Source organism: Nocardioides sp. P4_G10 (assembly GCF_056401175.1).
Map to the genome: position 1 here is coordinate 115,344 of NZ_JBFUJV010000004.1, position 112,098 is coordinate 227,441.

Genomic DNA, 112,098 nt, shown 5'->3' on the forward strand with positions numbered 1-112,098 from the left:
GCAGGGGCTGCCGCTGCTCGACCTCGCCGACCTGCGCGCGGTCCTGCAGTACCTCACCGCCGACGCGGCCGGGAAGGCCGAGCTGAAGACGATCGGCGGGCTCTCGCCCCAGACCGCAGGCGTGATCCTGCGTGAGCTGGTCGCCTTCGAGGCCCAGGGCGCCGACGTGTTCTTCGGCGAGCCGGAGTTCGAGACCAAGGAGTTCCTGCGCACCGCCGAGGACGGACGCGGCATCGTCAGCCTGCTCGAGCTGCCCAACCTCCAGGACCGGCCTGCGCTCTTCTCGACGTTCCTGATGTGGCTGCTCGCCGACCTCTTCCACGACCTGCCGGAGGAGGGCGACCTCGACAAGCCCAAGCTGGTCTTCTTCTTCGACGAGGCGCACCTGCTCTTCAACGACGCCTCCGACGCCTTCCTCGACCAGATCGCCCAGACCGTGCGGCTGATCCGGTCCAAGGGCGTGGGCGTCTTCTTCGTGACGCAGTCGCCCACCGACGTCCCCGACGACGTGCTCGGCCAGCTCGGCTCGCGGATCCAGCACCAGCTCCGCGCCCACACCCCCAACGACGCCAAGGCCCTCAAAGCGACCGTCAACACCTACCCCAACAGCGCGTACGACGACCTCGGCGCGGTCATCACGTCGCTCGGGATCGGCGAGGCGGTGGTGACGGTGATGAACGAGCGCGGTGCGCCGACCCCCGTCGCCTGGACCCGGCTGCGGGCCCCCGAGTCGTTGATGGACCCCGCGCCCACCGCCGAGATGGAGGCGGCGGTCAAGGCCTCGCCGCTCACCGCGAAGTACGCCGAGGCGATCGACCGCGAGTCCGCCCGCGAGCTGCTCGCCAAGAAGCTCGAGGAGGGTGCCCGCAAGGCCGCGGAGGACGCCCGCGTCAAGGAGATGGCGCGCGAGCAGAAGAACGAGCGCGTGACCACGAAGGCCGAGCGGGCGCCGAAGGAGGAGGACGGCATGGTGGAGAGCGTCGTGAAGTCACGCGCGTTCAAGGACTTCATGAGCACCGCCGCCCGCGAGATCGCCCGCGGGATGTTCAAGAGCGGTCGGCGGTAGATCGCTCGAACGCTCACATGGTCGGGTCGAGCCAGGCCAGCTGCGCGGTCTGGGTGCCGCCGTCGCGGGTGACGACGCGGGCGCGGCCCTCCGGGGCGGGCTGCGGACGCAGGTTGCCGATCAGGACGCCCTCGTCGCGGGGACCCGACAGCATCACGCCGGGCATCGCGAGGTCGCGCAACGACTGGATGACCGGCTCGTAGAGCGCGCGTGACGCACCACCCGTGCGACGCGCCACGACGACGTGCAGGCCGACGTCGCGTGCCTGCGCCATCAGCGGCTGCAGTGCCGAGACGGGTGAGGACTGCGCGGTCGCCACGAGGTCGTAGTCGTCGACGACCACGAACACCTCGGCGCCCGTCCACCACGACCGGCTGCGCAGCTGGTCGGGCGTGACGTCGGGGCCGGGGATGCGGCCCTCGAGGTAGCTCGCGATGTCCTTCAGCGTCGGCGTCGCCTGGGTCGCCGAGGTCAGGTAGTTGAGGAGGTACTCGTCGGGCACCTCGCCGAGCATCGAGCGCCGGTAGTCGACGAGGACGATCTGCGCCTCCTTGGGCGTGCGGGTGCGCATGATCTCGTGGACGTACGCCCGCAGCAGCGCGCTCTTGCCCGACTGGCCGTCGCCGAAGATCAGCATGTGCGGCTCGGCGTCGACGTCGAGGCCGACCGGCGCGAGCTCCTTCTCGTTGATGCCGAGCAGGATCTGCTTCTGCGGCAGCTGCCGGCGCACGGCGTCCTCGCGCACCGCCTCGAGGGTGACCTTCTCGGGCAGCAGGCGCAGCTTGGGACCCTGCGGGCCCTTCCACGCAGCGGCCATCCGGTCGATGAGGTGGTCGACGCCGTCACCGAGGGTGTCGGCGCTGCCGTCGCCGTCGATGCGCGGCAGCGCGCCGAGGAAGTGCAGCTTGGACGGTACGAGACCGCGGCCGGGACGGCCGACCGGGACGAGCGCGGCGACCTTGCGGTCGACCTCGGAGTCGAGGGGGTCACCGAGCCGCAGCTCGAGCTTGGAGCCGAAGACGTCACGCATCGCGGCGCGGTAGTCCGCCCACCGGGTGGAGGCAGTGACGATGTGGAGGCCGAAGGTCAGGCCGCGCGCGGCGAGCTGCTGGATCTCCATCTCGAGGTCGTCGAACTCCGCGCGCAGCGTGCTCCAGCCGTCGATGACGAGGAAGACGTCGCCCCACCCGTCGTCGACGCGGCCCTGCGTACGACGCAGGCGGTAGGTCTCGATCGAGTCGATGCCGTTCTCGCGGAAGTAGGCCTCGCGCCGGTCGACGATGCCCTCGACCTCGGCCATGACACGACGTACGACGTCGGGCTCCGAGCGGGTCGCGACACCGCTGACGTGGGGGAGGCGGGCCAGCGGCGCGAACGTGCCGCCGCCGAAGTCGAGCACGAAGAACTGCGACTCCGTCGGCGTCGTCACCAGCGCCATGCTCGTGACGATGCTGCGCAGCATCGTGCTCTTGCCCGAGCGCGGTCCGCCGACGACGGCGACGTGGCCGGCCGCGCCGGTGAGGTTGAGGGTCATCGTGTCGCGGCGCTGCTCACGCGGCCGGTCGACGGTGCCGAGCGGGATGACCAGGCCCGGCACGTTGCGCCACTGCGGCGACGTCAGGCCGAGGTCGGGGCTCTCGACGAGGTCGGGCATGAGCTCGTCGAGCGTGTCGGGCACGTCGAGCGGCGGCAGCCAGACCTGGTGCGCCTCGGGCCCCTTGCCGACCATGCGCGTGACGGCGATGTCGAGCAGGGAGGGCTGCTCGCCCTGGTGGGGCTGCGGCGTCGCGACCTCGGTGACCTCCTCGGTCGGCTCGAGGGCCTGCACCTCGGAGATCGTGAAGGGCAGGATGCCGCGGATCGCGCCGCCCTCGTCGCGGGTGACGCGGGTGCGGCTCGACGGCGGCCCCGAGACGTACGCCGCCTTGAAGCGCAGCAGCGTGGACTGGTCGGGCTTGAGGTAGCCCAGGCCGGGGACGGCGGGCAGCTCGTAGGCGTCCGGCACACCGAGGACGGCCCGGGACTCGCCGGCCGAGAAGGTGCGGAGGCCGACGCGGTAGGACAGGTGGGACTCGAGGCCGCGCAGCCGGCCCTCCTCGAGCCGCTGCGACGCGAGCAGCAGGTGCAGGCCGAGCGAGCGGCCGAGGCGACCGATGGCGACGAAGAGGTCGATGAACTCCGGCTTGGCCGAGAGCATCTCGGAGAACTCGTCGACGACGATGAACAGGGACGGCATCGGCTCGAGCGGCTCGCCGTTGGCGCGGGCCTTCTCGTAGTCGCGCACCGACGCGTAGTTGCCGGCGTCGCGGAGCAGCTCCTGGCGCCGGGTCATCTCGCCGGAGAGCGCGTCCTGCATGCGGTCGACGAGGGTGAGCTCGTTGGCGAGGTTGGTGATGACGGCCGAGACGTGCGGCATGTCGGCCATGCCGGCGAAGGTCGCACCACCCTTGAAGTCGACGAGCACGAGGTTGAGCTGCTCGGACGAGTGCGTCATGACCAGGCCGAGGACCAGCGTGCGGAGGAACTCCGACTTTCCGGAGCCGGTCGCGCCGATCACGAGGCCGTGGGGGCCCATGCCCTGCTGGGCGGACTCCTTGATGTCGAGGTGGATCAGGCCACCGGAGTCGCCGATGCCGATCGGGACCCGCAGCCGGTCGCGCGCGGGGCGCGGCCGCCAGGCGGTCGCCGGGTCGTAGCTGAAGATGTCGCCGAGGCCGAGCAGGTCCATGTGGTCGGGGGTCGTCGAGGTGATGTCGACGGCGCCGCCGGCCGAGGACGACTCGGCGCTGGCGGTCTTGAGCGGCGCGATGCGCCGGGCGAACGCCTCGGCCGTGGCGATGTCGCACTGGTCGGCGAGCGCGCGGACCGGCTCGCCGCGCATCCGCAGGGCGCTCACCGGGCGCTTGCCGAGCTCGTCGGGGGCGTCGGCGAACTCCAGGCGCAGGCGGGTGGAGTCCTCGAGCTCGTCCCACCGGCTCGGCAGGTCGAGCAGCGTGACGCCGTGCAGGCCGTCGGGCGGGACGATGTGGTTGCCGGGCGGCAGGTGGCCGCCGTCGATGACCAGCAGGATGTGCGGCGTGGCGGCGCGCTCGTCGGCGCCGAAGCGGGGCCGGTCGCTCAGGTCGGGCGGGAGCAGGCTGCCGAGGTCGTCGAGGGAGGTCGAGACCAGGCGCATCGGCCCGACCGCGTCGGCCTCGCGGGTGCTCTGCGCGTGCGGCAGCCACTTCACCCAGTCCCAGTGGGTGAGGTTCTGCTCGGAGCTGAGCACCGCGACGACGAGCTGGTCGGGGTTCTGGAACGCCGTCGCGGAGCAGATCATCGCGCGCGCCGTCGAGCGGACCTCCTCGGCGTCGCCGCACAGCTCGATGCGGTCGAAGGCACGCAGGTCGATCGACGCCGGCAGGTTGGGCTGCAGGCGGTGCACGACGAGGAGCCGGTGCAGGGCGGACGCGGCGGCCGGGTCGACCTGGTCCACCGGCGCGCTCTCCGGTGGCACCAGCTCCAGCGACAGCGGTTGCGAGCACAAGCCGTAGCGCACGTGCAGGAAGTTGTCGTCGGTCGCGGTGTGCTCCCACAGCCGGGTGCGGTCCTCGGCCAGCGAGGGCAGCGCGGCGGGCTCGGGGTGGTGCCAGTTGAGCGCCCGCCGCTGCTGGTCGGCGGCCTCGCGCGCGACCTTGCGGATGTTGCTGAGGTAGCGCAGGTACTCGGTGCGCGATCCGGTGACCTGCTGCGCACGCTGCTTACGTTGCCGGTCGATCTGGACGATGATGAAGCCGAGCGTGGCGAACAGGAACATGCCGGCCGCGAGGAAGCTCCGGCTCTTGTTGGCGCCGCCCATCGTCGCGACGAGCACGATGGAGCCCAGGCTGCCGAGCATCGGGATGGCGTTCATCAGCACGCCGCCGGCGCCCTCGCCCTCCTGCAGCTCGGGCGGCGGCTGCAGCACGATCTGTCCACCCGGCATCTCCGGCTCGTCGAGCCTCTGACCGCCCCGCAGTGTCGTGCTCAACGCGTCCCCCAGTGCCGTGCCCGATGAAGTCGCGACGATGATAGGTGCTGCCGTGCCGACCGCACCTGCGACTACTCTCCAGCGGGGTGGTGCTCGTACGGTGGGCAACGCAGAGGGGGAATCCGTGTCGGACGTCGCGATGTCCAGCAGTGCTCGCGCGACCATCGCGCTGAGCATCCACGGCCCGGCCGGGGTGCTCGACCTCGTCGTGCCCGCCGGCGCGACCGCCGTCGACGTCGCGCGGGAGTACGCCAAGCAGGCCGACGTACCCGGCATCCCGCTGCTGCAGACCGCCCTCGGCGAGCGGCTCAACGCCGCCGTGCCGCTGGGCGAGGCGGGCATCCAGCCCGGTGACGTGCTCGTCGCGACGACCGGCGTGCACCGGCCGCGCCGGGTGACCCTCCTCCAGGCCGCCAAGAACGCCCCGGAGAGCCCCGCGCTCGCCGCGATGATCGCCTGGGTCGCGGCGCTGGTCGCCGCACTCGCCGCCTGGTACGCCGGCCGCGCGGGCGACGACGTCCTGCGCACCGTCGCCGTCGGTGTGCTGCTCGCCTGCTCGATCGCCGGAGTGCTGCCGGTCGGTCGTCACGCCCGACAGCGTGCGGCCGCCGCACCGGCGTTCGCTGCCGCCGCGGCGTTCGCGGCACTCCACGAGCCGGGCATCCACCTGCTCCCGGCCGTCCTCGGAGCCGCCGGCATCTCGTCGGCCGTCGTCGCCGGCATCGGCCGCGCCCTGTCGGTCCACGACGACGAGGTGAGCACGGTGTGGATCGTCAGCGGCCTCACGGTCTTCGCCTGCTGTGCCGTCCCGGCGATGCTCGGCTGGGACGCCCGGGTCACCTGGACGCTGCTGGTCTTCCTCTCGATGATGGCGGCGCGCTTCGCGCCCTCCCTCGCCGTCGACGTGCCCGACGAGGCGCTGCTCGACCTGGACCGGCTGGCCGTCACCGCCTGGTCGGCCCGCGACAGCCGGCGCCAGGGTCGCCGCGGCCGCATCGTGGTCGCCGGCGACGCCATGGAGCGCCTGGTGCACCGGGCCTCGCGCATCGTCACCGGCGCCGCGGCCGCGATCATGGTGACGATGCTGGTCGCCAGCCCGCTGCTGCTGCACACGGCGACCATCGACCTCGACCGCATCGGCGCCCGCTGCCTGGTCTTCTTCGCGGGCTGCTCGCTGCTCCTCGCCGCCCGCTCCTACCGCCACGCCGCCRCACGGATCCTGCTGCGCCTGGCCGGCCTCGGCGCGCTCGTGGCGCTGGCCGTGCACCTCGCCGCGGGGCCCGGCGCGAGCCACGTCGACGTGTTCGTCTACGTCACCGTCGGGCTGGGCGTGATCGCCCTCGCCGCGGCCGTGGCGGCCGGCCGCGGCTGGCGGTCGGTGTGGTGGTCGCGCCGCGCCGAGGTCGCCGAGTCGTTGTGCGGCAGCTTCGCCTTCGCGTCGGCCGTGGTCGCGGCCGGGGTCTTCCGGCGCCTGTGGGAAATGACCTCCTGATCGACATGAGTCCGTCGATCGGTGGATTCATGTTTAGGCCCAAAGCGGTCGGGTAGATGCACGTCAGCGCGGGGGGCCGGGACGTCTCCCCGAGCACCGGATCACCAGTCCAGTGAGTCACCAACACACAACACTCGGTCGGTTCGACCGCCGAGGGAGAAGGATCGACATGAGCGAGATGTACGGCCAGACAGAGAAGGCCCTCTCCAAGGGCGCCGACTTCGTCGACCAGGCCCGCGGCGACGTCAAGAACAAGTGTGGCGTCCTCTCCGGCAACATCCAGACGATGATGGGTGGATGGGGCGGCCAGGGTGCCACCGCGTTCAACAACCTCATGATCGCCTGGGACCAGAAGCAGGAGACCATCCTCAAGGCCCTCGACCAGCTCTCGGCCTCCATGAAGGAGACGGAGCGCGACAACGTCTCGACCGACGAGTCGCAGTCCGCCAACCACGCCAACCTCCAGGGCCGTCTCGGCTGACGCCGGCACCCGACTTCTGAGAACTAGGAGATCGACATGACTTTCGACGGAATCAAGGTCCAGCACGGCACCCTCGACGCCGGTGCGGCCGACGTGATGAAGGCGGCCAAGGACATCGAGTCGCGCCTCGACCAGCTCGAGAACGAGCTCAACCCCCTCAAGGCGGACTGGAACGGTAACGCCAAGATGGCGTACGACCAGGCGAAGGCCAAGTGGGACCAGGCGATGTCCGAGATGACCCTCCTGCTCCAGCAGGCCAGCCAGGGCGTGGACTCGTCCAACGCCGAGTACAAGGCGGCCGACGCCCGGGGCGCCAACCGCTTCTGAGCACCGCACACCGTCCGAGGCCGGTCGTCCCTCCGGGGACGTCCGGCCTCGTGGCATTTTCGCGAGCGGCTTTCGCCTAGGCTGCTCCCCGTTCAGTGCCCAGGCCCCGCGGCCGACGCAGCTGCAAGGACATTCAGGGGGAAACACCAATGAGTCAGGGGTCCTCGGTCGCCTCAGGCCTGGTCCGGGTGACCATCGCCTCGGGATCGCGACGGGTCGATCTCGTGCTGCCGGGCTCGATCCCGGTCGCCGAGCTCGTTCCGGAGCTCGCCCGCTCGGTCGGCCTGCTCGACGCCTCCACCGTCTACGGCGGCTACCGCCTGGTGACCCAGGAGGGCCGGATCCTGGTCAACAACGCCGGCCTGACGATGCAGGGCATCGAGGACGGTGGCCTTCTGACCGTCTCCGCCGGCGTCGACGACAAGGCCCCGCGCGTCTACGACGACGTCGTCGAGGCGATGGCCGACGTCGTCGAGAACGAGCTCAAGCCGTGGGAGCCGGCGGCAGGACGGCGTACGGCGCTGGGTGCGGGCAGCATCCTGCTCGGCCTCGGCGCGCTGGCCCTCCTCCTGCTGGGCGAGAGCGTGCTGGGCGGCGTCGCCGCGGCCGTGATCGCGGGACTCCTCGTCGTCGGCGGCATCGTGCTCACCCGCGCTCAGGGCGAGCCCGAGGCCGGGGTCGTCGTCTCGCTGCTCGCCGCCGTCTACGCCGCGGTCGCCGGGCTCCTGCTCGCACCCGGCGATCTGCCCGCCTGGAGCTGGCCGCTGGACGACGCGTTCTTCTCCGACGCACTCCTCTTCGCCGGGCTCGGCGTCCTCGCCGTCGGGCTGGTAGCCGTGGTCGGCCTCCAGGGCGGCCGCGCGCTCGTGATCCCGGCCGTCGTGGTCGGCGCGGTCGTCGTCGCGGGCTCGGTGCTCATCCGCGTGTTCTCGCTCGAGCCGTCCACCGTCTTCGTCGTCCTGCTCACCCTGGTCGTCCTGGCCGGCAGCATCTTCCCGTGGCTCGCCCTCGGGGTGACCGGCACGAGCGTCGACCAGCTCTACTCGCTCCACGACATCACCGCCGATCCCGACGAGATCGACCCGGACGAGGTCGCCGACGACGCCCGCGTCGGCCACGAGATCCTGCTCGCGGTCTCCGCCTCGGTCGGCACGCTCCTCGTCCTGCTCGCCCCGTTCGCCGTCGGGCGCGGGGTCTACGGCACGATCCTGGCCGCCGTGTGCTGCCTGGCCGTCATGTTCCGCACCCGCCAGTACCGCACCGGCTCGGAGGTGCTCGCCGGCCTCGTCTCCGGCATCCTCGGCCTGGTCTCGGTGGCCCTGTCGATGCTGCTCATCCACGACGGCTGGCGTGCCGGCGCCGCGATCGGTCTCGCCGGCGTCGGGGCCGTCCTGCTCGCACTGACCCTCGTGCCGGCCTCGCCGTCGGTGCGCCGCGGCCGCATGGGCGACGTCGTCGAGACGATGACGCTGCTCGCGCTGCTCCCGCTGATGGTCCTCGCGGCCGGCTTCGTCTCCGCGGTGGCGGGCTGATCGATGGCCACCAAGAAGGACCTCGTCGAGGCCCACGCCTTCAGCCGCCGCCGCCTCGTCACCGCCTTCGTCTCCGGCGCCCCGGGCGGCCGTGAGGTGGAGCCGGTGAAGCCCGGCCGCGTGCTGATCGGCGGCGTCGCCCTCTCCGTCCTCCTCCTCGCCGGAGCCGCGATCGCGGGGTTCCTCCTCGGGCGCCCGCCCGCGCAGTGGCTCGACGAGGGCAGCTTCGTGATCTCCAAGGACACCGGCGAGCAGTACGTCGTCCTGCGCGGCGGCGACGACCCGTTGCTGCAGCGGGTGCCCAACTACGTCTCGGCCCAGCTGCTGCTCGGACAGGACGAGCTCACGCCGTTCACCGTCCGCGACAAGTACATCCGCACCGTCCAGCTCGGTGAGGACCTCGGCATCGACGCCGCGCCCGCCAGCCTCCCGTCGGCGGACGAGCTGGTCAACGACGGCTGGACCGCCTGCACGGGGGACGGGGTCGGCATCAAGGTCGCGATGCAGCGCACGCCCACCGTCGAGGACCTGGCGGGGTCCGCCTTCCTGGTGAGCAGCGAGGGCACGACCTGGCTGATCGCCACCGCGCCGGCCGTCGGGAGCAAGCAGGGCAGTGCCTACCGCTTCCCCATGCCCGAGGACGAGACCCAGTCCTCGACCCTGGGCGACCGGCTCGGGTTCGGGGCGTCGGCGACCGAGGTCGACCCCGACTGGCTGAACCTGTTCCGGCTCGGCGAGCCCCTCGAGAAGGCGTCCTTCGGGGTCACCCGGCCCGGGGAGCCCGTGCCCTACGGCAGCACCGGCACCGACCTCTCGCAGTACCGCATCGGCGACCTGCTGCTCTCCAGCAGCGGCTCCTACTACCTCCTCGGCGACGAGAAGCCCGAGCGGCTCAGCGACTTCGCCGGCATGGTCTACGGCGTCGTCGAGCAGCCGGCGCAGGAGCTCCCGGGCGACCTCTCCGCCTCCTTCGGAGACCCCAGCACGCCCGCGGAGTGGCCCAGCGACGTACCGCAGCCGATCACCAACGGTGCGCTCTGCGCGGTGCTCCACCCCGCGACCGGTGCCGACGCCACGTTCAGCCTCGCGACCAACCCGACCGGCGCGGCCGACCCCTACCGCGACGACGTACGCCCCGGCCGCCACGCGGTCGACGTCGAGCCGAGCGCCGGCGCCTACGTGCTCTCCGGCTCGGGTGAGGCCGCCGACGCCGGCACCCGCTACGTCATCGACCCCAAGGGCGAGAAGTACGAGCTGGTCGGCTCGGAGGTACCCGACTTCCTCGGCTACGGCGACGTCGAACCGCCGCTCGTGCCGAGCGCGTGGCTGGAGTTCTTCCAGCCGGGCGTGCAGCTGTCGACCAACAGCGCGCGCCGGGTCCCCGAGGATGCCCCGCCGGCGGACGACGCGGCCGCGGACGCCGGCTGATGGCTGCACCGTCGACGGGTCGTCGCCTGCCCCTGCCGCGCCTCCCGTCCGTGCGTACGACGCTCGCCGCCGGCCTGCTCGCGGCCTCGGTGGTGCCGCTCGGGGCGCCTCCCGCCGCCGCCGACCACGACGCCCCCTGCCTCGAGTCGGAGGTGCCCGACTCCGAACGGCTGGCCGACACCCACACCAAGGACAACCTCGCCTTCGAGCGGATGCACGTCGAGCAGGCGCAGGAGCTCGCCACCGGCAAGGGCGTGAAGATCGCCGTCATCGACAGCGGGATGGTCGGCATCGAGGGGCTCGACATCGCCGGCGCGACGGCCATCGCGGGCGTCAACCCCGACACCCGCCTCTCCGGACACGGCACGATCGTCGGCGGGCTCATCGCCGGGCCGCGCGGCGTCGCGCCCGACGCCCAGGTCCTCGACGTCAAGGTCTACGACGCCGACGACGCCGACACCACGCAGGGTGAGCGGCCGCTGACGTCGGCCGGCATCGCTGCGGGCATCGACGCCGTCATCCGGGCGCAGCCGCAGCAGCAGGTCGACATCGTCAACATCTCCCTCGCGGTCCGCCAGCCCGACCCGGAGCTCGAGGCCGCGGTCGCGCGCCTCGTGGACCTCGGGGTCGTCGTGGTGGCCGCTGCGGGCAACGTCCCGGTCGGCACCCCCGACTCCGGCTTCGCGGGCACGCCCGACAACGACGCCGACGTCTTCCCCGCCGACTACCCGGGCGTGCTCGCGGTCAGCGCGACCCCGCCCGGCGACGAGAGCCCCAGCACCTACGTCCTGCCCAACCTGGACACCGACGTCGCCGCGCCGACGCTGGGCGCGATCTCGGCCAACGCCACCGGTCAGGTCTGCGTCGTCGACCAGGTCGCGACGTCGTGGGCGAGCGCCGAGGTCACCGGGGTCATGGCCCTGCTCAAGCAGCGCTTCCCCCGCGAGACCCCCCAGCAGCTGGTCGCCCGGCTGCAGGCGACAACCGAGGGAGCCGGTGCTCCCGAGGGCCCGGACGGCAAGGCGACCAACCCGTGGACCGGGGCGGGTGTCGTGCAGGTGCACGACGCGCTCACCCGGGAGATCAAGCCGGGTCGCAAGGGCAAGGTGGAGACCACCGTCCAGGAGGTCCGCGCCGACGCCCAGGCCCCGCCCGCGCCCCAACGCATCGACCTGTTCGGCACGCCCCGCGCGATCCTCCTGTGGTCGGGGCTCGTCGCCGGGTCGCTGCTCGCGCTCGCCTTCATGCTGCGCCCGTTGCTGCGACGGTGAGACCGGACGCCCATTCCCGTGATGGAATCAAGGCATGCCTGACACGTCAGACGCGCCCGTGGCCGTCATCCTCGCCGGCGGCCAGGGCTCGCGCCTGTGGCCGATCAGCCGCGACCGTGCCCCCAAGCAGTTCCAGCCCGTCGTGCGGGACCGTCCGCTGCTCACCGGCACGATCGAGCGGCTCAGCGAGATCGTGGACCCCAGCCGCATCCACGTCTCGACGCGTGCCCGCTTCGCCGACGCCGCCCGGGCGACCCTCGGCCCGGTGCCGCCGGAGAACCTGATCCTCGAGGAGGACCCGGCCGGCCCCGCGACGGCGTTCGCCCTGAGCGTCGCGACGCTCTTCCACAAGTACGGCAACGCGCCGGCGCTGATCGCACCCTCGGACCACCTGATCACCGAGGAGGACGCCTTCAACGCGGCCTCCCGTGACATGCTCGCGCAGCTCGAGCGCACTCCCGAGTCGATGGTCGTGCTTGGCGCGGAGCCGACCCGGTTCGACGCGAGCCTGGGCTACATCCACACCAAGGGCGGCGACGACGCCGTGCAGGTGATCGACTCCTTCCACGAGAAGCCCGACGAGGAAATCGTCAGCGAGCTGGGGGAGTCGGGCAACCTGTTCTGGAACACCGCCTGCTACGGCGTCCGCGTCGGGCGGGCCTGCGAGGCCTACCGCACCGCCCTGCCCCTCATCTTCGAGTCCATCGAGCGGTTCGCCCGCGGTGCGACGTCCGACAAGGCATACCGCGGCGCCGCCATCGGCGGCCACGAGATCTACCCGCTGATGTGGGCCGGCATGGAGTGCCTCGTCGTCCCGCGGCAGCTGGGGTGGACCGACGTCGGCACCTGGACGCGCCTCGAGCGGGTGCTGCATGACCAGCGCGTCACCTCGATCGGTCCCGCGCTCCAGCTCGACGCCGAGGACACGCTCGTCGCCAGCATGGACGGCCGACCGGTCGTCACGCTCGGCGCGCGAGGTCTGATCGTGGTCACGCACGAGGATGGTGTGTACGTCCTCGACCGTCAGAAGGCACTCGACGCCGGCATCCTCGAGCGGCTCCGCTCGCTCCTCGCGGCCAGCAGCCGCGAGGACCTCCTCTGACCGCGCCGCCGCGGTCCCCGTCCAGCACGCTCCACCCGAAGGAACCCATGTCCCACGARAACAGCCAGCACATCGTCGTCGTCGGCACCAAGCCCGACATCATCAAGCAGGCGCCGATCTACCACGAGCTGCGGGACCGCGGCCACGACGTCGTGCTGTGCCACACCGGCCAGCACTACGACCACAACCTCTCGCAGTCGATGCTCGACGAGTTCGGCGTCCGTGAGGACATCAACCTCGAGGTGCGCGGCGGCGTCAACGACCTGGTCTCCGGCATCACCGCCAAGCTCGCGCAGTACCTCCGCGGCTTCGCCGAACGCGGCGGCTTCCCGATCACCTACGTGCACGGCGACACGACCACCGCCATGGCCGGCGCCCTCGCCACCTTCGGCGAGCGGCAGGCGCTCGTGCACGTCGAAGCCGGTCTGCGCACGCTCTCGCCCAAGCCCGAGGTGCTCAAGGGCTGGCTCGAGCAGGGCGCCGACCTCGACTGGGCGTCGTTCCGTGAGCAGTCGATCGACCGCGCCAGCTGGGCCAAGGGCAGCCGCGAGCCGTCGCCGGAGCAGTTCAACACCCGGGTCGCCGACGCGGGCTCCGACCTGCACGCCGCCCCCGTCGAGCTCAACCGCGAGTTCCTCATCGAGGAGGGCTTCGCGCCCGCCGCGATCGACGTCGTCGGCAACTCGGTCGTCGACGCGCTCGCGCAGGCAGTCGCCGGCAGCGACAGGAACCAGGTGCTGCAGAAGTTCCCGCAGATGGGCGACGGGTCCTTCCTGCGCTTCTGCGTCCACCGCCGCGAGAACACCACCAACCGCGACCGCTTCAACCTGCTGATGGACGCCATGGAGGCGCTGCTCGAGCAGGGCCACCACGTGCTGTTCATCCGGCTGCTCGGCACCGAGGCCGCGATCGACAACTTCGGCCGCCGCCAGTGGCTCCAGGACCTCGAGGAGAGGTACGGCGACGCGCTGATCTCGACGCCCGTGTGGGACAGCTACCTCGACGTCGTCGCCGCGATGTCCATGTGCGCCGTCATCGCCACCGACTCCGGCTCCATCGTCGAGGAGGCCAACGTCCTCGAGGTGCCGTGCGTGACCCTGCGCTTCGGGTCCGACCGCTCCGAGACGTTCCTCGCCGGCAGCAACTTCCTCGCCCCGCCCGTCGACAAGGACCTGATGACCAGCGTCATCCACCAGGTCTTCGAGCACCGCGCCGAGCTGTCGTGGGACCGGGTCTACCCCGAGAAGGCGTCCGCGATGCTCGTCGACGCGGTCGAGCGACGGCTCGGCCAGGGGAGCCTGCTGATCTCCGAGGAGTGGCGCTACGGCCTCCAGGCCCAGCTGCGCTGACCGGCGTACGACGAAGGCCCCGCACCAGCAGGTGCGGGGCCAACGTGTGTGGCGGAGGTAGGGGGATTCGAACCCCCGAGGGCTATTAACCCAACCCGCTTTCCAAGCGAGCGCCATAGGCCACTAGGCGATACCTCCGCCGAGGAGAGTACCGGTCGGTCCGGCGGCCGGTGAAATCGCCCGCCGAGCCCTCGGTTTGGGTGGCCGTCCGGGCCTCGCCTAGACTCCCGGCCAACCCCCCACGCGGCGTCACCTCGCCCAATTCCCCCAGGGCCGGAAGGCAGCAAGGGTAAGTGAGCTCTGACGGGTGCGTGGGGGGCCTCTTCATGTCCGGACCCGGCCGCGTCGGAAGCAGGTCGCCCACGGTGGTCGCTGTGGGTGGGCACGGTTAGGGTTCACGACGTGGAGTCACCGCTCGCGCTCTATCGCCGCTACCGGCCCGAGACCTTCCAGGAGGTCATCGGGCAGGACCACGTGACCGAGCCGTTGCGTGCGGCGCTGGCGGCCAACCGCGTCAACCACGCCTATCTCTTCTCCGGACCGCGCGGGTGCGGCAAGACCACCTCGGCCCGCATCCTCGCCCGCGCGCTCAACTGTGCGCAGGCCCCGATCTCCGACCCGTGCGGCGAGTGCGACAGCTGCCGCGACCTCGCGCGCGGCGGCCCGGGCTCCATCGACGTCATCGAGATCGACGCGGCGTCCCACGGTGGTGTGGACGATGCCCGCGACCTCCGCGAGAAGGCGTTCTTCGCCCCGGTGCGCGACCGCTACAAGGTCTACATCATCGACGAGGCCCACATGGTCACCACGCAGGGCTTCAACGCCCTGCTCAAGCTCGTCGAGGAGCCGCCGCCCCACCTGCGGTTCATCTTCGCCACGACCGAGCCCGACAAGGTGTTGCCGACCATCCGCTCGCGCACCCACCACTACCCCTTCCGGCTGATCCCGCCGCGGCTGCTCAGCGACTACCTGTCGCAGCTCGCCGCCGAGGAGGGCGTGGCGATCGAGCCCGCCGCCCTGCCGCTCGTCGTGCGTGCCGGCGCCGGGTCGGCGCGTGACACGCTCTCCGTGCTCGACCAGCTGCTCGGTGGCGCCGGTCCCGGCGGGGTGACCCACAAGGTGGCGACCGACCTGCTCGGCTTCACGCCCGACTCGCTCCTCGACGAGGTCGTCGAGGCATTCGCCACCCGTGACGGTGCGGCCGTCTTCTCGGTGGTCGACAAGGTCGTCGAGACCGGGCAGGACCCGCGCCGCTTCACCGAGGACCTGCTGCGCCGGCTGCGCGACCTCGTCATCGTCACCGCGGTGCCCGACGCTCCCGCGACCGGGCTCATCGACGTCTCGGAGGACGCCGGCGAGCGCCTCGTGGCCCAGGCCGCGCGCTTCGGTGCGATCGAGCTCAGCCGGGCCGCCGACATCGTGGCCGCCGGCCTCACCGAGATGCGCGGCGCGACCGCGCCCCGCCTGCTGCTCGAGCTGCTCTGCGCACGCGTGCTGCTGCCGGGCGCCGACCACACCGCCGACGGCGTGATGGCCCGCCTCGAGCGGCTCGAGCGCCGGATGGACGTGACCGGAGCCCCGGCGCCCGCCGCAGCCGCCGCTCCGTCCCGACCGGCCGCCCCTGCCGCGGCCCCGGCGCCGTCCGGAGCACCGTCGGCTCCTCCGCAGGCGGCGCCCCCCGCCGCCCCCCAGGCGGCTCCCCAGTCCGCGCCCGAAGCCGCACCCGGGGCCGCGCCGTCGTCGGCGCCGCAGGCACCCCGAGGCGACGAGCCGGTCCCGCCGCCCCCGATGCCGGTGGCGCCCACGGGCGTGCCCGCCTCACCCGCCCGCGACGACGGTCCGCCGCCGCCCCCGCCGATGCCGGGGTCGCAGCAGCCCGCGACGCCGCAGGCGCCACCCGTCGTCGCCGAGCCGGCGCCGACACCGGCCGCCGCCGCTGCCGGGCCCGACGCGCCGGTGGCCGAGCAACCAGCTGGTCCGCGCGGCGGCCTCAGCCTGGTCGACGTACGCCGCCTGTGGCCCGACATCCTCGAGCAGACCAAGAACCGCCGCCGGCTGGCCTGGATGGTGCTCTCGCAGCACGCCCACGTGGTCGACGTCGACGGAGTCCGGCTGACCGTCGGCTTCGCCAACGCCGGCGCCCGCGACTCCTTCGTCAACGGTGGCTGCGACGAGATCCTGCGCCAGGCCGCCATCGACGTCGTCGGGATGGACTGGCGCGTCGAGTCGATCGTCGACCCGTCGGGTGCGGCCGCGGAGGCGCCGGTGATCCGCCAGGCGGCCACCGACTCCGCACCCTCGGTCCCCGCCGCGGCGCCGACCGGACCTCCGGGCGCCCCTGCGCAGGAGGCGCCCGACGGCCCGCCGTCGTGGGTGACCGGCGACGCCGCCCCGTCGTCGGCTCCCGCAGCCCCGCCGCCGGTCTCCGCCGCTCCCGCGCGTGAGGCGCTCGAGGCGGCCCGGGCCGGGGGACCGGCCGAGCCGGCCGCCCCGGTGCGCTCCGCCGACGACGACGTCGACCCCGACGACCCCGACGCCGACTCCGCGGCCATCGACACCGAGTCGCTGCTCAGCCAGACGCTCGGCGCCAAGCTGATCGAAGAGATCAAGAACGACTGACCCGATGACCGGCCCCAACCCCACCCCAGACCTGCAGCGGGAGACCCGATGACCCAGAACCCCTTCGACGCCCTCGGTGGCGGCGGCTTCGACATGAACGCCCTGCTCCAGCAGGCGCAGCAGATGCAGCAGCAGCTCGAGGAGGCGCAGGCCAACCTCGCCCAGCAGACCGTCGAGGGCACCGTCGCGGGCGGTGCCGTGACGGTCACCGCCAACGGTGTCGGCGAGCTGGTCGGCGTGACGATCCGCTCGGGCGAGTTCGACGGGACCGACCCCGACGACCTGTCCGACCTCTCCGACCTCATCGTCGCCGCCTACCGCGACGCCCGCGCCAAGTCGGAGGCGCTGGCCGGCGACTCGCTCGGCCCGCTGACCGAGGGTCTCGGCGGAGGCGGCGGCATGCCCGGTCTCCCCGGGCTCGGCTGAGGGGCCTCGTTGTACGAAGGTGTCGTCCAGGACCTGATCGACGAGCTCGGCCGCCTGCCGGGCGTCGGTCCCAAGAGCGCGCAGCGCATCGCCTTCCACCTGCTCCAGGCCGAGCCCACCGACGTACGCCGTCTCGCCGACGTGCTGATCGAGGTGAAGGCCCGGGTGAAGTTCTGCTCGACGTGCTTCAACGTCAGCGAGGACGAGCAGTGCCGCATCTGCCGCGACGAGCGCCGTGACCCGAGCGTCCTGTGCGTGGTGGAGGAGTACAAGGACGTCGTCGCGATCGAGCGCACCCGCGAGTTCCGCGGCCGCTACCACGTCCTCGGCGGCGCCATCTCGCCCATCGACGGCATCGGCCCCGACCAGCTCCACGTCAAGGAGCTCATGCCGCGCCTGGCCGACGGCACGGTCACCGAGGTCATCCTCGCCACCGACCCCAACCTCGAGGGCGAGGCCACCGCGACCTATCTCACGCGCCTGCTCCTGCCCATGGGGTTGCGCGTGACCCGCTTGGCGAGTGGACTGCCTGTGGGCGGTGACCTCGAGTACGCCGATGAGGTCACGCTCGGACGAGCGTTCGCCGGAAGGAGATCAGCCGAATGACCGAGACCGACGAGAGGGTGTTCGGCGAGCAGATCGCCGACTCCGTGGAGAGCTTCCTGCTCGCACTGCGCGCCATCGCCCGCGAGGGCAACGGGTCGCAGGCGGTGTCGCTGCTGCTCCTCGAGATCAGCCAGGTCCTCCTGGCCGGTGCCCGGATGGGCGCCCAGAACGACTTCACGCCGCGCGAGGAGTTCCAGCCCGACGTGGGGCCCGAGGCCGACATCGACGACCTGCGGCTGCGGCTGGCCGAGATGCTCGAGGGCGTCGACGACTACTCCTTCGTCTTCGACCCCTACATCCCGGAGGTGGTCGTCAGCCGGCTCTCCGACGACCTGGCCTCGATCGCCATCGACCTAGAGAACGGCCTGCGCCACTACCGCGCGGGCAACGTCGACGAGGCCCTGTGGTGGTGGCAGTTCTCCTACGTCAACAACTGGGGCAACCTGGCCGGTGCGGCGCTCAACGCGCTGCTGACCGTCGTCGCGCACGACCGTTTCGACACCGACTTCGAGGCCGACGCCGACGCCGTGGCCGTCGCGGATGAGATGCTCGGGAGCGCCCCGGTCGCGCGCCCGTAGAATCGGCGGTGGCCTGTCGGCAACGGCGCCGACGGGCACGCCAGAGCTCCGCGGCCGCTGAGGGCCGCACACCGATCCCGAGGACCAACCGTGGGCATTGTCGTGCAGAAGTACGGCGGCTCCTCGCTCGCCGACGCCGACGCCATCAAGCGCGTCGCCCGGCGCATCGTGGACGTCAAGAAGGCCGGTCACGACGTCGTCGTGGCGGTGTCCGCCATGGGTGACACCACCGACGACCTGGAAGACCTCGCCAACGGCGTCTCGCCGCTGCCTCCGGCGCGGGAGATGGACATGCTGCTCACCGCGGGTGAGCGCATCTCGATGGCGCTGGTCGCCATGGCCATCAGCGACCTGGGCTACACCGCGCGCTCCTTCACCGGCTCGCAGGCCGGCGTGATCACCGACTCGGTCCACGGCAAGGCCAAGATCATCGACGTCACCCCGGGCCGCATCACCCAGGCGATCGGCGAGGGCCACATCGTGATCGTGGCGGGGTTCCAGGGGGTGTCGGCCGACACCAAGGAGATCACCACGCTCGGCCGGGGCGGCACCGACACCACCGCGGTGGCGCTGGCCGCCGCCCTCGAGGCCGACGTGTGCGAGATCTACACCGACGTCGACGGGGTCTTCACCGCCGACCCGCGGATCGTGCCCAGCGCCCGCAAGCTCAGCAAGGTCTCCTACGAGGAGATGCTGGAGCTGGCCGCGTGCGGCGCGAAGATCCTGCACCTGCGGTGCGTGGAGTACGGCCGCCGCTACGGCATCCCGATCCACGTCCGGTCGTCGTTCAGCCAGCTCGAAGGCACCTGGGTCGTCAACGACCCGCAGCTCAACCCCGCACCAGCCGGTCCCAGTGAGGGAGACACCATGGAACAGCCCATCATCGCCGGCGTGGCCCACGACCGCAGCGAGGCCAAGATCACCGTCGTCGGCGTGCCCGACAAGGTCGGCGAGGCCGCCCGCATCTTCGAGGCCCTGGCCGACGCGCAGATCAACCTCGACATGATCGTGCAGAACATCTCGGCCGCGGCGACCAGCCTCACCGACATCTCCTTCACGCTGCCCCGCAGCGACGGCCAGGTCGCGATGACCGCGCTGGCCCGCATCCAGGCCGAGGTCGGCTACGACAAGCTGCTCTACGACGACCAGATCGGCAAGGTCTCGCTGATCGGCGCGGGCATGCGCTCGCACCCCGGCATCACCTCGAAGTTCTTCGCCGCGCTCGCCTCCGCCGGTGTGAACATCGGGATGATCTCCACCTCCGAGATCCGGATCTCGGTCGTCGTGGACGAGAACGCCGTCGACGACGCCGTACGCGCGACGCACACGGCGTTCGACCTCGACGCCGACGAGGTCGAGGCCGTGGTCTACGGAGGCACCGGTCGATGAGCGCGAAGGTCAACCTCGGCATCGTCGGAGCCACCGGCCAGCACACCCCACCCGGTTCTTCGCTCCCCCGCTGCGCTCCTCCGCAAACAACCGCGCGGGGACCCCGTGCCGAATTGGAGTCTTCATGGTCTCGTTAGGGATTGTCGGTGCAACCGGGCAGGTCGGCGTCGCGATGCGCCAGATCCTGCTCGAGCGTGACTTCCCGGCCGACCAGGTCCGCTTCTTCGCCTCCTCCCGGTCGGCCGGAACGGTGCTGCCGTTCGGCGACCGTGAGATCACCGTCGAGGACGCCGAGACCGCCGACACGGCGGGGCTCGACATCGCGCTGTTCTCCGCCGGCGCGACGACGTCCCGCGCGCTCGTGCCGAAGTTCGTCGAGGCCGGCGTGATCGTCGTCGACAACTCCTCGGCCTTCCGCAAGGACCCGGAGATCCCGCTCGTGGTCTCCGAGGTCAACCCCGACGCGATGGCGGCCGTCATCGAGGCCGGGTGCGGCGTGATCGCCAACCCCAACTGCACGACGATGGCCGCGATGCCGGTCCTCAAGCCGCTGCACGACGAGGCCGGCCTGACCCGCCTCATCGTGTCGTCCTACCAGGCGGTCTCCGGCTCCGGCGTCGCCGGCGTCGACGAGCTGGCCAACGCCGTGGCCGCGGCCGGCGACAAGGCGCGCGAGCTGGCCTACGACGGCTCCGCGATCGCGTTCCCCGAGCCGGTGAAGTACGTCGAGCCGATCGCCTACAACGTCCTGCCGATGGCGGGTTCCGTCGTCGACGACGGCCTCAACGAGACCGACGAGGAGCAGAAGCTCCGCAACGAGTCGCGCAAGATCCTCGGCCTGCCCGACCTGCTGGTCTCCGGCCTCTGCGTCCGGGTGCCGGTCTTCACCGGCCACTCGCTCGCGATCAACGCCGAGTTCGAGCGGGCGATGACCCCGGCCCGGGCCCGCGAGATCCTGGGCTCGGCGCCCGGCGTCGAGCTCGACGAGGTGCCGACCCCGCTCAAGGCGGCCGGCAAGGATCCGTCCTACGTCGGCCGGCTCCGCCAGGACCCGGGCGTGCCGGGCGACCGCGGTCTCGCGCTCTTCATCAGCAACGACAACCTGCGCAAGGGTGCCGCCCTCAACACCGTGCAGATCGCGGAGCTCATCGCCGCCGCGCGCTGACCTCCGCTCTGTCCAGCGATCCCCGGTCGACCGGGGATCGCTGAGGTTGTCGGCCCGTGCACGGCCTGACAACCTCAGGGAGAGCCTGACAACCCCGCCCCGTCAGCGGACGTCGTACGACGACGAGCGCGCGGAGGTGCCCGCCGCCGGGTCGTCGTCACTGACGGCCGTGGTGACCCACCACGACGCGGCGTAGGCGATCGCCGACGCCACGGGGACCGCGACGAGCGCCCACCCCTCGTCGAGGGAGCCGAGCAGGAACACCAGCACCAGCACCGCCAGGATGCCGACGGCGAGGAGGCTGGTGGAGCCGGCGTGAGGTACGCCGAGCACGCGGAGCAGCAGGCTGCCGGCCCAGGTCAGCACAGTGAGGACGACCACCAGGATGAGCAGCCCGGGGCCTCCGCCGCACGCCGACGTGCCGCGCACGGCCTCGCAGCCGACCCCGGCCAGCCACGCCAGCAACACGGCGAGACCGCCGACGGCGACGCCGGTCAGGGATGCCGCGGCCAGGCCGCTGACCTGCACCGACGGGAGCCTCCGGGGGCCGGGTCGGGGCTCTGGCGCCGGAGGGGGCCGGACGACCACAGGGGCCGGAGTCTCGACCTCACCCGGGGGAGTGGACTCGTCGGCGACCTTCCTCCTGCGCCGCAGCGAGAAGGACGGCATCTCGAGCGGGGGACGGTCGTCGGCCATGAGGGGCACAGTGCCACATGACAGGAGCTCCCGGACCCACTCTGGGGTCCGGGAGCTCCGGTGGTCGGGCTGACAGGATTTGAACCTGCGGCCTCCTCGTCCCGAACGAGGCGCGCTACCAAGCTGCGCCACAGCCCGCCGCCCGGACCGAGAATTCCAGTCCGGGCAACGCGGGCGAGCATACCGGAGCGGTCGGGGGCTGCCGAAATCGCCCCGGCTCGGTGGGACCGGCTCAGCGTCGCTTGGTGAAGGTGAGGTGGGTGACCCCGCTGGGCGACGACACCGACTCGATGTCGAAGGTGTCCTCGAGCGCCTCGAGGCCGTCCCACAGCCGGGCACCCCGGCCGAGCACGATCGGCACGACCACGAGGTGGAGGTGGTCGACGAGGCCCGCGGCGAGGAAGTCACGCACCACGGACGCTCCGCCGCCGAGGCGTACGTCGAGGTCGCCGGCCGCCTCGCGCGCGACGGCGAGCGCCTCGGCGGGGGAGGCGTCGAGGAAGTGGAAGGTGGTCCCGCCGGCCATCTCGAGCGACGGCCGGGGACGGTGGGTGAGGACGTACGTCGGCGTGTGGAAGGGCGGCTCGTCGCCCCACCACCCCTGCCAGTCGGCGTCGTCCTGCCACCCGGGCGGGCCGAACTTGTTGGCGCCCATGATCTCCGCACCGAAGCCCACCTCGTGGCGGGCCGCGAAGACGGCGTCGACGCCGTGCTGGCCGGCCTCGGGATCCCAGAAGGTGGTGGCGAACATCCACTCGTGCAGCCGCTGCCCCGCGTGACCGAACGGCGACTCCAGCGACTGCGGCTCGCCGGAGCCGAAGCCGTCGAGCGAGATCGAGAAGTTGTGGACCCGGACGAGTGGCACGTGTGGCTCCTTCAGGAGAGGGGCGGGCGGTCGAGCACGGTGGGGACGTAGTCGAGGAGCTGCAGGCGACCGTCGAAGGTACGGCTCTCGACGAGCTCGAGGCGGACGTCGGGATAGCCGTCGAAGACCCGGTCCCGTCCGGTGGCTCCGTTGATCACGGGGAAGACGACCAGCCGGAACCGGTCGACGAGCCCCGCGACGAGCAGCGAGCGGGCCAGCGTGAGGCTGCCGAGGGTGCGCAGCGGCAGTGGACCGACCTCCTTGAGGCCACGGACCGCCTCGACCGGATCGGCGGCCACGAGCCGGGTGTTCTCCCAGCCCAGCGGGTCGCGGAGCGTGGACGAGAAGACGATCTTGTCCATCGTCGCCAGCTGGGCGATGGCCTCGGGCTCCTCCTCCGCCATCCCGGACATCAGCCGGTAGGTGGTCGCGCCCATCAGCGTGGTGTGCTCCTCCTGCTCGCCGAGGAACGCGTAGTAGTCCGGCCCACCCATGCCCCAGAGACCAGGCCAGCCGTCCGCGGCCGCGCAGCCGTCGAGCGACACGATGAGGTCGACCATCAGCTCGGGCACGCCGGCACTCCCTTCTCGCTGGTCCCACACCACCACAACCGGGGGCGGGTGGAAAGGCCCGGGCGGCGAGAGCTCAGGAAGCAGGGACGAGGGTCATCAGGGTGGCCTCGGGACGGCACGCCACCCGGAAGCGGACGTACGGGTTGGTGCCGAGACCGGCCGACACGTGGAGCCAGGCCGAGCCGTCGTCGCCGGGTGCGGAGTCGGCGGGGTGGCGGTGCAGGCCGCGGGCGCGGGCGGGCTCGAGGTCGCAGTTCGTGGTGAGGGCGCGGCCGCCCGGGAGGCACACCTGGCCGCCGTGGGTGTGGCCCGCGATGATCGCGTCATAGCCGTCGGCGGCGAACTGGTCGAGGACGCGGAGGTAGGGCGCGTGGGCCACGGCCAGGCGCACGTCGGCCGTCGCGTCGGCCGGTCCGGCGACGCGCTCCAGGTCGTCGAACGCCAGGTGGGGGTCGTCGACGCCGGCGAAGGCGATGGTGGTGTCGCGCACCGTCAGCGACCCGAAGCCGTTGGTCAGGTCGAGCCACCCGGCCTCGGCGAAGCGTTCCTTGAGGCGGGGCCACGGCAGCTGCGGCGTCGAGGTGTTGCGCTTGCCCGTGTCGGGGAGCAGGTAGAGCAGCGGGTTGCGCATGCCCGGCGCGTAGTAGTCGTTGGACCCGAGGACGTAGACGCCCGGCACGTCGAGCAGTCCGCCGAGGGCGTCGGCGACGACGGGCACGGCACGCATGTGGGCGAGGTTGTCGCCGGTGTCGATCACCAGGTCGGGCTCGAGGTCGGCGAGACCGCGCAGCCACTCCTGCTTGGCGCGCTGGTCGGGTGCCATGTGGATGTCACTGAGGTGCAGCACCTTCAGCGGAGCGTGTCCGGCGGGCAGGAGCGGCACGGTCACGCGGCGGAGGGTGTACTGCCGGGCCTCCCATGCGGCGTACGTCGCCAGGCCCGCACCGGCGAGCGTCCCGAGCCCGAGCGTGCGGCGTACGACGGGGAGGAAAGGCATTCGCCAAGGCTGCCACAATGGTGTTCATGAGTGCTCTGAAGGACCGTCTCCGCGCCGACCTGACCACCGCCATCAAGGCGCGTGACGAGCTGCGCTCCTCGACCATCCGGATGGTGCTGACCTCGATCACCAACGCCGAGGTCGCCGGCAAGGAGGCCCGCGAGCTCTCCGACGACGACATCATCGGCGTCCTGTCCACCGAGGCGAAGCGTCGCCGGGAGGCGGCCGTGGCGTTCCAGGAGGCCGGCCGCACGGAGATGGCGGCCAAGGAGGCCGCCGAGGGCGAGGTGATCGCCGACTACCTCCCCGCCCAGCTCGGCGACGCCGAGATCGCCGACCTGGTGGCCGCCGCGATCGAGCAGACCGGCGCGGCCGGTGAGGGGATGCGCGCGATGGGCAAGGTGATGGGCGTCGTGACGCCCCAGGTCAAGGGTCGTGCCGACGGAGGTGCCGTGGCGGCCGAGGTGCGCAAGCAGCTGGGCTGAGGCCCCTCGGGGGACGCCTCAGCGCCGGCCGCCGCCGTTGCCGCGACCCCGGCCGCCCCCGTTGCCGTTGCCGTTGCCGTTCCCGCTGTTGCCCGCGGAGGGCGGCGGGGGCACGTAGCCGGTCGAGGTGTAGAGCGTCACCGTGTCGCCGCTGCTGAGCTGACCGCCGCCCTCGGGTGAGGTGTAGGCGACCAGGCCGGCGCCGGTCTCGGAGTTGACCTGGCCCCCGTCGGCGACGGTGAACCCGGCGGCCTGGAGCGCCGCGGTCGCGGCCTCGACGCTCTGGCCGGCCACGTCGGGCACGGTGCTGAGCACGCCGGCGATCTCGTCGCCGGGCGGCGTCTGGAAGTCCTCGTAGGGCAGCTTGGCCGACGCCGCGGCCATCGCCTCGCCCCAGATCGGGCCGGCGACGGTCGAGCCGAAGGCGCTGCTGATGTAGCTGCCGCCGACGACCTGGCCGTTGAGGGTCTCCCACTCGCCGAACTCGTTGGCGCCGGCGACCATGGCTGCCGTGGCCAGCGTCGGGGTGTAGCCGACGAACCACACGGCCATGTTGCTGTTGTTGGTGCCGGTCTTGCCGGCAGAGGGCTTGTCGATGGCGATGTTCTGACCGAACCCTCCGGGCTCCATGACGCCGCGCAGGATGTCGTTGACGGCGTCGGCGGTCGCGCCGGGCATGACCTGCTCGCACTGGCTGGCGAAGTCCTTGAGCGACGCGCCGGACGAGTCGAGCACCTGGGTGACCGGACGTGGGTCGCAGTGCAGGCCGCGGGCGGCGAAGGTGGCGTAGGCCTGCGCCATGGTCAGCGGGTCGGCGTCGGAGACGCCGAGGATCCACGACGGGACCTGCTGGGCCTGGGGCACCTTGACTCCCATCTGCTTGGCCAGCTCGAGCGGCTCGCACATGCCGGTGCGGGTCTCGAGCTGGGCGAAGAAGGTGTTCACCGAGTGCTGGGTGCCGCTGTAGAGGTCGTACGTGCCGGCGCCGGTGGAGTTCTGCGGGTCCCAGCCCATCTGGTCGCCGGCGTAGGGGCCGTCGCAGGTCTCGAAGTCCCAGTCGTCGAAGTGCATCGTCTGCGGCGAGTTGATGCTCGTGCTCAGCGGGATGCCCTGGTTGATGGCGGCGGCGAGGACGAAGAGCTTGAACGTCGATCCTGCCTGGAAGCCGTTGGCGTCGCCGTACTTCTTCGGGACGGTGTAGTTGAGGTAGGTCTCCCCGCCCTTCTTGTCCTTGCCCATCGGGCGGGACTGGGCGAGCGCGCGGACGTCACCGCTGCCGGGCTCGATCATCGCCAGGCCGCCGATGGCCTGGTCGGTCTGGTAGACGTGGGAGGCGACCGAGTCGTCGGCAGCCTTCTGCATGTCGAGGTCGATCGTGGTGTTGATCGTCAGGCCGCCGTTGTTCAGCGTGCGGCGACGCTCCTTGGGCGTGTCGCCGAGCACCGGGTCCTTGAGCAGCCAGTTGACGACGTAGTCGCAGAAGAACGGCGCGCGCGACTGCTGGCAGCCGTTGGGCGAGGTCTCGATGTCGAGCGTCTTCGCCAGGGGCCTGCCCTTGAGCCGCTCGGCCTTCTTCTCGGTCAGGATGCCGAGCTGCGCCATCCGGTCGAGGACGACGTTGCGCCGGCCCTCGGCACGCTCGGGGTTGTCGACGGGGTCGTAGCCCACGGGGTTCTTCACGAGGCCGGCCAGCGTCGCCGACTCGAGCAGGTTGAGGTCCTTGGCGTTCTTGGAGAAGAAGTGCCGCGCCGCCGACTGGACGCCGAAGGCACCGTCACCGAAGTAGGCGATGTTGAGGTAGCGCTCGAGGATCCAGTCCTTGCTGTGGTTCTTCTCGAAGGCGATCGCGTAGCGGAGCTCGCGGATCTTGCGCGCGTAGGTCTCCTCCGTCGCGGCCTTGCGCTCCTCGTCGGTCTCCGCCTGGTAGAGCAGCGTCTGCTTGACCATCTGCTGCGTGATCGACGAGCCGCCCTGCACCGAGCCGCCGTTGGCCTGGTTGGTGACGAAGGCGCGGACCGTGCCCTTGAGGTCGAGGGCGCCGTGGTCGTAGAAGCGGTAGTCCTCGATCGCGACGATCGCCTTGACCATCGGCCGCGAGATCGAGCCCAGCGGCACGTTGATGCGGTTCTGGTCGTAGAGCGAGGCGATCAGGTTGCCGTTGACGTCGTAGATGCGCGTCTTCTGCGACAGGTCCTTCGCCTCGAGCGACTCGGGGAGGTTGACCATGCCCTTGCTGACGTCCTTGGCGGCCACGCCGACCAGGCCCGCGAACGGGATGGCGAGGCAGGCGACGAGGACTCCCATGACGACCGCGACGGCAGCCATGACCGCGAGGTGGGACGCCACGCGACCGGCGGGACGGCCCGGGGGGCGCCCGGAGGGCGAGGACGAGCGTGAGGACATGCGCACCAGAGTACGGGGCGGACGCCTATCACCCGGAATTCCAACGGCGCAGCCAGATAGTCACATTGGACTATACGAATTGAGCCACACGGTCTCTGCCTGGACCGGCGAGATTCGTTTACTTTTCATTCTGAGTCAGGGATGGCCGCTATGGGGGCGGCCGACCGGCTCGACAATCACCGTGGGGTTTGACTTATGTGGGTCGAGGACTGGGCAGCACGCGCCGCATGCAAGGGCGACACGCCGGACGCACTGTTCGTGCGTGGCGCGGAGCAGAACAAGGCCAAGCAGGTCTGTGCGGGATGCCCCGTCCGGACCGAGTGCCTCGCCGAGGCGCTGGACAACCAGATCGAGTGGGGTGTCTGGGGCGGTATGACCGAGCGTGAGCGCCGTGCGCTGCTCCGCCGTCGCCCCGGATCGTCGTGGCGCACCATCCTCGAGACGGCCCGCACCAAGGTCGAGGCTCCCTCAGTCTCGGTCTGAGCCCTGGCTCGACAGGCTCTCACCGATCGCGCGGAGGCCGTCGAGGTCGTGGACATCGCTCGCCATCGCGGGCACGACCGCGGTCGGCACCTTCGGGTGGGCCGCAGCGAAGCGCTCGCGCAGGTGCTGCTCGCGCTCGATGATGCGGACCCGGTCGGCGTGGAGCCGGAGCAGACCGGCGGTCAGTGACGAGGAGTCGCCCGACTGCAGCCGGTCGGCGGCGGTGATCGCCGCCTCCGCCGACAGCTCGGTGCGTGCCGACGGGCTGGCCCGGTTGACGACCAGGCCCGCCAGTGGCATGTCGTCGTCGGTGAGCCGGTCCACGAAGTACGCCGCCTCGCGCAGCGCGTCCGGCTCCGGTGCCGCGACCACGACGAAGGCCGTGCCGTCGGCCTGGAGCAGCGCGAACGTCTTGTCCGCGCGCTGGCGGAAGCCGCCGAACAGGGTGTCGAAGGCCGCGACGAAGGTCTGCATGTCGCGCAGCACCTGCGCCCCGAGCACCTTGGTCAGCGCGTTGGTCACGACCGAGAAGCCGGCCGTCATCAGCTTGGCCGGACCGCGGGCCGGGGCGAGCAGCAGCCGGATGAAACGGCCGTCGAGGAAGCTGGACAGCCGCTCCGGGGCGTCGAGGAAGTCGAGCGCGGAGCGCGAGGGCGGGGTGTCGACCACGATCAGGTCGTGGCTGCCGTCGGCCAGCGCCTGCCGGTGCAGCTGGCCCAGCTTCTCCATCGCCATGTACTCCTGCGTGCCCGCGAACGAGCTCGACAGCGCGATGTAGAACGGGTTCTCCAGGATCTGCTTGGCCTTCTCCGGACTGGCCTGCGACTCGACCACCTCGTCGAAGGTGCGCTTCATGTCGAGCATCATCGCGTCGAGCGACCCGCCCGCCTCCGCGTCGACGGCCGCGACCGGGCGCGGGGTGTTGTCGAGCTGACCGATCCCCATCGACTGCGCGAGCCGGCGCGCCGGGTCGATGGTCAGCACGACCACCTTGCGCCCCCGCTCGGCGGCGCGCAGCGCGAGCGCGGCGGACGTCGTGGTCTTGCCGACACCGCCGGCACCGCAGCACACGATGATCTGGGTGGTCCGGTCGTCGAGCAGCGCGTCGACGTCCAGCACGGGTGGGGTGATCGTCATTCGGGGTCCCTGCGGCGTTGTCCGGGGGAGCGGAGCGGGGGAGGAGAACGTCGTGGGGTGGTCTTCATGCCATTCCCTGGTGGCGCAGCAGCTGGGCCAGCTCGACGAGCGCCCCTTGGTCGATCCCGCTCGCGAGCCGCGGCAGCTCGTAGGTGGGCACGCGCTCGGCAGCGACGAGCTCGCGCTGCTCGTCCTCGAGGTGACGTCGTACGGCGTGGTCGCGCGCCTCGGCGACGAGCGACCCCACCAGGCCGGCGTCGACGTCGACCCGGGCGCGGGTCAGCTCGGAGGTCACGGCGGTCGGGTCGACGGTGTCGTCGCGCACCTGTGCCAGCGCGCTCGGGCTGAGGTCCTGCGGTCGCACCAGGTTGACCACGACACCCCCGACGGGCAGGCCCGCCGCGCGGAGCTCGCCGATGCCGTCCGAGGTCTCCTGGACGGGCATCTCCTCCAGGATCGTGACAAGGTGCACGGCCGTGCGCGGCGAGCGCAGCAGCTCCATCACCTTGTCGGCCTGGGTCTTGATCGGTCCCACCTTCGCCAGGCCGGCCAGCTCGGAGTTGACGCCGAGGAACTGGCAGATGCGGCCGGTGGGCGGCGCGTCGAGCACCACGGCGTCGTACGTGATCTGGTCCTTGTGCCGACCGCCGCGGGGCCGCTGCACCGCCTCGTAGACCTTGCCGGTGAGGAGCACGTCGCGCACGCCGGGCGCGATGGTGGTGGCGAAGTCGATGACGCCGAAGCGGTCGAGCGCCTTCCCGGCCCGCCCGAGCTTGTAGTACATCGAGAGGTACTCCAGCAGCGCCGACTCGGGATCGATGTGGAGCGCGTGGACCTGGCCGGCGCGTCCGTCCCGGTCGGGCGCGCCCTTGGCGATGCGGCGCTCCTCGTAGGGCAGCGGGTCGACGTCGAACATCCGGGCGATGCCCTGGCGGCCCTCGACCTCGCAGAGGAGCACGTTGCGACCGGACGTGGCCAGCGCGAGGGCCAACGCCGCCGCGACCGTCGACTTCCCCGTGCCGCCCTTGCCGGTGACGACGTGCAGGCGCACCTTCGGCCAGTCGTCGAGGCGTTCGGCGCTCGCAGTCACGAGCCGAGGATAGCGATCTGGCATCGATTCGTTCCTGTCGCTTCTAAGCGTGAACGCGCGTCTTTGTGTCCACGGAGACCGTCTTTTGCTTGACCGGCAAACAAAAGTCTGCGAACGTCCGCACAGGACCCCTCGTGACCCACGTCACACGTGCGTCCGCACCTCTTTGCTCGCACACGCCCGCACCGCCGTACTCACCCGCCGTACTCACCAGCCCCTGGAGGCCTTGGGATGTCACCCACCACCCCGCGACGAYGGATCGCCCGGCGATCCACCGTCGGCACCGCGCTGACTGCCGTGGTCGCGCTCGTCGGCAGCGTCCTGCTCGGCGTCGCCACCGCCCTGCCCGCTCAGGCCCACGAGGGGCACGGTCACGTGCTGATCTTCACCGAGGACGCCGCGGGCGACTGGCACGACGCGGCCATCGCGCAGGCGACGCCGAAGGTGAAGACGGCGCTGGAGGCGGCGGGCATGACGGTGTCGGTCGTCCACAAGGAGACGGCCGGTGGTTCGGAGGCCGTGTTCACCGACGAGGGCCTCGCGCCGTTCGACGCGATCCTCGTCTTCCAGGCCAACGGCGACCCATGGAACGCCTCCGAGAAGGCGGCGCTGGAGCGCTGGCAGGCGGCAGGCAACGGCATCGCGGCGGTGCACAACGCGCTCGACATGCGCGGCAACTACCCCTGGTGGGACAACATGGTCGGCTCGCTGATGCCCGGCCACGCGCCCACCGGAACCGACCCCGGCCCGTCCGGCGTCGTGCGCAACGAGGACACCACCCACCCGTCCACCAAGCACTTCACGGGCACCGAGGACGTGACCCGCTGGACCCGCAACGACGAGTGGTACAACTTCAGCAACAACGTGCGCGGCACCGCCCACGTGCTCCAGTCCATGGATGAGTCGACCTACTCGGGCGGCAACATGGGCTACGACCACCCGATCACCTGGTGCAAGCCCTACGAGGGTGGCCGCTTCTGGGGCACCGCGCTCGGTCACTTCCCCTCGCACTACGACGAGCCCGACTTCATGGCCGAGCTCGTGGGCGGCGTGAAGTACGTCGCCGGCCTCGAGGAGGGCGACTGCGGCGGCACCGTCTGGAGCAACTTCGAGCGCATCCCGCTCGACCAGAACACCTCCGCCCCCTTCGCGATCGACGTCGCCGACGACGGCAAGGTCTTCTACACCGAGCTCGTCCGCGGCCAGCTGCGGATGTACGACCCCGAGTCCCAGGCCGTGACCACGGTGCTGTCGCTCCCCGTCTACTCCGGTGGTGAGGACGGCCTGCTCGGCGTCGCCCTCGACCCCGACTTCACGACCAACGGGCACGTCTTCCTCTACCGCTCGGCGGAGTCCCCGGACAACGCGAACCCCGACAACTTCTGGTCCACCGTCTCCCGCTTCACGTTCGAGAACGGGTCGGTCGACCCCGCGTCGGAGAAGGTGATCATCAAGATCCCCGCCCGCCGCCTGCCTGACGAGCCCGGCCACACCGGTGGCGGCCTCGACATCGACGACAAGGGCAACCTGTTCATCGGTGTCGGCGACGACGTCAACCCCCACTCCGAGCCGTCGGGCGGCTACGCCCCGCTCTCCGAGCGCGCCGGCACCTTCCACGACGCCCGCGAGACCTCGGCCAACACCAACGACCTGCGCGGCAAGATCCTGCGGATCACGCCGGTCGACGAGCCGGGTCAGCCCGGCATCGGGTCCAGCTACACCGTCCCGGACGGCAACCTGTTCCCCGAGGCCGAGGACGCCGGGCGCGACAAGACCCTGCCCGAGATCTACGCGATGGGCTTCCGCAACCCCTTCCGGTTCTCCATCGACAACGAGACCGGCTGGCTGAGCATGGCCGACTACTCGCCCGACAACGGCACCGACGCCCCCGCCACGCGCGGTCCCGCCGGCATCGCCGAGTGGAACCTCATCAAGAGTGCGGGCAACTACGGCTGGCCGATGTGCATGGGCGGCAACCACCAGGGCCAGAACCCCAACGGTGAGCCCTTCCGCGACGTCGACTACGGCAGCACCACGCCGCTGAACCCGCCGGTCGTCGGTGACTACTTCGACTGCGCCAACCCCGTCAACGACTCGGTGCGCAACACCGGTCTCACCGACCTGCCGCCGGCCCGCGCCGCCGACATGTACTACGGCTACCGCCGCTCGTCGGTCGGTGCCATCCCGCAGGGTGGCGGCCTGGCCCCCATGGGCGGCCCCGTCTACCGCTTCGACGAGGAGCTGGAGTCGGACACGAAGTTCCCGAAGTCGTACGACGGCAAGCCGTTCTTCTACGACTGGGCGCGCAACAAGATGTTCAACATCCAGCTCAAGGACCCGGCCGCGGCTGCGGGCGCGTCGCAGGTGGAGAAGGTCAACCCGTTCCTCCCCGACGTGCCGTTCCTGGCCCCGATCGACTCGAAGTTCGGTCCCGACGGATCGATGTACGTCCTCGACTGGGGCGGCGGCTACGGCCGTGACAACCCGACCTCGGGCCTCTACCGCATCGACTACATCAGCGGCTCCCGCTCGCCGGTCGCCCGCATCAGCGCCGAGCCCGACTCGGGCCAGGCGCCCCTCGAGGTGTCCTTCGACGCCAGCGCTTCGACCGACCCCGAGGAGGAGGACCTCACCTACGCGTGGGACTTCGACGGCGACGGCACCACCGACGCCACCGGCGTGACCGCCACCCACACCTACACCGAGAACGGCGTCTTCAACGCCCGCCTGACCGTCACCGACCCGGCCGACAAGTCCGGTACGACGACGGTCCCGATCACGGTCGGCAACACGCGACCGGTGGTCGAGCTCGAGACCCCGCCCAACGGCGCGTTCTTCGACTTCGGTGACGAGGTCAGCTGGGACGTGAAGGTCACCGACCCCGAGGAGGAGACGGTCGACCCGCAGGCCGTCGAGGTGCAGCCGGCGCTGGGCCACGACGACCACGCCCACCCGCTGGTCGCCTCGCGCGGCTTCACGGGCAGCACGGTCACGAGCGTCGGCGGCCACGCGGCCGACGAGAACATCTTCTACGCCATCGACGCGCGCTACAGCGACACCGGTGGCGCCGACGGCGAGAACCCGCTCCTGGGCTCCGACACCGCGGTGATCTTCCCGAAGCTGCGCCAGGCCGAGTGGTTCGACGCCAAGTCGGGCACCGCCACCCTGGCGCCGGGCCGTGACGCGGCCGGCGGCGGTCAGGTCGTGGTCGGCAAGGACGGCGCCTGGCTGCAGTTCGAGCCGGTCAGCTTCCACCAGATCGAGACCTACAACCTGCGGGTCCAGGCCAACGCCGCGGGCGGCACCATCGAGCTGCGCAAGGGCAGCCCGACCGGTGACGTCGTCGGCACGGCCGAGGTCCCCGCGACCGGCCTGCAGTACCGCGACGTCGCGGTCGACGTCAGCGAGGTGGGCAGCGAGACGATGGACCTCTTCCTGGTCTTCACCGGGTCGAACGACATCAAGCTCAACTTCATGGAGGCCATGGGCCAGGGCATCTCGCCCACCGCGTCCCCGCTGGTCGCCATCACCGCCCCGGCCGACGGCGACAAGCTCGACCCCGGCGCGCAGGTGACGGTCGCGGCCGACGCCTCCGACGCCGACGGCTCGATCGCCAAGGTCGAGTTCTTCGCGGGCGACACCAAGATCGGTGAGGACGCCACCGCGCCCTACACCGCCGACTGGACGACGCCGGACGACGAGGGCCTCTACGAGATCACCGCCAGGGCGACCGACGACGAGGGCAACACCACGACCTCGCGGCTCGTGCAGGTGCAGGTGGGCGAGCTCTTCGGCGACCTGGTCCCGTTCAGCAACGTCAACGGTGAGTTCGAGCGGCTCGGCGCCGGGCAGTTCCGCATCTCCGGTGCGGGCGCCAACGCCTGGCAGGGCACCGACCAGTACACGACGCTCTACCAGCCGGGCGCCGGTGACGACGAGTACGACGCCATCGTGCGGGTCGACGCCAGCACCCTCGCCAACAACTCCGGCAAGGCGGGCCTGATCATCCGCAACGACATGACGCAGCCCGGCACCTCGCCCGGCTACGCCATGCTCGCGTGGCGCCGCGCGGCCGGCATGGAGTTCCTCACCGACCCCGACGGCAACGGCCAGCTCAACGCCTCTGTCGCCGGAGGCACCAGCACGGTCCCGAAGTGGCTGAAGCTCAGCCGCCGCGGCGACCAGGTGTCGGCGTACTGGTCCAACAACGGCACCACGTGGACGCAGATCGGGACGGCCGCGACCCTGGCCAACATCGGCGACACGCAGGACGTCGGCTTCTTCATCATGGCCCACGAGTCCGCGGTCCGGACCGCCGACTTCTCGCAGTTCGCTGTCGACAGCGACCCGCAGGAGCCGGAGCCGGAGCCGGAGACCCCGGGCCAGCCGCTGACCTGTGCCACCGGCCCGGTCTCGGACGAGTTCGACTCGCCGGCGCTGCTCCCCAAGTGGGCGATGCGCAACGCTCCGGGTGCCCCCATCACCCAGGCCGGCGGCTCGCTCCGCCTGCCCGTCACGAACGGTGACATCAACGAGGCGAGCGAGGGTCCGGTCAGCTTCGCCGGCCAGCCCGTGCCCGCCGGCGACTGGACCGCCACCACCAAGCTCACCCTCGAGCACAGCTCGCACTGGCAGTGGGCGGGCCTGGTCGTGCACCAGTCGGACAACGAGTACAACAAGATCGCGTTCGTCCGGCACCAGAACGGCACGCGCCTCGTGGAGTTCCAGTCCGAGACCAACGGCACGCGCACCACGCCTGCCGCCCCGGTCGTAGCCTCGAACTTCCCGAGCACCATCCAGCTCCGGCTCACCAACATGGGCGGCAAGCTGACCGGTGCCTACTCGGCCGACGGGTCCACCTGGACCCCGCTGGCCGGCACGCTCGACCTCAAGACCGGGTCGGCTGCCCGCATCGGGCTGATGGCGGCCGGCGACCTCGGCACCACGCCGCGGGTGGCGGAGGTCGACTGGTTCCGCGTGACGCCGGACCGCACGGCGCCGGCCTTCGAGGCCGACGACGAGTTCGACGGCACCGCGCTGGACGGCTGCCGCTGGGCGGAGTCGGTGCGCTACAGCTCCACCACCGCGTCGGTGGCCGACGGCCACCTCAAGATCGGGACGGAGCCGGGCGACATCAACGGCAACAACCCGGTCCAGCCGCGCAACTTCGTCCTGCAGGACGCGCCCGAGGGTGACTGGGTGGCCGAGACCAAGCTCAAGGCCCCGCTCAAGCACCGCTACCAGCTGGCCGGCCTGCTGATGTACGGCAACGACGACAACTACGCCAAGGCCGACATCGTGGCCTACAACGCACCCGGCAGCGCGCTCGACCTCAGGGCCGAGCTCGCCGCGGAGAAGGGCGGCAACGGCGTCGCGGGCGGTGACGCGATCAACATCCCCGACACCACCGAGAGCGGCTACTGGTGGGTGCAGGTGACCAAGGTCGGCACGAAGTACACCGCCGCGGTGAAGTCGACCGCGGGTGCGTCCTGGACGCCCATCGGCGACGGCATCACCTACGACGGACCGCTCAACTCCCTCGGAGTGATGGCGATCGGTCCCGAGCAGGAGGAGCCGGTCACGGTCGAGTTCGACTACTTCCACCTCGACACCGAGGAGGAGCCGCCGGCCGACACGACCGCCCCGGTCACCACCGCCACCCAGGCCGTGGTCGAGGACGGCGTGCAGGTCACGCTCACGGCGACCGACGAGACCGGCGGCTCGGGCGTCGCGTCGACCGAGTACCGGATCGACGAGGGCGAGTGGACCGACTACACGGCTCCGTTCGTGATCAGCGAGCCCGGCACCCACACGGTCGAGTTCCGCTCGACCGACCTCGCCGGCAACGAGGAGGCCGTCAAGAGCCTCGAGGTGGTCGTCGAGGCCGCCGACGAGGACGCGCCGAGCACCACCCTCACCTGGCAGCCCGCCACGGCTGACGGTGAACAGGGCTGGTACGTCACCGCTCCGAGCTTCGCGCTCGCCGCGGACGACGACGGCTCGGGCGTCGCGTCGACGGAGTACCGCATCAACGGCGGTGCCTGGACGACGTACGACGGCGCGGTGGAGGTGCCCGACGGTGAGCACACCATCGAGTACCGCTCGACCGACGAGGCCGGCAACGTCGAGGACGTCCAGTCCTCGCAGGTGAAGGCCGACACGGTGACCCCGGCGACCGGGGCCACGCAGGAGAAGGCGCCGAACGGGGTGCGGGTGGTGCTCGACGCCACCGACGCCACCTCGGGTGTCGCGGGGACCGAGATCAAGGTCGACCAGGGTGCCTGGAAGGCCTACACCGCACCGGTCGTGGTGACCGGCGCCGGTGACCACACGGTCCGCTACCGCTCCACCGACGTCGCCGGCAACGTGGAGGAGGAGCAGTCCCTCACGTTCACCGTCGACGGACCGCCCGCCGACACGACCGCTCCGGTGACCACCGTGCGGACCGACCCGGGCTCGCCCGACGGCAGCGCCGGCTGGTTCACCACGGCTCCGAAGGTCACGCTCGCCGCGACCGACGCGGGCTCCGGCGTGGCACGCACCGAGTACCGCATCGGCAACGGCGCGTGGACGGCGTACACCGCTCCGTTCACGGTCACCGCGCAGGGCCGCCAGGTCCTCGAGGTGCGGTCGGTCGACCGGGCCGGCAACGTCGAGACGGCGCAGTCGAAGGACCTCGCGGTCGACACCGGCGAGCCGGAGGTCGCCATCTCCGGGATCCGGGCACGCACCTACCCGAGCCACAAGGCGACGGACGTGGCGTGGACGGCGACGGACGCGACGTCCGGGGTCCGGAGCGTGCGGGCGGTGCTCGACGGTGAGACCGTCGAGGCCGGCGCGTGGCAGATGTGGACGCTGTCCACGGGCCGCCACGTCCTCACGGTCACGGCCACGGACGGTGCCGGCAACACCAGCTCGCGCACGGTGGTCTTCACCGTCCGGGCGACCGGCAAGTCGCTGAAGAAGGTCGTGAAGACCGTGGCGTCCGACGGCGAGATCGGTCCCAAGCTCGCCAACAAGCTGCTGCAGGCCGACAAGGACGCCCGCAAGGCCGAGAGGTCGGGCAACCGGAAGGCAGCGAAGAAGGAGCTGAAGGCGCTGCGCAAGCTGGTCCGCACCAAGGTCGACGGGGAGCTCCGCGCGGCCCTGCTCGCCCAGGTGAAGGAGCGCCTGGCCAAGCGATGACGTCGCAGGTCCGGCACTGAGACTGGCCGGGCCCGGGGAGGGTGCCTCTTCCCCGGGCCCGGCTCTTCCATTTCCGGCCATGACTGCTTCGACACCCGCGTTGCGGCACACCCGCCGGGCCGCACTGTGGTGCCCGCCCACACGGTGGCGGCGGTCACACCCCCGCTAGGGTCTCGGGCATGGACAAAGTGGTCTCTTCCGCGGCCGAGGCGGTCGCCGACATCCCGGACGGCGCGACCCTCGCGGTCGGCGGGTTCGGCCTCTCCGGCATCCCCTCGGTGCTCATCGACGCGATCCTCGAGGCAGGCACGGCCGACCTCGAGGCGGTCTCCAACAACTGCGGCGTCGACGAGTGGGGCCTGGGCCGGCTGCTCTTCGCCAAGCGGATCCGGCGGATGATCTCCTCCTACGTCGGGGAGAACAAGGAGTTCGCCCGCCAGTACCTCTCCGGCGAGCTCGAGGTCGAGCTCACCCCGCAGGGCACGCTCGCCGAGCGGATGCGCGCCGGCGGCTCGGGCATCCCGGGCTTCTACACCGCGACCGGTGTCGGCACGCAGGTCGCCGAGGGCGGGCTGCCGTGGAAGTACGACGACGCGGGCAACGTCATCGTCTCGTCGCCGCCGAAGGAGACCAAGGTGTTCTCCACCGCGGAAGGTGACAGGGAGTACGTCCTGGAGGAGGCGATCGTCGCCGACTTCGGCCTGGTGCGGGCCTGGAAGGGCGACCGGCACGGCAACCTGATCTACCGGCAGTCCGCGCGCAACTTCAACCCGCTCGCCGCGATGTGCGGCCGGGTGACGATCGCGGAGGTCGAGGAGCTCGTCGAGCCCGGCGAGCTCGACCCGAACGACATCCACACCCCCGGTGTCTACGTGCAGCGGGTCGTTCAGCTGACGCCGGAGCAGGCGGCGGACAAGAAGATCGAGAGGGTCACCACCCGACCTCGTCCTGAGGGGCCAGACTCGTCTGCTGGTTCATCGGGGGACGCGTTGGTGGACGACGCGGCGACGCACGGACTGGGAGGCTGACATGAGCTGGACGCGTGAGGAGATGGCGGCCCGGGCCGCCTCGGAGCTGCAGGACGGCTCCTACGTGAACCTCGGGATCGGGCTGCCGACCCTGGTGCCCAACTACGTCGGCGACGACGTCGAGCTGGTGCTGCAGAGCGAGAACGGCATCCTCGGCGTGGGGGCGTACCCCTTCGAGGGCGAGGAGGACCCCGACCTGATCAACGCGGGCAAGGAGACGGTGACGCTGCGCAAGGGGGCGTCGTTCTTCGACTCCGCGCAGTCGTTCGGGATGATCCGCGGCGGCAAGATCGACGCGGCGATCCTCGGCGCCATGCAGGTGTCCGCGGTCGGCGACATCGCCAACTGGATGATCCCCGGCAAGATGGTCAAGGGCATGGGTGGCGCGATGGACCTGGTCCACGGTGCCAAGCGGGTGATCGTGCTGATGGAGCACACCGCCAAGGACGGGTCGCTGAAGATCCTCGACAAGTGCGACCTGCCCTACACCGGCAAGCGCGTCGTGCAGCGGATCATCACCGACCTCGCGGTCATCGACGTGATCGACCCGACGACCGGTGAGGTCGCCCCGTCCGGCACCCTCGGCGACCGGGCGCTCAAGCTCGTCGAGCTCGCCCCGGGTGTCACCGAGGACGAGGTGCGGGAGAAGACCCAGCCGCCGCTGGTCTGAGCCCGCCGGGTCACAGTTCCGCAACGACCGGACTTCTCAGGCTGCGCGGGGCGAATTCTTCAAGGGTCCTTCAGGCGCGCTTGGTTGAGTCCTCCTCGGCGGTGGCCCGGCGGAGAACCCCCGTAGGACGCTGGGTCACCGTCCCGTCAACCCGGCTACCCGGAGCACGCCCCGGTCCCCCCGGGGGCGCATCGACGCCTCGACCTCGTACGCTGCCGGAGACACCGGCCGCGGGGGGATGGAGGGAGAACGCACGTGCTGAGCCAGGAAGACACCGCAGGCGCCCGCAGAGCAGCGGACGATCATCGAGACGACTCCTCAGGGCAGGTCGTGGTGCCGGGGCAGCGTTCGCCCTCGGCCGCACGACTGCTGGAGATGACTGCCCGCGACACCGATCAGTGGCGCTCCGACGCCCGGGCCGAGGCGTCGGGGATCGTCGCCGCAGCCCAGGACGAGGCGGATGCGCTGGTGCGCTCGGCGCAGGGCGAGGCCACGAGCCTGGTCGAGGCGGCCCGACGCGAGGCCGCGCGGATGGTGGACGAGGCGCGAGCGACTGCCGACGGAGTGCAGGCGGAGTCGGAGAAGCAGCGCACGCACGGGGAGACAGAGGTCGCTCGTCTCCAGCAGGTGGCGGCAGACCACACGCAGCGCCTCCGTCGACACCTGAACGACATGCTGGACCGGCTCGACTCCGCTCCCGCCCAGGCGCAGCCCGGCAGGGGCGACGACTCCCAGCCCGGGTAGAGGTCTGGGCCGAGCGGGGACTGCCGCTCGAGCAGGAGCCCAGCAGGTGCTTGGGGAACGACCCGCAGGCTCGTCGGGCCGATCGACCTGCGTCTCGTTCCCCAGCGTCTCGACCGGAGTGGCCAGCAGCGTCGACCCGGGCTCCCGGGTGCGGGGCTCAGCCCTCGCCGCCGGCGTTCTGCGACCAGGCGGGGAGCTCCTGGAGCGCCCAGCCGTTGCCGTCGGGGTCGGCGAAGAAGACGAAGCGACCCCAGGCCAGCTCGTCGACCTCGCTGACCTCGACGCCGCGCGCGACGAGGTCGGCGTGGGTCGCGTCGGCGTCGGCGATCACGATCTGCATGTTGTCCAGCGACCCGGGCTCCATCTGCGTCAGCCCCTTTCCGATCGCGATCGAGCACGCCGACCCGGGCGGCGTCAGCTGGACGAACCGCACGTCGTCGCTCACCACCTGGTCGTGGTCGACGACGAAGCCGACCTTCTCGTAGAACTCCTTGGCCCGGTCGACGTCGGTCACGGGCACCATCACCAGCTCCAGCTTCATGTCCATGACCCGAGGCTAGGACTCCTTCAGGCCAGCCGCTGACCGCTTTTCGCGCGGACACCTGAGGACGCTGCGGTCGTGAACGGCCCCCATTCCCGTCCACCACGTCCTCAGGTATCGCCATGTGGGCGTGGGAGGGCGGGGAGCACCGCCGCGTGTGCTATCTCTAGTAACCCAGTAGAGATTGCGTAGAAAGGCGGACGATGGAGTTCCTCTGGTACATCCCCAACCAGGTGACGGCGGGGCACCGGCTCGACGACACGGTCGCGGGGCACAACAGCCTGCCGCGCCTGACCGCGCTCGCTCGCCTGACCGAGGAGCACGGGTGGGGAGGGGCGCTGATCGGCACCGGCTGGAAGCGGCCGGACACCTTCACGGTCGCCACCGCCCTGGCGGCCGCCACGACGACGTTCAACCCGCTGATCGCGATCCGACCGGGCTACTGGACGCCGGCGCACTTCGCCTCGTCCGCCGCCACGCTCGACCAGCTGAGCGGCGGGCGGGTCAAGGTCAACGTCGTGAGCGGCCCCGACCACCAGCCGCAGTACGGCGACGACGAGGGCGACCAGGCGCAGCGCTATGCCCGGACGCGCGAGTTCATGCGGCTCGTGCGGCGCTACTGGACCGAGGACGACATCACCTTCGAGGGCGAGCACTACCGGGCCGAGGGTGCGACCCTCGAGCACAAGCCGGTGGCGCGCGAGGGGCGGCCACACCCGCAGCTCTACTTCGGCGGAGCCTCCGAGGCGGCCCAGCGCACCGCGGCCACCGAGGCGGACGTGCAGCTCTTCTGGGGCGAGCCGCTCGACGGCGTGGCGGCGCGCATCGACCACCTCCGGACGCTGAGCGCCGAGCTCGACCGCGACCTGCCGCCGCTCGAGTTCGGCCTCCGGATCACGACCCTCGTCCGCGAGACGACCGAGGAGGCCTGGGCCGACGCCGAGGCGAAGGTCGCCGCGATGGCCGAGGGCCAGCACGAGTGGGCCGTCGACCCCGGCCGCCGGGTGGCCGTCGGGCAGCAGCGGCTGCTCGACCTCGCCGAGAAGGGCGACGTGCTCGATGACTGCCTCTACACGGCACCCGGCCGCGTGGGTGGCGGCGGCGCCGGCACGACCTGGCTGGTCGGCTCGCCGGATGACGTGGCCAAGGCCCTGCGCCGCTACGCCGACCTCGGCGTCAGCCACTTCGTGCTCAGCGACACGCCGTACGAGAAGGAGATCGTGCGCGTCGGCGACTCGCTGCTGCCGCTCCTGCGCTGACCCCGCGCACGCGCCGACACCCGTCGGCGCGGGTGAACGGGAACTCCTGTCACCACAAAGTCGGCAAAGTCTATTCAGTTACATTACTTTTGAAGTCCGCTGTTCCGAGAAGGAGTACCACTGATGCCACGACGAGGGCGCACCCGCACCCTGACCCGAGCGGCCCTGCTGGCCACCGCCGGCCTCCTGGCCCTGTCCGCCTGCGGCGGTGAGCAGGCCGGCCCGAAGCTGGAGCTCTCGGCCGCCCTGCCCGACTCGCCGTCCGACGGCACCGTGCTCCGCGTGGGCGACCCGGCCACGCAGGTGGCCCTCGAGACGTCCGGGCTGATCGACGACCTGGACATCGACGTCGAGTGGGCCAACATCACCGGCGGCCCCAAGACGCTGGAGGCCTTCCGCGCCGACGCGATCGACATCGGGTCGGTCGCCGACATCCCGCCGCTCTTCGCGCACTGGACCGGCACCGACGTCCGCATCGTCGCCGCCCGCGAGACGGTCGACCCKATGGAGCACCCGACCTACGAGCTCGGCGTCGCGCCCGGCGTCGACGTGAAGAGCATCGAGGACCTCGAGGGCAAGAAGATCGCCTACAGCCCCGGCCAGGCGCAGGGCGCCCTGGTGCTCAACGTGCTCCGCGAGGCGGGCCTGACCCAGGACGACGTCGAGTTCGTCGAGATGCAGAGCGTTGACGACGCCTTCTCCGTGGCCCTCGCCAGCAAGCAGGTCGACGTCGCGCCGCTCGGCCAGACCCTGGTCAAGACCTACCTCGCCAAGTACGAGCAGGACGGTGCCACGACCATCGCCCCCGGAGTGCGCGACGACGCGTGGACCCTCTACACGCCGACCACCGTGCTCGAGGACGCCGACAAGGCGGCCGCGATCAAGGAGTACGTCGCCGCGTGGGCCAAGGCCCAGCAGTGGATCTCCGACAACCCGGACGAGTTCGCCGAGGCCTACTACGTCGACCACGAGGGCCTGTCGCCCGAGGACGCGCAGTACGTCGTCGACGCGCTGGGCCAGTTCACCGTGCCGACCAGCTGGGACGAGTTCATCGCCCGCCACCAGCAGACCGTGGACACGCTGGTCGAGGCCCAGGACCAGGAGCCGCTGGACGTGGAGACCCTCTACGACCGCCGCTACGAGAAGGCGATCGCGGCGGCGGTGGACGGGTCATGACGACCCTCACCGGCAGCCCGTCCACGCCCACCCGGGCGCTGGCGGAGGCGGAGGACGTACGCCCCACCCGGCGCCGGCTCGGCCCCGGGGAGCCGATCCGCTTCGGCGGCCTCATCGGGATCGGCGTGCTGCTCGCCGCCTGGGTGGTGGGCTCCGCCACAGGGGTGCTCGACCCGCGCACGCTCACCGAGCCGTGGACGGTGCTCCAGACCGCGGGCATGCTGATCGAGACCGGCCGCCTCCAGGAGAGCCTGGTGACGTCGGGCATCCGCGCGGCCCTGGGCCTCGGCCTCGGCGTCGTCGCCGGCACGATCCTCGCGCTGATCTCCGGCCTGTCCCGCGTCGGTGAGTCCCTCATCGACGGGCCCATCCAGGTGAAGCGCTCCATCCCGACGCTCGCGCTCATCCCGCTGCTGATCCTGTGGCTCGGCATCGGCGAGCCGATGAAGGTGATCACCATCGCGCTGGCCGTCTTCGTGCCGATCTACATCCACACCCACAACGGCCTGCGCACCATCGAGGGCAGGTACGCCGAGCTCGCCGAGACGCTCGGCGTGTCTCGCAGCGAGTTCGTGCGCCACGTCGTCCTCCCCGGTGCGATGCCCGGCTTCCTGCTGGGCCTCCGCTTCGCGGTGACCTCGTCGTTGCTCGCGCTGGTCGTGGTCGAGGTCATCAACGCCACGAGCGGGATCGGCCACATGATCACGCTGGCGTCCAACTACGGGCAGACCGACATCATCGTCGTCGGCCTGGTCGTCTACGCGCTGCTCGGCGTCACCGCCGACGCGGTCGTCCGACTGATCGAGAGGAAGGCACTGTCATGGCGTCGTACGCTGGCGAGCTGAGCACCCAGGTAGCACCCGCGGTGCGGGTGAAGTCCCTCCACCGCAGCTTCAACGAGGCAGGTGGCGTGCTCAACGGCCTCGACCTCGACATCGCGCCCGGTGAGTTCGTGGCCCTGCTCGGGCGCAGCGGCTCGGGCAAGAGCACCCTGCTCCGGTCCCTCGCGGGCCTGGACCGCGGCGTCGCCGGCACCGGTGTCATCGAGGTCCCCGAGAAGGTGTCGGTCGTCTTCCAGGATTCCCGGCTGCTGCCGTGGAAGCGCGTCCTCGACAACGTGACGCTCGGCCTGCGCGCCGGCGACGCGTCGGACCGCGGTCGCCAGGCGCTCGCCGAGGTCGGCCTCGCCGGCCGCGAGAAGGCCTGGCCCCACGAGCTCTCGGGTGGTGAGCAGCAGCGCGCGTCGCTGGCCCGCTCGCTGGTCCGCGACCCGCAGCTGCTGCTGGCCGACGAGCCGTTCGGCGCCCTCGACGCTCTCACCCGGATCCGCATGCACACGCTGCTGCGCAAGCTGTGCGAGGTGCACCAGCCGGCCGTGCTGCTGGTCACCCACGACGTCGACGAGGCGATCGTGCTGGCCGACCGCGTCATCGTGCTCGACGGAGGCGTCGTACGCCACGACGCGCGCGTCGAGCTCGACGGCCGGCGCTCGCAGGCCGACCCGGCGTTCGCCCGGCTGCGGGCGCGGCTGCTCACGGAGCTCGGCGTCGAGGACGACCACGACGCCGCTCCGGCACGCCACCTCGACCGCCACCGCGACCCGGCGTCGGAGAGGGCGGCCTCGTGACCTCGGACAGGCAGCTGCACCTCAACCTGTTCATCTACCCCGACGGCCACCACGAGGCGGCCTGGCGGCACCCGGACAGCGAGACCGACCGGATCCTCGACATCTCCTACTACCAGGAGCTGGCCCAGCGGGCCGAGGCCGCGAAGTTCGACGCCGTCTTCTTCGCCGACGGTCCGTCGCTGGCCGAGAACATCCAGTACGCCGCCCGCTTCCGCCTCGAGCCGATCACCGTGATGACGGCGATCGTCGCGGCGACCGAGCGGATCGGCGTGATCGGCACGGCGTCCACGACCTACACCGAGCCGTACAACCTCGCCCGGCAGTTCGCGGCGCTCGACCACCTCAGCAAGGGCCGGGCCGGCTGGAACATCGTCACCACCGGCGCAGCCGACGCGGCGCTCAACTTCGGCCTCGACGCACACCCGCTGCACCGCGACCGCTACGAGCGGGCCGAGGAGTACGTCGACGTCATCACGAAGCTGTGGGACAGCTGGGAGGACGACGCGGTCGTCGCCGACCGGGAGAGCGGGATCTTCGCCGACCCCGACAAGATCCACCGCATCGAGCACGTAGGCAAGCACTTCCGGGTGGCCGGCCCGCTCAACGCGCCGCGGTCCCCGCAGGGCCGGCCGGTCTACGTGCAGGCCGGGTCGTCGGAGGACGGGCGTGCCTTCGCCGCCCGCTGGGCCGAGGCGATCTTCACCGCGCACCAGACGCTCGGGTCGGCGCAGGAGTTCTACGCCGACATCAAGCGCCGCGCGCAGGCGCAGGGCCGCGACCCGCGGGGCCTCAAGGTGCTCCCGGGCATCAGCCCGTTCATCGGCTCCACGGCGAAGGAGGCCGAGGACCTGCACCAGGAGTTCAACGACCTGACCCAGCCGGGGTACTCGCTCGCCCAGCTCAACCGGCTGACCGGCGTCGACCTGTCGGCGTACGACCTGGACGAGCCGTTCCCGCGCGAGGTGATCGACACCGACGAGGAGCGCAGCGAGGGCAGCCGCTTCCAGCTCGTGCTCGACATCGTCGAGCGCGAGAACCCCACGCTCCGCCAGCTGTGCCACCGGCTCGCCGGTGCGCGCGGCCACCGGGTCGTCACCGGCACGCCCGACCAGGTCGCCGACACGATCCAGGAGTGGGCCGAGTCCGGCGCCGCCGACGGCTTCAACGTGATGCCGCCGTGGCTGCCCGGAGGGATCGAGGTGTTCATCGAGGAGGTCGTGCCGATCCTGCGCCGACGCGGGTTGTTCCGCACGGAGTACACAGGAACCACGCTGCGCGACCACCTCGGCCTCGAGCGCCCCGCCAGCCAGTACGCACCCAGTCTCGAGAAGGAGACAGCATGACTTTCGAGCACTACCGACCCCTGGGCCGCACCGGCGTCCAGGTCAGCCCGCTGACCCTCGGCGCGATGATGTTCGGCGCGTGGGGCAACCCCGACCACGACGAGTCGATCGCGATCATCCACCGCGCCCTCGACGCCGGCATCAACGTCATCGACACCGCTGACGTCTACGCCCGCGGCGAGTCCGAGGAGATCGTCGGCAAGGCGCTGCAGGCCCGCAAGGGCAGCCGCGACGACGTCTTCCTGGCCACCAAGTTCCACGGCAACATGCACGACGAGGACCCCAACCAGGCGGGCAACTCGCGGCGCTGGATCGTCCGCGAGGTCGAGCACTCGCTGCGCCGTCTGCAGGTCGACCACATCGACCTCTACCAGGTGCACCGCCCGCGGCCGGAGGTCGACATCGACGAGACGCTCGGCGCGCTGACCGACCTCGTCCGGCAGGGCAAGATCCGCTACCTCGGCACGTCGACGTTCCTGCCCTCGCAGGTCGTCGAGGCGCAGTGGGTCGCGGAGAAGCGGCAGCGGGAGCGCCCGGTCACCGAGCAGCCGCCGTACTCGATCCTCGCCCGCGAGGTGGAGCGCGACATCCTGCCGACGGCCGAGAAGTACGGCATCGGCGTGCTCCCGTGGAGCCCGCTGGCGGGTGGCTGGCTCTCGGGCCGCTACCGCCGCGGCGAGGACCCGGCCGTGTCGTCGAGCCGGCTGAAGCGCCAGCCGGCCCGGCACGACCCGGCGTCGCCGGAGAACAAGGTGAAGCTCGAGGCCGTGCACGCGCTGCAGGAGCTCGCCGACGAGGCGGGCCTGTCGCTGATCCACCTCGCGCTCGGCTTCGTGCTCGCCCACCCGGCGGTGTCCTCGGCGATCATCGGCCCCCGCACGCTCGAGCAGCTCGAGTCGCAGCTCGGGGTGGAGAAGGTCGTCCTCACCCCCGACGTGCTGGACCGGATCGACGAGATCGTGCCGCCCGGCACGACGCTCAACGAGGCTGACCGGGGTTACGCACCGCCGGCCCTCGTGGAGGCGGCGCTGCGGCGTCGGTGACGGCTCCGGGACCCGGCTCGCGTGGGGTGAGCCCGGGACCGGATGTGTCGGCGCGATCCCCGGATATCCGGGGAAGTTCCCGCTTGTCGGCCGAAACTTCGGCCGACAAGCGGGAGGTTCGGCCGACAAGTGACGGCGCCGGGGGCGACCGAAGGGCGTGTGAGGCTTCTCTCGTGGGGGAACATCGACCGGCGCGCAGTGGCTGAGGGTGTCGTACAGTCCTCAACCACTCTGGAGGCACCACCTTCATGTCCCGTGCATTCGAGCCCCTCGCCGTCGGCCCCTGGAAGCTCCCGCAGCGCTTCGTGATGGCCCCGCTGACCCGCAACCGGGCGGGTGACGGCAACGCCCCGACCGACCTCAACGCGGAGTACTACGCGCAGCGCGCCGGAGCCGGCCTGATCGTCACGGAGGGCACCGCCCCCAGCCACGTCGGCCAGGGATACCTCGACGTGCCCGGGCTCTACACCGACGAGCAGGTCGCCGGCTGGCGGCTGGTCGCCGACGCCGTGCACGCCCGCGACGGCGTGGTCGTCGCCCAGCTCATGCACGTCGGTCGCATCGCCCACGCGGACAACAAGGGCGGCGTGGAGACGATCGCCCCCAGCGCCGTGCAGGCCCCCGGCGAGATGGTCACCGCCGACGGCACCAAGCCGCACGACGTGCCCCGCGCGCCGTCGACCGACGAGATCGCCGGCCTGGTCGCCGACTTCGTGACCGCGGCCCGCAACGCGGTCGCGGCCGGCCTCGACGGTGTCGAGGTCCACGCGGCCAACGGCTACCTGCTGCACCAGTTCCTCGACCCGACGGTGAACCTGCGTGACGACGTCTACGGCGGTTCGCCGGAGAACCGTGCCCGCTTCGTCATCGAGGTCGTGAGCGCGGTCGCCGAGGCGATCGGCGCCGAGCGGGTCGGCCTGCGGCTGAGCCCGGCCCACCAGTTCAACGGTATCGGCGAGGAGCTCGGCCCCGACCTCACCGCCACCTACCGGGCCGTGGTCGACGCCGCCGCGCCGCTCGGCCTGGCCTACCTGAGCCTGCTGGCCAGCCCGCTGGAGCCGCTCGAGACGCTGGTGCGCGACCTGCGTGAGCGCTTCGACGGCGTCGTGCTCCTCAACGACGGCTTCGGTGACGTCACGACCCTCGACTCGGTCGAGAAGCTGCTCGAGACCGGCCTCGCCGACGCGGTCGTCGTCGGGCGTCCCTTCCTGGCCAACCCCGACCTCGCCGACCGGTGGCGTGCCGGTTCGGAGCTCAACGCGCCGAACCCCGACACGTTCTACGGCGGCGGTGCCGAGGGCTACACCGACTACCCCACCATCGAGCAGGCGTCCTGACCCGCTCCCGCTGACAGTCCGGCCGGCCCGTCCCCGTGGGGCCGGCCGGACTCATGCCGGCCGGGTCCGCGAGGCGGCGAGCACGCCGAGCACCGCGGCGACCGCGGCGAAGGTGAAGACGGTGAGGAACGGGTCGAGGTCCTGCCGCTCGGCCGCCGCGAACGCGGCACCGGCCACCGACAGCGCGAGGGCGGCGCCGAGGGAGTCGGCCACCGTGAGGGCGGAGGAGTTGAAGCCCCGGTCGCGGTCGGTCGACGCCTCGAGCATCGCCACCCCGGTGCGGGGGTAGGCAAAGCCCATCCCGGCACCGGCAAGGACGTACGCCGCCGCGGGCAGGACGGCTGACGGGTGGGCGCCGGCGTCGTGCGCCAGCACGCTCGCGGCGAGCGCCGTCAGGCCGGTGAGCACCAGGCTCGTGCCGACCACCATCGCGCGGGTGTGGGACACACGCGCGCCGAGCCGCGCCTGGACCTGGCTGGCGCTCGCCCACACCACGCCGACGCAGGTCAGCGCGATGCCGGCCCGGCCGGGGGAGAGCCCCCAGTGCTCCTGCAGCACGTAGACGATGTAGGCCTCGGCGCAGAAGAACGTCGCAGCGAGGAGCCCGCGGGTGGCCACCACGGACGGCAGTCCCCGGCGCAGGGTGCGGCTGCCGGGCGGGAGCAGGCGGCCGAGGGAGATCCAGACGCCCGCGAGGGCCGCCAGGGCACCGAGCGCCGCGATGCCGCGGGCCGACCCGACGAGCTCCAGCACGAGCACCGCCACCGCTCCGAGGGCCGCCCACCACAGCCGTGACACGGGCGTGTCCGTGCCCTCGGCGTGCACGGTGAGGCCGCGCAGCGCCGGGGCCAGCAGGGCGAGGGCGAGGGCGACGAGGCCCACCGCGCCGAGGAAGACCCAGCGCCAGCTCCACACGTCCGCGACCAGCGCCGCGAGCCCGGGCCCGAACAGGGCGGGCAGGACCCACGCCGCCGCGAAGGAGGCGAAGACCGCGGGCCGGAGCGCGGCCGGGAAGACCAGCCCGACGACGACGTACAACCCCACCGTGAGCGCCCCGCCGCCGAGGCCTTGCAGGACGCGGCCGACGAGCAGCACCTCCATCGACGGCGCCAGCCCGCACACGAGCAACCCGGCCGAGAAGAGCGCCATCGACGCCAGCAGCGGCACCACCGGTCCGGTGCGGTCGCTCCACATGCCCGCGGACACCATCCCGACCACACCGCTGGCGAGTGGCGCGGCGAAGGCGAGCGCGTAGAGGTCGAGCCCGTCGAGGTCGCGCGCGACCGTGGGCATCACGGTGGCGACGGCCATGGCCTCGAACGCGACGAAGGCGATCAGGCCGAACATCGCGACGGTCGTGGCGGCGTACGCCGGCGAGAGGATGCGCTCGCGGGGCTGGGTCGGGGTCGCGCTGGTCGTCACCGGCCCGACGGTAGGACCTCAGGTGCACCTGAGGTCAATCGGAATAACCAACCCGGTGCAGACGCTGGGTCGACAGTGACTGCTCCCTCCGTCGACCTGTCCGTGCTCGACCTCGTCCCGGTCCGCAGCGACCAGACCACCGGAGACGCCCTCGCCGCCTCGCGCAGCCTGGCGCAGGTCGCCGACGAGCTCGGCTACCGCCGCTACTGGGTGGCGGAGCACCACAACATGCCGGCCGTCGCCGCCACCAACCCGCCGGTCCTGATCGCCATGCTCGCGTCGGCGACCGAGCGCATCCGGGTCGGGTCGGGCGGAGTGATGCTGCCCAACCACGCCCCGCTCGTGGTGGCCGAGCAGTTCGCCCTCCTCGAGGCCGCCTACCCCGGTCGCATCGACCTCGGCATCGGCCGCGCGCCGGGCACCGACCCGCTGACCCGCTACGTCCTGCGCGGCGGGAGCGCGGAGTCCGCCGACGAGGCGGTCGCGAAGTTCCCCGACTACGTCGAGGACATCCGGACCCTGATGACGACCGAGGGCGTCGAGCTCCAGGTGGGGCCGCGCCGCCAGCCGCTGCGGGCCACCCCGTCGGCACGCACGATCGCCGACATGTGGCTGCTCGGGTCGTCGGACTACTCGGCGCGACTGGCCGCCGAGAAGGGCCTGCCCTACGTCTTCGCGCACCACTTCTCGGGAGAGGGGACCCGCGCCGCGCTCGACCTGTACCGCTCGTCCTACCGCCCGTCGCCGGAGTACCCCGAGCCGCGGACCTTCCTCACCGTCAACGCCGTCGTGGCCGAGACGGAGGAGGAGGCCCGGCGACGCGCGCTGCCCAACGTGCAGCAGATGATCGCGCTCCGCACCGGCGCCCCCCTCCACCCGCAGCGGCTCGTCGAGGAGGCCGAGGCCGCCGAGATGACCGCCGACCAGCGCGCCTTCGGTGACGCGATGGCGCAGCGCTGGATCGTCGGCTCGCCCGACCAGGCGCGGACCCGGATCGAGGAGCTCGCCGCCGAGCACGGCGTCGACGAGGTGATGGTGCACCCCGTGGCGGGCGCCGCGGCCGGGACGGACGTACGCACGTCACCCGCGCGCGAGGAGACGCTGCGCCTGCTCGCGGGCTGAGCGGGCAGTTCCTCGCGCACCACAGCGCCGACCGGGCAGTTCCTCGCGCACCAGATCTGCCATGCGCGAGCAAGTGCCCGGTCGGCGGCTTCAAGAGCGAGCAAGTGCCCGGTCGGCGGTTTCACGCGCCACGAAGTGCCCGGTCAGTGGCGTTCTTCGAGCCCGACCGCCTCGCGGAGGTCCTCCGCGGCCTCGCGGAGCCGGGGGTCGTCGGCGGCGCGTGAGTCCATCAGCGCAGCGAGCCCCTCGGCGATGACGTTGAGCTTCTCCTGCATGGCCTCGGTGTTGCGGCGGCCGGCGTTCTCCAGCAGGACGAGCAGCAGCAGCGACAGCACGGCGCCGAAGGTGTGGATCGCCAGCTCCCACTTGGTGGTGGTCTTCCACAGCGGGTAGCTCGCCGCCCAGATGACCAGCACCGCCACGACGACCGCGAAGAACGGCGCCCGGCTGATCACCTTCGTCGACAGCTCGACGAACCGCTCGAAGGGGTCCAGGCCGTCCTGCTTCTCCCGGCTCTTCGCCGCGTCGGTGCGCTCCATGACCGGAACCTAGTGCCGTTGACGCCTCGCCGTCCTCACCCCTGCCCGAGCCCGGCGTCCCGGGCGCGGATGATGACGTCGGCCCGGTCGGTGGCCTGCAGCTTGGCCAGGATGCTGGTGATGTTGTTGCGGATCGTCTTGGGCGAGAGGAACAGCGCCTGCGCGATCTGGCCGTTGGAACGGCCGGCCGCGATGAGGTCGAGCACCTCGGTCTCCCGCTCGGTGAGCTCCGGGAAGGGTCGTTCGGGCCGGCTGGCCGGGGCGAGCACCTCCGCGATGCGCGCGGCGAGCGAGGCACCGAAGACGACGCCGCCGCCGTGGACGGTCGACACCGCGCGGACGATCTCGTCCTGCTCCGCCCCCTTGCGGAGGTAGCCCCGCGCCCCGGCTCTCAGCGCGGACAGCACCGTGCCGTCGTCCTCGCCCATCGTCAGCACGAGCACCCCGACCTCGGGGTGCGCGGTCACGACCGCGCGGGTGGCGTCGATGCCGTTCATCACCGGCATCTGCACGTCCATGATGACGACGTCGGGGCGGTGCTCGTCGACGAGCGCGACGGCCTCGGCGCCGTCGGACGCACGGGCGACCACGTCGATCCCGGGCAGCGGGTCGAGCAGCGAGGCCAGGCCGTCGCGGAAGACCGGGTGGTCGTCGGCGATCAGCAACCGGATCGGCGGCGTCGTCGGCTCGGTCATCGGGGGCTCCTCACGGGTTCGGTCCGGCGCAGGCTCGACGTGGTGGTCGGCGGTCCGACGTCGCCCGCGGCGGTGCCGTACGGCAGGACCGCGCGGACGGTGGTGCCGCCGGACTCCGGGCACACCACCTCGCAGCGGCCGCCGAGCTCCTCCGCGCGCTCGCGCAACGACAGCAGGCCGACCCCGGCGGTGACGTCGGGACCGATGCCCCGGCCGTCGTCCGCGACGGTGACGGTCAGCCCGCCCGCGTCGCCCTCGAGGCGTACGTCGACGTGGTTCGCACCGGCGTGCTTCACCACGTTGGCGAGCGCCTCCGACACGATCCGGTAGGCCGCGACCTCCACGGCAGCCGGCAGACCCGTCGCGCCCTCGGCCGTGACGCCCACGTCGACCTCCGAGCGCACTCGGTCGGCCTGCTGCCGGACCGCGGCCTCCAGGCCGAGGTCGTCGAGCGCGGGCGGGCGCAGGTCGTGCACGAGGCGGCGTACGTCGTCGAGGGCGTCGCTCACCTCGGTGCGGGCCAGGGCGACGAGCTCGCGGGCGCGTGCGGGGTCGGTGTCGATGGCGTTGCCGGCGGCCTGCAGGCGCAGCGCGACCCCGCCGAGGACCGGGCCGAGGCCGTCGTGCAGGTCGCGGCGGATCCGACGGCGGTCGTCCTCGCGGCCGAGCACGAGCCGCTCGCGGCTGGCCTGCAGCTCGGTGGCGAGCAGGCGGGCGCGGATCGCCACCGCTGCCTGGCGCACGAGGTCGACCAGCAGGCCCTGGTCGCGCCGCGACAGCATCGAGCGGTAGCCCTGGACGGGCAGCACCAGTCGGCCGATGCGCTCGTCCTGGTAGGCGATGTCGATCTCCTGCACCTCGGCCGGCGGCGTGCCGTGCGAGGCGGAGAGAAGGCCGCCGTCGGGGGTGAGCACCTCGACCCGCACGTGCCGGACCTTGAAGGTGTCCGCCACCGCGGAGGCGAGGGCCGGCAGCTGCTCGTCGACGGTCCCGATGGTCTCGAGCCTGGCCGCCAGCGCGGACACCGCGCGGTAGCGGTCGTTGCGGCGGCCCAGCAGCAGGCGGTGGACGAGCCCGCCGAGCCAGCCGCGCAGCGGGCCGTAGACGACGACGGCCAGCACGAGCACGACGAGGGTGACGTCGCGCTGGTCGAGGCGGTCGCCGAGCAGCGCGGTGCCGGCGGCGAGCACGGCGAGGTCGATGCCGATGACGATCGCGGCCACGACGGCGGTGGTCAGGGTCCAGGCGACCAGGGCGTCGACGTCGCCGAGCCCCGGGCGCAGCAGGCCGACGGCGAGCGACGCCGCGAGGGTGATGACCGCGACGTCGAGCAGGACCGTGGTGAAGCCACCGCTGACGGACAGGGTCGCGCCGGCGAGGACGAGGAGCACGCACATGATCCCGGCCCACAGCAGCCAGCGGATCTGGGTCCGTTCACGCGGGTCGGCGTGCCGGTGGCGGACCCACAGGAGGGCGACCGCGACGGCGATGGATCCGAGGGTGAGCACCTGTCCGAGGTGCAGCAGCGTCTCTGCCACACCGTCGGTGACCGGGAGGTGGACGAGCTCGGTCGAGACGCCGGGCACGGGCGTGGTGTAGACGACGTCGTCCGGCGCGAGCACCAGCATCAGCGGCAGCGCGGAGGAGGCCACCAGCACCGTCGCGGAGACGGGGCGCCAGCGGCCACCCAGCAGCCGGCCGGTGGGGTAGAGCAGGAGCAGGGCCACCAGCCCGGACAGCAGCACGGCGCCGAACCGGGCCACGAACCAGAAGGCAGCGTCGGTGCCCACCGAGTCGTGCGCGTGACCGTGGGCGAGCCACCCCGACAGGGCGCCGTCGACCGACCACACGACGGCGACGGCACCGAGCACGAGCCCGACGCGGTCGCCCGGCCGCTCGCGCAGCACCCACGCCGCCGAGGCGGCGAGGACCAGCCCGGGCAGGGCCACTGGGAAGGCGAACCCGATGTCGGCCGCCGCCCGCTCGCCATCCGTGTTCGTCACGTCGAGCCAGACCGAACCGACCAGGCAGGCGAGCCCGATGACCAGCGGGACGTACGCCGCCAGCGAGGCGCGCGGCTGCGCGGGTGCGGCGGGCGGCGTACGGCTCACGCGAGCAGTATCACCGCGAACGTGTCCCGCCGTCCCGGGACCACGGTCCCCGTCGTGGGGGACCGGGCAAGGGGACCGGGGCCGGGACCTCGCTCCCTGACGGGCGGGTCGTCGGGCGGAGGAATCTTCCGGCATGCCGCAACCGCGGCGCCCCACCTCATCGAACAGGAGTCACGACCGTGACGATCCAGCACTCTCCCGCACCCGCCCGCTCGGACGTCGCCACCGTGGCCCCTGGCACCGCGACGAGCCCGACCCGCCCCTTCCTGCTGCACGGCAGGATGCTGACCGCCGGCGCCGTTGCCTGGTCGGCCTCGATCCTGGCCGTGGGCCAGGACCCGGGCGGCACGACCGGCCTGGTGGTCTTCGGACTCGGCTCCGGCCTGTTCCAGGTCGGCCTGCTCTTCCTGCTCCGCACGCTCTGGCGGACCCAGGCGCTCGGCGAGGGACGCGTCGCCCGAGGCGTGCTCCGCTTCGAGGCGTTCGCGGTCAGCATGGCCATGGCCTCGACGTTCGTCGATGCCGTCGGCGTCTCCGACCTCAGCCAGCCGGCCTGGCTCGCGCTCGACCTCTTCTGGCCGCTGTCGATGCTCGGCATGTTCCTCATCGGCATCCGCATCGCGGTCGCCGGCCGCTGGACGGGCCTGACCCGCTACTGGCCCGTCGTCGCCGAGAGCTGGGCCGTCGTGACCATCCCCGCGATGGGCATCTTCGGCGAGACGGCAGGCAAGTACGTCGGCGCGCTGCACCTGCTCGTCGGCTACGCCGTCCTCGGCGTGCTGGTCAGCCGCAAGCGCGGCTGACTGCCCCTCGGCCCTGGCCTGCTGCGTCATACGAACCCGCACCCATGGGTGCGGGTTCGTATGACGTCCGGGTCCGGAGATGGCCGCTCAGTCGAGCGCCAGCCCGGCCGCGGGCGTGACCCCGGCGGCACGACGGGCCGGCAGGACGCACGCGGCCAGGCCGGCGAGGGCGGCGACCGCGGCCACGGCCCCGACCTGCCACACCGGGACGGTGAACGCGGCGTCCTCGACGACAGCGGTCACCATCACCTGCACCCCGACCCAGGCGAAGACCAGCCCGATGGCGGTGCCCAGCATCGTCGCGACCGACGACAGGAGCAGCCCCTCCACCGCCATGGCTCGCCCGAGCTGGCGGCGGGTGAGCCCCATCGCGCGGAGCAGGGCGTTCTCCCGGCCACGCTCGAGCACGGACAGCCCGAGGGTGTTGGCGATGCCGACGAGCGCGATCACGATGGCGACGGCCAGCAGGCCGACGACCGACCCGGTCAGGATGTCGACCTGGAGGTAGACCCAGCTCCGGTTGCCGTGGCCGCCGTCGAGGTCGGCGCCGGCGGCCCCGGCCAGGGCCGCGAGGTCGCCGGACAGGTCCTCGGCGTCCGCGCCGTCGCTCGCCCGCGCCCACACGGCCATCGGCTGCGGGTCGCGGTCGAGGCTCGCCAGCGTGGCGGCCGAGACCAGGCCGGACCGGCCCCACCCACTGGCGGTCTCGACGTCCAGGGTGTGCTCGCGGCCGTCGACCGTGAGCGTCGCCTCGCCGTCGTCCCACACCTGCTCGGCGGTCCGCGCCGGCAGGTCCTCGACGACCTCGTACGGCAACAGCAGCACGCCGTCCTCCGGTGCGAGGTCGGCCCCACCGCGTACGACGCCGGGAGCCCGGCCTGCCCCCAGGAGCGCGACGTCGACCCGACCGATGGTCGCCGTGGTGCCGTCCAGCCCGACCGCCTCGGCGACACCCGGGGTGTCGGCCACCCGGTCGACGAGGGCGCCGTCCAGGGGCGCCTCGGCCGCCGTGATGGTGGCGTCGAGCGGGTAGGACCGGTCCATGTCCTTGTCGATCGCGGTCCGCGACGACGCCAGCCCGGTGAGGATGGCCGTGGTCAGGGTGACCCCGACGAGGAGCGACGCCGCGGTGGTCGCCGTACGACGCGGGTTGCGCACGGCGTTGCCGGTGGCGAGCCGCCGGACGGGGCCGGCTCCCGGGAGACCGCCGACCAGGCGGATCAGCCGCGGCACCAGCACCGGACCGAGGAGCAGCACGCCGACGAAGGACGCGATGCCACCGGCGAGCATCGCGGGCACCGAGCCCGCGGCGACCGCGAGGACGAGCAGCGCAGCTCCTGCCGAGACGCCCAGCGCGGCGAGCGCCAGACGCCAGCGACCGGCAGCCGAGCGGACGTCCACGCCGGTGTCGGGACGGAGCGCGGCCAGCGGCGCGACCCTGGTCGCCGAGCGCGTCGGCAGCCAGGCGGCGGCGAGGGTGACCAGCGTGCCGACGGCGAACGCCGCCCCGGTCCACACGGGGTCGAGCGCGGCCGGTCCCATGTCGGTGAACCAGCGCCGGACGAGCGCGACGAGCCCTGCCCCTGCGAGGGCGCCGACGGCGACGCCGAGGGCGGCGGCCACCACCCCGAGCGCGAGGGCCTCGAGGCGGATCGCGCGGCGCAGCTGGCGGCGGGTGACACCCACGCAGCGCAGCAGTGCGAAGTCGCGCATCCGCTGGGCGAAGAGGATGGCGAACGTGTTGGTGATGACCAGCACGCCCACGAAGAGGGCGATGACGACGAAGAGCAGCGCCATGATCGCGATGACGTCCACGCCGCGGGAGATCTCCGCCTGGCGCGCCGCCACCCAGTCGTCGGCCGTCTCGACGGTCGCGCTCCGGGCAACCTCAGCGGCCTGCGCCTCGGTGCCGCCCCACGCCACGGCGTCGACCCACAGGGTGTCCTCGAAGCGCCGCAGGTCGTCCCACGGCACGTAGAGCCCGGCTCCCATGGCCGCCGGGCTGTCCACGAGCCCGACCACCTCGACGTCGGTGGCCGCCGGCCCGCTCCCGATGCGGACGACGTCGCCGAGGGCGACGTCGTTGCTCTTCGCGCGGTTGACGTCGGCCAGGGCCTCGCCCGCCGCGGACGGGAAGCGGCCGTCCTCGAGGGCCTGCCACTGCAGGCGCGGGTCCAGGGAGGCCTCCGAGACGTCCACCGACTGCGCGAGCTGCACGCCGTCGCGGCTGACCGGCTCCATGGCGTAGCCCAGCGTGAGGGCGGGGAAGCCGCCCTCGGCGGCCGCGTCGACGAGGCGCTGGGCGTCGCGGGGTGCGTCCGGGCTGACGACCAGGTCCACGCCGCTGACGGGTGCCCCGGCGTCGGCGGTCAGTCCCGACCGGGTGGCCCCGGTGAGCATGCCGATCACGACGATGAAGGCGACGCCGATGACGACGGCCACCGACGCGGCGACGTACCTCCGGGTGTGGTGGCGCATCGACGCCACGAGCACGGTGCGCATCAGGCGGCCCGCCCGCGCAGTGCGGCGACGAGCTCGTCCTGGCCGGGGTCGGTGAGGTGGGCCGTGACGGCACCGTCGTGGATCACGACCACGTCGTCGGCGTACGCCGCCGCGTCGAGCTCGTGGGTCACCATGACGACGGTCATCCCGAGCTCGCGGACCGAGCGGCGCAGGTGGCCGAGCACCTCGGCGCTGGCCTCGCTGTCGAGGTTGCCGGTGGGCTCGTCGGCGAACACGATGTCGGGCTGGGTGACCAGCGCACGGGCGATCGCGACGCGCTGCTGCTGGCCGCCGGAGAGCTGGCTCGGCAGGTGGCCGAGCCGGTCGGCGAGGCCGAGCACGCCGACGACCTGGTCGTAGCGCTCCCGGTCGACCGGTCGGCCCGCGAGCTCGAGCGGGAGGACGATGTTCTGGCCGGCGGTGAGCATCGGCAGCAGGTTGAACGCCTGGAAGACGAAGCCGATGTGCTCGCGGCGGAAGATCGTCAGCGCGGTGTCGTCGAGGCCGGCGAGGTCGCGGCCGGCGACGGTGACCGAGCCGGAGGTGGCGGCGTCGAGCCCGGCCAGGCAGTGCATCAGGGTGGACTTGCCGGAGCCGCTCGGGCCCATGATGGCGGTGAAGCGCCCGGCGGGCAGGTCGAGGTCCACACCGCGCAGGGCGTGGACGACGTTGTCGCCGGCGCCGTAGGTGCGGGTGAGGCCGCGGGCGGAGGCGGCGGTGGTCGTCGTGGATCCGAGTGTCGTGGTCATGGGGACAACGCTCGTCGTTGGCGGCCTCCCGATCGTCAGCCTCCGGCACGGACTGGGCGTCCGTCCGCGGTCGCACGCCGCGGGTCGTCGTACGACCGGGGGAGGACGTCGGGTCGGTGGACTTGTCGGCCGACAAGCGGGAAGTTCCCCGGATATCCGGGGATCGCACCTCCCCGCCGTCAGGCAGTGACGAGGCCCGTCTCGTAGCCGAGCACGACGAGCTGGACGCGGTCGCGCGAGCCGGTCTTGGCCAGCACCCGCCCGACGTGGGTCTTCACGGTCGTCTCGGCGACGACGAGGTGCTGGGCGATCTCCGTGTTGGTCAGGCCGCGGGCGATGAGGGTGAGCACCTCGACCTCGCGCTCGGTCAGCGGCGCGAGCCGGTCGTCGTACGCCGTCGGCTCGGCGGGGTCGGGCAGGGCGGCGAAGTGGTCGAGCAGCCGTCGGGTGGTGCTGGGCGCGACGACGGCGTCGCCGGCCATCACCGCCCGGATCGCGCCGAGCAGGTCGGGCGGGGCGGCGTCCTTGAGGAGGAACGCCGAGGCGCCCGCGCGGATCGCGGCGAAGGCGTACTCGTCGAGGTCGAAGGTCGTCAGCACGATCACCCGGGGCGACCGGTCCTGCTCGAGCAGCCGACGTGTCGCCTCGACGCCGTCGACGCGCGGCATCCGCACGTCCATCAGCACGACGTCGGCGGCCGTGACCGCGAGCCGCTCGAGCGCCTCGCCGCCGTCGCCGGCTTCCCCGACGACCTCCATGTCGTCCTGGCTGTCGACGAGCATCCGGAAGCCGGCGCGCACCATCTGCTGGTCGTCGACGAGGAAGACCCGGATCGGTCCGGCGTGGTCCCCGGCTGCGTCCGTCTCGCTCACAGCGGCAGCCTCGCAGACACCGCGAACCCGCCACCCGGCGCGGGTCCGGCCTCCAGCGTCCCGCCGTGGACGGCCGCGCGCTCGCGCATCCCGACCAGTCCGAGCCCGCGACCTTCGGCGTGGGCGGCCGCGCCCCGCCCGTCGTCGCGCACGTCGATGGCCACGCCCCGGTCGACGGCGACGCGCACGTCCACCGTGGCGTCCGGCCCGGCGTGCTTGCGCACGTTGGTGAGGGCCTCCTGCACGATCCGGTAGGCCGCCAGCCCGACGCCGTCGGGCACGGCCGGTGCGGGCACCGGCAGGTCGGCCGCGACCCGCATGCCGGCGGCGCGGGCCTCGTCGACCAGGTGGCGTACGTCGTCCAGGCCGGGCTGCGGGGCCACGCCGGTGTCGCCCTCGCGGAGCAGCCCCAGCAGCCGCCGCATCTCGGTGAGCGCCTCGCGGCCGGTGGCGGAGATCGTCTCCAGGGTGCCCACGGCGACGTCGGGGTCCTTGGCGGCGGCGTACCTCGCGCCGTCGGCCTGGACGACGATCACCGACAACCCGTGGGCGACCACGTCGTGCATCTCGCGGGCGATCCGCGAGCGCTCGTCCCGCGCGGCCAGCTCCACCTCACGCTCGGCCATCCGCTCGGCCTGCTCGGCGCGGGCGACCAGCGAGGCGACGTACCTCTCGCGGGACTGGGCCGCCCAGCCGAGCGCCCACGCGGCGGTGACGACCGCGCCGATCGTGACGGTGTAGGGCGCGAGGTTGCCCGCGGAGAGGTCGCCGGCACCGAAGCCGAAGAGCCAGCGGGTGGCGGCGACCAGCGCACCGGCGTACCCGATGAGCAGCGCCGTCACGCCCTGCCAGCGCGGCGACCAGCGGGCGACGGAGTAGACCGCGACCGGGAAGGCGAGCTGCCCGATGGTGGGTTGGTCGAAGGCCGCCGCCTGGAGGGCGGACGCCGCCGCGACGGCGAGGAAGACCGGCCACGGGTGGCGCCGACGCCACAGCAGGGGCAGCACCTCGGCGACGGTGAAGAGGGTCGCGACCGGCTGGTCGGCCAGGGCGTGGCCCAGGCCGCCCACGACGAGGACGAACGCGACGATGAGCCGGTCGAGCCAACGTCGCCCGCGCGGCCCCAGGCGCCACGGGTGCTGGTCCCGTTGATCGCGCATGGTGCAGACGTTAGACGCCGCACCGCGCCGGCGGCGTCAGACCACGGGAGGACGCTGCGTCGCGCCGGTCGGGCCCGAGTAGGGTGCGATCCATGACCCAGTGGGAATACCAGGTGGCGCCGATTCCGCTCCACAACGAGGCCCTGATGCTCAATAACTTCGGCCAGGACGGCTGGGAGCTGGTGGCCATCCACACCAACGCGCAGGGCGGCCTCGTGGCGTTCCTCAAGCGCTCGAAGGCGGCCTGACATGGGTGCCGAGGCTCGCCTCGCCGAGCTGGGCATCACCGTCCCCGACGTCGTCCCGCCGGTCGCGGCCTACCAGCCGGCCGCGCGCACCGGCAACCTCGTCTTCACCGCCGGCCAGCTGCCCGCCCGCGACGGCGAGATGCTCGCGATCGGCAAGCTCGGCGCCGACGTCAGCGACGAGCAGGGCTACGAGTGCGCGCGCCAGTGCGCCCTCAACGCGCTCGCCGCGGTCAAGGCCGAGATCGGCTCGCTCGACGACGTGAAGCGCGTGGTCAAGGTGGTCGTGTTCGTCGCCTCGACGCCCGACTTCACGGGCCAGCCCAAGGTCGCCAACGGTGCGTCCGAGCTGCTCGGCGAGGTCTTCGGCGACGCCGGCAAGCACGCCCGCTCGGCCGTCGGCGTCTCCGTGCTCCCGCTCGACGTGCCCGTCGAGGTCGAGATCATCGTCGAGGTCTGAGTGGAGCGGTTGCCGCTTCCCGAGGCGCTCGTCGCCCAGGCGCGGTCGTACGCCGAGGGCGGCGCGACGCCCGCCGAGCCGCGCGACGCCGCGACCGTGGTGCTGCTGCGCCCCGGCGCCGCAGGCCCCGACCTCTACCTGCTGCGACGTCAGACGTCGATGGCCTTCGCCGGCGGCATGTGCGTCTTCCCGGGCGGCGGGGTCGATCCGCGCGACTTCGACGACGAGCTGGTCGACCGCGGGCTCTGGGCCGGCCCGTCGCCTGCGGAGTGGGCCTCGCGGCTGGGCTGCGAGGAGCCGAAGGCCCGCGCGCTGGTGTGTGCCGCCGTGCGGGAGACCTTCGAGGAGTCCGGCGTGCTGCTGGCCGGCGCTGGTCCCGACTCCGTCGTGGCCGACACCACCGGTGACGACTGGGAGGCCGACCGGGTCGCGCTGGAGTCGCGCGAGGTCTCGCTGACCGCCTTCCTGGAGAAGCGCTCGCTCGTGCTCCGCACCGACCTCCTCGGCGTCTGGTCGGGCTGGCTCACCCCGGTCTTCGAGCCGCGGCGCTACCGCACCTGGTTCTTCGTGGCCCGGCTGCCCGAGGGGCAGGTGACCCGCGACGTGTCGAGCGAGTCGTCGTCGGTCATGTGGGCCGGCGCCATGGACGCGGTCGAGCAGGTCGAGCGGCAGGAGATGCTGATGATGCCCCCGACGTGGCTGACGTGCCTCGACGTCGCGCAGCACGCCGATCCCGACGCCGTGCTGGCCGAGGCGCGGACCCGCCGGGTCGAGATGTACACGCCCGAGGTGGTCCCCGCCGGCGAGGGGTTCATCCTCTCCACCCCGCCGTTCTACGCGGCCCTGATGGCCTCGCGATGACCGACCCGGCGACCGGTCAGGGCTGGACCGGCGGGAGCTTCGGCGACACCGGCACCTGCGTGCTCGCCCCCAACGCCGGCGTGATGACCCTCGACGGCACCAACACGTGGGTGCTCCGCGACCCCGACTCGTCGCGCTCGGTCGTCGTCGACCCCGGCCCGTCGATCGGCGCGCACCTCGACGCGATCGACGCGGCCGCCGGCGATGTCGCCGTGGTGCTGCTGACCCACCACCACGCCGACCACAGCGAGGCGGCCCGGGAGTACGCCGAGCGGCACGGGTGCGGCGTACGTGCTCTGGACCCGGCCTACCGTCTGGGTTCTGAGGGCCTCGGCGAGGGCGACGTGGTCGCCGTCGGCGGGCTTGAGGTGCACGTGGTCGCGACACCCGGCCACACGTCGGACTCGCTGTCCTTCGTCGTGCCGCAGGACCGGGCCGTCCTGACCGGCGACACGGTGCTGGGCCGCGGCACGACCGTCGTCGCGCACCCGGACGGCCAGCTCGGGGCCTACCTCTCCTCGCTCCAGCGGCTCCACGCGCTCTGCGGGGAGCAGGGGATCACCACGGTGTGGCCCGGTCACGGCCCGGTCATCGACGACGCGCTCGGCGCCCTCGACTTCTACCTCGCCCACCGCCAGCAGCGGCTCGAGCAGGTGCGCTCCGCCCTGCGCGACCTGCACGCGGCCGAGCGGGAGGGCGGGACGTTCCCGCACGAGACCCTGCCCCGCGCGATCGTCGAGGTCGTCTACGCCGACGTCGACCCGGTGCTGTGGGGCGCTGCCGAGCTGTCGGTGCGCGCCCAGCTGGCGTACCTCACTGAGGACTGAAATCCTCTTGCGCGCTCGCTCCGCGCGCGCTGAAGTGGTCGCATGGCAAACCCTCACCAGGCTGTCGTGGTCCTCTCCCGCGCGATCGACCAGGCCGGCGACGTGCTCGCCTCGATCCACCCCGACGAGTGGGACAGGCCGACCCCGTGTGGCGACTGGTCCGTGCGCCAGCTCGCCGCGCACCTCGCGGTCGCTCCCGAGCACTTCCTCCAGCAGGCTCGCGGCGAGGAGGTCGACTGGGTCTCCGAGCCGGAGGTGGCCGACGGCCTCTGGGCCGGCCACTTCCGCAGCCACGGGGACGACCTCCTGCACCACTGGCACGACCAGCCCGACGACCAGGCGGCGCAGGCCGACTGGCAGAGCGCCGAGCTCGGCGTGCACACGTGGGACCTCGTGCGGGCCCTGGGCCGTTCGCAGCGCCTCGACGACGAGGTCGCCGAGCGCGGGCTGGCCTTCATGCAGCAGGGGCTGACCGCCGACAACCGCGGCGAGGCCTTCGGGCCAGCGGTCGACGTCCCCGACGACGCCCCGGCCTACGACCGGCTGGCGGCGTTCGCCGGTCGCGACCCGCGCGCCTGAGCCGTCGTACGGACCGAACGAGCGCTTCCAGCGGCGGGCGCCACGTGGGGCCGGGCCGACCACGTCCGTTGGGTCCGTACGACGGTTACAGCAGGCGCCGCCAGAGCCACCGGATCGCGAGCAGCACAGCGATGGCCGCTGCCACCCCGAGGCCGATCATCCACGAGACGTCGCGCTCGGCCGGCGCCGGGAAGTCGTGGGTCAGCTCCTGCGACGAGGTGCCGTCGAGGTCGGGGACGAGGTCGACGGCGAGGCTGAGGGTGGTGGCGGGCCCGGCCTCCACCACCCCGACCCGGCGGCGCCAGGTGCTGGTGTCGTCCACCTCCGGCGTCGTCACTACCAGCTCGCCACTGTCGGCGCCGTCGCCGCCGCGGGCCTCCTGCACGAAGAGGACCTGCAGTCGCTCGTCCATCCAGCCGAGCGGCCGCACGACGGCGGAGTCGAAGGTGCCGTCCGGGAACGGGTGCGTGAGCACCGCGCCGTCGGAGAGGCGCAGGGTGGAGGACGCGTCGGACGGGCCCGAGCGCAGGGCGACGAAGCGGGCGTCGGGGGAGTAGAGGCCAGGGCCGACGCCGGTCGCCCTGGTGATGAGCTCCGGCTCACCCACGGCCAGCCGGTAGAGCCCTCCGTACGCCCGACCGAGGACGACGTCCGCGGCGTTGCCGATCGCCAGGCTCGTGACGTTGCCCTCGACGCGCTTCCTCAGGTCCAGGTCAGCCCCGGGCACCGGCAGGCGTCCGACGTATGCGCCGCCGTCGGCGTCGCCCAGCCAGCCCAGCCACTCCGAGTCGGGCGACCACGTGAGCTCGCGGAGGGCGAGGTCGCCCGCCGGGTGCACCTCGTCGCTCCGCTGCCGACCGGTCGTCAGCTCCAGCACGCCGATCGTGGCCCTACCGTCGCCGGTCTGCTGCCACGCGAGGTTCATCCCGTCCGGCGAGAGGGCCAACGCCTGGCCGTCCTCGCTCCAGCCCGGGAGGTCGAGCCGGTGCGCCACCCCGTCGGCCGCCGTGACCACCACGGGGACCCGCTGCGAGGGCGAGATGAAGGCCGCCGCCCCGCGCCCGACCGCGAGGTCGGTCGTGGGCTCGAGGTCGGCCGGGATGTCCTCGATCCGGCGCGGGATCGCGCCGCCCTCGACCACCTCACCCGACGCCGTGCGTGCCTCGCGGTCCGGCTGGAGGGCGACCGCGCCGGCGCCTGCCACGACGGCGACGACGGCGGCCGCGGCCACCCCGGCGGCGACACGCGTACGGCGACGGGCGCGACGACCGCGGTCCCACGCAGACGGTTCGGGGGAGAAGGTCTGGGTGCGGGCGAGGGCGTCGAGCTCCTCGCGCAGGTCGGTGCTCATGCGTCTGCTCCCACCAGGTCGGCGAGCTCGGGGGCCAGGACGCGCAGGCGTTGGAGGGCCTGGCGCGACATGGACTTGACCGCACCGCTGGAGATGCCCAGCTCGGCGGCCGTCCGGACCTCGGTGAGGTCCTCGAAGTAGCGCAGCACCAGCACGGTCCGCTGGCGCGGGGTGAGCCGGCGCAGGGCCTGCTCGAGGGTGAGCCGCACGGTCGGGTCGGTCGCCGGCACCGGGGCGTCGTACGACTGCAGCGGCGTCTCGGCGAGCTTGCGGCGCCGCCACCAGGAGATGTTCTGGTGGTACATCGTGCGGCGCACGTAGGCCTCCGGCGAGGTCTCGATGCGTTCCCAGTGCCTGGCCGCCTGCACGAGCGCGGCCTGCACCAGGTCCTCGGCGAGGTGGTGGTCGCCCGTGAGGAGGTACGCCGTCCGCGCGAGGGCAGGGCCACGCGCGTGGACGAACTCGTCGAACCCGGATCGATCGGTCATCTGCCACCCCCTTCACACGTCAGACGCACGGATGCGCCGCGGCGGGGGTCAGCCGAGCGGGATCATTTCAGCGAGCGCGGCGGGAGAGGCGCTCGAGGTCCATGATCACCACGGAGCGGGGCTCCAGGCGCAGCCAGCCGCGCGAGGCGAAGTCGGCGAGCGCCTTGTTGACCGTCTCGCGGGAGGCGCCGACCAGCTGGGCGAGCTCCTCCTGGGTGAGGTCGTGGTGGACGTGGACGCCGTCGTCGGCGGTGCGGCCGAAGCGGTCGGCGAGGTCGAGCAGCGCCTTGGCGACCCGGCCGGGCACGTCGGAGAAGACGAGGTCGGCGACGACGTCGTTGGACTTGCGCAGGCGACCGGCGAGCTGCGAGAGCAGGCCGCGGGCGACCATCGGGCGGCCGTCGAGCCACTTGAGGAGGTCGTCGTGCGACAGCGACGCGAAGGTGGCGTCGGTCACCGCAGTGACGGTGGCCGAGCGCGGGCCGGGGTCGAAGAGGGAGAGCTCGCCGAACATCTGGCCGGGGCCCATGATCGCGAGGAGGTTCTCGCGGCCGTCGGAGGACGACCGGCCGAGCTTCACCTTGCCCTCGGTGACGACGTAGAGCTTGTCGCCCGAGTCGCCCTCGTGGAAGAGCACGTCGCCACGACGGAGCTTGGTCTCGGCCATCGAACCGCCCAGCGCAGTCGCTGCCTCGTCGTCGAGCGAGCTGAACAGCGGTGCCTGCCGAAGCACGTCGTTGTCCACGTCATTCCTCCCGGTGGGGTGCGTCCCGACGGGTGCTGCTCGGGATCCGGGACGATCCTAGCCGTGGTCCGGCTCACAACGGACACTCCGTGCGGGTGAGCCGCCGTTTGCGCCGGCTTCGGTGGTGTCGGAGCCGGACCGTAGGCTGAGCGCGTGCCCGCCCCCGCCCGCAAGGTGACCCCGAAACCGAGCAAGCCCGCCAAGGCCGCCGCGGTCGAGATCCCCAAGCCCGACACGTCGCTGGTGCGCCGGGCGCGCAAGATCGACCGGATCCTCGCGGACACCTACCCCGACGCCCGCGCCGAGCTCGACTTCACCAATGCGTTCGAGTGCCTGGTCGTCACCGTGATCTCCGCGCAGACCACCGACCGCCGGGTCAACGCCGCCAGCCCCGCGCTGTTCGCGGCCTACCCGACCCCCGAGGCGATGGCGGCGGCCCCGCGCGAGCACATGGAGCAGCTCCTCGGCCCGCTGGGCTTCTTCCGCCAGAAGACCGACGCGCTGCTCAAGCTCAGCCAGGCGCTCGTCGACACCTTCGGCGGCGAGGTGCCCTCGCGCCTCGAGGAGCTCGTCACCCTGCCCGGCGTCGGGCGCAAGACCGCCAACGTCGTGCTCGGCAACGCCTTCGACAAGCCCGGCATCACCGTCGACACCCACTTCGGCCGGCTCGCGCGACGGTTCGGCTGGACCGAGGAGACCGACCCGGTCAAGGTCGAGCACGCCGTCGGCGCCCTCTTCCCCAAGCGCGACTGGACGATGCTGTCGCACCACCTCATCTGGCACGGCCGCCGCCGCTGCCACGCCAAGAAGCCTGCGTGCGGGGCCTGCCCGGTCGCCCGGCTGTGCCCGTCGTTCGGCGCAGGCCCGACCGACCCGATCGAGGCGGAGAAGCTGGTCACGACGCAGGGACCTGCATGAGGAAGCTCCTCCTGGCGCTGGCGCTCGTCCTGTGCGTCGCAGCGGGCGCCTTCGCCTGGTCGTCGATGAGCGACGGCGGACCCATCGCCGTACGCCCTCCCGATGTCGACGTCGACACCCCGGCGCTGCGCGAGACCAAGGCGCGCATCGGCATGGAGGACTGCACGCCCGGCACCGGTGAGCCGGTCGAGGGCGGGCTGCCCGACATGACCCTGCCCTGCCTCGGCGGCGGCCCCGACGTCGCGCTCTCCTCGCTCCGCGGTCCGATGCTGATCAACCTGTGGCAGGCGCGCTGCGAGCCCTGCCGGCTGGAGATGCCGGCGCTGGAGAAGTTCCACCAGCAGTACGGCGACCGGGTCCGGCTCGTCGGCATCGACTTCAACGACGTCCACCCCGACGGCGCGCTCGCGCTGGCCGAGGAGACCGGGGCGACCTACCCCTCGATCGCCGACCCGGGCGGCGACCTGATGGTCGAGGACGCCTTCGCGATCGCCCGCCGCGGGCTGCCGGCGTTCGTCTTCGTCGACGAGACGGGCAAGGTCGTCGGCCAGGACTCCGGCGGCGTGGAGTCGGTCGACGAGGTCCGCGAGCTGGTCGTCGAGCACCTCGGGATGGACCTGTGATCACCCCACGACGTTCTTCTCCGCCGCTGCGCTCCCCCGAACAACGCCGCGGGGACCCCGAGTGAACACCTCCCTGCCGGGCTGGCTGACGCCCGTGGTCGAGGCCGCCGCCTCCATCACCGTCCACGAGCTGACCCGCTTCATGCCGCCCGAGGACAGCGACCCCCGACGCGGCGCCGTGCTCATGGTCTTCGCCGACCGCGACGGCGACCCGGCCGGCCCCGACGACCTCGCGCACCGCGGCGAGCTCCTGCTCACCGAGCGCAACCACCACATGCGCTCCCACCCCGGCCAGGTGTCGTTCCCGGGCGGCTCGCTCGACGACGGGGAGACCCCGGTCGAGGCCGCGCTGCGCGAGGCCCACGAGGAGATCGGGCTCGTGCCGGCCGAGGTCGAGGTCTTCGGCGAGCTGCCCGAGCTGTGGCTGCCGCCCAGCAACTTCGCGGTGACGCCGATCCTGGGCTACTGGCGCGACCGGGGCGAGGTGCGCATCGAGAGCCCCGAGGAGGTCCACGAGATCCACCACGTCGCGATCGCCGACCTGCTCGACCCCGACAACCGCATCACCGTCCGCCACCCGAGCGGCTGGCTCGGTCCCGGCTTCCTCATCGGTCCCCGGCGCGACGTGATCCTGTGGGGGTTCACCGCCGGCATCATCGCCCGGTTGTTCACCTATCTCGGATGGGCACAGGACTGGGACAGGGCGCGGGTGCGTGATCTGCCCGACCACATGCTGCAGGGTGTCCCCAGAGGCACCGACCTCGCCCCCAACACCCCCCAGAACACCCGGCTCGAGGAGTAGCTCGCGATGAACGTCCTCGACTGGTGCCTCCTGGCGCTCGTGGGGATCTATGCCCTCTCGGGCTACTGGCAGGGATTCATCACCGGCGCCAGCGCCACCGCCGGTCTGCTGCTCGGCGGCCTGGCCGGCATCTGGGTCGCGCCCCTCGCGCTGGGTGACGCCGCCCCGTCCCTGTGGGTCTCGCTCGGCGCGCTCTTCATCGTGATCATCTCCGCCTCGCTCGGGCAGGCGCTCTTCCAGTACGTCGGCGCACGGCTGCGCGACCGCATCACCTGGCAGCCGATCCGGGCCGTCGACGCCATCGGCGGCTCGGTCCTCAGCGCCGTCGCCGTCCTGCTCGTCGCGTGGGCGCTCGGCGTCGCGGTCTCCGGCACCCGCATCGGCGCGGTCACGCCCCTGGTCCGTGACTCGACGATCCTGGCCAAGGTCGACCAGACGCTGCCCGCCGACTCCGACAAGGTGCTGCAGACGTTCAACAACGTCGTCGGCACGACGTTCTTCCCGCGCTACCTCGAGCCGTTCGCGCCCGAGCGGATCGTCGCGGTCCGGCCCGGCGACCCGCGCATGCTGACCGATCCCGACGTGATCGCCGCCGAGGCCAGCGTGGTCAAGGTCCGCGGCACCAACGGCTGCGGCGGCGGCGTCGAGGGCACCGGCTTCTTCTACGCGCCCGGCCGCCTGATGACCAACGCGCACGTCGTCGCGGGCGTCACCCGGCCCGAGGTGGAGGTCGGCGGCACCTCGGTCACGGCGTCGGTCGTGCTCTACGACCCCGCCCTCGACATCGCCGTCCTGTCGCTGCCCGACACCGAATCGCTCCCGCTCGCCTTCGACACCGAGGTCCAGCCCCGCGACCCGGTCGCCGTGCTGGGCTACCCCGAGGACGGTCCCTACGACGTCGAGTCCGGCCGCGTCCGCTCCGAGCAGCGGCTTCGCTCACCCGACATCTACGGCGAGGGCACCGTCATCCGCCAGGTCTTCTCCCTGCGCGGACTGATCCGGCCGGGGAACTCCGGCGGCCCGATCGTGACGTCGGCCGGCGACGTGGCCGGCATGGTCTTCGCCGCGTCGGTCAGCGACCCCGACACCGGCTACGCGCTCACCGCGGACCAGGTGACCGAGTCGGCGGCCGACGGCGTCACCGCGACGTCCCCGGTCGACACCGGCACCTGCGTGCGCTGAGCGTCGTACGCCGCGGCTCAGGCGTGGGTCAGGGACGACCCTTGAGCGCCTGCGGGATCTGCCGGCCCTGCTCGATCGCGCGCTCGGGAGCCTTGACCTTCTTGACCTGCCTGAGGCCGATGTACGCGAGCAGTGCGGCGATCAGGACGTAGACGAAGAAGACGACGAGGAACGCCCAGTGCAGGTCGAGGCCCTCGCCGTTCCAGTTGAGGAAGTAGGCGAACGCGACCGACAGCATGATGATCGCGAGCAGGGCGATGAACGCCGCTCCGGCGAAGAGGCCGACGCCGACACCGCCGTGCTTGACGCTGACCTTGAGCTCGCTCTTGGCGAGCTGGATCTCCTTGGAGACGAGCGAGGAGATGTCGCGCTGCGCGTCCATGACGAGCTTGCCGAGCGTCGGATCGGTGTCCTTGACCGGTTCGTTTGCCATGTGGTGCTGTCCTTCGGTGTACGCCGGGGGCTGAGTGCTGCGACCCTACCAACGGGCCTGTCTACACTGGGGTCTCAGGTGAGCCGGGAAGTCTGGTCGGCCCGTGGCGAGTCTGTCCGCGGTGATGCTGCTTCGACCACCCCCGGAAGGACCACACCTCGCGATGGCCACGCCTCCCGACCGCCCCCGCCTCGACGACCTCTGGAGGTCCGGGCCCGTCTACAGCGCCAGCGACAGGCCGCTGGCCCGGCTGGTCGCGCGGCCGGTGCGCGAGTTCCTGCGCGTGGAGGCGGCCGGCTCGATCCTCCTGCTGCTCGCGGCCGCGGCCGCCCTGATCTGGGCCAACAGCCCCTGGGCGTCGTCGTACGACGCGCTCTGGCACACCCACCTGACGCTCGACGTCGGTCCGCTGCACCTCGACGAGTCGCTCCAGCACTGGGTCAACGACGCCCTGATGGCGATCTTCTTCTTCGTCGTCGGCCTGGAGATCAAGTACGAGCTGGTCAACGGTGACCTGCGCGACCCGCGGACCGCGGCCCTGCCGATCATCGCGGCGGTCGGCGGGATGGTGGTGCCGGCCGGCATCTACCTCGCGCTCAACCCGCCGGGCGGCGACGGCAGCGCCGGCTGGGGCATCCCGATGGCGACCGACATCGCCTTCGCGGTCGGGGTGTTGGGCGTGCTGGGGCGGCGGATCCCGTCGGCGGCGCGGCTGTTCCTGCTGACGCTCGCGATCGTCGACGACATCGGCGCGATCCTGGTGATCGCGGTGTTCTACACCAGCGACCTCTCGCTGACCTGGCTCGCGATCGCCGTCGGTCTCCTCGGCCTGATGGTCGTGGCCCGCATGCTGCGGATCTGGAGCCTCGTGGTCTACGCGGTCCTCGGCGTGGGTGTGTGGTTCGCCCTGCTCGAGTCCGGGGTGCACGCGACCCTGGCCGGCGTCGCGATCGGCCTGCTCGCCCCGGCGACCCCGCTGCTCAAGGAGGAGGTTGCCCGCGACTTCGCCGCCCGGGCCCTGGAGGACCGCAACCTCGACGCCGACGAGCTCGCCCGGTTGCGGTTCCTGCTCCAGGAGTCGGTGTCCGTGGTCGAACGGCTCATCAGCGCCCTGCACCCGGTGTCGGCGTACGTCGTGCTCCCGATCTTCGCGCTCGCCAACGCGGGCGTCGAGCTGGGCGCGATCGGCAAGGTCTTCACCGAACCGGTGGGCGTCGGCATCATCCTGGGGCTGGTCCTCGGCAAGCCGATCGGCATCTACGCCACGTCCTTCCTGGCCGTACGCCTCGGCATCGCGAAGCTGCCCGAGGGCACCTCCTGGCCGATGGTGCTCGGCCTCGGTGCGGTCGCCGGCATCGGCTTCACGGTCTCGATCTTCATCGCCGGGCTGTCGTTCCCCGGCGCCGACCTGCTGACGGAGGAGGCGAAGATCGCGATCCTGCTGGCCTCGCTCATCGCCGCGGTCGTCGGGGTCACGCTCCTGCTCGCCGCGACGCGCGGCCGGTCGGCAGCCGACGTACCTGAGGACGCCGTGGACGGCTGAGAGGCCGGTTGCCGTACGCCACGTCCTCAGACATCGCCCGCTGCCGCTGTATCTAGGGACGTCCTGGTAGGCCGGAAGGCCGAAACACCTACCAGAACGTCCGTAGATATCCGGGCGGAGGGGGAGGGAGGACGTCAGTCCTCGGCGGGGGCGGAGGACTCCTTGGACTTGATCAGGTCCATCACGGTCGAGTCGGCGAGCGTGGTCACGTCGCCCACCTCGCGGTCCTCGGCGACGTCCTTGAGCAGGCGGCGCATGATCTTGCCGGAGCGGGTCTTGGGCAGCTCGGGCACGACCATGATCTGGCGCGGCTTGGCGATCGCCCCGATCTCCTTGGCGACGTGCTTGCGCAGCTCCTCGACGATGTCCTCGCCGCCGTCTCCGGCGGAGTCGCGCAGGATGACGAAGGCGCACACGGCCTGGCCGGTGGTCTCGTCCGCCGCCCCGACGACCGCCGCCTCGGCGACCTTCGGGTGCGACACGAGCGCCGACTCGATCTCGGTCGTCGACAGGCGGTGGCCCGACACGTTCATCACGTCGTCGACCCGGCCGAGGAGCCACACGTCGCCGTCCTCGTCGAGCTTGGCGCCGTCGCCGGCGAAGTAGAGCCCCGGCCAGCGCGACCAGTAGGTCTCCTTGAACCGCTCGTCGTCGCCCCAGAGCGTGCGGAGCATGGCCGGCCACGGCTCCTTGAGCACGAGGTAGCCGCCGTTGCCGTTGCCCACGGACGTGGCGTCGTCGTCGACCACGTCGGCCGAGATGCCGGGCAGTGCCTTCATCGCCGAGCCGGGCTTGCCGGCGGTGACGCCGGGCAGGGGGCTGATCATGATCTGGCCGGTCTCGGTCTGCCACCAGGTGTCGACGACGGGGCAGCGGTCGCCGCCGATGACCTCGCGGTACCAGACGTAGGCCTCCGGGTTGATCGGCTCACCGACGGACCCGAGCAGGCGCAGCGACGACATGTCGTAGCCGTCGGGGATCTCGCGGCCCTGCTTCATGAAGGTCCGGATCGCGGTCGGGGCGGTGTAGAAGATCGTCACCTTGTAGTCCTGCACGATCTGCCACCAGCGGCCCTTCTCGGGCGTGCCCTCGTACATCACCTGCGTCGCGCCGTTGGCGAGCGGTCCGTAGACCATGTAGGAGTGGCCGGTGACCCAGCCGACGTCGGCGGTGCACCAGTAGACGTCGGTCTCGGGCTTGAGGTCGAAGACCTCCCAGTGCGTGAACGACGTCCCGGTGAGGTAGCCGCCGGTGGTGTGCAGGATGCCCTTCGGCTTGCCGGTGGTGCCGGACGTGTACATGACGTAGAGCGGGTGCTCGGAGTCGTGCATCTCCGGCGCGTGGTCGGCCGACGCGTTGTCGACGGCCTCGTGCCACCACACGTCGCGAGAGTCGTCCCACGCGACGTCCTGGCCCGTCCGGCGTACGACGAGAACGTTGCGAACCAGGCCGCCGGTCTTCTCGACGGCCTCGTCGACGGCCGGCTTGAGCGCGCTCGCGGCTCCGCGGCGGTAGCCGCCGTCGGAGGTGATCACGATGTGGGCGTCGCAGTCGGTGATGCGCGAGGCGAGGGCGTCGGCGGAGAAGCCGCCGAACACGACCGTGTGCGGCGCGCCGAGGCGGGCGCAGGCGAGCATCGCGACGACGACCTCGGGGATCATCGGCATGTAGATCGCGACGCGGTCGCCCTTCTGCACGCCGAGCTCGGTCAGCGCGTTGGCGGCCCTGGACACCTCGTCCTTGAGCTGCGCGTAGGTGATGTCGCGGGTGTCGTCCTCCGGCTCGCCGACCCAGTGGAGCGCCACCTTGTCGCCGTTGCCGGCGTCGACGTGCCGGTCGACGCAGTTGACGGAGGCGTTGATGGTGCCGCCGACGAACCACCTGGCGAAGGGCGGGTCGGTCCAGTCGAGGACCTGGTCCCACTTCCGGCCCCAGTCCAGCCGTTCGGCGGCGTCGGCCCAGAACGCCTCGCGGTCGGCGTCGGCGCGGGCGTACGCCTCCTCCTTGACGTTGGCGTCGGCGGCCATCTCGGCCGGGGGCTCGAAGCGCCGGTCCTCGTGCATCAGGTTCGACAGGGTCTGCTCGGACAAGGCTCTCTCCTCGGGCGGGGCAGGTGCTGGGGCGGGTGCTGATCAGGGGTGGGGAACGAAGGAGGTGACCCCCTCGCCGAACCTACTCCGGCTCGGCGAGGGGGTCACCGGTGCTGCTGGCTCAGTGCTGGACGGCCTGCTCGGCGCCGGCGCCGGTGAGGGCGCGGACCTCGAGCTCGGTGTAGCGGTCCTCGGCGTCCGGCTCACGCTTGGAGATCGTGCCGATGTAGCCGAGCAGGAAGCCCAGCGGGATCGAGACGATGCCCGGGTTGTTGAGCGGGAAGACCGACCAGTCGGAGTCGGGGAACAGCGAGGTCGGGAGACCCGACACGACCGGCGAGAAGAACACCAGACCGACGGCCGACACGAGGCCGCCGTAGATGCTCCACACGGCGCCGCGCGTGTTGAAGCGCCGCCAGAACATGTTGAAGATGATCGCCGGCAGGTTCGCCGACGCCGCGACCGCGAACGCGAGCGCCACCAGGAACGCGATGTTGAGCCGCTGCGCCGGGATCGACAGCGCGATGGCCACCGCGCCGATGACGAACGCGGCGATCCGGGCGACCCGCACCTCGTCCTTCTCGGTGATGGGCTGGTCCTTCTTGATGACGCCCTTGTAGAGGTCGTGCGCCACCGAGGAGGAGCTGGCCAGCGTCAGGCCGGCGACCACGGCGAGGATGGTCGCGAAGGCCACCGCCGCGATGAGGGCCAGCAGGACCGCGCCGCCCGTGGAGCCTTCGCCGCCGCCGACGGCTTCGGCAAGCAGGGGTGACGCGAGGTTCTGGTTGCCGCCCTCGAGCGGGTCCACCTGGTCGCGGTCGAGCAGGGCCGCGGCACCGAAGCCCAGGACCAGCGTCATGAGGTAGAAGGCGCCGATCAGGCCGATGGCCCACAGCACCGACTTCCGCGCGTCCTTCGCGGTCGGCACGGTGTAGAAGCGGATCAGGATGTGCGGCAGGCCCGCGGTGCCGAGCACCAGGGCGAGGCCGAGGGACAGGAAGTCGATCTTCGACGTCAGGCTTGCGCCGTACTGGAGACCGGGCTGCAGGAACGCCTCGCCCTTCCCGGAGTTCTCGGCGGCCGCGCCGAGGAGGGAGGAGAGGTTGAAGTTGAACTCGACCAGCACCAGCACCACGATCAGTGCGGAGCCGATCATCAGCAGCACGGCCTTGACGATCTGGACGTACGTCGTGCCCTTCATGCCGCCGACCACGACGTAGAAGATCATCAGCGCACCGACGCCGATGATGGTGATGTTCTGGACCGCCTGGCTGTCCACGCCGAGGAGCAGCGCGACGAGGGTGCCCGCGCCGACCATCTGGGCGAGCAGGTAGAAGATCGACACCACGACCGTCGAGACCGACGCCGCTGTGCGGACGGGGCGCTGGCTCATCCGGAACGCCAGCTGGTCGGCCATCGTGTAGCGACCCGCGTTGCGGAGCATCTCCGCCACGAGCAGCAGTGCGACGAGCCACGCGACGAGGAAGCCGATGGAGTAGAGGAAGCCGTCGTAGCCGTAGACCGCGATGGCGCCGGAGATGCCGAGGAACGACGCCGCCGACATGTAGTCGCCGCCGATGGCGAGACCGTTCTGGAAGCCGGAGAACGACCGTCCGCCGGAGTAGAAGTCGGCGGCCGTCTTGGTCTGGCGGCTCGCCCAGAAGGTGATGCCGATCGTCAGCGCGACGACCGACAGGAACAGGAACGTGGTCAGGACCTGGGTGTCCATCAGGCGTCGTCTCCCTTGCGGTACTCCGCGTCGAGCTGGCGGGCCAGCGGGTCGAGCTTGGCGTTGGAGAAGCGGGCGTACATCCAGGCGAGGCCGAACGTCGTCACGAACTGGAGGAGGCCGAAGATCAGCGCCACGTTGATGTGGCCCCAGACCTGCGTCGACATGAAGTCGCCCGCCCAGCTGGAGCAGACGACGTACAGCAGGTACCAGGCCAGGAACGCGACCGTCGCCGGGAACACGAAGCCGCGGTAGCGGCGCCGCAGCTCGGCGAACTCGGGTGTCGCATGCAGCCGGTCGTAGATGGGGTCGTGGCGCGCGGCTTGCTGTTGGTCGGTCACGGATCGGGTCCTTCCGAGCGCGGGGGGCGGCCACGGGGTGTGACCGCCGTCACCGTGGCACCGGTCACTCGGCCCGCGGGAGGGGTGCGCGTCGAGGCGTCGGTCGATGGGCGTCGTCCGTCGCCCAGCGGTCGGTGTCGTACGACGAGCGGTCGGCGCGTCGGTCGGGTCAGGCGCTGAGCTCGGCCCAGGCGACCTTGCCGCCGGCCGTGGAGTCACAGCCCGTGCGGCGCGAGAGGACCGAGACGATGGCCATGCCGCGGCCGTCCTGGTCGCCCGGCTGGGCGCGGTGGTAGCGGGGCCAGGCCCGGGATCCGTCCTCCACCGACACCCGCACGACGTCGCCGGTCCGCACCAGCGAGGTCCGGAACGGCGAGCTGGCGTGGGTGACGGCGTTGGTCGCGAGCTCGGACGTGATGAGGACGGCATCGCTGACGAGGTGGTCGAGTCCCCACCCGGCGAGCGCGTCACGCACGAAGCCGCGGACCGAGCCGACCGCCGCGGGGACGGGCAGGTACACGCTGGAACGGACGGCGTCCCCGTCCGCTGTGGTCCCGCCGGAGCCGGGGAGCAGCCCGGCCAGGCTGACGTGGTCGTGGAGCCCGCACATCCGGGCGACGTCGCCGAGCTCGGCCTCGGCGAGGACCGACCCGGGATAGGCGCACAGCAACCGGACCGGATGCCGGGCGATCACGCTGTTCCACAGCGACTCGAGCTCGAGGGCGGCCGCCACCTCGCCGCGCTCCCAGAGCATGGCGACGATCTCCCCGAACGCGCTCACCCCGGGTCCGCCGGTCGGCACCACGGAGGCGACGAAGGTGGCGAACAGGTCGGGGTCGGGGCGCCCGTCCACCAGGAAGCGAGCCATCGACTCGTCGGCGTCGAGCGTGGTCAGGGCGCCGTCCCGGCGCAACCGATCGACGTCGACCGCGCGCGTGACGAGAAGGGCTTCCACCGCGTGGCGGTGCGCGGGGCGGCTGATGGTGACGACGGGGACGCCGTCGTCCAGCGACGTCGCCACGAAGTCGGCCACGCGTGCGACGAGCGAGGTCGCGTCCGCATAGGCCGCGACCTCGTGCTCTCGGTCGGTCATCGAGCAGAACCTCTCCCCAACACCGAGCCGAGCCCTCGGTCCCACGTCTGTACTTGTTCCCTCTGGGATTGTGCACCCTTCGACCGCGGGCGGGAAGGGACCAATGGTCCTGTGCCCGACGTGCGTCGACCCGGGGGTGTGAGGTCGTGAGGAGAAGTTGACGACTCCGCCACCGGAGCAGCAGGCCGGGTGACACACCGGGAGCCGACGCTCGTCGGCATGAGCACCCCCACGCCCCGTCGCACGCGTCGCTGGATCGAGGACTGGCGCCCGGAGGACGCCGACTTCTGGGAGGGAGGCGGCCGCGCGGTCGCCCGCCGCAACCTGGTGTGGTCGATCTTCGCCGAGCACGTCGGCTTCTCGGTCTGGCTGATCTGGAGCGTCTCGTCGGCGTTCCTGCTCGCGCAGGGCTTCGCGTTCACGCCTCAGCAGCTGTTCCTGCTCGTCGCGCTCCCCAACCTCGTCGGCTCGCTGCTGCGGCTGCCCTACACGTTCGCGGTGCCGAAGTTCGGCGGGCGCAACTGGACGATCGTCAGCGGCGCGATGCTGTTGGTGCCGACGCTGCTGTTCGCGTACGCCGTGCAGGACCCGACGACGCCCTACTGGGCGTTCTGCCTGATCGCCGCGACCGCGGGCGTCGGCGGCGGCAACTTCGCCTCGTCGATGGCCAACATCAACTTCTTCTACCCCTCCGATCGGAAGGGCGCGGCGCTCGGGCTCAACGCGGCCGGCGGCAACCTCGGGGTCTCGCTGATCCAGCTGCTGCTCCCCGTCATGGTCGGCGGTGCCGGCATCTTCGGCCTCGTGCAGGCGTCCGGTGGCGGCATCCACCTCGAGCGGGCGGCGTACGCCTATGCGGGCCTGGCACTGCTCGCGACGGCCGCCGCGTGGCTCTGGATGGACAACCTCGCCACTGTGACGTCGTCGCCGAGGGAGCAGATGCAGGTCGTGAAGCAGCGTCGGACGTGGCAGCTGTCGCTGCTCTACATCGGCACGTTCGGCTCGTTCATCGGCTACTCGGCTGCGATGCCGCTGCTGATCAGGCTCAACTTCTGGGTGCCGGAGCCTGCCCCGCTCGGCACCGGCATCTACTTCGCGTTCTACGCCTTCCTCGGCGCGGGTGTCGGCTCGATCACCCGTCCGTTCGGCGGGTGGCTGGCCGACCGCTGGGGCGGTGCGCGGGTGACCCTGGCGTCGTTCGTCGCGATGGTCGTCTTCACCCTCGGCGTGCTGTGGGCGGTCAACCAGCTCACCCCCAACCCGGGCGCCGACCCGGCCGTGGCGAGCGCCAACGCCGCCTGGTTCCCGCTGTTCCTCGGCTTCTTCCTCTGCATCTTCGCCGCCACCGGCGTCGGCAACGGCTCGGTCTACAAGATGATCCCCGCTCTGTGGAAGGCCTCAGCGGAGCGCGAGACCGCGCCGGGCACGCCGGAGCGGGAGGCCGCCCTGACCTCGGCCACCCGGCAGTCGTCCTCCGCGCTCGGCGTGATCGGTGCAGTCGGTGCCGTGGGCGGCTTCCTCGTCCCGCTCGCCTTCGCCGCGCCCTGGGTCGGCGACCCGCTGACCGCGACGCGTGCCGCCTTCACGGTCTTCACCGCCTACTACGTCGGCTGCGCCGCACTCACCTGGGCGCTCTACCTGCGCAGGCCGGTGCGGGCCCACGGGCTCGCGGCCGCGGAGATCTGATGACCCAGACCCACTGCCCCTACTGCTCCCTGCAGTGCGGGATGAAGCTGGCCGGCCGCCGGACGCCCGAGGTGTCGGCGTGGGAGGAGTTCCCCGTCAACCGCGGGGCGCTGTGCCGCAAGGGGTGGGCCGCAGCCGGGCTGTACGGCGGTCGCGAGCGGCTCACGTCGCCACTGGTGCGCGACCGGGAGACCGGCGAGTGGTCGGCCGTCTCGTGGGACGACGCCCTGGACCGCGTCGCCGCCGGGATCCGCACTGCCCACGCGGCGGGCGGGCCGGACAAGGTCGCCGTCTTCGGCGGCGGCGGGCTCACCAACGAGAAGGCCTACTCCCTCGGCAAGTTCGCGCGGGTCGCACTCGGCACCTCGCAGATCGACTACAACGGGCGCTGGTGCATGAGCTCGGCCGCCTCGGCGGGGATCCGCGCGTTCGGCCTCGACCGCGGGCTGCCGTTCCCGCTCGCCGACGTCGAGGAGACCGACGTGCTGGTGCTCGTCGGCTCCAACCTCGTCGAGACGATGCCGCCGGCCGCCCGCCACCTCGACCGGCTGCGCGAGCGGGGCGGCAAGGTCGTCGTCATCGACCCGCGGCGTACGCCGACCGCGGACCGCGCCGACCTCCACCTCCAGCCGGTGCCGGGCACCGACCTCGCGCTCGCGCTGGGGGTGCTGCACCTGCTCGTCGCCGCCGGCGCGGTCGACCCGTCCTACCTCGCCGAGCGCACCACCGGGTGGGAGGACGTGCGCGATTCGGTCGCCTCCTGGTGGCCCGAGCGCGTCGAGCGGGTCACCGGGATCGACGCCCATGAGGTGCGGGCGCTGGCGGCCATGCTGGCGCGCCCTCGTGTCATGGTGCTCACCGCGCGCGGGGCGGAGCAGCACTCGACCGGCTCGGACACCGTGCTGGCCTGGATCAACGTCGCCCTCGCGCTGGGCATGGTCGGCCGGCGCGGTGCGGGCTACGGCTGCCTGACGGGCCAGGGCAACGGCCAGGGCGGGCGCGAGCACGGGCAGAAGGCCGACCAGCTGCCCGGCTACCGGCGCATCGACGATCCGGCGGCCCGCGCGCACGTCGCCGGGGTGTGGGGCGTCGACCCCGACGCGCTGCCCGGCCCCGGGCGGTCGGCGTACGAGCTCCTCGACGCCCTCGGCACCCCCGACGGGCCGTCGGCGCTGCTGGTCCTCGGGTCCAACATCGTCGTCAGCGCGCCGCGAGCGACCCACGTGACCTCGCGGCTGGAGGCGCTGGACCTGCTTGTGGTGTGCGACGTCGTGATGTCGGAGACGGCGGCGCTGGCCGACGTCGTGCTGCCGGTGACGCAGTGGGCCGAGGAGACCGGGACGATGACCAACCTCGAGGGTCGGGTGGTCCTGCGGCAGCGCGCGATCACGCCGCCGCCGGGCGTGCGCTCGGACTTGGAGGTGCTCGCCGGGCTGGCCGAGCGGCTCGGCTCGCAGGCGTCGTTCCCGACCGACCCGGAGGAGGTCTTCGCCGAGCTCGGCCGCGCGTCGGCGGGCGGCCCGGCCGACTACTCGGCGATCACCTACGACCGGATCCGGGACGAGAAGGGCGTCTTCTGGGGCGGCGAGCGGCTCTTCGCCGAGTCCTTCGCGCACGCCGACGGCCGGGCCCGGATGTACGCCGTCGAGCACCGCGGAGCGGCCGAGCAGCCGTGCGCGGACTACCCGATCCACCTCACCACCGGCCGCGTGCTCGCGCAGTACCAGTCCGGCGCCCAGACCCGCCGCGTCCGCTCGCTGCCGGATGACGGGCCGTTCGTCGAGATGCACCCACTGCTCGCCGGACGCCTCGGCGTCGGGCAGGGCGACGCGGTGCGCGTGGCGACCCGGCGCGGCGAGATGACCGCCCCCGCGAAGGTGGTGCCGACGATCCGGCCCGACACCGTCTTCGTGCCGTTCCACTGGGTGGGGGCCAACCGGCTCACCAACGACGCCCTCGACCCGGCGTCCCGGATGCCGGAGTTCAAGGTGTGCGCCGCCCGCCTCTCGCCGGTGGCCCATGCCTGAGCGGCTCCAGCGGATCGTGGTCGTCGGCGGCGGGATGGCCGCCGTCCGGCTGAGCGAGCACCTCGCCGGGGACGACCGGTTGGCCGTCACCGTCCTCGCCGACGAGGCCAGCCCGCCGTACAACCGCATCCTGCTGTCGGCGGTGCTCGAGGGGACTCACGCGGCCGACGCGCTGACCCTGCGGTCCGGGGAGTGGTACGCCGACCACGGGATCGACCTGCGCCTCGGAGCCCGCGTGCTCGAGGTCGACCGGGAGGCCCGCGAGGTCGTGCTGGTCGACGGGCAGCGGGTCGGTTTCGACCGGCTCGTGCTGGCCTGCGGCTCGATCCCCACCCTGCCGCCGATCCGCGGGCTGGTCCGCCGCGACGGCGCCCTCGATCCGCGCGTCCACGCGTTCCGCACCCTTGACGACTGCGGCCGGCTGGACGAGGCGACCCGCGCGCTGGTCGCCCCGCTGGTCGAGAGGCCGTCCGCGCCCAGGGCAGTCGTCGTCGGCGGCGGGCTGCTCGGCCTGCAGGTCGCGCGGGCACTGGCGGTGCGCGGGCTGCTCACCGAGGTCGTCGAGGGCGCCGACCACCTCCTCGCGAGCCAGGTCGGCTCCGGTGCGGGGGCCGTCCTCGCCCGGGACCTGCGACGGCTCGGGACCGAGGTCTACACCGGCGCCCGCGCCATCCGGCTCACCGGCGACGGGCTGCAGCTCGACAACGGCCACGTCCTGCCCAGCGACCTCGTCGTCCTCACCGCCGGCGGCCGGCCGTCGACAGCGCTCGCCCGCCGCGCCGGCCTGATGGTCCGCCGCGGGGTCGTCGTCGACCACACCCTCACCAGCGTCACCGACGACCGGGTGCACGCCATCGGCGACTGCGCCGAGCACCGTCGTCGTACGACCGGTTTCGTCCCCCCTGCGTGGGAGCAGGCCGAGGTGCTCGCCCGGGTGCTGCGCGGCGAGGAGGCGACGTACGACGGCAGCCGGAGCGTCGCGCGCCTGCGCGCCACCGGCCTCGACGTCGCCGTGCTCGGCGACCCCGAGCGCGCGGAGGGCGAGGTCGTGGAGGTGACCAACCCGATCGCCGGCTCGCACCGCCGCCTCGTCGTGCACGGCGGGCGGATCGTCGCCGCGGCACTCGTCGGCGACCTGTCGCGCGTCGGGCTCATCACCCAGCTCTACGACCGGGGCACCCTGCTCGGCCCCGACGAGCCCGGTCAGCTGCTCCTGCCCGAGGCGACGGCCGCCCCGGCGCCGCTGCCCGACGAGGCGGAGGTCTGCGCGTGCGCCGGCGTGACGGCGGGCGAGGTCCGGGCCTGCGGGTCCGTCGGTGAGTGCGTCGACCGGACCCGGGCCACGACCGGCTGCGGCGGGTGCGCGGACGTCGTACGCCGCCTCGTCGAGGACAGCCCGACGCCGGTCGCGGTCGGCTGACAACTTCCCCGCACGTCGCTGCGTCCCACGGGGGTACCGGAGGAGGGTGCAGGTGAGCAGACGGTTCCTGGCTGGCGCGGCCGCGCTCGTCGTCGGCTTCCTCGGCGGCATGCAGCTGCACCAGGTTGTGGCGTCGGGCGACGAGCGGCGGCCGATGGTCCGCGCGATCGACCCGAGTGCGCACCGCGACGACGAGGTGGACGTCGAGGACTGTCCCCGGGCCGCGACGGCACCGCCCTACCCGGTCAACGAGAACGGCATGTCCTACGGCTCCGGCGCCGCCATCGACGCGGACGACCCGGGGCCGGACCTGATCGCCGCCTACGGCACCAACGGGAGGTGCGGTTTCGTCCGCGCCTCCGACCGGCAGCAGGACCTGCCGCCCAGCCCGGAGGAGGCACTGGCGTCCATGGCCGACCTCGACCCGGACGGCCGGGACATCCCGCTCTACGCCCAGGACGGCGTCACCGTCATCGGCCGCTTCCACATCGGCCCGGGCAGGGGCTTGACCTCAGGTGCACCCGAGGCCCCACGATCGACCTCATGACCGATGCGATCGCCGTCCAGGAGCTCCGGATCACCCTGACCGTCGACGACTTCGACGCTGCCGTACGCCTCTACCGCGACGCGCTCGGCCTGCCCGAGGTGGCCGACTGGAGCAGCGACCAGGGGCGGGTGCTGCTGCTCGACGCCGGGCGCGCGACCCTCGAGCTCTTCGACGAGGCGCAGGCCGCGATGGTCGACGACCTCGAGGTGGGGGAGCGGGTCTCGGGCAAGGTCCGCCTGGCCCTCCGGGTGCCGGACGCCGACGCCGCTGCCTCGACCCTCGTGACCGCCGGTGCCGCGGCCGTCGCCCCCGCCGTGGACACCCCCTGGGGCGACCGCAACGCCCGCGTCGCCGCCCCCGACGGCATGCAGCTGACGCTGTTCACGCTGTCGGAGGAGTCCTGATCATCCAGAGGCCCGGGTCGGTCACGGGCTCGAAGCCGTGGCCCGCGTAGACCTCGTGGGCGTCCCGCGTCTTGAGCAGGGTGCGGCCGACGCCGAGCTCGTCGACACGCTGGGCGACCACGGCCACCAGCCGCTTGCCCAGCCCGCGACCGCGGTGGTCGCGGTCGACGTACACGTCACAGAGCCAGGCGAAGGTGGCGTGGTCGGTGACGACCCGGGCGTACGCCACCTGCCGGCCGTCGTCGGTGAAGGCGCCGACGTTCAGCGAGTGCTCCGCTGCCGTGGCGACGGCCTCGCGGCTGCGCCCCAGGGACCAGTACGCGTCGGTGCTGAGCCAGTCGTGGACGAGGTCGAGGTCCATGGCGGCCAGGTCGGTGCGGATCGCGTAGTCGGTCAAGCCCGCATCTTCGTCGATCGGGCTGGACCGGGCTTGAGCGGCGGTCGGCGCGGGCCGATCATGGTGAGATGGGCGACGTCGAGTTCGAGATCGAGCGCACGGTTGCGGCGCCGATCGACGACGTCTTCGCCCGCCTCGCCGACATCGAGGGACACAACGCGTGGGTGCCCGGGCGGGGCAGCATCCTGCGCGGGACACGGCAGACGTCGCCCGGCCCGGTGACCGCCGGCACGACCTACGAGGACCGCACCCGGATGGGGACGATGCCGGGCGAGATCGCCGAGCTCGACGCCCCGAACCGGATCGTCTACCACTGGTGGGACCGCGGCTCGTCCGGGAAGACCAGGATGGAGGGCTGGCCCGGCTACACCCTCGAGGCCGTCGGCGAGCGGGAGACGCGCGTACGCCACGACGTGCGGCTGCGGGCCAACGGCATCCGCGCGCTCGGGACGCCGGTGCTGCGGATCATCGCCCACCGTGAGCGGACGGCGACCATGGACGCACTCGTACGCTCCTTCGCCACGCCGCCGGGGTAGTCCACCGGCAACTGGTCCTCCGGCGGGCCCTCGGACGACCGTTTCCCACTGGACTACCCGGAGGAGCGCCTCGTCGGGTGCGGTCGCCGCAGCGAGTCGGGCAGCAGCCGGGCGCCCGCACCGCGCTCGCCGTGGACGTCGTCGGGGTTGGAGAAGGCACAGGACCGCAGGCTCAGGCAGCCGCAGCCGATGCAGCCGTCGAGGCCGCTCTTGAGGCGCTGCAACGCCGCGATCTGCTCGTCGAGCCGACGGCCCCAGTGCCGGGAGATGCGCTGCCAGTCGGCCTTCGTGGGCGTGCGGTTGCCGGGCAGCCGGCCCAGCTCCTCTCGGATCTCCTCGATGGTGAGGCCGACGTTGGACGCCGCGCGGATGAAGGCCAGTCGCCGCAGCACGTTCCGCTCGAACCGTCGCTGACCACCACCGGACCGACGGGCCTCGATGAGCCCCTCGGCCTCGTAGTAGCGGATCGCCGACGCGGCGAAGCCGCTGCGCTGCGAGATCTCTCCCATCGGGAGCAGGTCCCGACCATCCATCTGTCACACCCCTTGAACTCAAGTTCACTTCAACTTGAACCATGGTGCCATGACGACGAAGACGACGGTACGGGTGGCACTGGTCACCGGGGGATCGACCGGGCTGGGCCTGGCACTGAGCGCCGAGCTGGCGCGGCAGGGCTGGCAGGTGATCACGGACGGGCGCAGCGAGGAGAAGTTCAAGGGCGCAGCGCTGCCCGAGGCGGTGACGGTGGTCGTCGGCGACCTCACCGACGCGGACCACCGCGACCGCCTCCGGGCGGAGGTGGAGCGTCACGGCCGGCTCGACCTCCTGGTCCACAACGCCAGCACCCTCGGCCCGTTGCCGATGCGCGCGCTGGCCGAGGTTGACATCCCCGACCTGATGCAGGTCTGGCGGACCAACATCGGCGGCCCGCTGGTCCTCACGTCGGCCCTCCTGCCGTGGTTGCGCGAGGCGGACGGCGTGCTGTTGTCGATCAGCTCGGACGCGGCGGTCCAGCACTACGAGACGTGGGGCCTCTACGGCGCCAGCAAGGCGGCGCTCGACCACGTGACCCTGACCTACGGCGTGGAGACCGGGCTGCGGGCGTACGCCGTCGACCCAGGCGACATGCGAACGGCGATGCACCAGGACGCCTTCCCGGGCGAGGACATCTCGGACCGGCCGCTGCCGGAGACCGTCGTACCGCACGTCCTGGCGCTGCTGGACGCGCGGCCGGAGTCGGGTCGGTACGTCGCTGCCGACCTCCGAGGTGTCCTCGGATGACCCTCCTGCACGAGACACCGCACACCCGCTTCACCGCGTCGTCCTTCGCGCCGCAGCCGGCCGAGGACCGCGGCCTCGCGCGTGACGAGGTGCGACTCCTGGTGGCCACACCGGACGGCCTGTCGCACGGACGCTTCCGCGACCTGCCCGACCACCTGCGCGCTGGCGACGTGCTGGTCGTCAACACGTCGGCCACGGTCGCCGCCGAGGTCGACGCCGACCTCGACGGGCGCCCGGTAGTGGTCCACGTCGCGCACCGCCTCGACGACGGTGACGCCGTCGTCGAGCTTCGGAACGCGCCCGACGCGGCCCGGGCGCTGCTGACGGCGAGCACCGGCGAGGTGGTGCGGATCGGCGACGTACGCCTGGTCCTCCGCGAGCCGTGGCCCGGCGGGGCCTCGTCCCCGACGGGCACCGGCAACCGGCTGTGGCGCGCGTCGGTGCGCGGCGACCTCGACCGCCAGCTCGACTGGAACGGCCGCCCCATCGCCTACGGCTACCTCGACCGTCGCTACCCGCTCGAGGACTACCAGACCGTCTTCGGGACGCGGCCCGGGAGCGCGGAGATGGCCTCGGCCGCGCGCCCGTTCACCCACGAGCTCGTCACCCGGCTGGTCACCGCGGGCGTCCAGCTCGCGCCCGTCACGCTGCACACCGGGGTGTCGTCGCAGGAGGCCGGGGAGGCGCCCGGTCCGGAGTGGTTCGAGGTGACGCCCACGACCGCGAGGGTGCTCAACCAGGCGCGAGCCAACGGCGGGCGCGTCGTGGCCGTCGGGACCACGGCGACCCGTGCGGTCGAGTCCACCGTGCGCGGGTCGAGCGTCGTCGCGGGCCGCGGGTGGACGGACCGGGTCGTCACGCCCGCCACCCCGCCCCGGGTCGTGGACGGCCTCGTCACGGGCTGGCACGACCCGATGGCGTCGCACCTCCTGCTCGTCGAGGCGGTCGCCGGCGCGCGCCTCACGCAGGCGGCGTACGACGCTGCGGTCGCGGAGGGCTACCTCTGGCACGAGTTCGGCGACTCGGCGCTGCTGCTGCGCAGGTGAGTCCCCGCGGCCTCCGAAATTCAGGCGAAACTGTGGGTCCCGCACCGGTGCATCGTCCTAGATTGGACAGATGATTCTCGGGTCGCACCGCGCGTCTGCCGACCTCGGCACGCTCGAGCCGGGGACGCACCTGTGCGCGCTCGAGCCCGACGCGGCCATGCTCGACCGGGTCGCGGCGACCTTCGTCGGCCAGGGCCTGGCCGCTGGCGACCAGCTCCTCTACATCGCGTCCGAGGACCAGGTCGACGGGCTCGTCCGGAGCCTGTCGCGGCACCTCGACGCAGGGCAGGCCCTCGCCACCGGGCAGCTCCTGTCCAGCTCGTTCGAGGGGGCCTACGGCCCATCGGGTCCCGTCGACCTCGACGTCGTCGCGGACGGGTTCCGGCTCGCGGCGCACCAGGCGCAGAAGTGCGGGTTCCCCGGCCTCCGGGTGGCCGCGCGGATGGACGACCTGGCCGGGCTGCTCGGCTCCATGGACGAGGTGCTGGCCTGGGAGCGGAAGGCCACCGACCTGCAGCGCGACCTCCAGGTCAGCTCGGTCTGCCTCTACGACACCCACCGGCTCGAGGCGGGGCAGGGCGCCACGCTGGCCCGCGAGCACGACGGGATGGCGCCCGACATCGACGTCGCCCCGATCGCCACCTTCCTTGCGGTCGACGATCCCTGGGGCGTGCAGGTGCGGGGCGAGGTCGACGTGTCCAACCGGCACCTCCTGCACCGCCTGGTGCTCTCGCGGGCCGCCGTGATGCCTCGGCTCCGTCTGGACCTCGAGGGCGTGACGTTCGCCGACGCGGGCACGGTCGCCCGCCTCCATTCCATCGCCGCCGCGCTCCCTGAGGGAGGCCATCTCGTGCTGGCGCGCGTACCGTCCGTGGTACGCCGTGTCCTGGACGCCACCGGACTTGGGCACGAAAGATTGAGGCTCGAGCCATGACCCTGCCAGCCACGCACACGAGCCTCCTCTACGAGAGCGACCGTCACTACGCGTCGGAGGCCGGGAGCTTCGTGCGGGACGGCCTCGAGCAGGGGCACCGCGCCCTGGTCATGGCGCCGCCGTCGCGCCTGGAGCTGCTGCACACCGAGCTCGGTGGCGATGCGGCCGAGGTCACGTTCGTCGAGGACGACGTCGCCTACGCGCCGCAGTGGAAGGCCTACCGCGTCCTCCTCGACTTCGCGGCCGCTGCGCCGGAGGTCCGCTCCTGCGTGATCGCCGAGCAGACCCTCGCGAAACGCTCATCTGCCGAGCTCGTCGACTACCGCCGGCTCGAGGCCGCGATCAACGTGGTGTTCGCCGAGCAGGCGGTCGACCTCCTGTGCCCCTACGACGCGGGCCGGCTGCCGTCGGACCTCCTCGACATCGCACGGCACTCCCACAACGGCCTGCGGGTCGGGGGAAGCGTGTCCCCGAACCCCGCCTTCGCGGATCCGATGGGCGTCCTGGCCGGCCTGTCCTACGTGGCGCCACCGCCCGTGGGCGCCACCACCCTCGAGTGCTCCCGCCACTCCGACGTCGCGGTGACCCGGCGGACGGTCCGCGCGCATCACGCCGAGATCGGACTCGACCCTGACCTGGCCGCCGACGTCGAGCTCGCGGTCTCCGAGGTCCTGACCAACGCCCTCCTGCACGGCTCGCCGCCCACCCTCGTCCACCTCTACGAGGAGGCCGACATGTGGGTGTGCCACGTCCAGGACGGCGGCGGCCTGCCGGTCAACCCCCTCGCGGGCGTCGTGCCACCCACCGAGCCGTCCGACCACGGCTACGGGCTGTGGCTCGCGCGCCAGCTCGTCGCGGCCGTCGACGTCGGCAGCGACCTCACCGGCACGCACGTACGGCTGCACGTGCGCATGCCCGGCTGACCCGGCCTGAGTCGCCTTCAGCCAGGCGGAGTGCGTCGGGGCAGGCGCACCGCCACGACCGTGTGCCCCGGCTCCGACCGGACGTCGATGGCCCCGCCGTGCCGCTCGACGACGATCCGCCGGGAGATGTCGAGTCCGAGGCCCGTCCCCTTCCCGACCTCCTTGGTCGTGAAGAACGGCTCGAAGGCGTGGGCGGCGACCTCGTCGGTCATGCCCGCCCCGGTGTCGCAGACCTCGACCACGACGTGGTGCTCGTCCGCGTAGGTGCGCAGGGTGAGGGTGCCGGATCCGGCCATCGCGTCGACGGCGTTGTCCACGAGGTTGGTCCACACCTGGTTGAGCTCACCGGGGTTGGCCGTGACGGCCGGCACGGAGTCGTCGTAGTCGCGCACGACCGTGACACCGCCGCGCAGCTTGTGGCCGAGCATGACCAGGGTGCTCTCCAGGCCGTCGACGACGCGGACGTCCTGGACGGCGGCGCGGTCGAGCTGGGAGTAGGACTTCACGGCCGACACGAGGTCGGAGATGCGCCGGGTGGCGTCCTGCGCCTCCGCGATGAGCACGGCGGTCGTCACGGAGCTCGCCACCCACTCGAGGCCGGCCTGGAGGGCTGTGCCCGGCAGGGCGGATGCCGCGCGGTCGAGCCACGCCGGCGAGACCCCCGCCGCGGCCAGCGCCGGGGCGATCACCCAGTCGCGGTCGACGGCGTGGTCGCCGAGCCAGTCGAGGAGCGACTCCTCGAGGTCGGCGAGGGCGACCCCTGTGGGCGCGGACGCGACGTCGATCGAGCGGCGCAGCTCGTCGAGGGCGACGAACTGGGACGCGGAGATCCCCTCGCTCGCGAGCTGCTGGAGGGAGGCGAACACGTCGTCGCTCGACTGCTGGAGCGCGCCGACGGAACGGACCGCCGCCGAGGCCGGGTTGTTGATCTCGTGGGCGAGACCGGCCGCGAGGGTGCCCAGCGCGACGAGCGCCTCGCGCTGGCGGGCGTTGTGCTCGATGCGTCGGGCCGTGCCGATCAGGCCGCGCAGCAGGTGGACGGCGAAGGGGAACCAGTCCTCGCCGATGCGGGCCAGCTCGGGCGCCGTCAGCCGGAAGACGCGCGACGGCTCGAGCACGCGCGCCGACCCCATGTAGATGCCGTGCTCGTCCCACGCGCGGAAGCCCCCGGCCCACTGCCCGGCGGTCTCCATGGTCGCCATCACCGCCTCGTCGTGGCCGATGCGGCGCACGAGGTCGATGCGACCGGACAGGAGCACCCACCAGTCGTCGGCCGGGCGGCCCTCGTCGAAGAGGTGCGCCCCCGGCTCGTACGTCTCCTCGGTGCCCGCCGCTGCCAGCTCCGCCACCTGCGCGTCGGTGAAGCCCGCGAGGATCGAGACCGCACGCAGCTCGTCGGCCAGCGTCATGTCGTCGCCAGGTAGCGGTGGACGAGGTAGACCGACATCGCTCCCTCGCCGACGGCCGACGCGACCCGCTTCATCGAGTCACGGCGTACGTCGCCGGCGGCGAACACGCCGGGCACGCTGGTCTCCAGCGCGAAGGGGCCGCGCTCCAGCGGCCAGCCGTCGTCGGCCGGGAGGTCGGGGCCGGTCAGGACGAAGCCCCTGTTGTCGCGGGAGACGACCTCGCCCAGCCAGTCGGTGCGCGGAGCCGCCCCGATGAACACGAACACCCAGCCGGTCTCGACCTCCTCTACACGCCCCGCGGCGCGGTCGCACAGCGTGATCGCCTCGAGGTGCCCGTCGCCGCGGGCACTGACGACCTCGGTCTGCAGCCGCACCTCGATCGTGGGCGCGGCCAGGATCCGGCCGATGAGGTACTGCGACATCGATGCCTCGAGGGAGTCGCCGCGCACCACCAGCACGACGCGCGCCGCGTAGCGGGCGAAGTTGAGCGCCGCCTGTCCGGCGGAGTTGGCCGCACCCACGACGTAGACGTCCTCGCCGGCCGTCTGCGCCGCCTCGCTCGCGCTGGCGCCGTAGTAGAGCCCGCGCCCGACGACCTCGTCCAGCCCGGGAGCGCCCAGCCGCCGGTAGGACACGCCACTGGCGACCAGCACCGCGCGGGCCTCGATGTCCGCCGAGCCGTCCAGGAGCACCGCGCGCACCGGGCCGCGCGTCTCGAACCCGACGACGTCGCGCGCCAGCACCATCTCGGCGCCGAAGCGCCTCGCCTGGGCGACCGCCCGGTGGGTGAGGTCCGCCCCGGACAGCCCCTTGGGGAAGCCGAGGTAGTTCTCGATGGACGCGCTCTGCCCGGCCTGGCCGCCGGGTGCGTCGCGCTCGACGACCACGGTCGCGAGCCCCTCGCTGGCGGCGTACACCGCTGCGGCGAGGCCGGCGGGTCCGGCGCCGACGATGCAGAGGTCGTAGAGGGGCCGCTCCGCACGCGTGCGCAGCCCGAGCGCACCGGCGAGCTCGACCATCGTGGGGGAGCGCAGCGCCACACCGTCGGGCAGCGCGACGACGGGGAGGTCGTCGGCACCCGCCTGCGCGAGCTCGAGCAGCCGGGTCGCCTCGTCCGCGGACCCCGCGTCACCGACCTCGAGCCAGCGGTAGGGCACGTGGTTGTGGGTGAGGAAGGTCTTCACGTCCACGGTCCGCTCGGACCACCGGTGCCCGACGACACGCACCTCGGAGTCGCGGTCGGGGTGGTCGTTGGCCCAGTCGCGGAGCAGCTCGTCGAGCACGGGGTAGAGCCGGTCCTCGGGCGGGTCCCACGGCTTCATCAGGTAGTAGTCGAGCGCGATGTCGTTGATCGCGCGGATCGCGACGTCGGTGTCGGCGTACGCCGTCAGGAGCAGCAGCTTGGAGTCGGGGGACTGCTGCCGCACCTCCCGCAGCACCTCGATGCCCGTCATCCCCGGCATCCGCTGGTCGGAGACGACCGCGGCGACCGGACGGTCCTTCAACAGCTGGTCGGCGAGGATCTCGAGCGCCTCCTGCCCCGACGTGGCCCGCAGGACCCGGTAGTCCTGGCCGTAGCGTTGGCGGAGGTCGCGCACGACGGCGGCGACCACGGCCGCGTCGTCGTCGACCGCGAGGATGGCGGGCTTCGCCATCGGCACCTCCCCGTTCGTTGCCGTCCCCGGACGCTACTGCCGTCCGCGCGGCGCACACAGGTGGTCAAGACCAGCTCACGTCGTCGCCGAGTCCCACCTTCGGCGCAAGTCCCGTAGGCTGGGTGGTGTTGAAGGGACGGCTCCACGTCGCCCAGGCCGCGCACCACGCGCGACCCGTATCTTGTTTCCCTGGTTTTCGGTTCGCTGGACATCAGCACGGATGGATGTCTTCAGCAGATCGGCGGCAGGTCGCCGCCGATAGAGAACAAAGGAACAGATCATGGCTCAGGGCACCGTCAAGTGGTTCAACGCTGACAAGGGCTTCGGCTTCATCGCGCAGGACGGCGGCGGCGAGGACGTCTTCGTGCACTTCTCCGCGATCCAGTCCGGCGGCTTCAAGTCCCTCGACGAGAACCAGAAGGTCGAGTTCGACGTGACGCAGGGCCCCAAGGGCCCGCAGGCCGAGAACGTCAAGGTCGTCTGACGCACCCCGAGGAGCCCCGACCGCCCTGCGGTCGGGGCTCCTCGCGCGTCCGGCCCCTGCTCGTCCCTGGGGGTGGACGACGTCGCCCCCGATCTGGGGCAGGCTCTGCAGCGTGAGCTCGTCGACGGAGCGGCGCGAAGCCGCGCGCACCCTGTCCCTCGTCTGGGTCGTCCTCGTCCTCGGCGTCCTGGCCACCGGCTGGCTGCTGACCGGACCGCTGGCCTCGGTGGTCGACCCCTGGGACGACGGCGTCGTGCGCTGGCTCGAGGACCACCGCACGCCCGGCCTCGACACGGCAGCCGCCGCCGGCAGCGCGATCGCGGACACGATCGTGGGTGTCTCCCTCGCCGCGGTGGTGGGCCTGGCCGGCTCGTGGTGGCAACGGTCGTGGCGTCCACTCGTCTACTTCACGGTGCTCGTCGGGGGCTACCTCGCCCTCTACGTCATCGTCACGCATCTCGTCCCGCGCGACCGCCCGCCGGTGGAGATCCTCGACCCCGGGCTGGTGCCGGACCACAGCTACCCGTCCGGGCACATGGCGACCTCCATCCTCGTCTACGGCGGCATCGTGCTGTGGGTGTCCGCGGTCGCGCCCCGCTGGCGCCGGTGGACCTGGCCGCTGCTCCTCGCCCCTCTGGTCGTCGCCCCGTCGCGGCTCTACCAGGGTGCCCACCACCCGACCGACGTGATGGTCAGCCTGGTCGCCGCGACCGTCTGGCTCCTGGTGGTGGCGCGCGTGCTCCTCCCGGGGGAGGCGCGGGAGGAGCGTCAGGACCGCGCTGTCATGGTGGAGACATGACCTCTCCGATCGTCGTCGTGACCGGTGCCAACGGACTCGTGGGCAGCCACGTCGTGTCCGCGTTGGGTGAGCGCGGGGCGACCGTCCGCGCCGTCGTACGCCGGGTGGGCACCGCGCCGCAGCACCCCGCCGTCGAGGAGCACGTCGGCGACTTCGCCGACCCGGTCTTCGCGGCGACCGTGGTGGCCGGCGCCGACGCCCTCGTCACCACCGTCCACCCGCTCGGCAGCGGACGCGACGACCAGCGCCGGGTCGGGTTCGACGGCACCCTGGCCATCGCCGAGGCTGCGGTCGACGCCGGCGTGCCCCTGCTCGTGCACGTCTCGACCGCCGGCGTCTACGACCGCAGCCCGGAGGTCGGCGACGTCGACGAGTCCGCGGCCCTCGTGCCCGACGGCTCGTCGGCCTACGGCGTGGTGAAGCGCGACGTCGACGCCGCGCTGGCGCGGACGGAGGGCACGACCCGGGTGCTGCTGCGACCGCCGGCCATCCTCGGCCCGGGCGCCACCTCGGTGTGGAACACCGTCCGCCCGGCGCAGATGAGGGACGACGAGGGCGAGCGGCACGCCAACCCCGACCAGACCTTCGCATGGGTGCACGTCGACGACCTGGCAAGCATCGCCGCCGACCTCGCCACCGGCGCCATCGCGACGGCCGCCGACCCGGAGGCGGGTCCGGTCGCGGGCGGCTGCACGCCGGTCAACGTGGCCAGCGGGCCGGCCACGCAGCGCGACTACCTGGGCGCCGTCACCGAGGCGCTCGGTGTCGAGCCGACCTGGGACGAGGGGCCGGCGTGGAGCGGGCAGATCCTCGCCGACCGTGCACAGCGCTGGGGCTGGGCGCCGCGCGTCGACCTCGCCACGGCGCTCGACGAGCTGAAGGCCGGCCTGCGGGGCTGAACGCCGCGGCGTAGCCCGCCGGCCGCCTGCTCGTTGGTGCCTGTGACCCCCGTCGCAGGAGAGATGCCATGCCCACGCTGCTGCACCGACCCACCGCCCGACTCCTCGCCGCCGCCGTCGCCGGCCTGCTCACGGCCGCGACCGCATCGCTCGTCGGCACGCCGGCAGCTGCGGCAGGCGCGGTCACCACGACCGACGGCTGCCTGCAGAGCGTCCCGGACCCGGGCACCACGGCGCCGGTCGACATCTGCTTCACGCTCTTCCGGCCGGCGGGCGCCACGAAGGACCGTCCGGTGCCGCTGGTGCTGCACAGCCACGGCTGGGGCGGGAGTCGTACGACGGATCCCGGGGCGTTCGCCTACCTGACGGACGCCGGGTTCGGCGTGCTGAGCTTCGACCAGCGTGGCTTCGGCGAGAGCGGCGGCAAGGCGCACATCGAGAACCCAGACGTGGAGGGCAAGGACGTCCAGGCGGTCGTCGACCTCGTCGCCGCCCAGCCGTGGGTGCAGAAGCAGCGGCCGGGCGACCCGGTGCTCGGCGCGATCGGCGGGTCCTACGGCGGCGGCTACCAGTTCGTCGGGGCGCTCAGCGAGGTCCGCGACCGCGGGGCGACGCGCTTCGACGCGCTGGTCCCCGAGATCACCTGGTTCAGCCTGACCGAGAGCCTGTTCCCGCAGGGCGTGCCGCGCACGGAGTGGGCGGCGGCGCTGACCGCGGCCGCGCTGCCGACCGACGCCCTCCCGCCGAAGGTGGTGCAGGGATTCGTCGAGGCGGCCGCGACCGGCAACGTGCCGACCTACCTCCACGACTTCCTCGACCGCAACGGCCCCGAGTGGCACCTGCGGCAGGGCCGGCGGCTCGACGTGCCGGTGCTCTTCGGCCAGGGCGCGACCGACAACCTCTTCCCCCTCGACCAGGGGCTGAAGAACTTCGGCCGGGTGCTCACCGACGAGGCGCGGTCGCGGAGCATCTTCGTGGGGTACAACGGCGGGCACACCCTGCCTGCTGTGCTGCCGGCCGGGACCAACCTCGACATCCCGCTGGCGACCGCCGACGCGTGCTCCACGACCTTGGGCAGCCCGGACTTCGCCGACCTCGGCCTCCGGTTCCTGCAGCAGAACCTCCAGGGCAGGCGCACCGGGCTGACCGGCTTCGGCCGCTACCACCTGACCACTGCGGCCGGCGACCGCTGCGTCAGCGTCCCCGCGGTCGCGCCCACCACCTCCGTCGAGCTCGGCGAGGTCGTCACCACGGTCGGCGCCGGTGCCCCGCTCGCCTACCCGATCGCGCAGGGCCCGCTCGCGATCGCCGGGTCGCCCACCCTCGACGCCCGGCTCACCGCCCTCGGCGTCGACAACCGCGCCTTCCTCGGGCTGTCGGTCGGGACCAGCCCCCTCGACGCACGGGTCGTGCAGAACAACATGCTGCCGATCCGTGAGAACGGCATCGCGATCGACAAGCCGCGGCGGGGTGTCGAGCTCCCGTCGGTCGCCGTCGACGTGCCCGCCGGGCAGACCCTCTTCCTGACCGTCGCGCCCGTCTCCGACATGTCGGTCGGCTTCGGCAGCCGGGTGGTCGGCGCGATGCGGATGAAGGACGTGGTCGTCCACCTGCCGGTGACGAGCCGCTGAGCGGTGCTCAGAAGTCCGTGGTCCCGCGCAGCCGCCGCGGCCGGCCGTCGGGGTCGTAGGCGTAGCGGTAGGCCGGCCGGGCCCACAGCGTCGTACGACGTGGGAGCGGGGGTGGCTCGTGCACCTGGACCCGGCTCCCGGGAGCGCCGACGCGCGAGGTCCACAGGTCGACCGGGTCGTCGAGGTCGGCGAGCCGCGGGTCGTCGTCGGGCAGGCCGAGGTGCTCGGCCCACAGCGAGGTGCGCAGCTCGCGCGGCAGCTCGCCGTCCGGGTCGACCACCGCGCAGGTGAGCTCGGAGTCGTGCGTCCACGAGCGGAGGTTGAGGTTGTCCGAGCCGATCGTCATCCACTCGTCGTCGACGATGCAGACCTTGGCGTGCACGTAGATCGGCGTGCCCTCTGCGTTGTGGAGGTCGAACATCGTGAAGCGGTCGCCGCCGGCAGCCTTGAGCCGCTCCCACGCGACGCGCTGGCCGTGCTGGATCGGTGGGCCCCCGACCCGGCCGTCGTTCTCCGGGTGCCGCGGCACGACGGCGACGACCTGCAGATCGGGTTCGCGTCGGAGCGCGTCGGCCAGCGTGGTGGCCACGACGTCGGACCAGAAGTACTGGTCCTCGATGTAGACGAGGCGGCGCGCGCGGCTGAAGGCGCGCGAGTAGCCGCGGGCGATGGAGCGCTCGCCGTCGGGCGCGAAGGGGTAGTGGGGCCGCTTGTAGGGATAGGTGCGCAGGATCTGGACCTGGTGCCGGCCGGCGTCCGGGGGAGGGTCCCAGCGCTCGGGCAGCTGCTCGGGGTGCCGCGGCATCTTCGCGATCCTGTGCGCGACGGCGCGGTAGGGGTTGCGGTGGTCGAGCGGTGTCGTGTCGTCCCACCGCTCCGTGAAGGTGTCGAGCACGTGCGCGACGGCCGGGCCGCGGATCTCGGCCATCGCGTCGTGCCACGGCGGGGCGTCGCCGTAGCGGTCGTCCAGGGGTGCCGCCTGCGGGTCGCCCGCGTGGGAGGCGTCGTCGCGCCGGCTGTAGCAGAGGTCGATCCCGCCGACGAAGGCCACGTCCTCCTCGGGCCTGCCCCGGTGGCGCACCACCAGCAGCTTCTGGTGGTGCGACCCGCCGTAGCGGACCCGTTCGTCGAGCAGCGCCTCCCCGCCGCACTCGTTGATGATCCGGCCGAGGTGGCCGTTCTCCTCGCCGTTGAGCTGGCCGGGGTGCGAGCGCCACATCAGCGCGCGGACCTCGACACCGCGGGCGGCGGCCCCGCGCAGCAGCTCGGCGACCGTGGGACCGTCCTCGGTCAGCCGCTCGTCGGCGTCGCCGCGCCAGTCGGTGAAGAAGATCCGGTCGCCGGACCCGGTCGCGTCGACCAGCTCGACCAGGCGCGCGAAGTAGGTGGCGCCGTGCACCCGCGGCACCACGAGGTTGCCCGCGGTCCACGGGCGCTCGCTCTCCGGGAGGAACCAGTCGCTCACCCCCACAGGTTCCCAGCACCGCGCGTTCCCGTCACGGTCGGTCTCCGTGCGACGCTCGGGGCGTGCCCGACCGCGCCCTCTCGACCGACACGCTCGGCGCCTGGTTGGTCAAGGCCACCGGCGCGACGCCCTCGACCCGGGAGCACGTGCGCGCCGGCTTCGCGGGCGTGGAGACCTGGTGCGTGCGGCCGACCTACCGCACCGACCTCGTCGCCCCTGGGCAGCCGGTGCTGCTCTGGGTGAGCGGCTCCGAGCCCGGCATCCCCGCCGGCATCCACGCCCACGGCCGGACCACCGGCCCGGCCCGCGACGGCGTGATGCCGGTCGTCCTGGTCCCGCTCGACCAGCCGCTCCTGCGCTCGGAGCTCGTCGGCCACCCGGACCTCGCCGCGCTGGAGGTGCTGCGGATGCCGGCCGGCAGCAATCCGTCGTACGTCACTCCCGGGCAGCTCGAGGTGCTCGTCGGCATGTGCGAGGAGCTCGCCCGGCCCGTGTGAGGTCGTGCCACCCAGTTTTCACAGCCGAAACATTCGCGGACGCCGCCCACAACATCGCCTTCCTACCGTCCTCGGCATGACCAAGCGCCAGCGGATCGTCGTCGTCGGGCACGGCATGGTGGGCCACCGGTTCGCCCAGGCCGCCGTCGAGCGCGGCCTCACCGAGACCCACGACGTCCTCGTCGTCGGCGAGGAGCCGCGCGCGGCCTACGACCGGGTCGCCCTCACGAGCTGGTTCGGCTCGGGCTCCGACGCCCTGTCGCTGCTGCCCGGCGGGGAGTACGACGACCCGCGCGTGCGGCTGGTGCTCGACAGCGTCGTGACCGAGATCGACCGCGTGGCGCGGACCGTGACCGTGGTGTCGCCACCGTCGGCCGCGGACGACCTCCTGGCGAACCCGGGCGCCGTGACCGTCCACGAGTACGACGTGCTGGTGCTCGCCACGGGTGCGGCGCCGTTCGTCCCGCCGGTCGAGGGCCGCGGCAAGGACGGCTGCTTCGTCTACCGCACCATCGAGGACCTCGAGGCGATCCGGGCGGCCAGTGCCGCGGCGACCAGCGGTGTCGTGATCGGCGGCGGGCTGCTCGGCCTGGAGGCGGCCAACGCGCTCGTCCAGCTCGGCCTCGACACCCACGTCGTCGAGATGGCACCGCGGCTGATGCCGGTGCAGCTCGACGGCGCCGCGGGCGCCACGCTCGTGCGGCACATCGAGCGCCTCGGCGTCTCCGTGCACACCGGGGTGGTGACCGAGGAGATTCTCGGACAGCGCAGCGAGGGCGGGTCGTCCGTCACCGGGCTCCGGCTGCGGCAGGCCGGCACGGACGAGGGCGCGCCGACCGAGGTCGTCGACGCGCAGGTCGTGGTCTTCTCCGCCGGCATCCGGCCGCGCGACGCCCTGGCCCGCGAGTGCGACCTCGAGGTGGCCCCGCGCGGCGGCGTGCTGGTCGACGAGCAGTGCCGCACCGCCGACCCGCACGTCTTCGCGATCGGCGAGTGCGCGGCGCCCGGCGGCACGATGTACGGCCTGGTCGCCCCGGGCTACGCGATGGCCGAGGTCGTGGTCGACGCGCTCCTGGACGGCCCCGGCGCCTTCGCCGGCGCCGACATGTCGACCAAGCTCAAGCTCCTCGGCATCGACGTGGCGAGCTTCGGTGACGCGTTCGCGACGACCGACGGCGCGCTCGAGCTGACGTACGCCGACGCGGTCGCCGGCGTCTACAAGAAGCTCGTCGTCAGTGACGACGGTCGGCGGCTGCTCGGCGGGATCCTCGTGGGCGACGCGTCGGCGTACGGCGTGCTGCGGCCGATGGTCAGCAGCGGGCTCGCGCTCCCCGACAACCCCGAGCAGCTGATCCTGCCCGCCAGCAGCGGCGTGCAGCTCGGCATGCCGGACGAGGCGCAGGTCTGCTCGTGCAACGACGTGACGAAGGCCGACATCCTCCACGCGGTCACCGACCAGGGTTGCGAGACGGCGGCGGACGTCAAGCAGTGCACGCGAGCGGGCTCGACGTGCGGCTCGTGCGTCGCGACGGTGAAGAACGTCATCGAGGACCACTTCGCGAGCGTCGGCAAGGTGGTCGACAAGGGGCTGTGCGAGCACTTCCGGCTCACCCGGCAGGAGCTCTTCGACGTCGTCGCGGTGCACGGCTACCGGCGTTTCGACGACATCGTCGCTGCCCACGGCACCGGCCGCGGCTGCGACGTCTGCAAGCCCGCGATCGCCAGCATCCTGGCCAGCCAGACCAGCACCCACATCCTCGAGCCGGCGACCGCCGAGCTGCAGGACACCAACGACGCCTACCTCGCGAACATCCAGCGCAACGGCACCTACTCCGTCGTCCCGCGGATCCCCGGCGGCGAGATCACGCCCGACAAGCTCATCGTGATCGGCGAGGTGGCCCGCGACTACGGGCTCTACACGAAGATCACCGGCGGGCAGCGGATCGACCTCTTCGGTGCCCGGATGGAGCAGCTGCCCGAGATCTGGCGGCGGCTGGTCGAGGCGGGCTTCGAGTCGGGGCACGCCTACGGCAAGTCGCTGCGCACGGTGAAGTCGTGCGTCGGGTCGACCTGGTGCCGCTTCGGCGTGCAGGACTCGGTGGGGCTGGCGATCGCGCTGGAGCTGCGCTACCGCGGCCTCCGCAGCCCCCACAAGCTCAAGGGCGGCGTCAGCGGCTGCGCCCGGGAGTGCGCCGAGGCGCGCGGCAAGGACTTCGGCGTGATCGCGACGGAGAAGGGGTGGAACCTCTACGTCGGCGGCAACGGCGGTGCGACGCCGGCCCACGCCAAGCTGCTCGCGGGCGACCTGTCGACCGAGACGCTGGTCTCCTACCTCGACCGCTTCCTCATGTACTACGTCCGCACCGCCGACCGGCTCCAGCGCACCTCGACCTGGATCGACCAGCTCGACGGCGGCCTCGACCGGGTGCGGTCCGTCGTCGTCGAGGACTCGCTCGGCCTCGGCGCGGAGCTCGAGGCGGAGATGGCGCGCCACGTCGGCGGCTACGAGGACGAGTGGCGCGCGACGCTCGAGGACCCGAGCAAGCTCGCCCGGTTCGTGACGTTCGTCAACGCGCCGGACACCCCCGACCCCTCCATCGCCTTCACGACCGAGCGCGACCAGATCCAACCGATCGCCCCGGCCCGCATCCCGGTCGGAGCACCCGCATGAGCGCCGTCGCCGTCTCCCTGACCCCGGTGTGCGCGATCGACGCGATCCCGCTCGAGGGCGGTGTCGCCGCCCTGGTCGACGGCTCGGCCGTGGCGGTCTTCCGCTCCTTCGACGGGGAGGTGTTCGCGCTCTCCAACGTCGACCCCTTCAGCGGGGCGTCGGTGCTCTCCCGCGGCATCGTCGGCACCCGCGGCGAGGCACCGGTGGTGAGCTCGCCGATGTACAAGCAGGCCTTCGACCTTCGCACCGGCGCCTGCCTCGACGACGCGACGGTGCGGGTGGCGTCGTACGACATCGCGGTGGTCGACGGCGTCGTGCACGTCGGGCCGGCCCGGGAGGTCGTGTGAGCCTTCCTCTCTCGGGGTTCCGGATCGGGGTCACGGCTGCCCGCAAGGCCGAGGAGCAGGTGACCCTGCTGCAGCGCCGCGGCGCCACGGTCGAGTGGGCGGCGGCGCTGTCGCTCGAGCCCAACCACGTCGACCTCGGCGAGCTGCTGGCCGCGACCAAGGAGGTCATCCTCGGTCCGGTCGACCTGTTCCTCGCGACCACCGGCATCGGCATGAAGACCTGGCTCTCGGCGGCCACCGACGCCGGGTTGTACGACGACCTGGTCGCTGCGCTCGGCTCCGCGGAGATCCTGGCCCGCGGCCCGAAGAGCGTTGGCGTGCTGCGGGCCAACGGCCTGCGCGAGCTGTGGGCGCCGGAGTCGGAGTGCTTCGAGGACGTGCTCGCCCACCTCCGCGGCCGCGACCTGACCGGCAAGCGGATCGTCGTGCAGGAGCACGGCCAGTCGCTGTCGATGGCGGCCCACGCTCTCCGTCGGCAGGGGGCGTCGGTGGTGACGGTGCCGATCTACCGGGTGGCGTCGGCGGACGACCCGTCGCCGATGTTCCACCTGATCGACCTGATCGCCGACCGCGAGCTCGACGCGGTCACGTTCACCTCGGCGCCCGCGGTCGCCGCGCTGATGGAGGCCGCCTTCTCCGTCGGCCGCCGCGACGACGTGATCAGCGCCTTCCAGTCCGACGTCGTCGCGTCCTGCGTCGGCCCGGTCACCGCGGCCGCCTTCGAGATGTGGGGCGTCCCGACGATCGTCCCCGACCGCTCGCGCCTGGCCGGGATGGTCAAGCAGCTGGAGACCGAGCTCCCGACGCGGCGGGACGGTATCGACGTACGTCTCGCGGACGGGCGGACCCTCATCGTCCACACCGACTCGCTGCTGCTGGACGGGGTGCCGGTCGAGCTGTCACCCGCGCCGCTGTCGGTGCTCCTGTCGCTCCTCGTGAACCCCGGCCACGTGGTGTCCCGCCGGGCCCTGCTGGCCGCGCTGCCGTCCGGCCAGGCCGGGTCCGAGCATGCCGTCGAGATGGCGGTCGCCCGACTGCGCGCGGCGATCGGGACGAAGGCCGTGCTCACGGTGGTCAAGCGGGGCTACCGGCTCGCGGTGGGGTGACCGTGCGGGTGGTCCCCCCGGGTAGTGAGCCGACGCCGATCGTGCGTGTTCCGTCCTACTGCTGGGATGCCATCTGGTCGGCCGTGAGGCCGAGCTGAGCCATCATGGATCCGGTGTCGAAGTACGTCTTCTGACTCTGGACCTTGCCGTTCTTGAACTCCATGACGTCACAGAGCTGCAGGGTCATCGACCGCCCGGTGGCGGGGATGTCGCCCATGCTCGTCGCCAGGGTCCCCGTGTGGGTGCCCCGTCCGGTGAACTCGACGACCACGTAGTCGCCGGACGCGATCACCCGGTCCACCGTCACCTTGCCGTCCGGGAAGCCGTCGGCCCACATCGTGTTGTACGCGTGTGAACCCTCGATGCCCTCGAACGTGTCTCCCGAGCCGACGATGGTGATCGTCGCGTCCGAGGCCGTCGCCTCGGCCATCTCGTCGAAGTTCCGCTCGTTCCATGCTTCGTGCAACCTGCGTGCGAGGTCTGCGTTGTCTGCCATCTGAGCCTCCGCTCCGGCGCCAGCTCACTCGACCTCACGCTAGACCCGACACCACGCGATTCTCCCGGTGTCTAGACCGATCCGTGGTTACTGTCGATGGGAATGAGGTGAGCGTTGATGTTCAGGTCCCGATACATGCCGTGCGACGAGTGCGGCGCGTCGGTCGACCGGACGGTGCTGCGGGAGCACGAGTGTTCGTCCGAGCGCCGGACCGACTTCGAGATGTTCGGGTTGCGGGGCGAGGTCGCGCAGCTGGAGTCGGGCGTACGCCACTACCTCGCCACGGCTGCCGGGCGGTTCGAGACCTGGCTCGCCGCACGGCACGTGCGCGGGTGGTCCTGACCGGGGCTTGCGGCGCCCTCGCGCGCGGCTGACGATGGTCGGGAGTCCGCACACGGGAGGTACGTGGTGGCCGGTGACCGGGTCGTGGCACCCAGCGCGGAGGACGTGCTCGCCCTGAAGGGCAGATCGGTTGGCCCCTCCGACTGGCTGGTCGTCGAGCAGGACCGCGTGGACGCGTTCGCCCGCTCGGTCGACGACTGGCACTGGGCGCACAACGACGTCGAGGTCGCGTCGCGCGGACCGTTCGGCGGCCCCATCGGGCACGCACACATGACGTTGGGCCTGGTCCCGCACCTCTTTGCGTCCCTCGTCGTCTTCGCCGAGGGCGAGGACGCGATGTTCTACGGCTACAACCGGGTGCGGTTCCCCACCGCCCTGCCCGTCGGCTCCGCCATCCGGATGCACGCCGACCTCGTCGACGTGGTCGACATCGGCGGTGGTGAGCAGCTGACCGCGGACCTCACCGTCGAGATCCACGGCGTCGAGCGTCCGGCGTGCGTGGCCCAGGCGCTCTTCCGGCACTACCCGGTGCGGGCTCCGGACTGAGGACACCCGCCGCGGCCTAGGCTGGGACCGTGAGCGACGTGCTGGACGACGGGCCGTTCTTCCACGGCACCAAGGCCGACCTGCAGCCGGGGGACCTGCTGACCGCGGGCTTCCGGTCGAACTACCGGCCCGAGGTGGTGATGAACCACATCTACTTCACCGCCCTGCACGACGGCGCGGGCCTCGCCGCCGAGCTCGCGGCAGGCCACGGCGAACCGCGCGTGTACGAGGTCGAGCCGACCGGCGCCTTCGAGGACGACCCCAACGTCACCGACAAGAAGTTCCCCGGCAACCCGACGCGGTCCTACCGCAGCACCGAGCCGGTCCGCGTCGTCGGCGAGGTGGAGGACTGGCCGCGGCTGGCGCCGGAGGCCCTGCAGGCATGGCGCGACCGGCTGCAGGTGATCCTCGAGGAGGAGCGCGGCGAGATCATCAACTGACCTAGGGTGCCGGGATGGTCGTACGACTCCACGCGCTGACCGTCCTCGCCTCGGATCCCGAGGCCCTCGCCTCGTTCTGGGGCGACCTCCTCGGCTGGGAACGCGCGGGGCTCGACCTGCTGCCGGACGCCGATGCACCGATGCGGCTGTCGTTCGAGGCTGCGGACCTGCCGCGGGCCCGGCTGAACCAGGTCCACGTCCACCTGACCAGCTACACCGCGTCGCAGGAGGCGAACGTCGCTCGCGTGCTCGAGCTGGGCGGGGCGCACCTCGACGTCGGGCAGCTGCCCGAGGAGGACCACGTCGTGCTCGCCGACCCGGAGGGCAACGAGTTCTGTGTCATCGAGGAGACCAACAACTGGCTCGCCGGCATGGGGTTCCTCGGCGAGCTGGCGGCGGACGGCACGCGGGAGGTCGGCGTCTTCTGGGCCGCGGCGCTCGACTGGCCGCTGGTCCACGACGAGGGCGGCGAGACAGCGATCCAGCCGCCGGAGGGCGGGATGAAGATCGCCTGGGGTGGCCCGCCGCTCAACGAACGCGCCGACCGGAACCGGATGCACCTCGTCCTGGTCGCCGACGACCTCGACGCCGAGGTCGAACGGCTGGTGTCCCTCGGTGCCTCAGTCGTGGCGAAGGGCGATGACGTCGAGATGGCCGACCCGGACGGGAACGAGTTCCGCCTCCGCCAGGGCTGAGCACCATGCAGGCAGTTCGCACTGCGCGCCGGTCGGCTGAGCGTGAGGTGGGAGACCTGACGCCTGAACTGCCTTCATGGTGCTTGTGTGGCGCCCTCCTCGACCGGCGGAGGAGAGCTCAGCGCTGGAGCTCGACGGCCTCGGGGGTGTGGAGGCGGACCATGAAGCGCCCGGCGTGGGCGGGCACGGAGTCCCGGGTGATCCGGGAGACGACGACCATCGTGAGGAAGGACGCCGGAACCGACCAGGCAGCAGGTTGACCCAGAAGCGCGGACGTCCAGCCGGAGGACGGCGACGTCGCCAGGGTCCAGGCCACGGCGAAGCCCGACCCCAGCCCGCCGACCAGCAACCCGGCGACCGCGCCGACGGGCGTCAGCCCACGCCACCAGATCCCGAGCATCAGCAGCGGCGCGAAGGTCGAGGCGGTCACCGCGAACGCCAGGCCGACGGTCCGCGCGACCGCGACGTCCTGGGCCGGCAGCGACAGCAGGAGGGGTACGACGACCGCGATCGCGGCCGCGACCCGGAAGGCCGCCACCCCGCCGAGCCGGTGCGACCCCCATCGTCTTCCGGTCACGTCCTGCGACAGCACTCCGGCCACCGCGATCGTGAGGCCCGAGCTGGTGGAGAGGAAGGCAGCGAAGGCCCCGGCGGTGACGAGGCCGGTCAGCACCGCGCCCACCGCGCCGCCCACCATCAGCGACGGCAGCTCGAGGACGAGCACGTCCGACCTGCCGTCGATGAGCGACGGGGCGTAGATGCGGCCGAGGGCGGCGTACACCGGCGGCAGGACGTAGAAGATGCCCAGCAGCCCGAGCACCGCGAGCGTCGTACGACGAGCCGCGCGGCCGTCGGGGTTGGTGTAGAACCGCACGACCACGTGCGGGAGGCCCATCGTGCCGAGGAACGTCGCGACGATGAGGGAGTACGTCGTGTAGAGCCCGATGCCACCGCCGGGCGAGGCCAGCGGGATCGACCACGAGCGCGGGGCGGCTGCGGCGGGGTCGGCCGCGCCGTCGGCCATCCACACCGCCAGGAGGACGAAGGCGGGCACCAGCAGGGCGGTCAGCTTGAGCCAGTACTGGAAGGCCTGGACAAAGGTGATCGACCGCATCCCGCCCGGGCTCACCGACGCGAGCACCACGATCGCGACGACCAGCGAGCCCGCCCACGGCGGCGCGCCGATGGTGGAGCGCAGCGTCACGCCCGCGCCCTGGAACTGCGGCAGCAGGTAGAGCCAGCCGATCGCGACGACCAGGACCGAGCACAGCTTTCGCACGCCCCGCGACCCCAGCCGCGCCTCGGCGAAGTCGGGGAGCGTGTAGGCGCCCGAGCGACGCAGGGGAGCGGCGACGAGCACCAGCAGGACGAGGTAGCCCGCGGTCCAGCCGATCGGGTACCAGAGCATCTCGGCGCCGAAGGTCAGCAGCAGCCCGGCGACGCCGAGGAACGAAGCGGCGGAGAGGTACTCCCCGCCGATCGCGCTCGCGTTGAGCCGCGGCCGCACGGTGCGTGAGGCGACGAAGAAGTCGCTCGTCGTGCGCGAGATCCGCAGCCCCCACGTGCCGATCACCAAGGTCGCGATCGAGACGAGCACGACGGCGACGACGCCCGGCACGACGTCGGTGCTCACGCGGGGTCCCCGCGGCGTTGGTCGGAGGAGCGAAGCGGGGGAGAGGAACGTCGTGGGGTGTTCATGACGGCTCCCCGTCAGGGCCGTCGGGGGCGTCGGACCCCACCGACCCGACCAGGTCGGCGAAGTCGCGCTCGTGGTCCTCGGCGCGCCGGATGTAGAACCAGCCGAGCACCACCAGCCACGGGTAGGCGAGCACTCCGAGCAGCAGCCAGGCCAGCGGCATCTGCCCCACTCGCTCGTCGCCGAGCGACGGGAAGAGGTGGAAGAGCAGCGGCAGCATCCCGATCGTGAGCGCCAGCGCGGCCAGCACCCGCAGCGCGAGGAAGAGCTGCTCGCGAAGCAGCGAGCGCATGAAGACCTCGCCCAGCGCCGTCTCCGCGTCGATCTCCCTCGTGCCCACCGGGCGTACGACATCCGCGCGACGCCGCGGCGGTCCGGTCACCCGGACCCGCGGAGGCGGCTGGTCGCTCACGGCGCGTGGCTCACGTCTCGCGGCGGGTGAGCACCGAGCGCAGCTCGCGCGTGTGGCGGCGGCTCACCGGCAGCTCGGTGCCGGCGATGACGACGCTGACCCGGCCGCCCTCGCTGCGCACCTCCTCGACGTGGGGGAGCGCGACGAGCACCGAGCGGTGGATCCGGACGAAGCCGGCCGACGCCCACTGCTCGGCGAGCGACGACAGCGGGGTGCGCACGAGGTGGGAGCCGTCGGCGGTGTGCAGGCGCGCGTAGTCGCCCTGCGCCTCGACGTGGGTGATCTCGGAGCGGCTGATGAAGCGAGTGACCCCACCGCGTTCGACGGGGATCTGCACGTCACCCGACGGCGCGGGGCCGCCGGCCTCCACCACGCGGCGTACGGCCTCGGCGAGGCGCTCCTCGCGTACCGGCTTGAGGACGTAGTCGACGGCGCGCAGCTCGAAGGCCGCGACCGCGTGCTCCTCGTGGGCGGTCACGAAGACGACCGGCGGCGGCGACTTGAAGCGCGAGAGCACCTGCGCGAGGTCGAGCCCGGTGAGGCCAGGCATCTGGATGTCGAGGAAGACCGCGTCGACCTCCTCGGCCTGCAGCACCCGCAAGGCCTCGGTCGCTGAGTCGCTGCCGCGCACCTCGCCGATGCGCGGGTCGCGGCCGAGCAGGAAGGTGAGCTCGTCCAGCGCGGGACGCTCGTCGTCGATCACGAGGACCTTCAATCCAGTCATACCTGCACTCCGGGGGCGAACTTCGGCACCCGGACGATCACCTTGGTGCCCGCGCCGGGTGCGGTCTCGACGACCAGACCGTAGTCGTCGCCGTAGGCGTTGCGCAGCCGCGCGTCCACGTTGCCCAGGCCGACGGAGTCCATCGACACGTCGCCGGCCAGCGCCTGTCGTACGCGCTCCGGGTCCTCGCCGGTGCCGTCGTCCTCGACCTCGAGGACGCACTCCTGGTCGTGGTCGCGCGCGACGATCGAGAGCCGGCCGACGCCGTCGACCTTGTCGGCGCTGGCCTCGAGGCCGTGGCGTACGGCGTTCTCCACGAGCGGCTGGATGCACAGGAACGGCACCGCGACGGGCAGCACCTCCGGCGCCACCTGCAGCGTGACCTGCAGCCGGTCGCCGAAGCGCGCCTGCTCGAGCAGGAGGTAGCGCTCGACCGAGCGGAGCTCCTCGGCGAGAGTCGTGTACTCGCCGTGGCGGCGGAAGGAGTAGCGGGTGAAGTCGGCGAACTCGAGCAGCAGCTCGCGCGCCCGGTCGGGGTCGGTGCGCACGAAGCTGGCGATGGCGCCGAGCGAGTTGTAGATGAAGTGCGGGCTGATCTGCGCCCGCAGCGCCCGCACCTCGGCCTCCATCAGCCTGGTGCGCGACAGGTCGAGCTCGGCGAGCTCGAGCTGGCCGCTGACCCACGACGCCACCTCGTCGGCCGCACGGACCAGGCCGCCGGTGGTGTGCGGGGCGCCCACCACGAGCGCTCCCACGAGGGTGTCCTCCACGACGAGCGGGCTGACGATGGCCTGCCGGACCTGGCAGCCGCCGTCGTCGCAGACCAGGGTGCGCTGGTCCACGATCATCGTGCGGCCGGTCTCCGCGACCTGGCCGATCGTGCCGGCGAGCTGCGAGCGGTGGTGGCTGCCGAGGCCGTCCCAGGCCAGCAGCCCGCTGGTGTCACCCAGTCCGGCGGCAGGCGTGCCGAGCAGTGCGCGCAGGTGGCGTACGGACCGCTCCGAGCTCGCCGTGGTCAGGCCCTCGCGCAGGGCCGGGCTGGCGAGGGAGGCGTTGTGCAGCGCGCGGAAGGCGGCGCGGTCGGACTCCCCGCCCAGCGACGTACGCCGCCACCGCCATCTCGCCACGCCGTGACACTAACCGGCGCGCTCGCGGGGGAGGGTCAGCGCTCGCAGGAGCGGGTGCGCTCGGCGAAGCAGGTGTCGTGGCCCGGCCCGCCGACGGCGACGTCCTTGCCCTTGCGTCCCTTGATCCAGTCGTTGCCGCCTCCGCCGCGCAGGACGTCGGCGTTGACCGTCCCGCGGATGGTGTCCTTGCCGGCGCCGCCGGCGACGCGCATCCGCGGGGTGCACGACTTCCTCGGCAGGGCGTCGTCGCGGATGTAGAGGATGTCGTCGTCGCCGCCGCGGCCCTTGACGACGCCGAGGCCGCAGGCGCCCGTGGCGAGGCGGTCCACCCCCGAGGAGCCGACCAGCTCGACCCGTTGGGCGACGCCGAAGAGCATCCGCGGGGAGATGCCGAACGTGGAGACGACCCGGTCGTCCACCCGGACCTCACCGGCCTTGCCGTCGATCGCGATGCTGCGGCCGGGTGCGGTCACCTTGATCCAGCCCGAGGACCGGTTGGCCACCGTCGAGCCGACCGTCGCGGGCAGGTCCTCGCCGGGCTTGATGCTGTAGTCGACGAAGTCGTCGCCCCGGTCGGCCACCACGGTGTCCTCGAAGCCTGCCTCGACGCGGTCCTCCCAGCCACCGCCGCGGAAGGTGTCGACGCCCGGGCCGAGGGTCACGTCGGAGTTGTTGTGCTCGCCCTCGGAGACGACGGTGTCGTCGCCCGCGCCGGCGTCGACCTCGACGACGTTGCCGAGCAGGTCGCCCTCCATCGGCGGGATGCAGACGAGGTCGTCGCCGTCGCCGGCCTTCACCGACCACGCGCCGCCGGACACGATGACGTCGTCGCCCGCCGTGCCGACCACGCGGCCCTCGGGGGTGCCGACGATGGTGGCGGGCACGCCCTGACAGGTCTCGGCGGCCGCAGTGGCGGCCTGCGTCGGGGCGAGCAGGGTGAGGCCGAGCAGGGCTGCGGCGGTCAGGGTCGTCGTACGCACGGGGTGCTCCTCGAGATGTCGGGTCGGTGGTGGCGGGTCAGCGCTCGCAGCGCTGCTCACGCTCGGCGACGCATCGGTCGCGGCCACGCGACCCGTCGGCCTGGTCGAAGCCGGCGCCGCCGATGAGGGTGTCGTGGCCGGCGTTGCCGTGCAGCCGGTCGTGACCGCGGCCGCCCTTGGCCCGGTCGCTGCCCTTGCCGCCGAGGACGACGTCCGTGCCCTGACCACCGCGCAGGACGTCGTCGCCGCCGCGACCTTCCACGCGGTCGCGGTGGCCCTCCCCGTCGAGGAGGTCGGGCCCGTGCCCACCGCGGAGGCGGTCGACGCCCGGCCCGGCAAAGATGGTGGCCGACGCGTCACAGCCGAAGGAGTAGTCGTCGAAGTAGGGGTCGCCTGCCACGGCGACCAGGTCGTCGGCACCGTTGCCGCCACGGAGCACCGCCCGGCAGCCGTGGAAGCGCAGGTCGTTGTCCCTCATGTCGCCGACGATCACCACCTCCGGCGCCATCAGGAACGCGTCCTCGAACGAGGTCGCGGTCGCGACGTCCTGTCCGGCCCGGAAGCGGGAGAGCTTCATGTCCAGCGTCAGCAGGTCGTCGGTGTGGCCTGCGACGAACCGGTCGCGACCGTCGCCGGCGGCGATGGTGCTTCCCGGAGCCAGGTCGGCGACCGGCAGCAGCACCTCGTCGTCACCGGTGCCGGCGTCGACGTCCATCGGTCCGGCGCCGCGTGGCGTGGTCACGCAGATCGAGTCATCGCCACCGAGCGCGCGGACGGATGTCGCCGGTCCCGTCACGATCACGTCCCGTCCCTCGGTGCCGGTCACGGTCGGGGCGCTGCCCACGATGGTGGCCGGCTCGCCCGCACAGATCGCACCCGAGGCGGTCTCGGCGCTCGAGGCGGACGTCGGCATCAGTAGGGCGAGGCCGATGAGGCCAGCAGCTGCGAGTGTCGTCGTGCGACGCATGGTGGTTCCCCAAGGAGTCGTTCAGCGGAAGTCGATGAGCAACATGTCGGTGTCGGTGCCGTCGCTCACGACCGGTCCCTCCTGTGACGGACCATCGTCGTCAGAAGTTGTCTGCTCGTCGCGGTCGACCACGACGGCGCGGTAGCAGCGCGTCACGTAGGGGATCTGCATCCCGTCCATGCCACGGCCGTAGTCGTCGTAGAAGGCGAGCACGGCGGCCAGGTGGCGCTCCCGCTGGGCCTCGTCCATCATCGCGAAGCTCGACCGCGAGCGCGCCATGTCGAGGATGGTCTCGCGGTTGACCTCCTGCCAGTGCTTGAAGCTCGCCTCCTCCATGAAGCCGAAGAGGTCGCTGTGCACGAGCTGCTCGGCCGAGCTGGTGTCGAGGTCCTGGCGGCCGAGGAGGTCACCCATGCGGCGCACCCACGGGATGCGCTCGTCGCGGCTGTTCCACACGAGAGCGACGTGGCCGCCGGGCTTGAGCACGCGCGCGATCTCGGGCAGCGCCGCCTCGTGGTCGAACCAGTGGAAGGCCTGCGCCACGACCACCACGTCGACCGAGCGGTCGTTGGCCGGGATCTCCTCCGCCGTCGCGACCTTCGCGCTCACCTCGGGCACCCGCTGGCGCAGGACCTCGAGCATCGCCTCGTCGGGCTCGGTCGCGAAGACCGCGTGGCCCTGGTCGACCAGCTCGCGGGTCAGCTTGCCGGTGCCGGCGGCCAGCTCGAGGACGACCTTCGCCTCGCCGCCGGCCAGCCAGGCGACCGCCTCGGCGGGGTAGGTGGGCCGACCCCGGTCGTACGCCTCCGCGACGGACCCGAAGGACCGCGCGCGGTCGGTGGTGGCTGGGGTGGTCGAGGGTTCGTCGCTCATCGCGCTCACCGTATCCCGCGATCGGGCGCGACCGCCGCCGCGACTACCGTCCTCCCCATGACCGACCCGCTCGCCTGGCTCACTGACCTCGAGGGGGTCCGCTCGGCCTATGCCGGCACCCGCGACGGGATCGACGTGATGCTGCGCGACCGCGGCCTGAGGCGTACGTCGCCGGAGATGACCGCGGAGTCCCTGCTGCGCGGCGCCCACGCGAGCGCCGTCCTCGAGGGGTCGGCGTCCTCGCTGGAGCAGGTGCGGGCGGGCGAGGGCGACGAGATCGCGAGCGACGCCGTCCGGCTGTCCGCCTCGATGTTGGCGCTCGCGCCGCTGCTGAAGACCGCGCCGCTGCAGGCCATCGCGCGCCTGCACGCCGTCGTCGGGGCCGCGGCGCTCGCGCCCGACGAGCTCGGGCGTCCGCGGGACGCGGCGTCCGCCGACCGGCTGCGCGGCGTCGCGGAGCTCCTGCTGTCCGGCAGCGAGGCGCCCGCCCTGCTGATGGCCGCCGTGGCGCATGCCGACGTCGCGACCGCTGCGCCCTTCGCGTCGCACAACGGCATCGTGGCCCGGGCGCTCGAGCGGCTCGTGCTGGTCTCGCGCGGCGTGGACACCAAGTCGCTCGTCGTGCCGGAGGCCGGGCACCTGGCCCACAGGGCGGCGTACGAGTCGAACCTGCGCGCCTACGCCAGCGGTGCGCCGAGCGGGGTCCAGGCGTGGGCGCTCTACGGGGCCGAGGCCTTCAGCGCGGGGGCCGAGGCCTCGCCGCTGCGGGGATAGCCGCCACCAGCACGTGCGAGCGGCACCCGCTCACGTGGATCGGGTGCCGCCGCTGACACGTGATGCCTGGCTACCAAGCGTGCATTGTCTAATTGCTGCCTCGGGCAGATCCCGATCGGCCAGCACCCCATCGGATGGGTGGATCGCCGCGTGGGTACCTGGTTCACGTGCTGCTGTGTAGTTCTGCCTCAGTTCTATCCCGGTCCACAGCCACCTTCAAGGGTTGACTTTGGCGGCGGCGGGTGGGTCCCGCTCAGGTGCCGGTGGTCCGCTTGCGGCGGCTCGACCAGATGAATCCACCCGCCGCGACGGCGCCCCCGACCGCCAGGGCGGCGAGGGTCGGCCGGGCCGGCGGCACGGGCAGCCGCCGGCGGAGGGCGACCGGACGGACGAACAGCAGGACCGGCCACTCCCGGGCGGTCGCGATGCGACGCAGCTCGCGGTCGGGGTTCACCGCGGAGGGGTGGCCGACGACCTCGAGCATGTGCACGTCGGTGACCGAGTCGCTGTAGGCGTAGCACTCGTCGAGGTCGTAGCCGAGGGTCGCGGCGAGGTGCTCGATCGCGCGCGCCTTCTCCTCGGCGTAGGCGTAGTAGTCGATGTTGCCGGTGTAGCGGCCGTCGGCGATCTCCATCCGCGTGGCGATGACCCGGTCGGCGCCGAGCATCTCGCCGATCGGCTCGACCACCTCGGCGCCCGACGCCGAGACGATGACGATGTCGCGACCGGCCGCGCGGTGCTCCTCGATCAGGGTCACGGCTTCGTCGTAGACGAGCGGCTCGACGATCGTGGTCAGGGTCTCGTGGACGATGTCGCGCACCGTGGCGACGTCCCAGCCGGCGCAGAGCTGCGACATGAACTCGCGCATCTTGTCCATCTGGTCGTGGTCGGCGCCGCCGGTGAAGAAGACGAACTGGGCGTACGCCGAGCGCAGCATCGCGCGTCGTGAGATGAGCCCACCCGCCTGGAACTCGCGGCTGAACGCCAAGGTGCTCGACTTGGCGATGATCGTCTTGTCGAGGTCGAAGAAGGCCGCTTGGGGGCGGGGCATGCGGCCATCGTAGGGGCCTCGACCGACGGAGCCCGGTGCGCTGGCGCGCTGCTTCGGGCCGCCAGGTGTCCACAGGCGGCGCCGAGACGTCGTTGTCCACAAGCACTGTCGGCGTGGGCTGACGGGAGTCGGTGCCGCCGCCGACGCTCGGGGCATGCCCGTCCTCCTGATCACCCGGTCCCCGTCCGTCCACGACTCTGTCGTCCCCCTCTGTGCGGCGGCGGGGGTCGGGGCCGAGGTCTGTGCCGAGCCGTCCCTCTCCCTGGCAGCGTGGCGCGAGGCCGATCTGGTGCTCGTCGGTGACGACCTCGCCGGCGCGCTCGTCGGCCTCGCGCCCCCGAGACGGACGGGTGTCCACGTCGTCGGGGTCGGTGTCGGCGACGCCGCCTTCCGCCACGCCGTCGAGCTGGGCGCGACGTCGGTGGTCGACCTGCCCACGGGCGAGGGCTGGCTCTCCGACGAGCTCTCCGACGTCGGCGAGCGGGCCTCGCCCGGCCGTCTGGTCGGGGTGGTCGGCGGGGCCGGTGGCGCGGGAGCCACGACGCTGGCGTGCGCGCTCGCCCAGTGGCACGCGGCGCGTGCGTCGACGCTGCTCGTCGACGGCGATCCGCTCGGCCCCGGGCTCGACCGGCTGCTCGGCATGGAGGACCTCCCCGGCGTGCGGTGGGAGGCCCTCGCGGAGACCGCCGGCCGGCTCGGAGCGCGGGCCCTGCGCGAGGGAGTGCCCCGGCGCGACCACCTCGGCGTCCTCACGTGGTCTGGCCTGCGACGCCGCCTCGACGTGGCGACCGCCCGGCGGGTCCTGCCGGCCGCGGTGCTCGGGCACGACCTCGTCGTCGTCGACCTCGCCCGGCAGGGCGGCCCGCTGCTGGCCGAGCTGGTCGACCGCTGCGACGACCTGCTGGTGGTGACGCCGGCGACCGTGCCCGGGCTGGCCGCCGCCGCCCGCCTCGTCGCCGACCTCGGGCGTGACGGCCGCGCGGGGCTGGTGCTCCGCCCGGGCGG

At 72.4% G+C, this 112,098-nt stretch carries 103 protein-coding genes, 2 tRNA genes and 1 other RNA gene (2 of these 106 running past the window's edge); 65 read left to right on the plus strand and 41 right to left on the minus strand.

Annotation, left to right across the window (positions count from 1 at the left end; all coding sequences use genetic code 11):
- Positions 1–1,066, plus strand: the 3' portion of a protein-coding gene (locus AC1DP1_RS07570; RefSeq protein WP_477506346.1) for a helicase HerA-like domain-containing protein. 599 nt of this gene lie to the left of the window's left edge; the window shows 1,066 of its 1,665 coding nt (coding positions 600–1,665); its start codon lies beyond the left edge, outside the window; its stop codon occupies positions 1,064–1,066.
- Between the two features lie 13 nt (positions 1,067–1,079).
- Here the strand turns inward: AC1DP1_RS07570 and eccCa are convergent, their stop codons facing one another.
- The gene (gene eccCa, locus AC1DP1_RS07575; protein WP_477506347.1) at positions 1,080–5,030 is read right to left on the minus strand and encodes a type VII secretion protein EccCa; all 3,951 of its coding nucleotides are present in this window, start codon (positions 5,028–5,030) and stop codon (positions 1,080–1,082) included.
- Positions 5,031–5,199: 169 nt separating this feature from the next.
- Between eccCa and AC1DP1_RS07580 the strand changes: the two genes are divergently transcribed.
- From AC1DP1_RS07580 to AC1DP1_RS07615, 8 genes are all read left to right on the plus strand, one after another.
- The gene (locus AC1DP1_RS07580) at positions 5,200–6,567 is read left to right on the plus strand and encodes a hypothetical protein (protein WP_477506348.1); all 1,368 of its coding nucleotides are present in this window, start codon (positions 5,200–5,202) and stop codon (positions 6,565–6,567) included.
- Positions 6,568–6,736: 169 nt separating this feature from the next.
- Positions 6,737–7,048 (plus strand): WXG100 family type VII secretion target, encoded by a 312-nt coding sequence (locus tag AC1DP1_RS07585; protein ID WP_179618679.1) that lies wholly within the window; start codon positions 6,737–6,739, stop codon positions 7,046–7,048.
- A 36-nt stretch (positions 7,049–7,084) separates the two neighbouring features.
- Positions 7,085–7,375: a WXG100 family type VII secretion target gene (locus AC1DP1_RS07590; RefSeq protein WP_191194118.1), complete on the plus strand. Its 291-nt coding sequence runs from the start codon at positions 7,085–7,087 to the stop codon at positions 7,373–7,375.
- Positions 7,376–7,524: 149 nt separating this feature from the next.
- Positions 7,525–8,907 (plus strand): type VII secretion integral membrane protein EccD, encoded by a 1,383-nt coding sequence (gene eccD, locus AC1DP1_RS07595; protein ID WP_477506349.1) that lies wholly within the window; start codon positions 7,525–7,527, stop codon positions 8,905–8,907.
- 3 nt (positions 8,908–8,910) lie between these two features.
- Entirely contained in the window at positions 8,911–10,335 is a 1,425-nt protein-coding gene (locus AC1DP1_RS07600) for a type VII secretion protein EccB (protein ID WP_477506350.1), read from the plus strand.
- The gene (locus tag AC1DP1_RS07605; protein ID WP_477506351.1) at positions 10,335–11,606 is read left to right on the plus strand and encodes a S8 family serine peptidase; all 1,272 of its coding nucleotides are present in this window, start codon (positions 10,335–10,337) and stop codon (positions 11,604–11,606) included. Before AC1DP1_RS07600 ends, AC1DP1_RS07605 begins: the two co-directional genes overlap by 1 nt.
- Positions 11,607–11,640: 34 nt before the next feature.
- Positions 11,641–12,708: a sugar phosphate nucleotidyltransferase gene (locus AC1DP1_RS07610; protein WP_477506352.1), complete on the plus strand. Its 1,068-nt coding sequence runs from the start codon at positions 11,641–11,643 to the stop codon at positions 12,706–12,708.
- A 47-nt stretch (positions 12,709–12,755) separates the two neighbouring features.
- Positions 12,756–14,057 carry a UDP-N-acetyl glucosamine 2-epimerase gene (locus AC1DP1_RS07615; RefSeq protein WP_477506353.1) on the plus strand — a complete coding sequence of 434 codons (1,302 nt, stop codon included), beginning with the start codon at positions 12,756–12,758 and terminating at the stop codon, positions 14,055–14,057.
- 49 nt (positions 14,058–14,106) lie between these two features.
- Here the strand turns inward: AC1DP1_RS07615 and AC1DP1_RS07620 are convergent.
- Positions 14,107–14,195: transfer RNA gene (locus tag AC1DP1_RS07620), tRNA-Ser, on the minus strand.
- Between the two features lie 95 nt (positions 14,196–14,290).
- On the opposite strand from AC1DP1_RS07620, the gene ffs reads away from it, so the two are divergent.
- The 7 genes from ffs to AC1DP1_RS07655 all read left to right on the plus strand — a co-directional run bounded on the left by ffs (position 14,291) and on the right by AC1DP1_RS07655 (position 20,840).
- Positions 14,291–14,381, plus strand: an RNA gene (gene ffs, locus AC1DP1_RS07625) — signal recognition particle sRNA small type.
- Between the two features lie 78 nt (positions 14,382–14,459).
- Complete coding sequence (locus AC1DP1_RS07630; RefSeq protein WP_477506354.1) at positions 14,460–16,676, plus strand: DNA polymerase III subunit gamma and tau; 2,217 nt, start codon at positions 14,460–14,462, stop codon at positions 16,674–16,676.
- Positions 16,677–16,724: 48 nt separating this feature from the next.
- On the plus strand, positions 16,725–17,102 hold the full coding sequence (locus AC1DP1_RS07635) for a YbaB/EbfC family nucleoid-associated protein (protein ID WP_191194125.1): 378 nt from the start codon (positions 16,725–16,727) through the stop codon (positions 17,100–17,102).
- 9 nt (positions 17,103–17,111) lie between these two features.
- On the plus strand, positions 17,112–17,708 hold the full coding sequence (gene recR / locus AC1DP1_RS07640; RefSeq protein WP_191194126.1) for a recombination mediator RecR: 597 nt from the start codon (positions 17,112–17,114) through the stop codon (positions 17,706–17,708).
- The gene (locus AC1DP1_RS07645; RefSeq protein ID WP_191194127.1) at positions 17,705–18,286 is read left to right on the plus strand and encodes a DUF5063 domain-containing protein; all 582 of its coding nucleotides are present in this window, start codon (positions 17,705–17,707) and stop codon (positions 18,284–18,286) included. Before recR ends, AC1DP1_RS07645 begins: the two co-directional genes overlap by 4 nt.
- A gap of 90 nt (positions 18,287–18,376) precedes the next feature.
- Positions 18,377–19,675, plus strand: coding sequence for an aspartate kinase (locus tag AC1DP1_RS07650; RefSeq protein WP_477506355.1), 1,299 nt, complete (start codon positions 18,377–18,379; stop codon positions 19,673–19,675).
- 124 nt (positions 19,676–19,799) lie between these two features.
- Positions 19,800–20,840 carry an aspartate-semialdehyde dehydrogenase gene (locus AC1DP1_RS07655; protein WP_477506356.1) on the plus strand — a complete coding sequence of 347 codons (1,041 nt, stop codon included), beginning with the start codon at positions 19,800–19,802 and terminating at the stop codon, positions 20,838–20,840.
- Positions 20,841–20,942: 102 nt separating this feature from the next.
- Here the strand turns inward: AC1DP1_RS07655 and AC1DP1_RS07660 are convergent, their stop codons facing one another.
- The 5 genes from AC1DP1_RS07660 to AC1DP1_RS07680 form a co-directional block, all read right to left on the minus strand.
- Positions 20,943–21,536 carry a hypothetical protein gene (locus AC1DP1_RS07660; RefSeq protein WP_477506357.1) on the minus strand — a complete coding sequence of 198 codons (594 nt, stop codon included), beginning with the start codon at positions 21,534–21,536 and terminating at the stop codon, positions 20,943–20,945.
- A gap of 61 nt (positions 21,537–21,597) precedes the next feature.
- Positions 21,598–21,674 (minus strand) — tRNA-Pro (locus tag AC1DP1_RS07665).
- A gap of 94 nt (positions 21,675–21,768) precedes the next feature.
- On the minus strand, positions 21,769–22,401 hold the full coding sequence (locus tag AC1DP1_RS07670; protein ID WP_477506358.1) for a dihydrofolate reductase family protein: 633 nt from the start codon (positions 22,399–22,401) through the stop codon (positions 21,769–21,771).
- Between the two features lie 11 nt (positions 22,402–22,412).
- Positions 22,413–22,973 carry a dihydrofolate reductase family protein gene (locus AC1DP1_RS07675; protein WP_477506359.1) on the minus strand — a complete coding sequence of 187 codons (561 nt, stop codon included), beginning with the start codon at positions 22,971–22,973 and terminating at the stop codon, positions 22,413–22,415.
- A gap of 73 nt (positions 22,974–23,046) precedes the next feature.
- Positions 23,047–23,970 carry a metallophosphoesterase gene (locus AC1DP1_RS07680; protein WP_477506360.1) on the minus strand — a complete coding sequence of 308 codons (924 nt, stop codon included), beginning with the start codon at positions 23,968–23,970 and terminating at the stop codon, positions 23,047–23,049.
- Between the two features lie 26 nt (positions 23,971–23,996).
- Between AC1DP1_RS07680 and AC1DP1_RS07685 the strand changes: the two genes are divergently transcribed.
- Positions 23,997–24,455, plus strand: coding sequence for a GatB/YqeY domain-containing protein (locus AC1DP1_RS07685; protein WP_477506361.1), 459 nt, complete (start codon positions 23,997–23,999; stop codon positions 24,453–24,455).
- 18 nt (positions 24,456–24,473) lie between these two features.
- Here the strand turns inward: AC1DP1_RS07685 and AC1DP1_RS07690 are convergent, their stop codons facing one another.
- Positions 24,474–26,858: a transglycosylase domain-containing protein gene (locus tag AC1DP1_RS07690; protein WP_477506362.1), complete on the minus strand. Its 2,385-nt coding sequence runs from the start codon at positions 26,856–26,858 to the stop codon at positions 24,474–24,476.
- 195 nt (positions 26,859–27,053) lie between these two features.
- On the opposite strand from AC1DP1_RS07690, the gene AC1DP1_RS07695 reads away from it, so the two are divergent.
- Positions 27,054–27,341 (plus strand): WhiB family transcriptional regulator, encoded by a 288-nt coding sequence (locus AC1DP1_RS07695; protein WP_191194136.1) that lies wholly within the window; start codon positions 27,054–27,056, stop codon positions 27,339–27,341.
- On the opposite strand, the gene bagB is transcribed toward AC1DP1_RS07695, so the two are convergent.
- Together bagB and bagA are read right to left on the minus strand one after the other, a co-directional pair.
- Positions 27,327–28,478, minus strand: coding sequence for an ATPase BagB (gene bagB / locus AC1DP1_RS07700; protein WP_477506363.1), 1,152 nt, complete (start codon positions 28,476–28,478; stop codon positions 27,327–27,329). The two genes, AC1DP1_RS07695 and bagB, sit on opposite strands and share 15 nt — an antisense overlap.
- 64 nt (positions 28,479–28,542) lie before the next feature.
- A complete protein-coding gene (gene bagA, locus AC1DP1_RS07705) occupies positions 28,543–29,568 on the minus strand; it encodes an ATPase BagA (RefSeq protein ID WP_477506364.1) in 1,026 nt (341 codons plus the stop codon).
- 231 nt (positions 29,569–29,799) lie between these two features.
- Here bagA and AC1DP1_RS07710 point away from each other — a divergent pair, with 231 nt between their 5' ends.
- From AC1DP1_RS07710 to AC1DP1_RS07725, 4 genes are all read left to right on the plus strand, one after another.
- The gene (locus tag AC1DP1_RS07710; RefSeq protein WP_477506365.1) at positions 29,800–36,753 is read left to right on the plus strand and encodes an OmpL47-type beta-barrel domain-containing protein; all 6,954 of its coding nucleotides are present in this window, start codon (positions 29,800–29,802) and stop codon (positions 36,751–36,753) included.
- A 179-nt stretch (positions 36,754–36,932) separates the two neighbouring features.
- The gene (locus AC1DP1_RS07715) at positions 36,933–37,781 is read left to right on the plus strand and encodes a CoA transferase subunit A (protein ID WP_477506366.1); all 849 of its coding nucleotides are present in this window, start codon (positions 36,933–36,935) and stop codon (positions 37,779–37,781) included.
- A gap of 1 nt (position 37,782) precedes the next feature.
- Entirely contained in the window at positions 37,783–38,451 is a 669-nt protein-coding gene (locus tag AC1DP1_RS07720) for a 3-oxoacid CoA-transferase subunit B (RefSeq protein WP_477506367.1), read from the plus strand.
- A 375-nt stretch (positions 38,452–38,826) separates the two neighbouring features.
- Positions 38,827–39,195 carry a hypothetical protein gene (locus AC1DP1_RS07725; RefSeq protein WP_477506368.1) on the plus strand — a complete coding sequence of 123 codons (369 nt, stop codon included), beginning with the start codon at positions 38,827–38,829 and terminating at the stop codon, positions 39,193–39,195.
- Positions 39,196–39,352: 157 nt separating this feature from the next.
- On the opposite strand, the gene AC1DP1_RS07730 is transcribed toward AC1DP1_RS07725, so the two are convergent.
- Positions 39,353–39,742: a VOC family protein gene (locus AC1DP1_RS07730; RefSeq protein WP_477506369.1), complete on the minus strand. Its 390-nt coding sequence runs from the start codon at positions 39,740–39,742 to the stop codon at positions 39,353–39,355.
- Positions 39,743–39,939: 197 nt separating this feature from the next.
- Between AC1DP1_RS07730 and AC1DP1_RS07735 the strand changes: the two genes are divergently transcribed.
- The 7 genes from AC1DP1_RS07735 to AC1DP1_RS07765 all read left to right on the plus strand — a co-directional run bounded on the left by AC1DP1_RS07735 (position 39,940) and on the right by AC1DP1_RS07765 (position 47,521).
- The gene (locus AC1DP1_RS07735; RefSeq protein WP_477506370.1) at positions 39,940–40,995 is read left to right on the plus strand and encodes an LLM class flavin-dependent oxidoreductase; all 1,056 of its coding nucleotides are present in this window, start codon (positions 39,940–39,942) and stop codon (positions 40,993–40,995) included.
- Positions 40,996–41,118: 123 nt separating this feature from the next.
- Positions 41,119–42,171 (plus strand): ABC transporter substrate-binding protein, encoded by a 1,053-nt coding sequence (locus AC1DP1_RS07740; RefSeq protein WP_477506371.1) that lies wholly within the window; start codon positions 41,119–41,121, stop codon positions 42,169–42,171.
- Complete coding sequence (locus tag AC1DP1_RS07745; protein WP_457189003.1) at positions 42,168–43,016, plus strand: ABC transporter permease; 849 nt, start codon at positions 42,168–42,170, stop codon at positions 43,014–43,016. Before AC1DP1_RS07740 ends, AC1DP1_RS07745 begins: the two co-directional genes overlap by 4 nt.
- The gene (locus AC1DP1_RS07750) at positions 42,992–43,798 is read left to right on the plus strand and encodes an ABC transporter ATP-binding protein (protein ID WP_457189001.1); all 807 of its coding nucleotides are present in this window, start codon (positions 42,992–42,994) and stop codon (positions 43,796–43,798) included. Before AC1DP1_RS07745 ends, AC1DP1_RS07750 begins: the two co-directional genes overlap by 25 nt.
- The gene (locus AC1DP1_RS07755) at positions 43,795–45,141 is read left to right on the plus strand and encodes an LLM class flavin-dependent oxidoreductase (protein ID WP_477506372.1); all 1,347 of its coding nucleotides are present in this window, start codon (positions 43,795–43,797) and stop codon (positions 45,139–45,141) included. Before AC1DP1_RS07750 ends, AC1DP1_RS07755 begins: the two co-directional genes overlap by 4 nt.
- Positions 45,138–46,184, plus strand: coding sequence for an aldo/keto reductase (locus tag AC1DP1_RS07760; protein WP_477506373.1), 1,047 nt, complete (start codon positions 45,138–45,140; stop codon positions 46,182–46,184). The genes AC1DP1_RS07755 and AC1DP1_RS07760 overlap by 4 nt, the downstream gene beginning before the upstream one ends.
- A 248-nt stretch (positions 46,185–46,432) precedes the next feature.
- Positions 46,433–47,521 carry an alkene reductase gene (locus tag AC1DP1_RS07765; protein ID WP_477506374.1) on the plus strand — a complete coding sequence of 363 codons (1,089 nt, stop codon included), beginning with the start codon at positions 46,433–46,435 and terminating at the stop codon, positions 47,519–47,521.
- Between the two features lie 51 nt (positions 47,522–47,572).
- Here the strand turns inward: AC1DP1_RS07765 and AC1DP1_RS07770 are convergent, their stop codons facing one another.
- Positions 47,573–48,943, minus strand: a complete 1,371-nt coding sequence (locus AC1DP1_RS07770) for an MFS transporter (RefSeq protein ID WP_477506375.1) — start codon at positions 48,941–48,943, stop codon at positions 47,573–47,575.
- A 75-nt stretch (positions 48,944–49,018) separates the two neighbouring features.
- Between AC1DP1_RS07770 and AC1DP1_RS07775 the strand changes: the two genes are divergently transcribed.
- On the plus strand, positions 49,019–50,065 hold the full coding sequence (locus tag AC1DP1_RS07775; protein WP_477506376.1) for an LLM class flavin-dependent oxidoreductase: 1,047 nt from the start codon (positions 49,019–49,021) through the stop codon (positions 50,063–50,065).
- 143 nt (positions 50,066–50,208) lie between these two features.
- Here the strand turns inward: AC1DP1_RS07775 and AC1DP1_RS07780 are convergent, their stop codons facing one another.
- From AC1DP1_RS07780 to AC1DP1_RS07790, 3 genes are read right to left on the minus strand one after another with little or no spacing between them, the layout of a single operon-like run.
- Positions 50,209–50,604, minus strand: coding sequence for a low affinity iron permease family protein (locus tag AC1DP1_RS07780; RefSeq protein ID WP_477506377.1), 396 nt, complete (start codon positions 50,602–50,604; stop codon positions 50,209–50,211).
- Positions 50,605–50,639: 35 nt separating this feature from the next.
- Entirely contained in the window at positions 50,640–51,299 is a 660-nt protein-coding gene (locus AC1DP1_RS07785; protein WP_457188987.1) for a response regulator transcription factor, read from the minus strand.
- Complete coding sequence (locus tag AC1DP1_RS07790; RefSeq protein ID WP_477506378.1) at positions 51,296–53,410, minus strand: sensor histidine kinase; 2,115 nt, start codon at positions 53,408–53,410, stop codon at positions 51,296–51,298. The genes AC1DP1_RS07785 and AC1DP1_RS07790 overlap by 4 nt, the downstream gene beginning before the upstream one ends.
- A 179-nt stretch (positions 53,411–53,589) precedes the next feature.
- Here AC1DP1_RS07790 and AC1DP1_RS07795 point away from each other — a divergent pair, with 179 nt between their 5' ends.
- Positions 53,590–54,213, plus strand: a complete 624-nt coding sequence (locus tag AC1DP1_RS07795; protein ID WP_477506379.1) for a hypothetical protein — start codon at positions 53,590–53,592, stop codon at positions 54,211–54,213.
- An 87-nt stretch (positions 54,214–54,300) separates the two neighbouring features.
- Here the strand turns inward: AC1DP1_RS07795 and AC1DP1_RS07800 are convergent, their stop codons facing one another.
- The 4 genes from AC1DP1_RS07800 to AC1DP1_RS07815 all read right to left on the minus strand — a co-directional run bounded on the left by AC1DP1_RS07800 (position 54,301) and on the right by AC1DP1_RS07815 (position 59,496).
- Positions 54,301–56,715, minus strand: a complete 2,415-nt coding sequence (locus AC1DP1_RS07800; protein ID WP_477506380.1) for an FtsX-like permease family protein — start codon at positions 56,713–56,715, stop codon at positions 54,301–54,303.
- Positions 56,715–57,464: an ABC transporter ATP-binding protein gene (locus AC1DP1_RS07805; RefSeq protein ID WP_477506381.1), complete on the minus strand. Its 750-nt coding sequence runs from the start codon at positions 57,462–57,464 to the stop codon at positions 56,715–56,717. The genes AC1DP1_RS07800 and AC1DP1_RS07805 overlap by 1 nt, the downstream gene beginning before the upstream one ends.
- 179 nt (positions 57,465–57,643) lie before the next feature.
- Positions 57,644–58,336, minus strand: coding sequence for a response regulator (locus AC1DP1_RS07810; protein WP_477506382.1), 693 nt, complete (start codon positions 58,334–58,336; stop codon positions 57,644–57,646).
- Entirely contained in the window at positions 58,333–59,496 is a 1,164-nt protein-coding gene (locus tag AC1DP1_RS07815; RefSeq protein WP_477506383.1) for a sensor histidine kinase, read from the minus strand. The genes AC1DP1_RS07810 and AC1DP1_RS07815 overlap by 4 nt, the downstream gene beginning before the upstream one ends.
- A 92-nt stretch (positions 59,497–59,588) precedes the next feature.
- Between AC1DP1_RS07815 and AC1DP1_RS07820 the strand changes: the two genes are divergently transcribed.
- The 5 genes from AC1DP1_RS07820 to AC1DP1_RS07840 are packed head-to-tail and all read left to right on the plus strand — an operon-like array spanning position 59,589 to position 62,468.
- The gene (locus AC1DP1_RS07820; RefSeq protein WP_457188974.1) at positions 59,589–59,744 is read left to right on the plus strand and encodes a DUF4177 domain-containing protein; all 156 of its coding nucleotides are present in this window, start codon (positions 59,589–59,591) and stop codon (positions 59,742–59,744) included.
- A gap of 1 nt (position 59,745) precedes the next feature.
- The gene (locus AC1DP1_RS07825; protein ID WP_457188972.1) at positions 59,746–60,201 is read left to right on the plus strand and encodes a RidA family protein; all 456 of its coding nucleotides are present in this window, start codon (positions 59,746–59,748) and stop codon (positions 60,199–60,201) included.
- Entirely contained in the window at positions 60,202–61,062 is an 861-nt protein-coding gene (locus tag AC1DP1_RS07830) for an NUDIX hydrolase (protein WP_457188970.1), read from the plus strand. It begins immediately after the preceding gene.
- Entirely contained in the window at positions 61,059–61,889 is an 831-nt protein-coding gene (locus AC1DP1_RS07835) for an MBL fold metallo-hydrolase (protein WP_477506384.1), read from the plus strand. The genes AC1DP1_RS07830 and AC1DP1_RS07835 overlap by 4 nt, the downstream gene beginning before the upstream one ends.
- 42 nt (positions 61,890–61,931) lie before the next feature.
- Complete coding sequence (locus AC1DP1_RS07840; protein WP_477506385.1) at positions 61,932–62,468, plus strand: TIGR03086 family metal-binding protein; 537 nt, start codon at positions 61,932–61,934, stop codon at positions 62,466–62,468.
- A gap of 85 nt (positions 62,469–62,553) precedes the next feature.
- Here AC1DP1_RS07840 and AC1DP1_RS07845 read toward each other — a convergent pair whose 3' ends face one another.
- The 3 genes from AC1DP1_RS07845 to AC1DP1_RS07855 all read right to left on the minus strand — a co-directional run bounded on the left by AC1DP1_RS07845 (position 62,554) and on the right by AC1DP1_RS07855 (position 65,052).
- Complete coding sequence (locus AC1DP1_RS07845; RefSeq protein ID WP_477506386.1) at positions 62,554–63,819, minus strand: TolB-like translocation protein; 1,266 nt, start codon at positions 63,817–63,819, stop codon at positions 62,554–62,556.
- Positions 63,816–64,307: a SigE family RNA polymerase sigma factor gene (locus tag AC1DP1_RS07850; protein WP_477506387.1), complete on the minus strand. Its 492-nt coding sequence runs from the start codon at positions 64,305–64,307 to the stop codon at positions 63,816–63,818. The genes AC1DP1_RS07845 and AC1DP1_RS07850 overlap by 4 nt, the downstream gene beginning before the upstream one ends.
- 67 nt (positions 64,308–64,374) lie before the next feature.
- The gene (locus AC1DP1_RS07855; protein ID WP_191194166.1) at positions 64,375–65,052 is read right to left on the minus strand and encodes a Crp/Fnr family transcriptional regulator; all 678 of its coding nucleotides are present in this window, start codon (positions 65,050–65,052) and stop codon (positions 64,375–64,377) included.
- 219 nt (positions 65,053–65,271) lie between these two features.
- Here AC1DP1_RS07855 and nth point away from each other — a divergent pair, with 219 nt between their 5' ends.
- The 4 genes from nth to AC1DP1_RS07875 all read left to right on the plus strand — a co-directional run bounded on the left by nth (position 65,272) and on the right by AC1DP1_RS07875 (position 68,577).
- Positions 65,272–65,970: an endonuclease III gene (nth, locus tag AC1DP1_RS07860; RefSeq protein WP_477506457.1), complete on the plus strand. Its 699-nt coding sequence runs from the start codon at positions 65,272–65,274 to the stop codon at positions 65,968–65,970.
- Positions 65,967–66,593 (plus strand): TlpA family protein disulfide reductase, encoded by a 627-nt coding sequence (locus tag AC1DP1_RS07865; protein WP_477506388.1) that lies wholly within the window; start codon positions 65,967–65,969, stop codon positions 66,591–66,593. The genes nth and AC1DP1_RS07865 overlap by 4 nt, the downstream gene beginning before the upstream one ends.
- A gap of 61 nt (positions 66,594–66,654) precedes the next feature.
- A complete protein-coding gene (locus AC1DP1_RS07870; protein WP_477506389.1) occupies positions 66,655–67,395 on the plus strand; it encodes an NUDIX hydrolase in 741 nt (246 codons plus the stop codon).
- A gap of 6 nt (positions 67,396–67,401) precedes the next feature.
- On the plus strand, positions 67,402–68,577 hold the full coding sequence (locus tag AC1DP1_RS07875; RefSeq protein ID WP_477506390.1) for a MarP family serine protease: 1,176 nt from the start codon (positions 67,402–67,404) through the stop codon (positions 68,575–68,577).
- Between the two features lie 28 nt (positions 68,578–68,605).
- Here the strand turns inward: AC1DP1_RS07875 and AC1DP1_RS07880 are convergent, their stop codons facing one another.
- Positions 68,606–69,010, minus strand: a complete 405-nt coding sequence (locus tag AC1DP1_RS07880) for a phage holin family protein (RefSeq protein ID WP_191194168.1) — start codon at positions 69,008–69,010, stop codon at positions 68,606–68,608.
- A gap of 163 nt (positions 69,011–69,173) precedes the next feature.
- Between AC1DP1_RS07880 and nhaA the strand changes: the two genes are divergently transcribed.
- Entirely contained in the window at positions 69,174–70,553 is a 1,380-nt protein-coding gene (gene nhaA / locus AC1DP1_RS07885; protein WP_477506391.1) for a Na+/H+ antiporter NhaA, read from the plus strand.
- Between the two features lie 134 nt (positions 70,554–70,687).
- On the opposite strand, the gene acs is transcribed toward nhaA, so the two are convergent.
- From acs to AC1DP1_RS07905, 4 genes are all read right to left on the minus strand, one after another.
- Positions 70,688–72,616: an acetate--CoA ligase gene (acs, locus tag AC1DP1_RS07890; RefSeq protein ID WP_477506458.1), complete on the minus strand. Its 1,929-nt coding sequence runs from the start codon at positions 72,614–72,616 to the stop codon at positions 70,688–70,690.
- Between the two features lie 148 nt (positions 72,617–72,764).
- Positions 72,765–74,372, minus strand: coding sequence for a solute symporter family protein (locus AC1DP1_RS07895; RefSeq protein WP_477506392.1), 1,608 nt, complete (start codon positions 74,370–74,372; stop codon positions 72,765–72,767).
- Entirely contained in the window at positions 74,372–74,713 is a 342-nt protein-coding gene (locus tag AC1DP1_RS07900; protein WP_477506393.1) for a DUF485 domain-containing protein, read from the minus strand. The genes AC1DP1_RS07895 and AC1DP1_RS07900 overlap by 1 nt, the downstream gene beginning before the upstream one ends.
- 169 nt (positions 74,714–74,882) lie before the next feature.
- Positions 74,883–75,806: an MEDS domain-containing protein gene (locus AC1DP1_RS07905; RefSeq protein ID WP_477506394.1), complete on the minus strand. Its 924-nt coding sequence runs from the start codon at positions 75,804–75,806 to the stop codon at positions 74,883–74,885.
- Positions 75,807–76,025: 219 nt separating this feature from the next.
- On the opposite strand from AC1DP1_RS07905, the gene AC1DP1_RS07910 reads away from it, so the two are divergent.
- The 5 genes from AC1DP1_RS07910 to AC1DP1_RS07930 are packed head-to-tail and all read left to right on the plus strand — an operon-like array spanning position 76,026 to position 81,890.
- Positions 76,026–77,492, plus strand: coding sequence for an MFS transporter (locus AC1DP1_RS07910; protein ID WP_477506395.1), 1,467 nt, complete (start codon positions 76,026–76,028; stop codon positions 77,490–77,492).
- Positions 77,492–79,519, plus strand: coding sequence for a molybdopterin oxidoreductase family protein (locus tag AC1DP1_RS07915; RefSeq protein ID WP_477506396.1), 2,028 nt, complete (start codon positions 77,492–77,494; stop codon positions 79,517–79,519). The genes AC1DP1_RS07910 and AC1DP1_RS07915 overlap by 1 nt, the downstream gene beginning before the upstream one ends.
- Entirely contained in the window at positions 79,512–80,939 is a 1,428-nt protein-coding gene (locus AC1DP1_RS07920; protein WP_477506397.1) for an FAD-dependent oxidoreductase, read from the plus strand. The genes AC1DP1_RS07915 and AC1DP1_RS07920 overlap by 8 nt, the downstream gene beginning before the upstream one ends.
- 52 nt (positions 80,940–80,991) lie before the next feature.
- Entirely contained in the window at positions 80,992–81,486 is a 495-nt protein-coding gene (locus AC1DP1_RS07925) for a hypothetical protein (protein ID WP_477506398.1), read from the plus strand.
- Positions 81,483–81,890: a VOC family protein gene (locus AC1DP1_RS07930; RefSeq protein ID WP_477506399.1), complete on the plus strand. Its 408-nt coding sequence runs from the start codon at positions 81,483–81,485 to the stop codon at positions 81,888–81,890. The genes AC1DP1_RS07925 and AC1DP1_RS07930 overlap by 4 nt, the downstream gene beginning before the upstream one ends.
- Here the strand turns inward: AC1DP1_RS07930 and AC1DP1_RS07935 are convergent.
- Positions 81,868–82,287, minus strand: a complete 420-nt coding sequence (locus tag AC1DP1_RS07935; protein WP_477506400.1) for a GNAT family N-acetyltransferase — start codon at positions 82,285–82,287, stop codon at positions 81,868–81,870. The two genes, AC1DP1_RS07930 and AC1DP1_RS07935, sit on opposite strands and share 23 nt — an antisense overlap.
- A gap of 68 nt (positions 82,288–82,355) precedes the next feature.
- Here AC1DP1_RS07935 and AC1DP1_RS07940 point away from each other — a divergent pair, with 68 nt between their 5' ends.
- Entirely contained in the window at positions 82,356–82,823 is a 468-nt protein-coding gene (locus tag AC1DP1_RS07940; protein WP_477506401.1) for an SRPBCC family protein, read from the plus strand.
- 53 nt (positions 82,824–82,876) lie between these two features.
- On the opposite strand, the gene soxR is transcribed toward AC1DP1_RS07940, so the two are convergent.
- Positions 82,877–83,356 (minus strand): redox-sensitive transcriptional activator SoxR, encoded by a 480-nt coding sequence (gene soxR / locus AC1DP1_RS07945; protein ID WP_477506402.1) that lies wholly within the window; start codon positions 83,354–83,356, stop codon positions 82,877–82,879.
- Positions 83,357–83,405: 49 nt separating this feature from the next.
- On the opposite strand from soxR, the gene AC1DP1_RS07950 reads away from it, so the two are divergent.
- The 4 genes from AC1DP1_RS07950 to AC1DP1_RS07965 all read left to right on the plus strand — a co-directional run bounded on the left by AC1DP1_RS07950 (position 83,406) and on the right by AC1DP1_RS07965 (position 87,007).
- Entirely contained in the window at positions 83,406–84,104 is a 699-nt protein-coding gene (locus AC1DP1_RS07950) for an SDR family NAD(P)-dependent oxidoreductase (RefSeq protein ID WP_477506403.1), read from the plus strand.
- Positions 84,101–85,150 carry an S-adenosylmethionine:tRNA ribosyltransferase-isomerase gene (locus tag AC1DP1_RS07955; protein ID WP_477506404.1) on the plus strand — a complete coding sequence of 350 codons (1,050 nt, stop codon included), beginning with the start codon at positions 84,101–84,103 and terminating at the stop codon, positions 85,148–85,150. The genes AC1DP1_RS07950 and AC1DP1_RS07955 overlap by 4 nt, the downstream gene beginning before the upstream one ends.
- Before the next feature lie 70 nt (positions 85,151–85,220).
- Positions 85,221–86,084 carry an MEDS domain-containing protein gene (locus AC1DP1_RS07960; RefSeq protein ID WP_457188927.1) on the plus strand — a complete coding sequence of 288 codons (864 nt, stop codon included), beginning with the start codon at positions 85,221–85,223 and terminating at the stop codon, positions 86,082–86,084.
- Positions 86,081–87,007 (plus strand): anti-sigma factor RsbA family regulatory protein, encoded by a 927-nt coding sequence (locus tag AC1DP1_RS07965; RefSeq protein WP_477506405.1) that lies wholly within the window; start codon positions 86,081–86,083, stop codon positions 87,005–87,007. The genes AC1DP1_RS07960 and AC1DP1_RS07965 overlap by 4 nt, the downstream gene beginning before the upstream one ends.
- A gap of 17 nt (positions 87,008–87,024) precedes the next feature.
- On the opposite strand, the gene AC1DP1_RS07970 is transcribed toward AC1DP1_RS07965, so the two are convergent.
- Both AC1DP1_RS07970 and AC1DP1_RS07975 read right to left on the minus strand, forming a co-directional pair.
- Complete coding sequence (locus AC1DP1_RS07970; protein WP_477506406.1) at positions 87,025–88,416, minus strand: sensor histidine kinase; 1,392 nt, start codon at positions 88,414–88,416, stop codon at positions 87,025–87,027.
- Positions 88,413–90,071, minus strand: coding sequence for an NAD(P)/FAD-dependent oxidoreductase (locus tag AC1DP1_RS07975; RefSeq protein ID WP_477506407.1), 1,659 nt, complete (start codon positions 90,069–90,071; stop codon positions 88,413–88,415). Before AC1DP1_RS07975 ends, AC1DP1_RS07970 begins: the two co-directional genes overlap by 4 nt.
- A 280-nt stretch (positions 90,072–90,351) precedes the next feature.
- Here AC1DP1_RS07975 and AC1DP1_RS07980 point away from each other — a divergent pair, with 280 nt between their 5' ends.
- From AC1DP1_RS07980 to AC1DP1_RS07995, 4 genes are all read left to right on the plus strand, one after another.
- Positions 90,352–90,555: a cold-shock protein gene (locus AC1DP1_RS07980; protein WP_191194187.1), complete on the plus strand. Its 204-nt coding sequence runs from the start codon at positions 90,352–90,354 to the stop codon at positions 90,553–90,555.
- 112 nt (positions 90,556–90,667) lie between these two features.
- Positions 90,668–91,354 carry a phosphatase PAP2 family protein gene (locus tag AC1DP1_RS07985; RefSeq protein WP_457188919.1) on the plus strand — a complete coding sequence of 229 codons (687 nt, stop codon included), beginning with the start codon at positions 90,668–90,670 and terminating at the stop codon, positions 91,352–91,354.
- Positions 91,351–92,253: an NAD-dependent epimerase/dehydratase family protein gene (locus tag AC1DP1_RS07990; RefSeq protein ID WP_477506408.1), complete on the plus strand. Its 903-nt coding sequence runs from the start codon at positions 91,351–91,353 to the stop codon at positions 92,251–92,253. Before AC1DP1_RS07985 ends, AC1DP1_RS07990 begins: the two co-directional genes overlap by 4 nt.
- A gap of 68 nt (positions 92,254–92,321) precedes the next feature.
- Positions 92,322–93,884 carry an alpha/beta hydrolase gene (locus AC1DP1_RS07995; RefSeq protein ID WP_477506409.1) on the plus strand — a complete coding sequence of 521 codons (1,563 nt, stop codon included), beginning with the start codon at positions 92,322–92,324 and terminating at the stop codon, positions 93,882–93,884.
- A gap of 7 nt (positions 93,885–93,891) precedes the next feature.
- Here the strand turns inward: AC1DP1_RS07995 and AC1DP1_RS08000 are convergent, their stop codons facing one another.
- Entirely contained in the window at positions 93,892–95,349 is a 1,458-nt protein-coding gene (locus AC1DP1_RS08000) for a phospholipase D family protein (RefSeq protein WP_477506410.1), read from the minus strand.
- A gap of 62 nt (positions 95,350–95,411) precedes the next feature.
- Between AC1DP1_RS08000 and AC1DP1_RS08005 the strand changes: the two genes are divergently transcribed.
- The 4 genes from AC1DP1_RS08005 to AC1DP1_RS08020 all read left to right on the plus strand — a co-directional run bounded on the left by AC1DP1_RS08005 (position 95,412) and on the right by AC1DP1_RS08020 (position 99,970).
- Complete coding sequence (locus AC1DP1_RS08005) at positions 95,412–95,846, plus strand: hypothetical protein (RefSeq protein ID WP_477506411.1); 435 nt, start codon at positions 95,412–95,414, stop codon at positions 95,844–95,846.
- Positions 95,847–95,922: 76 nt separating this feature from the next.
- The gene (gene nirB / locus AC1DP1_RS08010) at positions 95,923–98,517 is read left to right on the plus strand and encodes a nitrite reductase large subunit NirB (RefSeq protein WP_477506412.1); all 2,595 of its coding nucleotides are present in this window, start codon (positions 95,923–95,925) and stop codon (positions 98,515–98,517) included.
- The gene (nirD, locus tag AC1DP1_RS08015; protein WP_477506413.1) at positions 98,514–98,864 is read left to right on the plus strand and encodes a nitrite reductase small subunit NirD; all 351 of its coding nucleotides are present in this window, start codon (positions 98,514–98,516) and stop codon (positions 98,862–98,864) included. Before nirB ends, nirD begins: the two co-directional genes overlap by 4 nt.
- Positions 98,861–99,970, plus strand: a complete 1,110-nt coding sequence (locus AC1DP1_RS08020; protein ID WP_457188903.1) for a uroporphyrinogen-III synthase — start codon at positions 98,861–98,863, stop codon at positions 99,968–99,970. Before nirD ends, AC1DP1_RS08020 begins: the two co-directional genes overlap by 4 nt.
- A gap of 55 nt (positions 99,971–100,025) precedes the next feature.
- On the opposite strand, the gene AC1DP1_RS08025 is transcribed toward AC1DP1_RS08020, so the two are convergent.
- Positions 100,026–100,466, minus strand: coding sequence for an ester cyclase (locus tag AC1DP1_RS08025; protein ID WP_477506414.1), 441 nt, complete (start codon positions 100,464–100,466; stop codon positions 100,026–100,028).
- A gap of 117 nt (positions 100,467–100,583) precedes the next feature.
- Between AC1DP1_RS08025 and AC1DP1_RS08030 the strand changes: the two genes are divergently transcribed.
- The 4 genes from AC1DP1_RS08030 to AC1DP1_RS08045 all read left to right on the plus strand — a co-directional run bounded on the left by AC1DP1_RS08030 (position 100,584) and on the right by AC1DP1_RS08045 (position 102,489).
- Entirely contained in the window at positions 100,584–100,808 is a 225-nt protein-coding gene (locus tag AC1DP1_RS08030; RefSeq protein ID WP_477506415.1) for a hypothetical protein, read from the plus strand.
- 66 nt (positions 100,809–100,874) lie between these two features.
- Positions 100,875–101,354 (plus strand): MaoC family dehydratase, encoded by a 480-nt coding sequence (locus AC1DP1_RS08035; protein ID WP_477506416.1) that lies wholly within the window; start codon positions 100,875–100,877, stop codon positions 101,352–101,354.
- A 29-nt stretch (positions 101,355–101,383) separates the two neighbouring features.
- Positions 101,384–101,794, plus strand: coding sequence for an NAD(+)--rifampin ADP-ribosyltransferase (gene arr / locus AC1DP1_RS08040; RefSeq protein WP_477506417.1), 411 nt, complete (start codon positions 101,384–101,386; stop codon positions 101,792–101,794).
- 14 nt (positions 101,795–101,808) lie between these two features.
- Positions 101,809–102,489, plus strand: coding sequence for a VOC family protein (locus AC1DP1_RS08045; protein WP_477506418.1), 681 nt, complete (start codon positions 101,809–101,811; stop codon positions 102,487–102,489).
- A 118-nt stretch (positions 102,490–102,607) separates the two neighbouring features.
- Here the strand turns inward: AC1DP1_RS08045 and AC1DP1_RS08050 are convergent, their stop codons facing one another.
- The 7 genes from AC1DP1_RS08050 to AC1DP1_RS08080 all read right to left on the minus strand — a co-directional run bounded on the left by AC1DP1_RS08050 (position 102,608) and on the right by AC1DP1_RS08080 (position 109,268).
- Positions 102,608–104,122, minus strand: a complete 1,515-nt coding sequence (locus AC1DP1_RS08050; RefSeq protein WP_477506419.1) for a sodium/solute symporter — start codon at positions 104,120–104,122, stop codon at positions 102,608–102,610.
- A gap of 61 nt (positions 104,123–104,183) precedes the next feature.
- Positions 104,184–104,597 (minus strand): hypothetical protein, encoded by a 414-nt coding sequence (locus tag AC1DP1_RS08055; RefSeq protein WP_477506420.1) that lies wholly within the window; start codon positions 104,595–104,597, stop codon positions 104,184–104,186.
- A gap of 10 nt (positions 104,598–104,607) precedes the next feature.
- Complete coding sequence (locus AC1DP1_RS08060; RefSeq protein ID WP_457188891.1) at positions 104,608–105,321, minus strand: LytR/AlgR family response regulator transcription factor; 714 nt, start codon at positions 105,319–105,321, stop codon at positions 104,608–104,610.
- Complete coding sequence (locus AC1DP1_RS08065; protein WP_477506421.1) at positions 105,318–106,448, minus strand: sensor histidine kinase; 1,131 nt, start codon at positions 106,446–106,448, stop codon at positions 105,318–105,320. The genes AC1DP1_RS08060 and AC1DP1_RS08065 overlap by 4 nt, the downstream gene beginning before the upstream one ends.
- A gap of 35 nt (positions 106,449–106,483) precedes the next feature.
- On the minus strand, positions 106,484–107,428 hold the full coding sequence (locus tag AC1DP1_RS08070; RefSeq protein WP_477506422.1) for a hypothetical protein: 945 nt from the start codon (positions 107,426–107,428) through the stop codon (positions 106,484–106,486).
- Between the two features lie 37 nt (positions 107,429–107,465).
- The gene (locus AC1DP1_RS08075; protein WP_477506423.1) at positions 107,466–108,395 is read right to left on the minus strand and encodes a calcium-binding protein; all 930 of its coding nucleotides are present in this window, start codon (positions 108,393–108,395) and stop codon (positions 107,466–107,468) included.
- A gap of 21 nt (positions 108,396–108,416) precedes the next feature.
- Positions 108,417–109,268 carry a class I SAM-dependent methyltransferase gene (locus AC1DP1_RS08080; protein ID WP_477506424.1) on the minus strand — a complete coding sequence of 284 codons (852 nt, stop codon included), beginning with the start codon at positions 109,266–109,268 and terminating at the stop codon, positions 108,417–108,419.
- Positions 109,269–109,325: 57 nt separating this feature from the next.
- On the opposite strand from AC1DP1_RS08080, the gene AC1DP1_RS08085 reads away from it, so the two are divergent.
- Entirely contained in the window at positions 109,326–110,042 is a 717-nt protein-coding gene (locus AC1DP1_RS08085) for a Fic family protein (protein ID WP_477506425.1), read from the plus strand.
- 253 nt (positions 110,043–110,295) lie between these two features.
- Here the strand turns inward: AC1DP1_RS08085 and AC1DP1_RS08090 are convergent, their stop codons facing one another.
- Positions 110,296–111,093 carry an HAD family hydrolase gene (locus AC1DP1_RS08090; protein ID WP_477506426.1) on the minus strand — a complete coding sequence of 266 codons (798 nt, stop codon included), beginning with the start codon at positions 111,091–111,093 and terminating at the stop codon, positions 110,296–110,298.
- Positions 111,094–111,247: 154 nt separating this feature from the next.
- On the opposite strand from AC1DP1_RS08090, the gene ssd reads away from it, so the two are divergent.
- Positions 111,248–112,098: the 5' portion of a septum site-determining protein Ssd gene (gene ssd / locus AC1DP1_RS08095; RefSeq protein ID WP_477506427.1), read on the plus strand. Its footprint extends 163 nt past the window's final position; only the first 851 of its 1,014 coding nucleotides appear in the window; it begins with the start codon at positions 111,248–111,250; its stop codon lies off the right edge, out of view.

Excerpts from the sequence above, each read along its gene's own strand:
- AC1DP1_RS08085 (WP_477506425.1), top strand. The coding sequence starts at position 109,326 with ATGACCGACCCGCTCGCCTGGCTCACTGACCTCGAGGGGGTCCGCTCG.
- AC1DP1_RS08090 (WP_477506426.1), bottom strand. The coding sequence starts at position 111,093 with ATGCCCCGCCCCCAAGCGGCCTTCTTCGACCTCGACAAGACGATCATC.
- AC1DP1_RS07735 (WP_477506370.1), top strand. The coding sequence starts at position 39,940 with ATGGAGTTCCTCTGGTACATCCCCAACCAGGTGACGGCGGGGCACCGG.
- AC1DP1_RS07730 (WP_477506369.1), bottom strand. The coding sequence starts at position 39,742 with ATGGACATGAAGCTGGAGCTGGTGATGGTGCCCGTGACCGACGTCGAC.
- AC1DP1_RS07910 (WP_477506395.1), top strand. The coding sequence starts at position 76,026 with ATGAGCACCCCCACGCCCCGTCGCACGCGTCGCTGGATCGAGGACTGG.
- AC1DP1_RS07605 (WP_477506351.1), top strand. The coding sequence starts at position 10,335 with ATGGCTGCACCGTCGACGGGTCGTCGCCTGCCCCTGCCGCGCCTCCCG.
- nhaA (WP_477506391.1), top strand. The coding sequence starts at position 69,174 with ATGGCCACGCCTCCCGACCGCCCCCGCCTCGACGACCTCTGGAGGTCC.
- AC1DP1_RS07845 (WP_477506386.1), bottom strand. The coding sequence starts at position 63,819 with ATGAGCACCGACCTGCGCGAGGAGCTCGACGCCCTCGCCCGCACCCAG.
- eccCa (WP_477506347.1), bottom strand. The coding sequence starts at position 5,030 with ATGCCGGGTGGACAGATCGTGCTGCAGCCGCCGCCCGAGCTGCAGGAG.
- AC1DP1_RS08030 (WP_477506415.1), top strand. The coding sequence starts at position 100,584 with ATGTTCAGGTCCCGATACATGCCGTGCGACGAGTGCGGCGCGTCGGTC.
- AC1DP1_RS07635 (WP_191194125.1), top strand. The coding sequence starts at position 16,725 with ATGACCCAGAACCCCTTCGACGCCCTCGGTGGCGGCGGCTTCGACATG.
- AC1DP1_RS07780 (WP_477506377.1), bottom strand. The coding sequence starts at position 50,604 with ATGGAGCGCACCGACGCGGCGAAGAGCCGGGAGAAGCAGGACGGCCTG.
- nirB (WP_477506412.1), top strand. The coding sequence starts at position 95,923 with ATGACCAAGCGCCAGCGGATCGTCGTCGTCGGGCACGGCATGGTGGGC.
- AC1DP1_RS07825 (WP_457188972.1), top strand. The coding sequence starts at position 59,746 with ATGGGTGCCGAGGCTCGCCTCGCCGAGCTGGGCATCACCGTCCCCGAC.
- AC1DP1_RS07695 (WP_191194136.1), top strand. The coding sequence starts at position 27,054 with ATGTGGGTCGAGGACTGGGCAGCACGCGCCGCATGCAAGGGCGACACG.
- AC1DP1_RS07655 (WP_477506356.1), top strand. The coding sequence starts at position 19,800 with ATGGTCTCGTTAGGGATTGTCGGTGCAACCGGGCAGGTCGGCGTCGCG.
- AC1DP1_RS08025 (WP_477506414.1), bottom strand. The coding sequence starts at position 100,466 with ATGGCAGACAACGCAGACCTCGCACGCAGGTTGCACGAAGCATGGAAC.
- AC1DP1_RS07960 (WP_457188927.1), top strand. The coding sequence starts at position 85,221 with ATGATTCTCGGGTCGCACCGCGCGTCTGCCGACCTCGGCACGCTCGAG.
- AC1DP1_RS07645 (WP_191194127.1), top strand. The coding sequence starts at position 17,705 with ATGACCGAGACCGACGAGAGGGTGTTCGGCGAGCAGATCGCCGACTCC.
- AC1DP1_RS07820 (WP_457188974.1), top strand. The coding sequence starts at position 59,589 with ATGACCCAGTGGGAATACCAGGTGGCGCCGATTCCGCTCCACAACGAG.
- AC1DP1_RS07980 (WP_191194187.1), top strand. The coding sequence starts at position 90,352 with ATGGCTCAGGGCACCGTCAAGTGGTTCAACGCTGACAAGGGCTTCGGC.
- AC1DP1_RS08075 (WP_477506423.1), bottom strand. The coding sequence starts at position 108,395 with ATGCGTCGCACGACGACACTCGCAGCTGCTGGCCTCATCGGCCTCGCC.
- AC1DP1_RS07720 (WP_477506367.1), top strand. The coding sequence starts at position 37,783 with ATGAGCTGGACGCGTGAGGAGATGGCGGCCCGGGCCGCCTCGGAGCTG.
- AC1DP1_RS07610 (WP_477506352.1), top strand. The coding sequence starts at position 11,641 with ATGCCTGACACGTCAGACGCGCCCGTGGCCGTCATCCTCGCCGGCGGC.
- AC1DP1_RS07995 (WP_477506409.1), top strand. The coding sequence starts at position 92,322 with ATGCCCACGCTGCTGCACCGACCCACCGCCCGACTCCTCGCCGCCGCC.
- AC1DP1_RS07685 (WP_477506361.1), top strand. The coding sequence starts at position 23,997 with ATGAGTGCTCTGAAGGACCGTCTCCGCGCCGACCTGACCACCGCCATC.
- AC1DP1_RS07725 (WP_477506368.1), top strand. The coding sequence starts at position 38,827 with ATGACTGCCCGCGACACCGATCAGTGGCGCTCCGACGCCCGGGCCGAG.
- AC1DP1_RS07600 (WP_477506350.1), top strand. The coding sequence starts at position 8,911 with ATGGCCACCAAGAAGGACCTCGTCGAGGCCCACGCCTTCAGCCGCCGC.
- AC1DP1_RS07805 (WP_477506381.1), bottom strand. The coding sequence starts at position 57,464 with ATGACCACGACACTCGGATCCACGACGACCACCGCCGCCTCCGCCCGC.
- AC1DP1_RS07940 (WP_477506401.1), top strand. The coding sequence starts at position 82,356 with ATGGGCGACGTCGAGTTCGAGATCGAGCGCACGGTTGCGGCGCCGATC.
- nirD (WP_477506413.1), top strand. The coding sequence starts at position 98,514 with ATGAGCGCCGTCGCCGTCTCCCTGACCCCGGTGTGCGCGATCGACGCG.
- AC1DP1_RS07965 (WP_477506405.1), top strand. The coding sequence starts at position 86,081 with ATGACCCTGCCAGCCACGCACACGAGCCTCCTCTACGAGAGCGACCGT.
- AC1DP1_RS07815 (WP_477506383.1), bottom strand. The coding sequence starts at position 59,496 with ATGCGCGATCAACGGGACCAGCACCCGTGGCGCCTGGGGCCGCGCGGG.
- AC1DP1_RS07660 (WP_477506357.1), bottom strand. The coding sequence starts at position 21,536 with ATGGCCGACGACCGTCCCCCGCTCGAGATGCCGTCCTTCTCGCTGCGG.
- AC1DP1_RS07880 (WP_191194168.1), bottom strand. The coding sequence starts at position 69,010 with ATGGCAAACGAACCGGTCAAGGACACCGATCCGACGCTCGGCAAGCTC.
- AC1DP1_RS07690 (WP_477506362.1), bottom strand. The coding sequence starts at position 26,858 with ATGTCCTCACGCTCGTCCTCGCCCTCCGGGCGCCCCCCGGGCCGTCCC.
- AC1DP1_RS07920 (WP_477506397.1), top strand. The coding sequence starts at position 79,512 with ATGCCTGAGCGGCTCCAGCGGATCGTGGTCGTCGGCGGCGGGATGGCC.
- AC1DP1_RS07865 (WP_477506388.1), top strand. The coding sequence starts at position 65,967 with ATGAGGAAGCTCCTCCTGGCGCTGGCGCTCGTCCTGTGCGTCGCAGCG.
- AC1DP1_RS07840 (WP_477506385.1), top strand. The coding sequence starts at position 61,932 with ATGGCAAACCCTCACCAGGCTGTCGTGGTCCTCTCCCGCGCGATCGAC.
- AC1DP1_RS07905 (WP_477506394.1), bottom strand. The coding sequence starts at position 75,806 with ATGACCGACCGAGAGCACGAGGTCGCGGCCTATGCGGACGCGACCTCG.
- AC1DP1_RS07750 (WP_457189001.1), top strand. The coding sequence starts at position 42,992 with ATGGCGTCGTACGCTGGCGAGCTGAGCACCCAGGTAGCACCCGCGGTG.
- AC1DP1_RS07760 (WP_477506373.1), top strand. The coding sequence starts at position 45,138 with ATGACTTTCGAGCACTACCGACCCCTGGGCCGCACCGGCGTCCAGGTC.
- AC1DP1_RS07680 (WP_477506360.1), bottom strand. The coding sequence starts at position 23,970 with ATGCCTTTCCTCCCCGTCGTACGCCGCACGCTCGGGCTCGGGACGCTC.
- AC1DP1_RS07970 (WP_477506406.1), bottom strand. The coding sequence starts at position 88,416 with ATGACGCTGGCCGACGAGCTGCGTGCGGTCTCGATCCTCGCGGGCTTC.
- AC1DP1_RS07800 (WP_477506380.1), bottom strand. The coding sequence starts at position 56,715 with ATGCGCACCGTGCTCGTGGCGTCGATGCGCCACCACACCCGGAGGTAC.
- AC1DP1_RS07835 (WP_477506384.1), top strand. The coding sequence starts at position 61,059 with ATGACCGACCCGGCGACCGGTCAGGGCTGGACCGGCGGGAGCTTCGGC.
- AC1DP1_RS07990 (WP_477506408.1), top strand. The coding sequence starts at position 91,351 with ATGACCTCTCCGATCGTCGTCGTGACCGGTGCCAACGGACTCGTGGGC.
- AC1DP1_RS07875 (WP_477506390.1), top strand. The coding sequence starts at position 67,402 with ATGAACGTCCTCGACTGGTGCCTCCTGGCGCTCGTGGGGATCTATGCC.
- AC1DP1_RS07590 (WP_191194118.1), top strand. The coding sequence starts at position 7,085 with ATGACTTTCGACGGAATCAAGGTCCAGCACGGCACCCTCGACGCCGGT.
- AC1DP1_RS07850 (WP_477506387.1), bottom strand. The coding sequence starts at position 64,307 with ATGACCGATCGATCCGGGTTCGACGAGTTCGTCCACGCGCGTGGCCCT.
- AC1DP1_RS07785 (WP_457188987.1), bottom strand. The coding sequence starts at position 51,299 with ATGACCGAGCCGACGACGCCGCCGATCCGGTTGCTGATCGCCGACGAC.
- acs (WP_477506458.1), bottom strand. The coding sequence starts at position 72,616 with ATGCACGAGGACCGGCGCTTCGAGCCCCCGGCCGAGATGGCCGCCGAC.
- bagB (WP_477506363.1), bottom strand. The coding sequence starts at position 28,478 with ATGACGATCACCCCACCCGTGCTGGACGTCGACGCGCTGCTCGACGAC.
- AC1DP1_RS07950 (WP_477506403.1), top strand. The coding sequence starts at position 83,406 with ATGACGACGAAGACGACGGTACGGGTGGCACTGGTCACCGGGGGATCG.
- AC1DP1_RS07585 (WP_179618679.1), top strand. The coding sequence starts at position 6,737 with ATGAGCGAGATGTACGGCCAGACAGAGAAGGCCCTCTCCAAGGGCGCC.
- AC1DP1_RS07930 (WP_477506399.1), top strand. The coding sequence starts at position 81,483 with ATGACCGATGCGATCGCCGTCCAGGAGCTCCGGATCACCCTGACCGTC.
- AC1DP1_RS07745 (WP_457189003.1), top strand. The coding sequence starts at position 42,168 with ATGACGACCCTCACCGGCAGCCCGTCCACGCCCACCCGGGCGCTGGCG.
- AC1DP1_RS07955 (WP_477506404.1), top strand. The coding sequence starts at position 84,101 with ATGACCCTCCTGCACGAGACACCGCACACCCGCTTCACCGCGTCGTCC.
- AC1DP1_RS08060 (WP_457188891.1), bottom strand. The coding sequence starts at position 105,321 with ATGACTGGATTGAAGGTCCTCGTGATCGACGACGAGCGTCCCGCGCTG.
- AC1DP1_RS08045 (WP_477506418.1), top strand. The coding sequence starts at position 101,809 with ATGGTCGTACGACTCCACGCGCTGACCGTCCTCGCCTCGGATCCCGAG.
- AC1DP1_RS08080 (WP_477506424.1), bottom strand. The coding sequence starts at position 109,268 with ATGAGCGACGAACCCTCGACCACCCCAGCCACCACCGACCGCGCGCGG.
- AC1DP1_RS07975 (WP_477506407.1), bottom strand. The coding sequence starts at position 90,071 with ATGGCGAAGCCCGCCATCCTCGCGGTCGACGACGACGCGGCCGTGGTC.
- AC1DP1_RS07915 (WP_477506396.1), top strand. The coding sequence starts at position 77,492 with ATGACCCAGACCCACTGCCCCTACTGCTCCCTGCAGTGCGGGATGAAG.
- eccD (WP_477506349.1), top strand. The coding sequence starts at position 7,525 with ATGAGTCAGGGGTCCTCGGTCGCCTCAGGCCTGGTCCGGGTGACCATC.
- AC1DP1_RS07895 (WP_477506392.1), bottom strand. The coding sequence starts at position 74,372 with ATGGACACCCAGGTCCTGACCACGTTCCTGTTCCTGTCGGTCGTCGCG.
- AC1DP1_RS07765 (WP_477506374.1), top strand. The coding sequence starts at position 46,433 with ATGTCCCGTGCATTCGAGCCCCTCGCCGTCGGCCCCTGGAAGCTCCCG.
- AC1DP1_RS07715 (WP_477506366.1), top strand. The coding sequence starts at position 36,933 with ATGGACAAAGTGGTCTCTTCCGCGGCCGAGGCGGTCGCCGACATCCCG.
- soxR (WP_477506402.1), bottom strand. The coding sequence starts at position 83,356 with ATGGATGGTCGGGACCTGCTCCCGATGGGAGAGATCTCGCAGCGCAGC.